Source organism: Streptomyces sp. HUAS TT7, from assembly GCF_051550175.1.
Classification (GTDB): Bacteria; Actinomycetota; Actinomycetes; order Streptomycetales; family Streptomycetaceae; genus Streptomyces.
In genome coordinates, this window is sequence record NZ_CP196175.1 from 3,000,934 (window position 1) to 3,114,420 (window position 113,487).

Genomic DNA, 113,487 nt, shown 5'->3' on the forward strand with positions numbered 1-113,487 from the left:
AGCACTCTGTCGACGCCCCGCAGATAAACATCGGCTTCCCGGCGCACGAGCGCGCGGGCGAGGCCGTCCTTGCTTCCGAACTCGTTGTAGAGGGTCTGCCGCGAGACCCCGGCGGCGGACGCCACGTCCACCATCCGGACTCCCGACCAGGGCAGCCCCGCGAGCGCCGAGAGAGCGGCGTCCAGTAAGGATTCCCGCGCTGTGGGCATGGTCGCCTCCCGAGCCCCCGAGACCTTGCGAGCGGCTCCGAGTTCAGAGTTGACGCGCCCGGAGGGACTGTCAATAGCCGCCGTGGGCGGCGCGCGGGGCGTCCGGAGTGCGGGCACTGTGGTCCGCACCGCGGGCGATCGCTACGGTGGTGACCATGCCCGACTATCACGATGACCTGCGCCTGGCCCACGTCCTCGCGGACGCCGCCGACGCCGCCACCATGGACCGGTTCAAGGCCCTCGACCTGAAGGTCGAGACCAAGCCGGACATGACGCCGGTGAGCGAGGCCGACAAGGCGGCCGAGGAGGTCATCCGGGGTCATCTGCAGCGGGCCCGGCCGCGCGACGCGGTCCTCGGCGAGGAGTACGGCCTGGAGGGCACGGGCCCGCGCCGCTGGGTGGTCGACCCGATCGACGGCACCAAGAACTACGTCCGGGGCGTGCCGGTGTGGGCGACCCTGATCTCGCTGATGGAGGCGGGCGAGCACGGCTTCCAGCCGGTGGTCGGCGTCGTCTCGGCGCCCGCCCTGAACCGGCGCTGGTGGGCGGCGAAGGGCCACGGCGCGTTCACCGGCCGCAGCCTGACCTCGGCGACCCGCCTGAAGGTCTCCAGCGTCTCCAAGCTGGCCGACGCCTCGTTCTCGTACTCCTCGCTGAGCGGCTGGGAGGAGCGGGGCAAGCTGGACGACTTCCTGGACCTGACCCGGGAGTGCTGGCGCACCCGCGCGTACGGCGACTTCTGGCCGTACATGATGGTCGCCGAGGGTTCGGTGGACTTCTGCGCGGAGCCCGAGCTGTCCCTGTGGGACATGGCGGCGAACGTGATCGTGGTGCAGGAGGCGGGGGGCGTCTTCACCGGCCTCGACGGCCGGCCGGGCCCGCACAGCGGCAATGCGGCGGCCTCCAACGGCCTGCTCCACGAGGAGCTGCTCGGCTACCTCGGCGACGGCGCGCAGTCGTAACCCGCGCCGGGGCAGCCATGCGTGGGGCTCACGAGAGGCGTGAGCCGTACTTTTACGCGCCCCTCGACTGACCTCTACCAGCCCCTTGTTGACGGCCGGTCCGGATGCGACTCTAGGAGTCCCCCCACTTGTGAACTTGTGAATTCTTTCCGGAGCGGGCTTGCGCAGCCGCGCCGGGAGCTGAATCCACCAAGGAGGTGGCTCCATCCATGCTCGTCCGTGACGCCATGAGCACGATGGTCCTCACCATCGGACCTGCCCACACCCTCCGCCAGGCGGCCCGGCTGATGTCCGCACGCCGGGTCGGCGCGGCCATAGTCCTCGACCCCGACACCAGCGGCATCGGCATCCTCACCGAGCGCGACATCCTCAACTCCGTCGGCCTGGGCCAGAACCCCGACCACGAGACGGCGAGCAAGCACACGACCACCGACGTCGTCTTCGCGGCGCCGTCCTGGACCCTTCTGGAGGCCGCCGAGGCCATGACGCACGGCGGCTTCCGGCATCTGATCGTGCTCGACGGCCACGGCCCGGTCGGCGTCGTCTCGGTCCGCGACATCATCCGCTGCTGGGCCCCGGCCCGGCGCGAGGCCGCGATGGCCGGCTGACCCACGGGCTCCGGCCCCCGGAAGAACGCCAGAAGGCCGGACCCCCGAAGGGAGTCCGGCCTTCTGTCCATCTTCGGCCTGCGACCCTGATCAGCCGCGAAGGGCCTGGACCGCGGCTTCGAGCCGCTTGCCGAAGTCACCGTCCGCCTGGCGGAAGTTGTTGATCGCGCGCTCCGCGATGTCATCGCGCGAGACCTTGGCGATGAAGCCCGCCAGGTTGTCGATCAGACGGGCCTTCTCGTCCTCCGAGTACAGCCGGTAGAGGTTTCCGGCCTGCACGAAGTCGTTGTCCTCGGCGTGCGAGGGCGCCTGAGTGCTGCCGGTGACGCCGGAGACCGGGCTGCCCTGCCACAGCGGGCGGTCGGTCTGGAACGGCCCGCCGAAGCTGTTGGGCTCGTAGTTCTTCGCGCCCTTGTGGCGGCCGTCGTACAGGTAGCCGTCACGGGAGTTGGTACGCGCCTCGGTGGCGTGCGGGCGGTTCACCGGCAGGTGGTCGGCGTTGATGCCGACGCGGTAGCGGTGCGCGTCGCCGTAGGCGAAGAGGCGGCCCTGGAGCATCTTGTCCGGCGAGGGACCGATGCCGGGGACGAAGTGCGCCGGGCTGAAGATCGACTGCTCGACCTCGGCGAAGATGTTCTCCGGGTTGCGGTTGAGCTCCAGCTTGCCGATCTCGATCGGCGGGTAGTCCTCGTGCGGCCACACCTTGGTGAGGTCGAACGGGTTGAAGCGGTAGGTCGCCGCGTCCGCGTCCGGCATGATCTGCACCTGCACGGTCCAGGACGGGAAGTCACCGCGCTCGATGGCCTCGCGCAGGTCGCGCTGGTGGCTGTCGGGGTCCTCGCCGGCGAGCTTGTTGGCCTCGTCCTGGGTGAGGTTCTTGATCCCCTGGTCGGTCTTGAAGTGGTACTTGACCCAGAAGACCTCGCCGGCCTCGTTGTTCCACTGGAACGTGTGCGAGCCGTAGCCGTTCATGTGGCGCAGGGTGGCCGGGATGCCGCGGTCACCGAAGAGCCACGTCACCTGGTGGGTGCTCTCGGGGCTCAGGCCCCAGAAGTCCCAGACGTTGTCGGCTTCCTGGCTGCCCGTGTACGGGTCGCGCTTCTGGGTGTGGATGAAGTCGGGGAACTTGATGGCGTCCTTGATGAAGAAGACGGGCGTGTTGTTCCCGACCAGGTCGTAGTTCCCCTCCTCCGTGTAGAACTTCAGCGCGAAGCCGCGGGGGTCGCGCACGGCGTCGGCGGAGCCGAGGTTTCCGGCCACCGTGGAGAAGCGCAGAAACGTCTCGGTCTGCTTGCCGACCTCGGAGAGGAACTTGGCACGCGTCCACTGCGACACGTCCCGGGTGAGCGTGAAGGTGCCGTACGCACCCGCGCCGCGGGCGTGCACGATGCGCTCCGGGATGCGCTCGCGGTTGAAGTGGGCGAGCTTCTCCAGGAGCGACTGGTCCTGGACCAGGACCGGACCGCCGGCGCCCGCGGTCGCGCTGTTCTGGTTGTCGGCCACCGGTGCGCCGGCCTCCGTGGTGAGCGGTCCCTGTGTCACGTGCGCCTCCTGCGTCATGTCCTGCAAGTCCTGTCCCTCGGCGTCTGCCTGACCTGATCCTACAATGGACATTGTCTAAGTCAAGCAAGCATCCAAAGCCACACCTGTTCGGAACTGGACCCCTTCCCCTGTTAGGCTGGTCTTTATGAGTGACCTGTTGGAGCGACTGCGCGGCCGCGGCTGGCGCATGACCGCACAGCGGCGCGTCGTGGCCGAGGTCCTCGACGGCGACCACGTCCACCTGACGGCGGACGAAGTGCACGCACGCGCGGTGGAACGGCTGCCCGAGATCTCCCGGGCGACGGTGTACAACACCCTGGGCGAGCTGGTGACCCTCGGCGAGATCCTGGAGGTCTCCACGGACCGCCGCGCCAAGCGCTACGACCCGAACGCGCACCAGCCGCACCAGCACCTGGTCTGCGCCCAGTGCGGCGCGATCCGCGACGTCCACCCGCAGGGCAACCCGCTGGCCGACCTCCCCGACACCGAGCGCTTCGGCTTCACGATCGCGGCCGTCGAGGTCACCTACCGCGGCACCTGCCCGAACTGCGCGGCGGCCTGACCCGCCCCGGAAGCGGCCCGGCCCTCCCCCGGAAACACGAAGAAGCCCTCCGGCCACCGGCCGGAGGGCTTCACTTCTGTCCATGAACGGTTCAGATCTGTTCCGTCTACGAACCGGTTCAGAAAATGACTGAGGCCCGAATTCCCCAAAGAATTCGGGCCTCAGCCTGCAAGTAGCGGGGACAGGATTTGAACCTGCGACCTCTGGGTTATGAGCCCAGCGAGCTACCGAGCTGCTCCACCCCGCGTCGGTGAACACAACCTTACGGGACGCCGCCGACCAGCGCAAATCTGTTCCCCACCTGCGGAAACCCCCGCCTCCGCTAAGCCGTGAGCTCCTGGTGGAGTGCCTCGCGCAGCCGCGCGGCCCGCTCGGCGACCTCCGCCGGGCCCAGCTCGACCGCCTTCGCGCACCAGCGCTGCCCCTCGGCCAGCTCGCCGTGGCGGGCGGCGAGCAGGGCCAGGCGCAGCGCGGCCCGGCCGTGTCCGGCATGGGCGGCGCGGGTCCACCACAGGGCGGCCTCGCGCTCGCGGCCCTCTCGGGCGAGCAGCAGCCCGAGGTTGAAGGCGCCGTTGCGGCTGCCCGACTCGGCCGCCTCCCCGTACCAGCGCGCGGCCGCCTCCAGGTCGCCCCGGGCCGCGGCCAGCATGCCGACCCGGACCTGGGCCCGGCGGTGGCCCTGCTGCGCGGCCCGCTCGTACCACTCCTCGCACTCGGTCTTCTCCGCCATCGGCTCGCCCAGCGCGGGCGGCCCCGGCGGGGGCTGGCGTGCGTCGAGGACGGTGGCGAGCCGGAAAGCCGCCTCGGCGCTCCCGCCGCCCGCCGCACACCGCAGATGGCGCTCGGCGGCCTGCTCCTCACCGTCCCGCAGCAGCGCGATGCCGACCTGGAGGGCCGCGTCGGTGTGCCCGGCGGCGGCGGCCCGCTCGTACCACTTCAGGGCCGTACGGTCCTCGTCGCGGCCGGCGAAGAGGATGCCGAGGTTGAAGGCGGCGTCCACGCTGCCGGCCTCGGCGGCCTTGGAGAACCAGGGCTCGGCGCCCGTCGCGTCGCCGGCCTGGAGCAGCAGGATGGCGAGCGCGTTGGCCGCCTCGCGGTGCCCGGAGTAGGCGGCCCTGCGGTACCACTGCTCGGCCTGGGCGGTGCGGTTCTGGGCGGCGCAGAGCAGCCCGAGGTTGTACGCCCCGTTCACGTCCCCGGCGCCCATCGCCTCCCGGTACCAGCGCTCGGCGGTCTGCTGCTCGCCCCGCGCCGCGTGCAGCGCGCCCAGGGCGTTGGCCGCGTTGCCGTCGCCGTCCTGGGCGGCGCGCAGCCACCACACGGCGGCGCTCTCCTCGTCGCCCGCGTCGCGCAGCAGGAAGCCGAGCGCGCAGGCGGCCTTGGCCTCGCCGTCCTTGGCGGACGTCAGGTACCAGCGGCCGGCCTCCTTGAGCTCGCCGCGCTTCTCCAGGATCGCGCCGAGGTGCAGGGCAGCCCGGCGGTGGCCGCGGGCGGCGGCCTGGCGGTACCAGGGCTCGGCCTCGTCGGCCGACCCCTCGCCCTCCGGCACCGGGTCGACAGCGATGTCACCGGGGCCTTCGCCGGTCGCCTCGCCGTCACCACGCCCGTCGAGGAGGCGGGCAAGACGGTAGGCGGCCTCGCGGTGGCCCTGTTCGGCGGCGGCGCGCAGCCAGCGCTCGGCGCCGACGTCGCTGCGGTGCTCCAGGAGGTCGGCGAGGGCGTACGCGCCGAGCGCGTGACCCTGTTCGGCGGACTGGCGCAGCCAGTACTCGGCGGCCGGCTCGTCCCCGCGCTCGCGGTAGTGCCGGCCGAGCGCGTGCGCGGCGGCGGCGGATCCGGCGACGGCGGCGATGCGCCACCAGCCGGCCGCCTCGTCCGCGTAGCCGCGCTGATGGAGCAGGACACCCAGGTTGTTGGCGGCGGCCCGGTCGCCCTCGGCGGTGGCGCCGCGCAGATAGGGCTCGGCGCTGTCGAGATCGCCGCGGCGCAGCAACAGGGAGCCGAGCACGCTCATCGACTCGGCGTCGCCGCCGTCGGCGGCAAGCCGGTGCCGCGCCTCGGTCTCGGCGTCAGCGGTGTCAGCATCCTCATCGGAGCGTGTCTGCACAAACCGCCCTGTCTCCAACAGAGTTGCCCTGTCCCCCATAAATACCATCGTCGCACCACCCGCAACCCGCGTACACCTGGTATACCGCAGCCAGTGAGGTCACTTCAGCGTTTTGTCGACATGCCCACAGAGAGACAAGCCAAACCCGTTGTACCCAACTCCCCCTGGGAAGACCAGTTTTCACACCGGAAGGTTCCGGCCACCGGTAATCGGACAAGCTCGGCGGACCTCGGCGCGAACGCAACGAGGGCCCGGATCCTTGAAAGGATCCGGGCCCTCGTCAGTGAGTAGCGGGGACAGGATTTGAACCTGCGACCTCTGGGTTATGAGCCCAGCGAGCTACCGAGCTGCTCCACCCCGCGTCGGTGAACACAACGCTACCACGATGTGAAGCGGCCCCCTGACCAGCGCGGACCGGAGCCGACCCGGGGCGCCCAGGTCAGCTCCGGTCCGGCCGGGTCGGCTCCCGCCGGGTCAGCTCTTCGGCCGGGTCGCCTTCGCCTCCGCGTCGGCCGCCCGCTGCAGGGCGTCCTGCAGCGCCTTCTGGGCGTCGCCGTAGGTCTTCCAGTCGCCCTTGGCGAGCGCCTTCTGGCCGTCGTCGTACGCCTTCTGCGCGTCCTTGATGGCCTGGTCCACCGCCGCATTGCCGGTGGCCGGCGGTGTGGTGGTGGGTGGCGTGGTCGGCGGTGTCGTCGTGGGCGGCGGGGTGGCCCCGTCGGCGCCGAAGACCGCGCTGAGCGCGTCCCCCAGGTTGTCCTTGAAGACGGTCTTGTCGCCGTAGGAGACGCCGACCTTCTTCAGGAGCGGGTAGTTGGCGCTGCCACCGCGTGCGTACACCGGCTCGATGTAGAGGAAGCCCCCGCCGAGCGGCACGGTCAGCAGATTGCCGTAGTCGATCTCGGAGTCGGTACCTCTCAGGTTCCGTACGAACTCGGCGACTTCGGGCAGACCGTTCAGCTTGCTCTGCACCTGTTGCGGGCCCTGCACGTTGTCGGTGACCCGGAGCAGTCTGATCTTGCCGTAGTCCTTGCTCGCGGCATCGGCGTCGATCGCCATGAACCCGCCCAGGTTGGGCCGTCCGTTGGGCGTGAACGTCGTGGTGAGCGAGAACTTCTTCCCCTCGGCCTCGGCGCCCGGCATCTTCATGGACAGGTAGTACGGCGGGACCGCGCTGTTGTCCTTGTTGGTCGGGTCGTCCGGCACCTGCCAGGCGTCACTGCCGCTGTAGAACTGCGCGGGGTTGGTGACGTGGTAGCGGGTGAGCAGCTCGCGCTGGACCTTGAACATGTCCTGCGGGTAGCGCAGGTGCGAGAGCAGCTCCGGCGGGATCGCCGACTTGGCCTTCACCGTGCCGGGGAACGCCTTCATCCAGGTCTTGAGGACCGGGTCCTTGTCGTCCCACTGGTACAGCGTGACCGTGCCGTCGTAGGCGTCCACGGTCGCCTTCACCGAGTTGCGGATGTAGTTGACCTGGTTCTGCTGGGCCATCACCGCGCGCTGGTTGTCGGTCAGCGAGTCGGTGGTGGTCTCGCCGAGCGTGGTGCGCGAGGCGTAGGGGTAGCCGTTGGTCGTCGTGTACGCGTCGACGACCCACTGGATGCGCTTGCCGACGACCGCCGGGTAGGCGTCGCCGTCGATGGTCAGCCAGGGGGCGACCGCCTCGACGCGCTCCTTGGGGGTGCGGTTGTAGAGGATCTTCGAGCCCTCGCCGATGGCTCCCGAGTACAGGATCTGCGGCTCGCTGAAGGTCACGGCGTACGCTGCCCGGTTGAACGGGTTGGACAGGCTCACCCCGCCCTTGCCCTTGAAGCTCGTCGTGACCTGGCCCTTGCCCTCGCTCTCGTAGTCGAGCTCCTTCTGGGGCCCGCCGACGATCGAGTACTGGTCGGTCTTCTCGCCGTAGTAGACGCGCTGCTCGTAGCCGGAGTCGAGCTGGCCGGTGGTGGGGATCCCGGACTCGGTGAAGTCCGGCGCGCCGTTGTCGTCCACGCCGGTGCCCTTGGCCGCGATCGCGCCGAAGCCGTGGGTGTAGGTGAAGTGGTCGTTGATCCAGTTGCGCTTGTCGATGCCCTTGAGGTTGAGCTCGCGCAGACCGATGACGGTGTCCTGCTCCTTGCCGTCCTTGTCCTTGTAGCGGTCCACGTCCAGGGTCGAGGGGAACTGGTAGTACTTCCGCTCCTGCTGGAGCTGCTGGAAGGCGGGCGAGACGACATTGGGGTCGATGAGCCGGTAGCTGGCCGCCGTGTCGGCCGCCGAGCGCAGCTTCGGGTTGTCCTTGGCGTCGGTGGTGCCCTTGTAGTCCGTCACATCCGCGTTGTCGATGCCGTACGCCTTGCGGGTGGCATCGATGTTCTTCTGGATGTACGGGGCTTCCTTGGCCTGCTCGTTGGGCTGGACCTGGAACTTCTGCACGATCGCCGGGTAGAGCCCGCCGATCAGGATCGCCGAGAGCACCATCAGGCCGAAGCCGATGACGGGCAGCTGCCAGGTGCGGCGCCACAGGGTCGCGAAGAACAGCACGGCGCAGATGACCGCGATGCAGAACAGGATGGTCTTCGCCGGGAGGTAGGCGTTGGCGTCGACGTACCGAAGGCCCGTCCAGTTGTTGGTCGCCTTGAAGTCACTGGACTTGACCGCGAGGCCGTACCGGTCCAGCCAGTACGCCACGGCCTTGAGGACCACGAAGACGCCGAGCAGCACCGAGAGGTGCCCGGTGGCCGCTCCCGTGGCGCGCGCGCCGGGGCTGGTGATGCGCAGACCGCCGTACAGGTAGTGCGTCAGAGCGGCGGCGATGAGCGACAGGACGGCGGCAGCGAAGCCGAAGCCGAGCATGAAGCGGTACCAGGGCAGGTCGAAGGCGTAGAACGACACGTCCAGGTGGAACTGGGGGTCCTTCTGGCCGAACGGCACCCCGTTGACCCACATCAGCCAGGTGCGCCACTGACCGGAGGCGGAGGCGCCGGCGATGAGCCCGACGAGCGCGGTGATCCCGAGCAGCATCCACTTCTTGTACGGGGCGATGCCCATCCGGTAGCGGTCGAGGCTCTGCTGCTCCAGGGACATCGCGCTGAGCGGCGGCCGCAGCCGGTGCGCCAGCCAGATGTTCAGGCCGACGGCCACCGCCATCAGCAGCCCGAAGACGCAGAACAGTCCGATCTTGGTCCACAGCTGGGTGGTGAAGACCGACGAGTAGTGGACCGAGCGGTACCAGAGCCAGTCGGTCCAGAACCCGGCGAACATGACGAAGGCCATGGCAAGCACGGCCAGAATGCCCAGTGTCATGAGCAGGGTCCGGACCCGGCGGGACGGCCGGCCGACTCTGATCCGTGGCCCGGACGGGCCTGAGCCGCGGTCCGGCATCTGGAAAGCCAAGGTGCGCACCTCGAAGTTCGCTGTCGTATGGGCGGGCCCAGCGATCGTAGAGCCCACTCATGCAACTTACTGAGGCTTTACTCAGTTCCCGATCGGGGGGTGAAAGAGGGCAGGATGTTGTCCATGTCCAACGTTTCCCCCTCCGGCCCTCCGATGGCCGCGAGCCCGCTCACCCGCGCCGTGCTCGAAATCGACGAGTACGCATCCGGTCTGGGCTGGGACAAGCCGGCCCGCCTTTTCGCGCTCGTCGACACCGCGAAGCTCCGTGCCCAGGCGCCGGGCCTGGTCTCCACCGCCGACGACGCCCAGGTCTCCGGGCTGACCCCGATCGAGCAGGAGGAGATCCCGCGGAACAAGCCGCTGGACAAGTTCCTCGGCACCATCGCGTGGCCCGACTCAGTGGCCGGCTGCGCGCTCACGGTGGAGCGCCTGATGCTGCCGCCGTCCGCCGAGACCTCCGTGCCCGAGGGCCTCGGCGACAAGGAGCTCGCCAAGTGGGTGGCCGCGCACCCCGACCGCCAGGAGGTCCGGATGACGGTGGCGGTGCTGCGCGGCGGCGCCCGCGAGTCCGCCATCCGGCTGCGCGAGAAGGACTCTCCGACGGAGGTGCTCACCGGCCCCGACCTGGTGCCGGGCCTCGCCGAGGCGCTGGCCGCGACCTTCGCCTAGCGCGCCTGCGGGGGCGCGTCCGGCGTCATTTGGCCGAGCAGCTCGGCAGTCCGGCCGTGTCCCCCGTGCGGATCTTGTCCAGGGACTGCCGGGCGTCGTGGATGGTGTCGACCTTCACCAGGGTGAGGCCCGAGGGGATGTCGGAGGCGGCGGCCGCGCAGTTGTCCTTGGGGGTCAGGAAGTAGCGGGCGCCCGCCTGGCGCGCGCCGATCAGCTTCATCTCGATGCCGCCAATCGGGCCGACCTTGCCAGTGTCGTCGATCGTGCCGGTGCCGGCGACGAACTTTCCGCCGGTCAGATCCTCGGGCGTCAGCTTGTCGACGATGCCGAGCGAGAACATGAGCCCCGCGCTGGGCCCGCCGACGTCGGCGAGCTTGATGTCGACGGTGAACGGGAAGGCGTGGTCGGTCCCGGCCTGGATGCCGACGATGGCCCGGTCGCCGTCCTGCGCCTTCTCGGTGGTGATGGTGAGCTTCTCGCCGCCCTCGGGCTCCTTGCCCGCCTTCTTGGCGGCCTCCGCCTCCTTGGCGGGGATGATCGTGAAGACCACGTTCTGGCCGGGCTTGTGCTTGGTGACGAGGGTCGCGACGTCGGCCGGCTTGGTGACCGGGGCGCCGTCGACGGCCTTGATGGCGTCGCCCGCGTGCAGCTTGCCCTCGGCCGGGCTGCCCTTGACCACCGAGGAGACGATGACCCAGCTCTTGACCGGGATGGACAGCTCGTTCAGGGCCGCCACCTTGGCGCTCTCCTGGGACTGGCTGAACTCCTCGGCGTTCTCCTGGTTGGACTGCTCGTCCGTCTTGCCGTCCGGGTAGAGCGTGTCGTGCGGGACGACCACGCTGTCGTGCGCGAGCCAGCCGTAGACGGCCTCGACGAGGTTCATCCGGTAGTCCGCACCGGTGACCCTGACCGTCGTCATGTTGAGGTGACCGGTCGTCGGGTAGGTCTTGTGGCCGGAGATCTGCAGCACCGGCTCGCCGCCGGAGTCGCCGAGCGTGTTCACGGTGGGCCCGGGAGACATCTCGGAGTACGGCACTTTGATGAGCACCCCGGCGCAGAGCAGCGCGATCAGCACGAGGGTGGAGGCGAGCATCGTCGCGGTGCGGCGTGGCATGGAACGACAGTACGGGACCGATCTGTGCGCCCACCCCTGGGGCCGGTCCGTACGGGGGCCGTTGGCGATCGCGTACGAAACCAAGGCGCCTTGCGCCGGTCGGGAACACTCAGACGGCGTCGGTTCCGGAGTGCGATTTCGCCATCGCCTCTCGGAACCGGCTGTACCCGGCGAGTTCGGCAACATCGCCGGACGTACGATCACGGGCGGCCCAGCTCGCCCATATCGCAGCGCCGACAGCAGCGAAAAGCGGAATCAGCAGCCACAGGAGTGCAGCCATTCCGACCTCCCGTCCCCAATGAGCGACCGTAACTGACAGATCAGCAGATTAGTCATCTGCCATTCCAACGCTCAGGCCAGGGGTGCGGTTACGCAAATCGGGGCGCAAGGCACCCGACAGGGTTTCAGACACGCAGGCCGCGTCAGCGGCACGGGAAGCCCGTCAGCCGGCCCCCACCCACTCCTCCGTACCGTCGGAGAACTTCTGGTGCTTCCAGATCGGGACCTCGTGCTTGAGGTCGTCGATCAGCTTGCGGCAGGCCTCGAAGGCCTCGCCGCGGTGCGGGCAGGAGACGGCGACGACGACCGCGATATCGCCGACCGCCAGATCGCCCACTCGGTGGACGGCGGCCAGCGCGCGGACCGGATACTCGGCGACGACCTTTTCGGCCACCCGGCGCATCTCCGCCTCGGCGCTGGGGTGACAGGAGTACCCGAGCGTGTCGACGTCCGTGCCGCCGTCGTGGTTGCGCACGGTGCCGACGAAGAGCGTGGTGCCGCCTGCCGCGAAGTCGCCCGAAGCCGCGAAGACCTCGTCGACGGAGATCGGGGTGTCGCGGATAGCCAGGAGGCGGATCGGGTCCTGCGCCGCCTGCTCACCGGGATGGTCGGGGTACGTGCGTGCCATGTTCCCATCGTGCCGCACGGCACCGACATCCCGGAATAGCTCTTTCGACCGGGGGCCGCGCGCCCGTGTAGGAGGGTCCTACAGCCCCCGGCGCCTGCGGGCCCTGCGCACCACCGCGGCGGCGCCGAGCAGCGCGACCGTGGCGCCCGCGGCACCCGCGGCGGTGGCGTCCTTGCGGCCGAGCCTGCGGCCCGCGACGGTGTGCCGGCCGGCGACCTCTTCGAGGAGCTCGGCGAGGACTTCCTCGTTGGTCCAGCGCGGCCGCCAGCCCGCGTCGTGCAGCCGCCCGACGCTCACGACCCACGGGTGCATCGTGTACGCGAGGTCACCGGCGGGCGAGGGCGTGAGGCCGATCCGGTGCAGCCGGGCCGCCGCGCCCAGGGCGACCGCCGAGGGCAGCTCCATGCGGCGGATGCCGCTGAGCTCCTCGACCTCCTCCTGCTCAAGCCAACCGTCGCAGCCGACGGCGAACTCTCCGTCGACCTTCTCCAGGGCGGCGTACTCCAGGGCGCTGCACAGGTCGTCGACATGGCAGAACTGCCAGGTCGGACGGGATCCGGCGACCACCAGGAGGCGCGGCGACTCGAAGTACCGGGTGAGCGCGGTGTCAGTACCGCCCACCAGGACGGCGGGCCTTACCACCGTGACGTTCAGGCCGGGGTGGGCGCGGGGTGCGCGCCGCCCCAGGCGCTCGATCTCCAGGAGGTCGCCGACGCCGGTCGCCTCGGCGGTGGCTCGCAGCTCGGCGTCCTCGGAGAGCGGGATGTCGTTGTCGGGCAGCGCCCCGTAGACCATCGCCGAGGTGCAGAGCACGACCCGGTGGACGCCGGCGGCGGCCGCGGCGGTCAGCACGGTCTGGGTGCCGCGCACGTTGTAGGCGGTGCGGGCCGCCGAGTCGGTCTCCAGGTCGAGGTCGAGCGCCAGGTGCACGACGACGTCGGCGCCCCGCAGCTTCTCGGCGATCGCAGGGTCCCGTACGTCCAGGATGTGCCAGGTCGCCTCGGAGACCTCGCCCCGTCGCTCGTCGATGGCGACGACCTGCTTGACCTCGTCGGACGCGGCGAGCCGCGAGGTCAGCAGGGCGCCGATCCCGGACGCGGCACCGGTCACGGCGACGACGGGACCGCGCGATGTCGAGGTTGAGAGGTTTCGCGCTGCGCGAACCTGCGGATCTGGGGAACTCACCGGGCGTCTCCAGCGGTTGTCTTCAGTACGTACGTTAATGACGCGTACGTACCAGGTGGCGTCCATCCTGCCGCAGGCCGCGAGGCTGCGGAGCACCGAGCCCTTATCCGGTTCGGATGTCTACGCTGGTCTTGTTGTGGGGAAGCCGCCGTCGGCAGTAGCCGGCGGCCTGACGAGCCGAGGAAACCCGTGAGTGACACCCCATTCGGATTCGGCCTTCCGCCGGAGGAGCCGGACAACGGCGACGGCAAGAAGAAGGACCCTGCCGGAGGTGGTCAGGGTGCCGGTGGCCAGGGCAACCCCTTCGGCTTCCCGGGTGCGGGCGGCGGGGACAACCCGTTCGCCGCGATGTTCGGTTCCATGAACCCGAACGACCTGGGCGCGGCCTTCCAGCAGCTCGGCCAGATGCTCAGCTACGAGGGCGGTCCCGTGAACTGGGACATGGCCAAGCAGATCGCCCGCCAGACGGTCGCCCAGGGCACCGCCGACGGCACCAAGGACGAGAGCGTGGGCCCGGCCGAGCGCGCCGCCGTCGAGGAGGCCGTGCGCCTGGCCGACCTGTGGCTGGACGACGCCACGTCGCTGCCTTCGGGCTCCACCACCGCCGTGGCGTGGAGCCGCGCGGAGTGGGTCGAGGCCACCCAGCCCGCCTGGAAGGAACTGGTCGACCCGGTCGCCGAGCGTGTCGGCGCGGCCATGGGCGGCGTCCTGCCCGAGGAGATGCAGGCCATGGCGGGCCCGCTGATCGGCATGATGCGCTCCATGGGCGGCGCCATGTTCGGCCAGCAGATCGGGCAGGCCGTGGGCACGCTCGCGGGCGAGGTCGTCGGCTCGACCGACATCGGGCTGCCGCTCGGCCCGGCCGGAAAGGCCGCGCTGCTGCCGCTGAACATCGAGGCGTTCGGCAAGGACCTGGGCGTCCCGAAGGACGAGATCCGGCTCTACCTGGCCCTGCGCGAGGCCGCCCACCAGCGGCTCTTCGCCCATGTGCCGTGGCTGCGCTCGCACCTGTTCGGCGCCGTCGAGGGCTATGCGCGCGGCATCAAGGTCGACACCGCGAAGCTGGAGGACGCCGTCGGCCAGCTCGACGTGTCGAACCCGGAGCAGCTTCAGGAGGCCCTCCAGCAGGGCATGTTCCAGCCGGAGGACACCCCCGAGCAGAAGGCCGCCCTGGCCCGCCTGGAGACGGCCCTCGCGCTGGTCGAGGGCTGGGTCGACGCGGTGGTCCACGCGGCCGCCAAGCCCCGGCTGACCTCGGCGGACGCGCTGCGAGAGATGCTGCGCCGGCGCCGGGCGACCGGTGGCCCGGCCGAGCAGACCTTCGCCACGCTGATCGGCCTGGAGCTGCGGCCGCGCCGGCTGCGGGATGCCTCGCGCCTGTGGGCCTCGCTCACCGACGCGCGCGGTGTGGACGGCCGGGACGACCTGTGGGAGCACCCGGACATGCTGCCGACCGCCTCCGACCTGGACGACCCGGACGGCTTCGTGCACCGCGAGCACCTCGACTTCTCGGAGCTCGACAAGATGCTGGGCGAGGCCGCCGAGCAGAACGGCCCTTCCCTGAAGAAGGACAAGGGCGCCGAGGCCGACGAGAAGAACGACGGCTCCGACGACGGCAAGGGCGATTCCGACAAGTGACCCTGCACGACGACGCGGTCCTCGTACTGAAGGCGTACGAGGACCAGCCCGAGCTGCGCCAGGCCTACCTGGACCATCTCTCCGCGCACCCCGACGGCATGTGGAAGGCCTGCGAGGCCGGGCACCTCACGGCGAGTGCCCTGGTCATCGACCCGGAGCAGGGCCGGGTGCTGCTCACGCTGCACAAGAAGCTCAACATGTGGCTCCAGATGGGCGGCCACTGCGAGCCGGGCGACGCCACCGTGGCGGCTGCCGCGCTGCGCGAGGCCGAGGAGGAGTCCGGCGTCGCGGGGCTCACGCTGCTCGCGGGCGGCCCGGTCCGCCTCGACCGGCATCCGATCCCGGCACCCTGCCACTGGCACCTGGACGTCCAGTACGCGGCGCTCGCCCCGGCCGGCGCGGTCGAGGCGATCAGCGACGAGTCCCTGGACCTGCGCTGGTTCGGCTACGACGAGGTGGCTGCGGTCGCCGACACGTCGGTGGTCAACCTCCTTGAAGCGACCCGCGCGCGGCTGTAGCCGGAGACGGGCCCGGCTCCAACTGGCATAAAAGTAAGGGGCGTTCGCCATGGCGAGCGCCCCTTACCCATGCCCTGAAGGGACGCCTAGCTCCAGGCGTTGCCCTGGTTCTGCGCGTGGACGCCCTGCTGGCCCATGCCGTACTGGGCGCGCAGGCCCTGGCCGAGCACCGCGTTCTGCGGCGGCAGCACCTCGCTCGGCTGGACGAGGGCGAAACCCTGGCCCAGGAAGCTCAGTTCCCAGCCCTCGCCCGTGTTGCCCCGGCGCCGCCAGACGCCCGTGGAGTGTGTCTGCGCCTGCATCTGGACCCGCAGCGAGGTCGACCAGGCCACGATCGCGTCCGCGTCGGCGTTGACGTACTTGTCGGGCGTGACCTGGAGCATCAGCGGCTGGCCCGAGGTCATCAGGACGACCTTGCCGGTGCCGGTGATGTTGAGCTGGTACTTGCCGGTGCCGGAGACCCCGTACTGGCTGTCCACGGCGATGACTTCGTAGTGCAGCGAGGAGTCCATCGCGAGGACGTAACCGCTGTCGACGGTGAGGCCGTCCCGGTCGACGTCCACCACGTGGACGTGCTGGGCGAGGTTGGCCAGGTAGACCGTGCCCTGGCCCGAGACGCGCATCAGGTCCAGACCCTCGCCGGTGTGGGCGCGGGCGCGCTGCTGGCCGTTCGACTGGTACTCGCCGTCGAATTCCATCAGCCCCTGGTAGGCGACCATCGAGCCCTTGCGGGCGAGGAGGTCGTCTTGGCCGGTGAGCACGGCCCGCAGCAGCTGCGGGTTCTGCGCCGTGTACCGCTCCTGGGACTGCTGCTCGGTGTAGCTGAAAAGCGGGCTCTGCATGGTGTCTCTCCCCCTAGCCCCGGGCCCGCAGGCGGTCCGTGCTGTCCTCACTCGGCTGTACGACGACGATGCCCTGGCCCGAGAAGGCCATCTGGAACGCCTCTCCGCTGCCCCGGCCGATCAGCGAGGACGCCTTGAAGCTGCGCTTGCCCTTCACCTTCAGGTTCGGGGACCAGGCGACAAGGGCGTCCGGGTCGACGTACGTCTCGTCCTCGCCGCTGCCGCAGTCGACGACGACCGGGGTGCCGCGCGAGGTCAGGGCGACCCAGCCGGTGCCGGAGATCTTCACGTTGAACAGGCCCTGGCCCGCGAACTTGGCGAGCCCCTTGACCCGTTCGACGCCCCACTGGAGGCTCGCGTCGAAGGCGAGCACATTGGTGCCGTTGACGGAGATCGCGTCGTTGTTGAGGTTGACGATCACGACGTTGGCACCGTAGTCGGCGAGGTAGAGCAGGCCGTCGCCGGTGCACTTCATGAGAGGCGCGCCCTCGCCGGTGATCCAGTCGCGCGCCATCTGGCGCACGGCCGGCGGGTTGGGCTCGTACTGGATGAAGCCCTCGTAGGCGACCATCGAGCCGACCCGGGCGAGCAGGTCCTGGCCGGTGGCCATGGCCACCTTGAGCATGGCGCTTCCGTGGTTCTCCATCCGGGCCGCGACGGGGGTGGGGGCATAGCCCGCGAGTTGCTGGTTCATGGTCCGGGCTCCCTCAGACCTCGTACGGCTGGACGACGATGAAGTTGCCGGGGGCGCCCCGGAACTGGAGATTGACGGACTCGCCGCTGTCCCCCGGATAGGCGTTGCGGCGCAGCCGTACCTGGCTGGAGACGATCACCTGGGACGCGGCGGACCAGGCGACGATCGCGTCGCTGTCGGCGAAGGTGGTCGGCGTGACCGGCAGCACCACCGGGGTGCCGTGGGTCATCACGACGACGGTGCCGGTGCCCTGGAACAGCATGGTGAACAGGGCGCCACCGGGGATGCCGTGCCCCTCGATGCGGCGGACCTCGTACTGGAGCGACTCGTCGAAGGCGAGGACGTTCTCGGCGGAGACGCAGATGCCGTCGCCCTGGAGCTCGATGGGGTGCAGATAGGCGCTGTTCTCGGCGAGGAAGACCTGGCCGCGGCCGGAGCAGCGCATCAACTGCATTTCCTGGCCGGTCGCGTTGCCGACGATCCGGCCCGCGAAGCCGGCTCCCTTGTAGCCGAAGTCGACCTTGCCCTGGTACATGACCATGCTGCCCTGGCGGGCCAGGACCGGCTGGCCGCCGGCGCCGAGGTCGACCCGGACCAGCTGCTTGTTCTGCGACGTCCAGCGCTGGCCGGTGGGCAGTTCCTTGTACATCTGGATGGCCGCGTGGAGGCCGCCTCCTTGGGGCATGCCCTGCGGCTGACCGTAGGGCGCGGGCTGCCCATAGGGCGCCGGCTGACCGTACGGGGCGGGGGCGCCCGGCGGCGGTACCTGGCCCGGGACGGGGCTGGGCTGCCGGCCGAACTGGGGCTGCTGCGGCGGCTGTCCGTAAGGGGGCTGCTGCGGCTGTCCGTACGGAGCGGGCGGGGGCGGCGGCACTGTGCCGGGCACCAGGTGCATCGGCGCGGCGATGGTCGGTGCGGCGTGGATCTGCGGGCTGGGCGCGGGAGGCGGCGGGGTGGACCCCTGCGGCGGCGCGTAGTGCTGCGGGGCGGCCGGGGCAGGCGCGGGCGCCGGCACCGGTGTCCCGAAGGAGGGCGCGGGCTGCGGGGCCTGCGCCGGGGCGCCGAACTGCGGGGCGGGCGCGGCGGCTTGGGGCGGCGGCGCGAAACCGGGCGTCGCGCCCTGCGGCTGCGGCTGCTGCGGGGCCGCGGGCTCCTCCTCCAGAACCTCGCCGCCGAAGTTCTTCAGGAGGGCTTCGAGACCACCGTCGAAACCCTGGCCGACGGCGGCGAAGCGCCACACGTCCTTCAGGTAGAAGTCGCCGAGCATGACGGCCCGCTCGGTGCTGAACTCCGCGCCGGTGAAGGAGTACCGGACCACCTCCTCGCCACCGGCGACGACCCGGATGTAGCCCGGGCCCACCTGCGACATCTGGCCGGCGCCGTCGAGCGTCGCGGTGAAGGAGAGCTTCTGGATGTTCGCCGGGACGCGGTCCAGGGTGACGCGGAACGACTCGGTGTCGCCGGACTGGGCGCCGAGGAGCTGGATCGACTCCTCAGGGGATTTGGGCTGGTTGAAGAAGACGAAGTAACGGTCGTCGGACAGCTGCTCGTTGGCGTCGAGCCCGAAGCAGCTGATGTCGAAGGTCAGCCCGGGACCGCCGATCTGCACGCCTACGTACAGATCCGTCCCTGCCGTGAGATCACTGACCTTGGCCTTGTGGCCGCGCTGGAATTCCCTGGCCATGCGTACCGACCGTCCCCCATCCCGAGGTGATTGCGTCGCGCCAGGCTAACGGCTGCCTCGGACAATCAGCGAAGCCGCTACACATTCGGTACAGAACCGCCGACTCTCACTCTCCGCGAGCGGCGGGCAGGTGCGGAAGGCGGTCGGCGGCCACCACGCCTTCGAGGTAGCCGCGGGCCCGTTCGGTGCGCGGATAGGCGTCCAGGAGCTGCCAGAACCGTGGTCCATGGCCGGGCACCAGGAGGTGGGCCAGCTCGTGGACGAGCACATAGTCGACGACGTACTCGGGCATGCCCTGGAGCCGGTGCGAGAGGCGGATGCTGCCCTCGGCCGGGGTGCACGAGCCCCAGCGCGTGTTCTGGTTGGTCACCCAGCGCACCGACGCGGGGCGGGCCCGGCCCTCGAAGTACTGCTCGGAAAGACGCTCGGCGCGCTCGGTCAGTTCCGCGTCGCCCAGCATGCGCTTGCTCTCCTGCGCCGCCAGTTTGTCCAGCATCACCGTGACCCAGCGCTGCTCCTCCGCCTCGGACATGCGGGCCGGGATCAGCACGATGGTGCGATCGCCTTCGCGGTAGGCGGAGACCGTTCTGCTGCGCCGGGTGCTGCGGCGGACCTCGACCGCGCTCGTCGCCGGACCGCGTGGCGGCAGGCTGGTGGGGCTGCGCGGCGGGCTTCCGGCACTCTGCAGTGGGTCGGCGGGCACGCCCCGACGTTACCCGCTGCCAGTGGGGGAAGTCCCGCCTCCGGGACGGTTGAGCCATGATCCATCCGACGGGGTGCAGCATTTGAATGACTAATACCCCTCGCCTGTGGACAACTTTCCACGCCCTTCTCCGCAGCCGTGCATTCTGGCCCCATGCCGCACGACGGCCTGCGATCGGGCAGGTTCCGAGGACGTGCGCAGACGCGGGACAACGGGGGTACGACCATGCATCCGATGCTGAAGCCGGCACTGCGCCGCGCCTGGCGGGACCGGCAGACCGTGCAGTTCGGGATCACACCCGCGCAGGCTGTGGTGGTGTCGCCGGTGGACCCGGCGACGGGCCATTTCCTGGAGATGCTCGACGGCACCCAGGGCCTGCCCTTTCTGTACGAGCGGGCGCGCGCCCTGAACCTGCCACCCGGTCAAGTGGACGAGCTGGTGGCCCGGTTGACGGCGGCGGGCGTGGTCGACGATCCGACGGCGGGCGGCCCGGCGGCCGATGCGTTACGGAATCGTTCGGATGCGCTGGAGCGACTACGGCCGGATCTGGCTTCCCTCTCCCTGATTCACCCGGAGCCGGGCGACGCCGCGCGCAGGCTGGCGGCCCGCAGGACCATACGGGTCCAGGTGCGCGGCGCCGGGCGGGTCGGCGCGACCATCGCCGCGGTGCTCTCGGGCTCCGGGGTGGGCCGGGTCGACGTCCTCGACGGGGGCGTCGCGCAGCCGGGCGACGTGGCGCCGGGCGGGCTGCCCGAGCGGGCCGTCGGCGAGCGCCGGGCGACGGCGGCCGGCCAGCTGGTGCGGCGGACTGCGCCGGGCGGGCCGCCGCGCCAGGGACGGGACGCGGAGCAGGCCCCGCTCTCCCTGATCGTGGTCGCCCCGCGCGAGGCACTCGATGTGTACGCGCCGAACGCGGCGGACGCCGAGGACTGGATCGGGTCCGGAACTCCCCATCTTTACGCGGGAGTTGTGGAGACGACGGGGATGGTGGGTCCGCTGGTGCTGCCCGGCGGCACCGGGTGCGCGGGATGCCTCTCGCTCGGCCGCACGGAGCGCGACCCGGGCTGGCCGCGACTGCTCGCGCAGTGGCGCTCGGGACGGCAGCGCACCGCCGTACCGGCCTGCGACCTGGCACTCGCGACGGCGGTGGCGGGTCTCGCGGCCGGGCACGCGCTGGCGTTCCTCGACGGTGATCTTCCGGCGAGTACGGGCAGCCGCTGGGAGGCCTCGCTGCCCCAGCTCGACTGGCGGTCCACTCCGATCGAGCCACACCGCGACTGCTTCTGCGGCGCGGTTGGGAACACTCAGGGGGAGCAGGTCTCGGGGACGGTGGGGCCACACGACACAATGGCCCGGTAACGCCTGCGAGGCGCTGCTGTCTGGGATTTGGAGGGGCGCATGTCTGATCTTCCCCGGAAGGCGGTCACCCGGACCGCCAAGCTGGCCGCGCTGCCACTTGGCTTCGCCGGCCGGGCCACCTGGGGCCTGGGCAAGCGGATCGGCGGGAAGTCCGCGGAGCTGGTGGCGCGCGAGCTCCAGCAGCGCACCGCCGAGCAGCTCTTCAAGGTCCTGGGCGAGCTGAAGGGCGGCGCCATGAAGTTCGGGCAGGCGCTGTCCGTCTTCGAGTCGGCCCTCCCGGAGGAGGTCGCCGGCCCCTACCGGGCCGCCCTGACCAAGCTCCAGGAAGCGGCGCCACCGATGCCGACCCGCACGGTCCACGCCGTACTGGAGGAGCGGATCGGCGCCGACTGGCGGGAGCTGTTCCTGGAGTTCGAGGAGAAGCCGGCTGCGGCCGCCTCGATCGGGCAGGTGCACCGGGCGGTGTGGCACGACGGGCGCGAGGTGGCCGTCAAGGTGCAGTACCCGGGGGCCGGCGAGGCGCTGCTCTCGGATCTGACACAGCTCAGCCGGTTCGCCCGGCTGCTCGGCCCGCTGATTCCGGGGATGGACATCAAGCCGCTCATCACCGAGCTGCGTGACCGGGTCTCGGAGGAGCTGGACTACGAGCTGGAGGCGCGGGCCCAGCGGGAGCACGCCGCGGAGTTCGCGGGCGACGGGGATGTACTGGTGCCCGATGTGGTGCACCAGTGCGACCAGGTCCTGGTGACCGAGTGGATCGAGGGGATACCGCTCTCGGACGTGATCAAGGACGGCACGCAGGAACAGCGGGACCGGGCCGGGCAGTTGCTGACTCGGTTCCTGTTCTCCGGCCCGGCCAGGACCGGGCTGCTGCACGCCGATCCGCACCCGGGCAACTTCCGGCTGCTGCCGCCCGAGAAGGCGGGGGGTCAATGGCGGCTCGGGGTCATGGACTTCGGCACGGTGGACCGGCTCCCCGGCGGGCTGCCCGCGACGATCGGCGAGTCCCTGCGGATGACGCTGGAGGGCGAGGCCGAGGCGGTGTACGAGCTGCTGCGCGGGGAGGGCTTCGTCAAGGAGTCCATCGACCTGGATCCGGACGCGGTCCTCGACTACCTGCTGCCGATCATCGAGCCGGCCCAGGCCGACGAGTTCACCTTCAGCCGGGGCTGGATGCGCGGGCAGGCGGCCCGGATCGCCGACCCCCGCTCCCCCGCACACCAGTTGGGCAAGCAGCTCAACCTGCCGCCGTCGTATCTGCTGATACACCGCGTGACGCTGTCCACCATCGGCGTGCTGTGCCAGCTGGACGCGACGGTGCGCATGCGGGACGAGCTGGAGGAGTGGATGCCCGGGTTCCTGGCGGAGGCCCCGGACGAGTCGGAGCCGGAGGCGGCCGAGGAGGCGTGAGAGCGGGGCCGGAGGCCTGAGGGCGGGCCCGGGCGCTACCACCAGGAGGCGTCGAGCCTGCCTTCGATGGCCCTGATGTTGGCGCGGGCGCAGTCGTCGCAGTAGTAGCGGCCGGTGCCGTTCTCGACCGAGTAGGTCCAGGTCGGCGGTGGGCCCTCGGCAGGGGCCGGGGTCCCGCAGTGGGAGCACACGATGGTTTCGGCCACCGGCCGATTCTGGTCGTCCACCTCGCGACGATACCGCCGCACCCGGCCCTTTGGGGCCACAACGCACCGCGGGGGCCGGTCCGTTCGGACCGGCCCCCGCGTCTTACTGCTTGCTTCCTGGTCGTGCTCAGGCGCCGACCGTCAGTGCATGACGGCCATGGCGAGGGCACGGCGGGCGCGCATCGACGCGCGCTCGGCGCGCCGCTGCATCCGCCGGGCGGCGACCATGCGTACGGCCTGGCGCTCCACCTCGGCTTCCCGCAGCCGCTGATGCATATGTGCACGGGCCAGGGCTTCTGGCATGAGTTGCATTTCGAGGGTCCTGTTCTGACGCGACTTGTTCGCGCCGGTGGTGGTGAAGTCTGGGGTCGCGGAGCCGGTGGGCTCGCTGGCGGACGTCGTCATCGGGGCCTGCTTCTGGGGGTCGTTCGTTCGGGGGTGGTCGATGGTTCCCGGGCGGTTCATGCCGCGACCGGGTTCTTGCGCGGGCGACCACGCGGCCGCTTGCGGGCAACGACCACACCCTGGACGAAGAGCTCGCCGCCCCAGACGCCCCACGGCTCGCGCCGCTCCTTGGCACCCGCGAGGCAGGCAGCCATCAGGGGGCAGGTCTGGCAGAGCGACTTGGCGTACTCGACATCGGCCGGCGACTCGGCGAAGAAGACCTCCGGGTCGAAGGAACGGCAGGGGACGGGTACGCCGAGGTTCTCGATGGCGTCGTCGAGCGCGGTGAGCGCAGTGAGGGGAGTCAAGGCGGGGTCCTCCGTGAGACCGGGCGGGGGGAGAGTCGGGGCGGGCGGTACGGACGGGGCGTGCGCTTCGAGTTGCACGGTGATTTCTTCCTCGTCTTGTTCGGCTGTGTCGGTCCGGCCGGTCGGCCGGGTTTCGGCTGGCACCGAGGCCCCCTTCACTCCGTCCGTCCCGTTCGGGACAAACAGAAGGGCCGCGGATCCCTGATGGGGTTCCGCGGCCCTGAAGGCGCCTGCCTGATCTGGATCAGGCTGGATCACTCCAGGGTTCGAGCCCACGGAAGGCCCACATCGTGTGGTGCTGGTAGTGCTTCGTCTGCTTCTCGGCTCCGGCACCGGTCGCCGCAAAGGCCTGGGCCTGAGCCCGTCCCTTCGCTACTGCTGCTCCCGGCGCCTGGATCGGTCGCTCATTGCGCTCATCACGCACGGGGAGGCTCGCCAGGGAGGCCGGAACGACGGCGGAGATGCCGACGAGACCGGAGGCGCCGACGGACAGACCGGTGCCCTGGAACGAAGAGCCGAGCGTGCAGGTGGCGGCGACCGAGCGGTCCGTCACTTTGGTGCTGATGAAGCTGGTGGTGATCTCGATGTAGCTGGCCACTGGTCTCGCCTCCTCTCGGCGTCTCGGGGACTTCGGCCTCGCGGCCTGATCCCATGCGTATTCGGATAAGTACAGCTAAGTACAGCACGGAGACCGGGCTTCGGAGAAGCTCTCGTTTCCGTGGTTAAGAACCTATGGGGATTCCTGGGGCGGGCGCAAACTATTTTTTCGACGAGTTTTCATGAACCTGCCTCGTCGGCTCCTCCAGGCTCCTCACCTGCGCAGATGGCCAGGACATCGGTGCCGAACCGATCCAGCTTGCGGGCGCCGACGCCGGAGATCACCGCGAGCTCGTGCCCGTTGGACGGCACGGCCTCCGCGATCGCCATGAGCGTCTTGTCCGTGAAGACGACGTACGGGGGCATGCCCAGCTCCTGCGCCTGGTGGGAGCGCCAGTCGCGGAGCCGCTCGTACAGCGCCTCGTCCATGTCCGAGGGGCAGTCCTCGCAGCGCATCAGCTTCATCTCGCCGGCTTCGGTGAGTGTTTTCCCGCACACCCGGCACAGCACCGGTCCCCGGCGGACGCGCTTGCGGACGGCGGAGCCGCGCTCGATGCCGCCCGCGCCGCCCGCCGCCGCCCGGGCGGCGCGGGAGCCGGTGCCCGGGCGCAGGCCGTCCAGGAACTGGCTGGGGCGACGGTGGGCCCGGCCGCCGGGAGAGCGCGAGAGCGACCAGGAGAGCCCGAGGTGGAGCCGGGCGCGGGTGACGCCGACATACAGCAGCCGGCGCTCCTCCTCGATCTGCTCGTCCGTCTTCGCGTAGGTGATCGGCAGCATGCCCTCGGTGAGGCCGACCAGGAACACGGCGTCCCACTCCAGGCCCTTGGCCGCGTGGAGCGAGGCGAGGGTGACGCCCTGGACGGTCGGGGCGTGCTGGGCCTCTTCCCGGGCGCGGAGCTCGGCCCCGAGGTCGGACAGTGTGGCGTCGGGCTTCGCCCTCGCATAGTCCTCGGCGAGGCGGACGAGGGCGGCCAGTGACTCCCACTTGTCGCGCATGACGCCGGAGCCCTTCGGGGGCACCGCCGTCCAGCCCTTGGTGCCGAGCACGGCCCGGACCTGGGAGGGCAGATCCACGGCATCGTCGAGCAGCGAGTCGTTGCGGCCGGCCACGGAGGCGCCTCGGAGGGCGGTCGTAGCCTCCCGGACCTCGGGGCGCTCGAAGAACCGCTCGGCGCCGCGCAGCTGGTAGGGCACGTCGAGATCCGCCAGGGCCTGCTCGTAGATCTCGGACTGGGCGTTGATCCGGTACAGCACCGCGATCTCTCCGGCCGGGACCCCGGAGCGGATCAGGTCGCGGATGCGCCGGGCGACGCCCTCGGCCTCGGTGGGCTCGTCCCCGTACTCCGTGTAGACGGGCTCGGGACCCTTCTCGCGCTGCGAGACCAGTTCGAGGCGGTGCTCGGCGGCGCGGCCGGTGGCCTGGTTGAGCAGCCCGTTGGCGAGGTGCACGACCTGAGGGGTGGAGCGGTAGTCCCGGACCAGCTTGACCACCGTCGCGCTCGGGTGGCGGGTGCGGAAGTCGAGGAGGTAGTCCGGGGTGGCACCGGTGAAGGAGTAGATGGTCTGGCTGGCGTCGCCCACCACGCACAGATTGCCGCGATCGCCCACCCACAGGTCGAGCAGGCGCTGCTGGAGGGGACTGACGTCCTGGTACTCGTCCACCACGATGTGCTGGTACTGGTTGCGGACCCACTGGGCGAGGTCCTCCCTGGACTGGAGCACGCCGACCGTGAGCAGCAGCACGTCCTCGAAGTCGATCACCGCCCGGTCCTGCTTGAGCTGCTCGTACGTCCGGTAGATCTGGGCGATCTCGGCCGGGTCACGGGGCGGTTCGCGGTGCGACTTGGCGACGGCTGCCGGGTAGTCCTCGGGTACCCGCTGGGTGACCTTCGCCCACTCGATCTCACCGGTCACGTCGCGCAGCTCGTTGCGGTCGAGGCGGAGCCCGCTGCGGGCGGCCGCCTCGGCGACCAGCTGGACCTTGCGCTCGACGAGCCGGGGCATGTAACCGCCGACCGCCTTCGGCCAGAAGGCCTGGAGCTGGTGCAGGGCCGCCGCGTGGAAGGTGCGGGCGTTGACGCTGCCCACGCCCAGCTCGCGCAGCCGGCCGCGCATCTCGGCGGCCGCCCGGTTGGTGAACGTAACCGCCATCACTCCAGCCGGGGGGTAGATCCCCGAACGCACCCCGTACGCGATCCGGTGGGTGATCGCGCGGGTCTTGCCCGTGCCCGCGCCGGCCAGCACGCACACCGGGCCGTGCAGGGCCGTCGCGACCTCGCGCTGCTCGGGGTCGAGCCCGTCGAGCACCGCGTCGGCCGTGTCCGGGACCGGCGGGAAGAGAGTGGAGTGCGTTGCTGATGTCACCCCGCAATGCTGCCAGGTCGCCCGGGACCGATGCGCCGCGTTGTCCACAGGAGGCGCCCGCAGTCGTACTAATGCGGGTCGCACCGCCTCCCGCAGACGCCGGGTACCTGGCCGAACAGCCACCGGGGCGGGTGCGTGGCGATTCGGTCACATGGGGGCGCGGTGCGGGAATGGTGGTCGGCCCCCGTACGTTCCAGTGCGTGCGGAACCGCATTTCGGCGGGGCGCGCACGCCAGTCAGCGATACAGAGGAGCGCGAAGACATGCCGGGCACTGTGACGATGTACAGCACCACCTGGTGCGGCTACTGCCAGCGGCTGAAGAAGCAGATGGACCGCGAGGGCATCGCGTACACCGAGGTCAACATCGAGCACGACCCGGCGTCGGCGGCGTTCGTGGAGAAGGCCAACGGCGGCAACCAGACGGTCCCGACCGTGCTCTTCGACGACGGCTCGACGCTGACCAACCCGTCGCTCGCGCAGGTCAAGCAGAAGATCGGCGTCTGAACACGCCCGTACTGCGACGCAAAACCGGAAGGCCCTCGTCCCATCTCGGGCGGGGGCCTTCCGGATGTGTGGATCCGGGTCGTGGATCCGGGTCAGTGCGTCGGCTTCGGCAGGGGCTTGCCGTACCAGAGCTCGATCAGGCGGGCCGCGATCGAGATGCCGTACGGGGGCAGGACCTCACCGGAGTCGAAGGCCGCGGCCAGGTCCTCGCGGGAGAACCAGCGGGCCTCGTGGATCTCCTCGCCGTCCACGTTGATCTCGGACGAGGTGGCCTTGGCCATGAAGCCGAGCATCAGGCTGGACGGGAACGGCCAGGGCTGGCTGGCGACGTACTCGACCGGGCCGACCGTGACGCCGGCCTCCTCGAAGACCTCGCGGCGCACCGACTGCTCGATGGACTCGCCGGGTTCGACGAAGCCCGCGAGGGTGGAGAAGCGGCCCTCGGGCCAGTGCACCTGGCGGCCGAGCAGCGCCCGGTCGTGCTCGTCGGTGACCAGCATGATCACTGCCGGGTCGGTGCGCGGGTAGTGCTCGGCCCCGCACGCCGGGCAGCGGCGGATGTGGCCGGCCGCCGCGATCACGGTGCGCTCGCCGCAGCGGGAGCAGAAGCGGTGCAGGCGCTGCCAGTTCTCCAGGGCGACGGCGTGCGTCATCAGGCTCGCGTCGCGCGGGGACAGCAGGAGGCCGGCCTCGCGCAGTCCGGCGGGCCGGGCCGACTGGTCCATGCGGCCGGGCAGGGCGTCCTTCTGGAGGGCGAAGTAGCTGACGCCGTCCTCGTCGGTGCCCAGGAAGTAGCGGTGGGTCTCGGTGACCGGAGCCTCGAAGGCCGGGGTCATGACGAGCTCCGTACGCCCGTCGGGGGCGTCGTCGATCAGGGCCTGGCCGCCGGAGACCACGAATACCCGGGTCGTCGGATGGCTCCAGGCGGCCGCCAGCCACGCCTCGTCGAGGCGGTGGTGGGCCGCCCGGTCGATGCCGCTGGGCGCGGTGAGGCCGATCGGCGTGGCGAGCCCGATCGGCTGGTCCGTGATGGCTTCACTGCTGGTGGTGCTCACAGGTGCTTCCAACTCCCCCGGGTGGATGGTGTGTTCAGCGATTTCTGTCAGCCGCTGGTCAGGCTGGCGGATCAGGCTGTCGTGGCGGCGAGGTCGCTCCACAGGTGGGCCGTGGTCTCGACGCCCTTGAACAGCAGATCCAGTTCGACCTTCTCGTTGGGCGCGTGCCAGCCGTCCGAGGGGACCGAGATCCCCAGGAACAGGACGGGCGCCGCCAGTACGTCCTGGAGGTCGGCGGCAGGTCCCGAGCCTCCCTCGCGGGTGAAGCGGACCTTCGTGCCGAAAGCCTCGCCCATCGCCCGCACCACGGACTGAAGCGCCGGGTGGCCGAGCGGGGTGAGGCACGGCCGGGTGCCCGCGCTCCAGGTGATCTCGTGCCGGATTCCGGCGGGGATCCGCTCGGCGGCCCAGTCGGTGACGAGCTTCTCGATGTGCTGGGGGTCCTGGCCCGCGACCAGGCGGAAGGACAGCTTCACCATCGCCGACGACGGGATGATCGTCTTGCCGCCGGGGCCCTGGTAGCCGCCGCCGATGCCGTTGACCTCGGCGGTCGGGCGGGCCCAGATCCGCTCCAGGGTGGAGAACCCGGCCTCGCCCAGGGTCGCCCGCGACTTGGCGGTGCGCAGCCACTCGGCCTCGTCGAAGGGCAGCTCGGCGAAGAGCTCGCGCTCGGCGTCGGTGAGCTCCGCGATGCCGTCGTAGAAGCCGGGGATGGTGACGTGCTCGTCGGCGTCGTGCAGGGCCGCCACCAGGCGGGCCGCGGCCGTCGCCGGGTTGGGGACGGCGCCGCCGAAGGAGCCGGAGTGGATGTCCTGGCCGGGCCCGTACAGCTGGATCTCGCACTCGGCGAGGCCGCGCATGCCCGTGCACACGGTGGGGGTGTCCTCGGACCACATGCCGGTGTCGGAGACGATCACGGCGTCGGCCGCGAGGCGCTCGGCGTGCTGCTCGACGAGGGCCCGGAAGTGCGGCGAGCCGGACTCCTCCTCACCCTCGATCAGGAGCTTCAGGTTGACGGCGGGGGCGGTGCGGCCGGTGGCGGCGAGGTGCGCGCGGACGCCGAGGGTGTGGAAGAACACCTGGCCCTTGTCGTCGGCGGCGCCGCGCCCGTACATCCGCCCGTCGGTGATCACGGGCTCGAACGGGTCGGTGTGCCAGCCGTCCTCGCGGGCCGCGGGCTGTACGTCGTGGTGGCCGTAGACCAGGACGGTCGGCGCGCCCGCCTCGCCCGAGGGCCACTCGGCGTAGACGGCGGGGGCGCCCGGGGTGTCCAGGATCTCGGCGACCGGGAAGCCGGTCTCGCGGAGCTTGGCGGCGAGCCAGTCGGCACTGCGCCGTACGTCGGCGTCGTGGTCGGGCTGGGCCGACACGGACGGGATGCGCAGCCACTCCGCGAGGTCGTCGAGGAAGGCGGCGCGGTGCTGCTCGATGTACGTGCGCACCGTCTCGGTGGCGGTCTGGACGGCGCTGTCCGGGGTCTCGCTCATGTCCTTGAGCCTATCCGGCCGGGGGCGGTGGCCGGTCCGCCGGTCCGCCCTGCGGACTGCGCCCGAGCAGCATCGCCTCCAGCTCGGCGCGGCCCGGCAGCCGGGCCGGACGCACCGTCTCACCTGTGCGTACGTACACGAAGGCGGCCCCGACCGACTCCAGCGGGACGCCGAGCTGCTCGGCCCAGGCGACCCGGTAGACCGCCAGCTGGAGCGGGTCGGCGGTGGCCTGCCGGCCGGTCTTCCAGTCGACGATCTCGTACGTGGCGAGGGCGCCGTCGCCCTCCTTGTAGACGGCGTCGATCCGGCCCCGGATCACCCGGCCCGCCAGCGTCAGCTGGATGGGGGCCTCAGTGCGGTACGGGGTGCGGGACGCGTACGGGGTGCGCTCGAAGGCCTCCTTGAGGGCGGCCAGATCCCGTTCGTCGGCGATGTCGGCCTCGGTGTCGTCCGCCCCGGGCAGCTCGTCCGGGCCCAGCATCGGCAGCGGGAGCTCCTCGAAGCGGGACTCCACCCAGGCGTGGAACCGAGTGCCCCGGCGGGCGGCCGGCTGTGGGCGGCGCGGCATGGGGCGGGCCAGGTCCCGGGCGAAGCCGTCCGGGTCGGCGGCCAGCCTGAGCAGCTCGGACGCGGTGAGCGAGGCGGGCACCTCGACCTCGCGGGTGGTGGCGCGGGCCCGGCGGAGCTCGGTGGTGAGCGCCTCCAGGTCGCGGTCCCAGGAGTGCAGGGTGCGGCGGTCCTCGGGAGTGAGGCGGGGGGCGGGGATGTCGGCGGGAGCCTGCGCCAGGGTGTGGTCGCGGGCCCGGGTGTGCTCGATCGGCCCGGCCGGGGCGTGCTCGATCTCCGCGTCGGCGGACGGCGGGGCGGTGGCGGGGCGCTCGGTGGGCAGCAGGTCCCAGTCGCCGGTCAGGTCGACGGGGTCGGTCAACTCGCCGTCTCCGTAGGGCGATTCGTCGAGATCTCCGTAAGGGGAGAACGGCTCGTCCGGAGGGAAGGGCTCGTCCTCGTACGGCTCGCCCTCATAAGGGGCGTCGTCGTAAAGCCCGTCCTCATGAGAGTCCTCATAAGAGGGGGGCGCTTCGTCATACGGAGCCTCTGCGACCGGCGTCGCCAGGTGGGCCAGGACTCGTTCCGCGGCGGCGCGGCGGCGGGCCAGGGAGTCCGGGTCGAGCGGGAGGGGCCAGGCGTGGGTGGTGGCGGATTCGTGGAGGGCGGGGTTCTCGGCGCCCTCGGCCGGTTCGTCCGCCCACGCCTCGATCTCGCCGTGGCCCGCCGCGCAGTGCTCGTACAGCGCGTGCAGGAAGGCGGAGGGGCCCCGGGGCTTCTTCTGGCTCGGGCCCCACCAGTGCCCGGAGCCGAGCAGCAGGGTGCGGGGGCGGGTGAACGTGACGTATCCCAGGCGCAGTTCCTCGGTGTGCTGGTGGTCCTTCATCGCCTCCTTGAAGGACTTGAGGCCCTTCGCGTCCCACTCCTCGACGGCCGGCAGCGTCGGGGCGTCGCCGCGCAGGGCGTGCGGGAGGACCTTCGCCTGGGACGTCCAGGCCTCCCTCGACTGGGTGGAGGGGAACGTTCCGGTGACCAGGCCGGGGACGGCGACGACGTCCCACTCCAGGCCCTTGGACTTGTGGGCGGTGAGCACCTTCACCGTGTTCTCGCCGCCGGGCAGCGCGTTGTCCAGGCCCTTCTCGTACTGGGCGGCGGTGCGCAGGAAGCCGAGGAAGGCGAGGAGGGAGGCCTCGCCGTCGAGCGCGGCGAAGCTCGCCGCCGTGTCGAGGAAGCCGGAGAGCGTCTCGCGGCGGCGGGCGGCCAGCGCGTGCGGGGAGGCGGAGAGCTCGACTTCGAGGCCGGTGACACTCAGGACGCGGTGCAGTACGTCCATGAGCGGGTCGGCCAGCGAGCGGCGCAGGTCGCGCAGTTCGGCGGCGAGGCGGGCGAAGCGGACGCGGGCCTCGGCGGAGAAGGGCAGCTCGTCGTCCTCGGCGCCTTCGAGGAAGCTGTCCAGGGCGTCGGCGAGCGAGATCACCTCCGCCGGGTCGACCCCTTCGACGGCGTCGGCGAGGCGCTGGTCGGGGTCGTCGGACGGGCCGGTGACGCGGCGTACGAGATGGCGGGCGCGGCGGCCGAGCAGCGCCAGGTCGCGCGGGCCGATGCGCCAGCGCGGGCCGGTCAGGATCCGGACGAGCGAGGCGTTGGCGCCCGGGTCCTGGAGGACTTCGCAGACCGCCACGAGGTCGGCCACCTCGGGCAGGTGCAGCAGTCCGGAGAGGCCGACGACCTCGACGGGGATGTCGCGGGCCACCAGGGCGCCCTGGATCTGCGGGAAGTCGCCGGCCGTACGGCACAGGACGGCAATCTCGCCCGGGGCCTTGCCGGTGCGCACGAGGTGGGCGATCGAGTCGGCGAGCCACTCGATCTCCTGCTCGTGGGTGTCGAGCAGGGCTGTGCGAACGCTTCCGTCCCGCTCGGCGCCGGGGGCCGGGCGCAGCGCCTCCACCCCTTCGTGCATCGAACGCAGCGGCGCGGCAAGGGAGTTGGCGAGGTCGAGGAGGCGGCCGCCGCTGCGGCGGTTCTCGGACAGCGCGTAGCGGGTGGCGGGGCGGCCGTCGGCGTACGGGAAGTGGCGGGGGAAGTCGTCCAGGTTGGCGACCGAGGCGCCGCGCCAGCCGTAGATGGCCTGGCAGGGGTCGCCGACGGCGGTCACGGCGTGGCCGGTACCGCCGCCGAAGAGCGCGGCGAGCAGCCGGCGCTGGGCCACGGAGGTGTCCTGGTACTCGTCCAGGAGCACCACCTTGAACTCCTCGCGCAGGATCCGGCCGACCTCGGGGTGGGTGAGGGCGAGCTCGGCGGACAGCGCGATCTGGTCGCCGAAGTCGAGCAGGTCGCGGCTCTTCTTGGCGGCCCGGTAGCGGGTGGTGAGGTCGAGCAGTTCGAGCCGGGCGGCGGCGGCCTCGGGCACCTTGCGCAGCTCGGCGTTGCTGAGCTTGGCGCTCTCCAGGGTGCGCAGCAGGTCCCGGTCGTACGCGGCCAGACGCTCGGGGCCTACGAGATGCTCCGCGAGCTCGGCGTCGAGCGCGAGCAGGTCGCTGACCAGGGAGGCGAACGACTTGGTCAGCGCCGGGTACGGCCCCGGGGCCTCGCGCAGCACGCGGGCGGCGAGCTGGAAGCGGGTGGCGTCGGCGAGCAGCCGCGATGTGGGCTCCAGGCCTATGCGCAGCCCGTGGTCGGTCAGCAGGCGCCCCGCGAAGGCGTGGTACGTGGAGATCCCGGGCTCGCCCTGCTCCGGCTCCGGGGCGTCCGGGTCGGTGATGCCGGCCCTGATCAGGGCGGTGCGTACGCGCTCGGCGAGCTCGCCCGCGGCCTTGTTGGTGAAGGTCAGCCCCAGGACCTGCTCGGGTGCGACCTGGCCGGTGCCCACCAGCCACACGACCCTGGCCGCCATGACGGTCGTCTTCCCGGACCCGGCTCCGGCCACGATGACCTGCGGGGCGGGCGGCGCGGTGATGCAGGCCGTCTGCTCCGGGGTGAACGGGATGCCGAGGAGCTCTTTGAGCTGTTCGGGGTCGGTGAGGGGGGTGGGCACGTCAGGAAGGGTAGTGGGGGGTGCTGACAATGGGGGATTTGTGCGGGTGGGGGCGCCCGGGGCGGGCTTCGTCCTCCGCGCCAGGGACTACTCCACCACCTGCCGTCCCTCCGGCTGAGCCGTGCACGACGCCCGGAACGTGCAGTGCGTGCAATGCGCCCCCGCGGTCGGGGTGAACCGTTCGTCCAGGACTCGGCCTGCCGCCGTGGCCAATAGGTCGCCCACCCACTCGCCCGTCAAGGGCTGCTGGGACTGGACCTTCGGGTAGGCGTCGCCGCCCTCGCGCTTGGGGGCGGGCTGGCGCAGGTGGACCAGTTCGGCGCCGCCGGGGTCGGGGCGGCGGCCGTCGAAGGCCTCGTCCAGGGCGCCCTCTCGCACCGCGAGCTGGTAGACGGCCAGCTGCGGGTGGGCGGCCACCTCCGCGGCCGTGGGCGACTGCTTGCCGGTCTTGAAGTCGACCACGTACGCGCGGCCCTCCACGTCCTGCTCGACGCGGTCCATGGAGCCCCGGATGCGTACCTCGTACTCGCCCGCCTCCAGGGTCACGTCGAAGCCGTGTTCCGTGGCGACCGGGGTGCGGCCCGCGCGGTCCAGGGTGTGCCACTGGAGGAAGCGTTCCAGGGCGGCGCGCGCGTTCTGCTTCTCCTGGAGCGACTTCCAGGGCGCGTCGAAGGCGAGCGCGTCCCAGACCGAGTCGAGGCGTTCCATCAGGACGGCCAGGTCGGCCGGCGTACGGCCGGAGGCGACCTCGTCGGCCAGGACGTGGACCACGTTGCCGAAGCCCTGGGCGGCCGTCGCGGGCGCGTCCGCCTTGACCTCGCGGCCCAGGAACCACTGCAGGGCGCAGGTGTTGGCGAGCTGGTCCAGGGCGCTGCCGGACAGGGCCACCGGTACGGCGCGGTCGCGCAGCGGGACCTCCGAGCGGGTCGGCTCGTACAGGCCCCACCAGCGGTGCGGATGTGCCGCCGGGACCAGCGGCTGGCCCTCGTCGTCGACCAGCGCGGCCAGTCTGCCGAGGCGTTCGGCGGCGGCCTCGCGCAGTGCGTCGGAGGCGTCCGGGTCGACGGTCGTGGCGCGCAGCTCGGCGACCAGCGCGGCCACCGCCAGGGGGCGGCGGGGGCGGCCCGTGGTGTCCCGGGGTTCGACGCCCAGCTCGGTGAGGAAGCGGGACGGCTGGTCGCCGTCGTCGGCCGGGGCCTTGACGGCGGTCACGACGAGGCGGTCCCGGGCGCGGGTGGCCGCGACATAGAAGAGGCGTCGTTCTTCGGCGAGCAGCGCGCCCGGGGTGAGCGGTTCGGCCAGGCCGTCGCGGCCGATCCGGTCGGCCTCCAGGAGCGAGCCGCGGCGGCGCAGGTCGGGCCAGAGCCCTTCCTGCACCCCGGCGACCACGACCAGGCTCCACTCCAGGCCCTTGGAGCGGTGGGCGGTCATGACGCGTACCGCCTCCGGGCGGGCGGCCCGGCGGGTCAGGGTGTCGGCCGCTATGTCCTGCGCGTCGACCTCTTCGAGGAAGTTGAGCGCGCCCCGGCCGCCGGTGCGCTCCTCGGCGCGGGCCGCGGTGTCGAACAGGGCGCAGACGGCGTCCAGATCGCGGTCGGCGGCCCGCCCGCCGGCCCCGCCGCGCAGCGCCGCGCGTTCCAGGCGCTGCGGCCAGGGCGTGCCGTTCCACAGCTCCCACAGCGCCTCGGCGGCGGTGCCGCCGCCCTCCAGGAGTTCGCGGGCCTTGCGCAGCAGCGCGCCGAGGCGCTGGGCGCCGCGGGCGTACGAGGGGTCGTGCGCGACGAGCCGCTCGGGCTCGGCCAGGGCCCGCGCGAGCAGCACGTCCGAGGGAGCCGGGAGGCGATGGCCCGCGGCCCGCTCCTCGTCGCGCAGGGCCCGCCCGAGGCGCCGCAGGTCGGCGGTGTCCATGCCGCCGAGCGGCGAGGTGAGCAGGGTGTGCGCGGTCTCGGGGTCGAGCGGGGTGGGAGGTGCGGTCGGGGTGTCCGCCGCGCCCCTGCGGGGGTGCACGAGGCTGACCGGCGCGGACCCCCCGCCCTCCGAAGCCCCCTTCGACGTCGCCTCCGCCACCACCCGCAGCGCCGTCAGCAGCGGCGACACCGCCGGCTCGTCGCGCAGCGGCGTGTCCGCGCCCGACGTGTCCACGGGGATGCCCGCCGTCGTCAGGGCGCGGCGCAGGGCCGGGATCGTGCGGGTGCCCGCGCGGACCAGCACCGCCATCTCCTGCCAGGGGACGCCCTCTTCGAGGTGGGCGCGGCGCAGCAGGTCCGCGATGTTGTCCAGCTCGGTGGAGGCCGTGGGGTACGTGTACGTCTCCACGCGGCCGCCCGTACGGGTCGGCGACAGGTCGCGGTGCGCGCGGACCCGCTCGGCGGGCAGGCGCGGCAGCGGCATGCGGCGGGTCAGCAGCCGGGTCGCGTCAAGCAGGGCCGTGCCCGAGCGGCGCGACGTGGTGAGGACCTCGACGGGCGCCGGACTCCCGTCCGTACGCGCGAACGTGTCGGGGAAGCCGAGGATGCCGTTGATGTCGGCCCCCCGGAACGTGTAGATCGACTGGTCCGGGTCGCCGAACGCCACCAGCGTGCGCCCGCCGCCCGCCAGCGCCTTCAGGAGCCGTACCTGCGCCGGGTCGGTGTCCTGGTACTCGTCGACGAACACCGCCTCGTAAGAGGGCAGCTCGATGCGTTCGGCGAGCAGCACCGCGCGGTGCACGAGTTCCGCGTAGTCCAGGACGCCCTGGAGGTCGAGGACGTCGAGGTATTCGGCGAGGAACGCCGAGGCCGCCTTCCAGTCCGGGCGGCCCGCGCGCTCGGCGAAGCGGGCCAGGGCGTCGGGGCCGAGGCCCAGTTCGCGGCTGCGGGCGAGCACCGCGCGCACCTCGTCGGCGAAGCCGCGCGTGGTCAGGCAGGCTCGCAGCTCGTCGGGCCAGCTCACATGCGCGAGCCCGGTGCGCTGGAGGTCGATCTGCCCGGCCAGGAGGTCGCGTACGGCCACGTCCTGCTCGGGGCCGGACAGCAGGCGCAGGGGCTCGCGGAACAGCTCGGCATCCTGGTGCGCGCGGACCAGCGCGTAACAGTACGAGTGGAACGTGGTGGCCTGCGGGCTCTTCGCGCCGGCGCCGAGGCGCAGCGCCATCCGGTCGCGGAGCTCGACCGCGGCCTTGCGGCTGAAGGTGAGGACCAGGATGCGTTCGGGGTCCGTGCCGGCCGCCACCTTGGCCGCGACCGCCTCCACCAGGGTGGTCGTCTTGCCGGTGCCGGGCCCCGCGAGCACGAGAAGCGGACCCGACCTGTGGTCAACCACCCTGCGCTGGGGTGCGTCAAGGAGAGGGGGATCCACCGGGTCCGGCGGGGTACGCACCAGTCGGTACGCGCCGGGGGACCGCCGACGTACCTGCTGGTACGTCTGACGCCCGGTGGAAGAGGAGGAGCTCACGTGGATCGCCGGTCCTGGTGGGTGTGCTGGTCGTGATGGTGGTTACGAGGCCTGCGCGGCCGGCGCAGACCCTCGACGGTACGCCGAACCGTGCCCGGCACGCAGCGAGTCATCCGTACGGTCCTCAGGCCACCCCCGGCATCGCCGGATGGCGGAAGCTGTCAGGTATGAGCCGCCCCGCCGCCGAGCCCGCCGACCGCGCCGTCCGTGGTGCCGTCCCAGCGCGCCCGCCGCATGTCGAGCCTCGGCAGATGGCCCTCGGCGGACCGGCCCGCCTCGCGCAGCGGGGTGCCCTCGTCGCGGTAGTGCGCCAGGGCCCGCAGCTCGTGTCCGGGCAGGAGCTGCCCGTCCGACCGCACCACGCGCCACCAGGGCACCGCGCCGCCGTAGAGCGACATGACCCGGCCGACCTGGCGCGGCCCGCCCTCGCCGAGCCATTCGGCGACGTCCCCGTACGTCATCACCCGGCCCGGCGGGATGTGCTCGGCGACCTCAAGGACCCGTTCCGCGTATGCGGGGATCTCGGGCAGCGCCTCGCCCGCCCGGTCCCTCTGCTCCTCGCTCATCCGCTCCATCCTGCCGTACGCCACCGACAGTCGCCCCGAGTCGGGTCATGTCCGGGCGCAGTCCGGGCGCGGAGCGGCAAAGGGGCGCAACTCACACAGCGCACGCCCCGGCAATGCACCCTGATGCCCCCCTGGGAACTCTGGACATGCCACCATCATGCGGGCGGTGAGCGGTGATACGAGACAGAGACAAGACGGACGAGGCAGCGAAGGAGCGGGGCGTGCAGCCACCCGAGGCGGCGGCGAGCAGCACCCCTGAAACGGGGCGGCAGCCCGCCGCACCCGGTGCCCCCGGGCCGGCGGGGGGCGACGCGGCACCGGGTGCGGAGTCCCACCCAGGAACCGGACCTGAAGGCTCCGCAAGCCGGGCGGACGGCGAGCGCTCCGACGCCCCCGAAGGCTCCGCGAACCCCGAAAACCACGAAGGCCCCGCAAACCGCGAGGCCCAAGAGGGCCACGAGGGCCCTGACGCCCACGAGCGCTCCGAAGGGCCCATCGCCCGCGAGGACCGCGCAAACCCTGAAGGCGACCAGCACTCCGACGGCGCCGCGAGCCCCGAAGGCGACCAGCGCCCAGGCGGCGCCGACGGCACGGACTCCGCCCGGTGCGGCAAGGGCGGCGACGCCCTGTGCGACGACACCTCCGGCTCCATCGAGCGCGTCTCCGTGGACGAACCGCTGCTGCCCGCCCGCGTGCACCGCCCCTCGGACCTGCTCCGGCTGCTCACCGGTGTGCTAGCGATCGCCGTCGTCCTGGCCATCGCCGCGTTCGCGCACGGCACCACGTCCGGCCTGGAAAACGACATCACCAACGGCACCACCGGAGCCCCCGACGTCCTGATCCGCCTCGCCGGGCTCGCCTCCAGCATCGCCGTCCTCGTACTGCCCGTCGCCTTCGCCATCGAGCGGCTGATCAAACGTGACGGACTGCGGATCGCGGACGGCGTGCTCGCCGCGGTGCTCGCGCACGGCGTCGCCCTCGCCACCGATCTGTGGGTCGCCAAGTCCGCCCCCGGCTCGATCACCGAGGCGCTGACCCGGTTGTCGCCCTCGGGCTCCCTCACCGACCCCGTGCACGGCTATCTCGCCCCCGTCATCGCCTATATGACGGCCGTCGGAATGGCCCGCAGACCCAGGTGGCGGGTCGCGCTGTGGGCGGTGCTGCTGCTCAACTCCTTCGCCGTACTGGTCGGCGAGCAGACCACCCCGTTCTCGATCATCGTGACGATCCTGATCGGCTGGACGGTCGCGTACGGCACGCTCTACGCGGTCGGCTCCCCCAATGTGCGGCCCACCGGGCAGACCCTGCTCGCTGGGCTCCGCCACGTCGGCTTCAACCCGGTGACCGCGCTGCGCGCCGAGGACGTCCCCGACTCGATGGACCAGGGCGAGCGCGGCCGGCGCTATCTGGTCACGCTGCAGGACGCCCCGCCCCTCGACGTCACGGTCGTCGACCGCGAACAGCAGGCACAGGGCTTCTTCTACCGGGTGTGGCGCCGCCTCACCCTGCGCTCCATCACCACCCGCCGCTCGATCCAGTCGCTCAGACAGGCCCTGGAGCAGGAGGCGCTCCTCGCGTACGCGGCGATCGCGGCCGGGGCGAACGCGCCCAAGCTGATCGCCACCTCCGAACTCGGCCCGGACGCCGTGATGCTGGTGTACGAGCACACCGGCGGCCGCTCCCTGGACTCCCTGGAGGACGAGGAGATCACCGACGACCTGCTGCGCGAGACGTGGCGGCAGGTCGAGGCGCTCCAGTCGCGGCGGATCGCGCACCGCAGGCTGGCCGGCGACGCGATCCTGGTGGATCGTTCCGGCAAGGTGATCGTGACCGATCTGCGCGGCGGCGAGATCGCGGCCGGCGACATCGTGCTCCGGATGGACGTCGCCCAGCTCCTGACCACCCTCGGCCTGCGCGTCGGCGCCGAGCGCTCGGTCGCCTCCGCGCTCGACGTGCTGGGCCCGGACGTGGTCGCGGACAGCCTCCCGCTGCTCCAGCCCATCGCGCTGAGCCGCTCCACCCGCGCGACCCTGCGCAAGCTCGGCCGCGAGCAGGCGCAGCGCGAGCGCGAGGCGGTCCTGGAGGCCTCGGACGCGGCGAAGGAGGCGAAGGCCGCGGAGGCGGCCGCCGCCAAGGAGGCCGCGGCGCACCCCGAAGTGGTCCCGGTGCTGGACGACCGCAAGGCCGTCAAGGCCGAGAAGAAGGCCGAGAAGCTGGCCATCGACGAGGCCCTGGAGCAGGCGAAGGAGGACGATCTGCTCACCCAGATCCGCCACCAGGTGCTGCTGATCCGCCCGCAGGCCCCCGTCGAGCCGGTACGCCTCGAACGCATCAAGGTCAAGACGCTGATCAGCTTCGTGGCGGGAGCCTTCGCCGCGTACTTCCTCCTGGTGCAGCTCACCAACATCAAGTTCGGCGATCTGATCGCGAACGCCCAGTGGGGCTGGGTCGCGGCGGCCGTGCTCTTCTCCGCGCTGTCCTACCCGGCCGCGGCGGCCAGCCTGCTCGGCTTCGTGCCCGAGCGGGTGCCGTTCTGGCGGGCCGTGACCGCGCAGGTCGCGGGCTCGTTCGTGAAGCTCGTGGCGCCGGCCGCGGTCGGCGGTGTCGCCCTCAACACGCGGTTCCTCCAGCGTGCGGGCGTACGTCCGGGGCTCGCGGTGGCGAGCGTCGGCGCGTCGCAGCTCTTCGGGCTCGCCTCGCACATCTCGCTGCTGCTGATCTTCGGGTACGTGACGGGCACCGAGCAGACCTCGGAGCTCTCGCCGTCCCGGACGGTGATCGCGGGTCTGCTCACGGCGGCCGTACTGATCCTGGTCGTGACCGCGGTCCCGTTCCTGCGGAAGTTCGTGGTCAGCCGGGTCCGCTCGCTGTTCGCCGGGGTTGTGCCGCGCATGCTGGACGTGCTCCAGCGGCCGCAGAAGCTGATCACCGGGATCGGCGGGATGCTGCTTCTGACGGGCGTGTTCGTGATGTGCCTGGACGCGTCGATCCGTGCCTTCGGTACGGGGAGCGAGCACACGCTGAGCTACGCGAGCGTGGCGGTGGTCTTCCTGACGGCCAACGCGCTGGGGTCTGCGGCTCCGACGCCGGGTGGTGTCGGGGCGGTCGAGCTGGCCCTGTCAACGGCGTTGACGATCGCCGGCATGACTGCGGAGACGGCCACCTCCGCGGTGCTCCTGTACCGCCTGCTGACCTTCTGGCTCCCCGTCCTGCCGGGGTGGCTGTGCTTCAACTACCTGACGAGGAAGGGACAGTTGTAGGGGTCTGCGTTCGGCCTGCGGGCCGGTGGGGGCCGGCCGCGGATGAAGCTCTTGAAAGGCAGCCCACCAGGGGGGCGGGGAACTGCGCGATCGGCCCCCGCCCGCCCGCGCTCAGAAGGCAGCCAGTACCGTCCCCAGCAGGGCCAGCGAGGCCGCCACTTCCACCGCTCCCACCACCCCCACCCTCAGCCCCCGGCCGGGCAGGATCGCCGCTCGCAGCAGGTACAGCGTGAACGGGGCCGCCAGCCACGGGTTCAGCAGGGTCGCCGGCGCCAGGGCCAGCCCGTGGTAGGCCACCGAACCCCCGTAATACGCCCGCGAGTTCCGCTCCCTGATCATCGTCTTCACGTACGGGACCGTCCCCGAGAAATACAGCAGGCAGGCCAGCGCCGGGGCGAGGCCGGCGCCCCACGACCCGCCCCCCAGCCGCAGCGTCACGAGCAGCATGCCGCAGGCCGGGACCACCGCGGCAAGGCCGTTCCACAACGCCCGCTCCCGATTGGCGTATGCGTAAAGGGAGTTGATGACGATGAACGGGGCCGCGCATGCCGCTGCGGGCAACAGCCATGGATGCAGCACGGCCAGTGGGACGCCGAACAGCGCCGCCCCCGCGCCGAAGCACGCCGCCGGGCGGACATGGCGGCGCGGCGCCTTCGGGTTGCGGGAGATCCGGCTCAGGCGCAGCCACTGCTGGGCGTGGTACGCCGCGAGGTAACCGAGCAGCCAGGCCGCGAGCAGCGGCAGATGCGCCCAGCGCGGGTGGCCCAGGAACGTACCGGCGAGGAACGGGACGGCGAGCATCGCCCACGCCCCGTGCTGGTTCGGCAGCCAGCGGTTCCGGCTCACGACGGCCCACCTTTCCCCTTCCAAAAGGGTTCCCGAAATGCCCGAAAGGGCTAGATGTCCCACGCACTCGGCACGTTTCCCATCCTCCCAGCCCGCCCCCGGGACATTCGCGGAATTAGGTCACCGCCCCCGGGGACCAAAGTCCCCGGGTTCCAAGAAATGGCGGGCGTAGGCTCGTTGACGGCCGTCCGGAGGCGTCCGCATTTCCCGACACCTCGTCCGGAAAGGCCCGCTCACATTCTTTTTCCGGGCCGGAGGAGTTTCCGTTGCAAGAGAAGGCGCAACAGAAGGCGCAACAGCATCGCGGCGCCGCCGACGCACTGGTGCGGGCGGGCAGCTTCTTCACCCGTGCCGAGGTCTCCGACGATCTGCGCACCGTGCACCGCACCGGCGGCCGGGAGGCCGAGTCCTTCTACCGGGACCGCTGGAGCCACGACAAGGTCGTGTACTCGACGCACGGCGTGAACTGCACCGGCTCGTGCCGCTGGAAGGTGTACGTCAAGGACGGGATCATCACCTGGGAGACTCAGGCGACCGACTACCCCTCCGTCGGCCCCGACCGCCCCGAGTACGAGCCCCGCGGCTGCCCCCGCGGCGCCTCCTTCTCCTGGTACAGCTACTCGCCGACCCGGGTCCGCCACCCGCACGTACGCGGCGAGCTCCTCAAGATGTACCGCGAGGCCAAGGCGCGCCTGGGCGATCCGGTGCTCGCCTGGGCCGACATCCAGAGCGACGCCACCAGAAGAAGGGCGTACCAGAAGGCGCGCGGCAAGGGCGGTCTGGTGCGGGCCAGTTGGGAGGAGGCCGTCGAGATCGTCGCGGCCGCCCATGTGCATACGATCAAGGAGTACGGGCCGGACCGCGTCGCCGGGTTCTCGCCGATCCCCGCGATGTCGATGGCCTCGCACGCGGCCGGTGCCCGCTTCCACTCCCTCATCGGCGCGCCGATGCTGTCCTTCTACGACTGGTACGCGGACCTGCCGGTCGCCTCCCCGCAGGTCTTCGGCGACCAGACGGACGTGCCGGAGTCCGGCGACTGGTGGGACGCGGCCTATTTGATGATGTGGGGCTCCAACGTCCCCGTCACCCGCACCCCCGACGCGCACTGGATGACCGAGGCCCGCTATCGCGGCCAGAAGGTCGTCACCGTTTCCCCGGATTTCGCGGACAACACCAAGTTCGCCGACGAATGGATGCATCCGCACCCGGGAACGGACGGCGCTCTCGCCCTCGCCATGGGCCACGTCGTCCTCAAGGAATTCTTTGTCGAACGACCGACTCCCTTCTTTGTCGATTACGTGCGCACGTACACCGATCTGCCCTTCCTGGTCTCCCTCAAGGAGACCGAAGAAGGGCTCGTACCGCACAAGTTCGTCACCGCGGCCGACCTCGGCGAGGACACCGAGAACGCCCGGTGGAAGACCGTCCTCGTCGACGACGCCACCGGTGAACCCACCGTCCCGGGCGGCACGTTGGGCCACCGCTGGGGCACGACGCCCGAGTGGAACCTGGACCTGGGCGACACCGTGCCCCGGCTCAGCATGCTGGGCGAGGGCGACGGCGAGACCGCCGAGGTCGTGCTGCCCCGCTTCGAAGAGGACAGCGAAGGCGTCGTGCGCCGCGGTGTCCCGGTCCGCCGCATCGGCGGGCGCCCCGTCACCACCGTGTACGACCTGATGCTGGCCCAGTACGGGGTCGGCCGCGAGGGGCTGCCCGGCGAATGGCCCACGTCGTACGAGGACGCGGAAACTCCCGGCACGCCCGGCTGGCAGGAGACCCTCACCTCCGTCCCTGCGGCCCAAGTGGCCCGTGTGGCAAGGGAGTTCGCGGAGACGGCCGAGAAGTCCGAGGGCCGCTGCATGATCCTGATGGGCGCCGGCACCAACCACTGGTTCCACTCCGAGACTATCTACCGGGCCTTCCTCGCGCTGCTCACCCTGACCGGCTGCCAGGGCCGCAACGGCGGCGGCTGGGGGCACTACGTCGGGCAGGAGAAGTGCCGCCCGGTCACCGGCTGGGCCACGCTCGCGAGCGCCTCCGACTGGACCCGGCCGCCCCGGCACATGATCGGCGCGGGCTGGTTCTACCTCCACACCGACCAGTGGCGCTACGACACGCTGCCCACCGAGACGCTGGCCTCGCCGCTCGGCGACGGCCGCTTCGAGGGCATGACCGGCGCCGACTGCCTGGCCGCCTCGGCCCGCATGGGCTGGATGCCCTCGTACCCGACCTTCGACCGCAACCCGCTGGAGCTCGGCGAGGCCGAGGACCCCGTCCAGCACGTGGTGGACGAGCTGAAGGCGGGGCGGCTCGGCTTCGCGGGCGAGGACCCGGACGCGCCGCGCAACTGGCCGCGCGTCCTGAACGTATGGCGCGCGAACCTGCTCGGATCGTCCTCCAAGGGCAACGAGTACTTCCTCAAGCATCTGCTGGGCACGCACTCCAACCTCCCCGAGGACGGCCCGCGTTGCGCGCCGCGCGATGTCGCCTGGCACCAGGAGGACGTCGAGGGCAAGCTCGATCTGCTGCTCGCGATGGACTTCCGCATGACGTCGACGACGCTGCTCAGCGATGTCGTGCTGCCCGCCGCCACCTGGTACGAGAAGCACGACCTGTCCTCGACGGACATGCACCCGTTCCTGCACGCCTTCACCCCGGCCGTCGATCCGCCGTGGCAGGCCCGCTCCGACTACGACGCCTTCCACGCGATAGCCGAGCGCTTCGGCGACCTGGCCGGCGGACACCTGGGCGTGCGCAGGGACGTGGTGGCGACCGCGCTCCAGCACGACACCCCGGGCGGCGAGATGGCCCAGCCCGGCGGGGTCGCGCTCGACTGGTCGAAGGGCGAGTGCGAGCCCGTGCCGGGGCGGACCATGTACAACCTGACGGTCGTCGAGCGGGACTACGGCGCCGTCGGCGAGAAGTTCGCCGCGCTCGGCCCCCTCGTGGACGAGCTCGGCGTCACCACGAAGGCGATCACCTTCGACGTCGCCGAGGAAATCACGTATCTGGGTGAGAAGAACGGTCTCGTGCGCGAGGGAGTCGCCAAGGGGCGGCCTCGTCTCGACACCGCCCAGCACGCCTGCGAGGCGATCCTCTCGCTGTCCGGCACCTCCAACGGGCGCCTCGCGACCCAGGGCTTCGAGACGCTGGAGGCCCGCACCGGCCAGAAGATGGCCCACCTCGCCGCCGAGGCCGAGGGCAAGCGCATCACGTTCGCGGACACCCAGGCCAGGCCCGTACCGGTGATCACCTCGCCGGAGTGGTCGGGCAGCGAGTCCGGCGGGCGGCGCTACACCGCCTTCACCGTCAACACCGAGCACCTCAAGCCCTGGCACACCCTCACCGGCCGCCAGCACTTCTTCCTGGACCACGACTGGATCCACGAGGTCGGCGAGGCGCTGCCCGTCTACAAGCCGCCGCTGAACATGCACCGCCTGTACGGGGAGCCGGAGCTCGGCTCCAGTGACGGCAAGCAGGTCGCGGTCCGCTATCTCACCCCGCACAGCAAGTGGGCGATCCACAGCCAGTACCAGGACAACCTGTACATGATGACGCTGGGCCGGGGCGGCCAGACCATCTGGATGTCCCCGCAGGACGCCGAGTCGATCGGCGTGCGGGACAACGACTGGATCGAGGCGGTCAACCGCAACGGCGTGGTCACCGCCCGCGCGATCGTCTCGCACAAGATGCCCGCCGGCACGGTCTACATGAACCACGCGCAGGAGCGCACGGTCGGCGTTCCCAGGACCGAGAAGACCGGCAAGCGCGGCGGCATCCACAACTCGCTGACCCGGATCATGCTCAAGCCCACCCATCTGGTGGGCGGCTACGCCCAGTTGACGTGGGCGTTCAACTACCTCGGCCCGACCGGCAACCAGCGCGACGAGGTGACGGTCGTCCGCCGCCGCTCGCAGAACGTGGAGTACTGAGTCATGCCCCGTCGCGAAGCGACCATCGGACGCGTCATGGCACAGGTCGCGATGGTCATGAACCTCGACAAGTGCATCGGCTGCCACACCTGCTCGGTCACCTGCAAGCAGGCGTGGACCAACCGGCAGGGCACCGAGTACGTCTGGTTCAACAACGTCGAGACCCTCCCCGGCCAGGGCTACCCGCGCCGCTGGGAGGACCAGGACAGGTGGAAGGGCGGCTGGGAACGCACCCGCTCCGGCAAGCTGCGGCTTCGCGCGGGCGGCCGCCTCAAGCGCCTCGGCCAGGTCTTCGCCAACCCCGAACTCCCCCAGATCGACGACTACTACCAGCCCTGGACGTACGAGTACAAGAACCTGATCGACGCCCCCGCGGGCGACGACCTGCCCGTCGCGCGACCCGTGTCCAGCCTGACCGGCGAGCCCGTCGACAAGATCGAGTGGGGCCCGAACTGGGACGACAACCTGGGCGGCGCGCCCCAGAACGCCCCGCTCGACCCCATCGTCGAGAAGGTCCGCGACGAGGTCGGCGAGAAGATCCGCTTCGAGTTCGAGCAGAGCTTCATGTTCTACCTGCCCCGCGTCTGCGAGCACTGCCTCAACCCCGCGTGTGTCTCGTCGTGCCCGTCCGGCGCGATGTACAAGCGCGAGGAGGACGGCATCGTCCTGGTCGACCAGGACGACTGCCGCGGCTGGCGGATGTGCGTGACGGGCTGCCCGTACAAGAAGGTCTACTTCAACCACTCCACCGGCAAGGCCGAGAAGTGCACCTTCTGCTTCCCGCGCATCGAGGTGGGCCTGCCGACCGTGTGCTCGGAAACCTGCGTCGGCCGCATGCGCTACCTCGGCGTGATGCTGTACGACGCCGACAAGGTGGCCGATGCGGCGGCCGTCGAGGACGAACACGACCTGTATCCAGGCCAGTTGGAGTGCTTCCTCGACCCGGACGACCCGGCCGTCGTCGCCGCCGCGAAGGCCTCGGGCATCACCCACGAGTGGATCGAGGCGGCCCGCCGCTCCCCCGTGTACGACCTGATCGCCACCTACCAGGTCGCCCTTCCGCTGCATCCGGAGTACCGCACGATGCCGATGGTCTGGTACGTGCCGCCACTGTCGCCGGTCGTCGAGGCGGTCGCCGCGAGCGGCCACGACGGCGAGGACGCCGGGAACCTGTTCGGCGCGATCGACGCGATGCGGATCCCGGTGGAGTACCTGGCCGAGCTGCTCACGGCGGGCGACACCTACCCCGTGGAGGCGGTCCTGCGCCGGATTGCCGCGATGCGCTCGTACATGCGGCGCGTCAACCTCGGCGAACCTCGGGACGAGTCCATCGCCGCGGCCGTGGGGCTTACCGGCACCGAGATGGAGGACCTGTTCCGGCTGCTCGCGATCGCCAAGTACGAGGACCGGTACGTGGTGCCGAGCGCGGCCCGCGCCGACGCCGACGCCCTCGCCGAGGCCCACCCGCTCGACGACACCTGCCCGGTCGGCGAAGTCGCCCCGGGCCGTGTCCTGCTGAACCTCTCCCCGACCCGGAGGAGCGCATGAACCCCGAGGGCTCAGCCGTCCTGCGCCTGGTCGCGGCCCGCTGCCTGCACTACCCCGACGAGGCCTTCTACAGCCAACTTCCGCTACTGCGCGAGGTGTTGAGGGAATTCCCGGGCTCCGCCGCCGAGCGACTCCAGTCCTTCGTGGACATCGCGGAGGCCACCGATCCGCTGGACCTGGCCGCGCACTACACGTCGACGTTCGACACCCGCAACCGCCGCTGCCTCTATCTGACCTGGTGGACCGACGGCGACACCCGGCGCCGCGGCCTCTCGCTCGTCCGGATCAAGCGGATCTACCGCGACCACGGCCTGGAGTTCAGCCACGAGGAGCTCCCCGACTTCCTTCCGGCCGCACTCGAATTCGCCGGACGCCACGAGGAGTCCGGCACCGAGCTGCTCCAGGAGCACCGCGCGGGCCTCGAACTGCTGCGGCTCGCCCTGACCGAGACCGGCACCCCGTACGCCGACGTCCTCGAAGCGGTCTGCGCGACCCTGCCCGGTGCCTCGCCCACGACCAAGGCCGAGGCGAAGGCGCTGGCCGCGGCGGGCCCGCCGCGCGAGGCCGTGGGCCTTGAGCCGTTCGGGCCGGGCGTCGAACTCCCCTGGCCCGGCTTCCCCGAGAGGAAGGCATCCTGATGGACCTGCTCCTGTGGGGCGTGCTGCCCTACGTCTCGATCGCGCTGCTGGTCGCGGGCACCTTCTGGCGGGCCCGCTACGACCGGTTCGGCTGGACCACCCACTCCACCCAGGTCCACGAGTCGCGACTGCTCCGCATCGGCTCGCCGCTCTTCCACTTCGGGATGCTCTTCGTCGTACTCGGTCACGTGGTGGGCCTGGTGATCCCGCGGAGCTGGACGGACGCCGTCGGCGTCAGCGACCACACCTACCACCTGCTCGCCGTGTCGACGGGCGCGGTCGCGGGCGTCGCGGCGGCGGCCGGCATCGCTCTCCTGGTCTTCCGCCGCTTCAAGGTCCCGGCGGTGCGCAGGGCGACGCTGCGCAGTGACCACCTGATGTACACGTTCCTGCTCGGCGCGATGCTGCTCGGCCTGACGGCGACGATCCTCAACTCCACGGGCGCCACCGGCGATTACAACTACCGCGAGGGCATCTCGATCTGGTTCCGCTCGCTGTTCGCCTTCCAGCCGGACTATCACCTGATGGGGGCGGCCCCGCTCGCCTTCCAGCTGCACATCCTGTTCGGCTTCACGCTGTTCGCCCTGATCCCGTACTCGCGCCTGGTCCACATGTTCAGCGCGCCGGTGCAGTACCTGTTCCGCCCGTACGTCGTCTACCGGCGCCGCGACCCGAAGCTGACCGCCAACCGGCCGGCGCGGCGCGGCTGGGAGCGGGTGCGATGAGCGGGCGCACCCTCGTACGCAGGCCCCGGCACGCCGTGGCGGAGCGCCCCTTCATCGTCATCTGGGAGGCCACCCGGGCCTGCCCGCTCGCCTGTCTGCACTGCCGCGCCGAGGCGCGGCCGGACCGCGACCCGGGCGAACTCGACGGGGGGGACGCCCGGCGCCTGATGGACCAGATCGCCGCGTTCGGGAAGCCCGGCCCACTGTTCGTGATCACCGGCGGCGACCCGTTCCAGCGCGCCGACCTCAACGAGCTTGTGGCGTACGGGACTTCACTCGGACTGCGGGTCGCGGTGTCGCCCTCCGGCACACCGACCCTGACCCGCACGAACCTCACGGCGGTGCGGAACGCGGGCGCCGTGGCGATCTCCCTGTCGCTCGACGGCTCGACCGCGGCCCGGCACGACGCGTTCCGGGGTGTCGACGGGGTCTTCGACTGGACCCTGGACGGCTGGCGCACGGCCCACGAGCTCGGCCTCAAGGTGCAGATCAACACCACCGTGACCCGCGCCGGCCTGCCCGACCTCGCCGACATCGCGGCCCTGGTCAAGCGCGAGGGCGCGATGCTCTGGTCGGGTTTCGTCCTGGTGCCGACCGGCCGCGGCGCGGGCCTGGAGGCGCCGGCCCCGGACGAGATCGAGGACGTGCTGCACTTCCTGCACGACTGCGGCTCGGTCATCGCCACGAAGACGACGGAGGGCCACCACTTCCGCCGCGTCGCCCTGCAGCGCGCGATCCTGGCCCGGCGCGGCGAAGCGCCGGAGCCCGGCCCGCTGCACCGCCAGCTCACCGCACGGGCAAGTCAGTTGGGCTTCTTCGAAGGGGAGGGCCGACCGGTGCGCAGACCGCCGATGGACGTGTCCTCGGGCCGGGGCTTCGTCTTCGTCTCCCACACCGGCGAGGTGCACCCCAGCGGCTTCCTGCCCGTCTCGGCAGGCAATGTGAAGCACCATCCGCTGGCCGACATCTACCGCGGCTCGGCCCTGTTCGCGACGCTCCGCGACCCCGGGCTGCTGCGCGGCAAGTGCGGGCGCTGCGAGTTCAACTCCGTCTGCGGGGGCTCGCGTTCACGGGCGTACGGGCTGACCGGCGATGTGCTCGCCGCCGACCCGTGGTGTGCGTACGAGCCCGGCAGCTTCCCCTATCAGGACGACCTCCGAGAGCTGGCCCCATGACATCGAAGCGTTCGGTCATCGTCATCGGCGGAGGCATCAGTGGCCTCGCCGCCGCCTGGCAACTGCGCGGCCGGGCCGAGGTCACGGTCCTGGAGAGCGAGGCCCGGGTCGGCGGCAAGCTGCGTACCGGCACGCTCGCCGGGGTGGCCGTCGACGAGGGCGCCGAGTCCCTGATGGCGCTGCGGCCCGAGGCGGTCGACCTCGCCGAGGCGGTCGGGCTCGGCCGGGCGCTGGCGGACCCCGCACCAGCGCCGGTGACCGTGTGGACGCGGGGCGCGCTGCGCCCGATGCCCGCCGGCCATGTGCTCGGCATCCCGTCCGACCCGGAGGCCCTCGCCGGGACCGGTCTCCTGTCGGAACAGGGCCTGGCCCGCCTGCGCGAGGAGCCGTCCCTCCCGGCCTCCCCCGTCACCGAGGACGTCGCGATCTCCACCTATCTCGCCGAACGGATCGGCCGGGAGGCGGTGGACCGCCTGGTGGAACCGCTGCTCGGCGGCGTGTACGCGGGCAGCACCGACCATCTGTCCCTGCGCTCGGCGATGCCGGGCGTCGCGGGCATTGCCGGGCGCGGCCAGCCACTCCTGGCCGCCCTGCACGGCCGCCCCCGCCCCAAGGGTTCCTTCGTACGCGGCGTCGAGGGCGGCACCGGCCGACTGCCGCTCGCCGTCGCGCGGGCCTGCGGCGCGCGCATCCTGACCGGCACGACCGTACGAGCCCTGGAGCGCACGGCATCCGGGGGCTGGCGGGTCCAGGCGGCCACCGCCGACGGCCCGCTGCTGCTCAGCGCCGATGCCGTGATCCTCGCGGTGCCCGCCTTCGCGGCGGCAGCGCTCCTCGGCCCGCACGCGCCGGCCGCCCACTCCGAGCTGTCGGCGATCCCTTACGCGAGCACGGCCGTGGTGACGATGGCGTTCGCCCGCGACCGGGCCGGGCTCGGCGGGCTGCCGTCCGGCAACGGATTCCTCGTGCCGCCCGTGGACGGGCACACCGTGAAGGCGGCGACGTTCCTCTCCAACAAGTGGGGCTGGCAGGCGAACGCGGCCCCCGAACTCTTCCTGCTGCGCGCCTCCATCGGCCGGAACGGCGAGGAGCACCTCCTGGACCGCCCGGACCGCCACCTCGTCCGCACCGCCCTGAACGACCTGCACCGCGCGGTGGGCGCGATCGGCGAGCCCGTCGCGGCCCGCGTCACCCGCTGGGACCGCGGCCTCCCCCAGTACACGGTGGGCCACGCCACCCGCCTGGCTCGCATCCGCCACGACGTCGCCGGTCTGCCCGGCCTTGAGGTGTGCGGCGCGGCGTACGAGGGCGTGGGGATAGCGGCGTGCGTGGCGACGGGGCTGGCGGCGGCCGAGCGGGTGCTCGATCGGGCGGGCGTTCCGGGCTGAGCAAGCCGGCGACCGGGCGGAGCCGGGCGGGGTGCCACCCTGATGGGCCGCCCCACTCGCGCGCTCCCCCGGTTCCCGACGCAGGATGGGGAGATGGAACACCACCGCGCCCCGCGCAAGCGGACCCTGACCGCCGCGCTCAGCGCCGCCGCCGTACTGCTCGCCACCGTCGGCTGTTCCAGCGGGGCCAAGGACGAGGGCGGGCTCACCTCGGGCACCGCCGACCCTGCCGAGCTCGCCACCCAGAAGCTGGACTGGAAGGCGTGCTCCGCGCCCACCGCGGCCGAGGGCACCGGCACCGCGCCCTCCCCGCTGCCCGGCGGCGCGCAGTGGGAGTGCGCCACCATGAAGGTGCCGCTGGACTACGCGAACCCCAAGGCCGGCACCCTCGACCTCGCCCTCATCCGTACCGAGGCCACCGACAAGGCGAACCGCATCGGCTCGCTCGTCTTCAACTTCGGCGGCCCGGGCGGCTCCGGCGTGTCCACCCTGCCCGCCGCGGCCAAGGACTACGAGGGGCTGCGCGGCCGCTACGACCTGGTCAGCTTCGACCCGCGCGGGGTCGGCGCGAGCGCGCCCGTGCAGTGCGAGAACGACTCCCAGCTCGACAAGTACTTCGCCCAGGACGCCACTCCCGACGACGTCTCCAAGGAGGAGGCGTACGTCGAGGGCCTCAAGTCGTTCGCCACCGCCTGCCAGGACAACTCCGGCAAGGTCCTCCCCCACGTCGGCACCACGGAGGCCGCCCGCGACATGGACCTGCTGCGCCAGGTCCTCGGCGACCAGAAGCTGTACTACATGGGGATCTCGTACGGGACCGAGCTCGGCGGCGTCTACGCCCATCTGTTCCCGAAGAACGTCGGGCGGGCCGTCCTCGACGCCGTCGTCGACCCCACCAACGACGTCGAGCAGAGCGCGATCGGCCAGGCCAAGGGCTTCCAGCTCGCCCTCGACAACTTCGCGCAGGACTGCGTGAACCGCGGCGACAAGTGCCTCCTGCGCGGCGCGAACGTGCGGGAGGTCGAGGACGTCATCGTCAAGCTGCTCGCCCAGCTCAAGACGAAGCCCATCCCGGCCGGCAACAGCGGCCGACAGCTCACCCAGACCCAGGCCACCAACGGCATCGCCCAGGCCCTGTACTCCAAGGAGTACTGGCAGCTCCTCGAACAGGGCGTCGACGAGGCGGAGGGCGGCCAGGGCGCGCTGCTCCTCGCCCTGTCCGACGCCATGAACGGGCGCGCCAAGGACGGCACGTACAGCAACATCCAGGCCGCCAACGCGGCCATCAACTGTGCTGATTTCAAAGAGCGTTACTCAGTGGACCAAACGAAGGCCAAACTCCCCGAGTTCCGCAAGGCATCGCCCGTCTTCGGCGACTTCATGGCCTGGGGCCTCATGGGCTGCACCGAGTGGCCGGTCGCCGGCCAGTGGACCACTCCCGACGTGAGCGCACCGGGCGCCGCCCCCATCGTGGTCATCGGCAACACGGGGGATCCCGCGACGCCGTACGCGGGAGCCCGGAACATGGTGGACAAGCTGGGGCCCGGGGTCGGCGTCGAGCTCACCTACAAGGGGCAGGGGCACGGGGCGTACAACAGCGGCAACAAGTGTGTGCAGGAGGCTGTGAACGCTTACCTCTTGGAAGGAAAGGTGCCCTCTGCGGGGGCTGTTTGCCAGTAGCCCGGCGCCGCCGCCGCTTTGGAGTGCGTTTGACTGCGGGCCGTCTGTGGCTGGTCGCCCAGTTCCCCGCGCCCCTAGCAGAATGCGGTACCGCAGCATGGCAATGGGGCCGACCGCACGAGAAGTGCGGGCCGGCCCCATTGGCCTTCAGGGGCGCGGGGCTGTGACATGTGCGGCTCCGCCGCGTGGGCGCGACCAGCCCACGACGGCCCGCAGTCGAAGTACCCGGCGCTTAGTAGATCGGCTTCTCCGGCTCGATCTGGTTGACCCAGCCGATCACGCCGCCGCCCACGTGCACCGCGTCGGCGAACCCCGCCGCCTTGAGGACCGCGAGGACCTCCGCCGAGCGGACGCCCGTCTTGCAGTGCAGGACGATGCGCTTGTCCTGGGGCAGCGACTCAAGGGCCGTGCCCATCAGGAACTCGTTCTTCGGGATCAGCTTGGCGCCCGGGATCGAGACGATCTCGTACTCGTTCGGCTCGCGGACGTCGATGATCTCGATCTTCTCGTCCGCGTCGATCCACTCCTTGAGCTGCTTGGGAGTGATCGTCGAGCCCATGGCCGCTTCCTGGGCCTCCTCGGACACGACGCCGCAGAAGGCCTCGTAGTCGATGAGCTCGGTGACCGTCGCGTTGGGGCCGCAGACCGCGCAGTCGGGGTCCTTGCGGACCTTGACCTGGCGGTACTGCATCTCCAGGGCGTCGTAGATCATCAGGCGGCCGACCAGCGGCTCGCCGACACCCGTGAGGACCTTGATCGCCTCGGTCACCTGGATCGAGCCGATCGACGCGCAAAGGACGCCCAGCACGCCGCCCTCGGCGCAGCTCGGGACCATGCCCGGCGGCGGGGGCTCCGGGTAGAGGCAGCGGTAGCAGGGGCCGTGCTCGGACCAGAAGACCGAGGCCTGGCCGTCGAAGCGGTAGATCGAGCCCCAGACGTACGGCTTGTTCAGGAGCACGCACGCGTCGTTCACCAGGTAACGCGTCGCGAAGTTGTCCGTGCCGTCGACGATCAGGTCGTACTGGCTGAAGATGTCCATCACGTTCTCGGCTTCGAGCCGCTCTTCGTGCAGGACGACGTTCACGTACGGGTTGATGCCGAGGACGGAGTCGCGCGCGGACTCCGCCTTGGAGCGGCCGATGTCGGCCTGGCTGTGGATGATCTGACGCTGGAGGTTCGACTCGTCGACCTCGTCGAACTCCACGATGCCGAGCGTGCCGACACCGGCTGCGGCCAGGTACATCAGGGCCGGGGAGCCGAGACCGCCGGCGCCCACGGCGAGCACCTTCGCGTTCTTCAGCCGCTTCTGCCCGTCCATCCCGACGTCGGGGATGATCAGGTGGCGCGAATACCTGCGGACCTCGTCTACGGTGAGCTCAGCTGCTGGCTCGACCAGGGGTGGCAGCGACACGGAAACTCCGTCGGTCGGTAACTCAGTACGGTTGTTCTCTCCGTAACACTGCCACGCGCCCCCTCATTCCGAGATACCCGGTCCGATCCGCGAGACGATTTCGTCCCAGTAGCCGGGCAGGGTCTCGAATGGGTCGATATGACCGTTTTCCCGGCCGGAGCGGTCGACGCGGTCCGTGAAGTAGATCGTGCCCGCGCCCTGCCAGCGGGCGATCCGCAGCGCCTCCTCCAGATGCGTTCTGGGCACCCCGTGCACCAGGTGGCAGAAGCGCTCCGACGGGTAGTCGGCGGTCCATTCGGCTACCTGCGACCAGCGGTAGTCGGTCCACGGGCCGGTGTACGTGATCAGCTGGTCGGCGGCTTCCGCGTAGCCGGGGTACGGGTGCGTCCCGTGCCCGAAGACCAGGTGGGCGCCGTCGCGCAGAGCCCGCAGCGTGTCGGCGGTACGCCGCATTTCGGGAAGCGCGTCTCGCTCTGTGGGACAGCGGTCGAGCAGGAAGCCTTCGACCCGGTACCAGTCGAGGTAGCGGTGCGCCTCGGAGATCTGCTCGCCGAAGGGGCGGCTGCCGTACGCCGTGTCGACGTGGCCGAGCACCCGGATGCCCGCGTTGCGCAGTTTGCCGACCGCTTCGAGGCAGTGCGGGTCGGGCCGGCTGCCGGGGCCGCCGGGGGTGCCGCCGGACACATTGAGCACGGCCCAGTGCAACGGCGTTCCGGGGCGGGTGAGTTCGGCCCATTCGACGGGGGCGACGAGCGGGTGGGCGTAGCCGGGGACGCCGAGGCCGAGCCGGTCGGCGCCGGTCGCCGCGCGCTGCCCGAGGAGCCGGGTCAGATTCGGCATGCCGCCTCCATCCAGATGTCGGCGAGGGATTCCTCCAGGTTGATCCGGGGCCGCCAGCCGAGCCGGTCGCGGGCGGTGCGCACGTCGGCCTGCTGCCAGCTGCCGCAGCCGTCGGGGTACGGGGCGGGCGTGGCGAGGTGTTCGAGCGCGGCCTCGCCGGAGCGCGGGGAGCCGATGAGGCCGGGGCGCATGACGGGCGGCCCGTCGAGTTCGTGCAGGGTGCCCGCGTAGCCGGCGACCCTGGCCAGGACGGCGGCCGCGTCGCGGAGCTTCACCGAGCGTCCGGTGCCGATGTTGACCACGCCTTGGGCGGCGGAGAGCGAGGCGGCGTGTACGGCCCGCGCCACATCGCGTACGTCCACGAAGTCCCGCTGCACGCCGAGCCCGCCGAGCTTCAGCTCGCCGTCGCCGGACTGCATGGCCCGCCGCATCGCCTCGGCGAGGCGCCCGAGCGGCGAGCCGGCGGGGGTGCCGGGGCCGACGGGCGAGAAGACGCGCAGCACGATCGCGTCGAGGCCCGAGCCGAGGACGAGTTCGGTCGCGGCGAGCTTGGAGACGCCGTACGGCCCGCCGGGGCGCGGCACCGCGTCTTCGGCGGTGGAGGACCCGGGCTGCGAGGGCCCGTACTCCGAGGCGCAGCCGATCTGGACGAGGCGGGCGCCGCAGCCGCTGCGCCGCAGCGCCTCGCAGACGGTGGCGACGGCGACGGTGTTGTGCCGGGTCAGCTCGCGGGCGCCGCCTCGGGTGGCCCCGGCGCAGTTGACGACGACCCCGGGGTGCACGGCGTCGAGGAAGCGGGTGAGGGCTCCCGGGCTGCCTGTGGCGAGGTCGAACCGTACGTCCGCGTCGTCGCCGCGCCCGAGGGCGGTGAGCTGCACGGCGGGGTCGGCGAGCAGGCGGTCGGCGACGAACCGGCCGAGGTATCCGTTGGCTCCGAGCAGCAGCACCCTCATCGCACGGTCCTTCCGTGCGGGCGGCGGGAGGCCGGTGGCAGGGCGGTCATGTTGTCGTTCTCCTTCAATGCCGCCTCGCCCGCTCCGTGAGGGGTCGGGCGATCGCGGCGCTTCGGTGGGGTGGGCGCGTCGGTCGTCGGGCGCCTCACTGGTCACAGTGGGCCGAGGCGCGGGCCAGCACGGCGGCGGCTCGGGCGAGCAGGGCGAGGGCGGCGGCGCCGCACACGGCGGCGGGCAGCGCCCCGGCGCCCCAGGTCTGCACTACGGCTTCGACGGGGCGGCCGAGGGCGGCGCAGCCGGGCAGCCGCCCGGCGAACACGCAGGCGAGCGCGAGCAGTTCGGCGACCGCAGCGGCAGCGAGCACCTTGGTCGCCCCGTCGAAGCCGTGCGCGGCGAGCAGCCGGGCGAGCCAGAGCAGCACTCCGAGCGCGGCAGCGGCCGCGAACGCATCGGTTCCGTAAGCGAGTTGAGCGACCGTCAGGCATGTGGCGAGGCCGACGAGGAACAGGGCCACGGTCGCGAGCAGCAGCGGGCGGGAGCGCCCGGCGAACTCGACGAGGCCCCGGCTGGATTCGAGCTTCCGGCGGGCCTGTACGGAGAAGAGGTGCGCGCACCACATCGCGGGGGCCACGGCAAAGGCGAGGCCGGTGGCGGCCGCCGGGTCGAGCGGCCAGCCTCCGTCGGGGCCGCCGCGCACGGCCTCGGCGAGCAGCCCGTCGCCGCCGATCGCGTACGCCATGAGCCAGGCGGCGCAGAGGCGGGCGACAGGTCGGGGGCGGGGGCCGGCGCGCAGGGGGCCGCGCCGCAGGGTCAGGGTGAGCGCGACGACGAGGGCGGCCGCGCCGACCGCCCCTGCCACGAGCCGGATCCCGCCGGCGGTGAGCTGGACGCCCTCGACGGCGAGCGCGCAGACGACGCCGGGCAGCAGCCCCCACAGCGCCCAGCCGACGGACTGCGGGGCCGACTCCCTTGCTGCGGACGTTGTTTCGGTGTCGCGGGGCACGCGGGCGTAGAGCTCTTCGGCGAGCGAGAAGACGTCGCGGTGGCGGAAGCGGGCGGCGGTTCGGTCGGTGACGCCGTGCGCCTCTAGGCCTGCCGCGATCTCCAGCGGGTCGACGGCCCGCTCGCAGAGTTCGCGGTGGCGGTGCATGAGGGCTCTGACGGGGTCGGCGGGGCCGCGCCGGGGGGTGGCGGTGCGGCCCGTGCCGCTCTGGGCGGGCGTCGGGGCGAGGGCGTCCTTGGACCGGGCGCCCCAGGCGGCGCCGGCGGCCGGGGCGGAAGGGATGTCGGTCACGCGCCCGCCCCTTCCGCTTCGGCGTCGAGGCGTTGCTGAAGCATGACCGCGATGGGGCTGCCAGCCCAACTCGGTGATTTGGAGCCGGAGTTGGACGGCATACGAGCCGCGGTCGGGGCCGCCCAGCGGCCCGGCACATGGGCTTCCGCGGGGTGCGCGAAGGGCTGCGGGGCGACCAAGTCGTCGGCGCTCTCGCGGCGGACCGGGTTGTGCGACATGAGCTCCAGGTAAATGCCGCGAAATGCCGCGAGGTTCTGCTCGACGGTGAACAGTTCGAGCGCGCGGGCACGGGCGGCGGCGCCCAGGCGCGAGCGCCGTTCGGGGTCGCCGAGGAGCGCCACGCAGGCATCGGCGAGCGCGCGCGGGTTGCGCGGCGGCACCACCAGGCCCGTACCGCCGATGACTTCGACGACCGCGCCGGTGTCGGTGGAGACGGTGGCCCGGCCGCAGAACATGGCCTCGACGAGGCTGATGGGGAAGCCCTCGACGACGCTGGACAGCACGACGACGCTTCCGGCGGCGTACGCGTCGGCGAGTTCGGGCGCCTCGGGGCCGCCGATCTCCTCGAACGAGACGGGGTTGTCGCCGACCGCGTGGGCGTCGGCGGCCTCGTCGGGGAAGAGCTGGGCGGCGAGCGCCCGGCAGTGCGCGAGATAGGTGACGGCCTCCGCGCCCTCGGCGGGCGCCGCGATCAGGCGCAGCCGCGCCTCGGGTTCGGCCTTGCGGACCTCGGCGAACGCGTGGAGGAGCGCGATGAGGTCCTTGGCGGGCTCGATCCGCCCGACCCACACCAGGGTGTGGGGCTCGCCCTCGTACGCACCCTCCCCCACCGCGTGGAACCGGTCGGCGGACATGCCGGGGTAGACGGTGCGCAGCTTGGCGCGGTCGGCTCCGCAGCGCTCCTGCCAGCGGCGGGTGTGGGTGTTGCCGGGGGTGATGAGCTCGGCCTGCGCGTACACCTCTGCGGCGAGCCGGCGCTGGAAGCCCGCCTGCAACGCCCTTACGGGGACGGAGAGTTGGGCGTTGGCGAGGTACTGGGCGCGGAGCTGGACGCCGTACTCGGTGACCAGGAGCGGGACCCCGCAGAAGCGTTTGGCCAGCAGCCCGGGCAGAGCGGCTCGGCCGCCGGATGCGGCATGGCAGAGGTCGACCGCGCCGAGCGTGTCGTCGCCGTACCAGTCGAGGGAGAGCGGGCGCAGGGCGCGCTCCAGGAGGCTCGCGAAGGCGAGGTGGTCGGGCACCCGGGCGGCCTGTACGGCCCGGTTCGCACCGGGGGTACGGCAGGCCGCTTCCAGAATGCGGACGGCCGTCTCGGAACGGAACTCGCCACCGAGCCCGCCGTGCTCGCGGGCGAGGGAGGCGAGCCCGTACAACCCCTCGGCGAAGCCGTCACCGTCGGCCCGTTCGGTGCAGATCGAGGCGGCCAAGCGCCCGAAGTGAAGGGCGAACTCCCGGCGTTCGCGCCGCCCGTACCCGCGCTCGGCACGCCTGCGCCCGGTGTGACAGGTGTCGGGCGCGGCCCAGAGAGAAGCGGTACGCACCTGACGCACATGCGGAGGCAGCGCGAGGAATCCTTGTTGCTCCTGCCCAGCACTCCGGCTCAACGCGAATATGTCGAACTCGTGCCGCGCGAGCCCGCGCACGAGCCGGTCGCACCACAGCCTGGACTCGCCTGTCGTGTACGGATAACCGCCATCCGTGAGCAGTCCGATCCGCATGTGCGCACCCCCGATCTCCCTTGTGGGCGGCCACCGTTGGCAACGGCGACTCGCAGCGGGACGAACGTAAGCGGTCATGCCGGTGGCGCGACGGACGGTTGTCCGTCGCGCCACCAGAAGGGGTGAATGCACGTAACTTTCCCGACCCGGTGGCGTTCGGTCGCGCTACGGGTCGAGTCGGTCACACACGGCTACGCCACGGCCACTTCCTCCGGGGCCGCCTCCCGGGATGCCTCGCGCAGTTCGCGGCGGGCCGCGCGGCGGATGGCGGCGAGCGCGGGATCCAGTGAGGGTACGGCGGCGAGCAGCTGCCGGGTGTACGGGTCCTTCGGCGCCCCGTACACGACGCCGACCTCGCCCTCCTCCACGATCCGCCCGTGCCGCATGACGGCGACCCGGTCGCTGACCTGCCGCACCACCGCGAGGTCGTGTGCGACGAAGACGAGCGCGAGGCCCAGCTCGCGCTGCAACTGGCCGAGCAGGGCCGTTACTTGGGCCTGTGTCGTCACATCGAGCGCGGATACGGGCTCATCGCACACGATGAGTGTCGGCTCGGCGGCCAGCGCGCGGGCGATCCCTACGCGCTGGCGCTGGCCGCCACTGAACTCGTGCGGGTAGCTGTCGTAGCGATCGGGGTCGAGCCCCACCTTCTGGAGCAGCTCGCCGACCCTTGCCCGGATGCGGCCGTCGTCGCGCTCCCCCCTCGCCCTCAGAGGGTCGGCGACGGATTCGCCGATGGACCGGCGGGGGTTGAGGGAGGAGACGGGGTCCTGGAAGACCATCTGGACGTCGCCGACGCGGGTGACGTGCCCGGCGCTGGGCTGGAGCAACCCGACCAGCATGCGACCCAGGGTGGTCTTCCCGCTCCCGCTCTCGCCGACGATGCCGAGGGTTTCCCCGCGGTGGACGGTGAGGCTGACGCCGTCGACGGCGGTGAAGGCGGTTCGGCCGCGGCCGAAGGTGCGGCGGAGGTTGGTGGCCTGCAGCACGACGTCGCCCTCGGCGGGAATCTCCCCCACCCCACCCCTTCCCGCTGTAACACTCAGCGGCTCCGCCGCGGGCCTCCGGGGGTGTGGGTGGGCTTGAGGTCGGTTGCTGGGGGCGCTGCCCCCGGGCCCCCGCTCCTCAAACGCCGGAGAGGCTGAGAGTGACTGGGCTGCGGACCGTGCGTGGTTACTCGCGCAGTTCCCCACGCCCCTGGCAGGGTTGGGCATCCCGGCATCGCCGCCCTGCGAGCCACTGACGCCCTCACCGGCATCCCCAGCCCGTCCGGCACCTACGCCTTGCGAGCCACCCTCACCCGCACCCCCAGCCCGTCCGGCGCTTGAGGACGAGCGCCTTTCGGGCGCGAACGGGGTCTGGGGCGGAGCCCCAGCAGCACTCACCGGGCCGCGGCCTGGTACGACACCCCCGGCGGGTTTCGGGAAGGGGTGGGGTGGGGCCGACGGGGTCTGGGGCGGAGCCCCAGGTGCCACCGCCGGGTCGCAGCCGGGCGCACTCCTCCAGGGAGTCGGGAGGGGCGGGGTGGGGGAAAGCCTCGGTACCGCCGACAGCAGCACCCGCGTGTACCGCTCCCGCGGAGCCCCAAGGACCGCCCCCACCGGCCCCCGCTCCACCTCCCTCCCCGCCCGCATCACCAGCACCTCGTCCACGCTCTCCGCCGCAACCCCCACGTCATGGGTGACCAGCACCAGACCCAGCCCCGTCTCGCGGCGCAGGTCGTGCAGCAGGTCCAGGATCTGCGCCTGGACGGTCACGTCGAGCGCCGTCGTCGGCTCGTCCGCGATCACCAGGCGCGGCTCGCACGCCAGCGCCATCGCGATGAGTGCCCGCTGCCGCATCCCCCCGCTGAACTCGTGCGGGCGGGAGCGGGATCTGCGGGCCGCGTCGGGAATGCCCACCCGGTCCAGGACCGAGACCGCGCGGGCCCGGGCGGCCCGCCGGGAGCCGCCCTTGTGCACCCGGTACACCTCCGCGATCTGGTCGCCGATCGTGTAGTACGGGTCGAGCGAGGACAGCGGGTCCTGGAAGACCATCGCGGCCAACCCTCCGCGCAGGGAACGGAGTTCGGCATCAGAGGCGGCCGTCACATCCACCCCCGCCACCCGGATCGCGCCCGTGACCCGCGCCCCCGTGCCCCGATGCAGACCGAGGAGCGCGTACGCCGACGCGCTCTTGCCCGAGCCGGATTCGCCGACCACTCCCAGCGCCCCGCCGGGCTGAAGCGTAAAGGAGAGGCCGTCGACGGCCCGTACATCGCCGAAGGAGATGCCGAGGTCGGCCACCTCTACCAACAGCTCGGTCATGACAGCACCACCCGTCGATCCGCCATCGCGTACAGGACGTCCGCGACCGCATTGGCAAGCACCACGAAGAATCCGGTGGTCAGGACCACGCCGACCACCACCGGCAGGTCGACCGTGCGCACCGACTGCACGAGTTGCTGCCCGATGCCCGGGATGCCGAACAGCGTCTCGGTGAGCACCGCGCTGCCGAACATGGTCCCCGCGTCGAGCGCGCTGAGCGCGATGACCGGGGCGACCGCGCCGCGCAGCGCATGGCGTCCCACGATGGCCCGCTCGGTCAGCCCGTACGCCCGGAACGTCCGCACATGGTCCTCGGCGAGCGTCTCCAGCATCGAACTCCGGGTCAGACGCGCATACTTGGCCGATTCGATCAGAGCGAGCGAGAACCAGGGAAGCAGCAGGCCCCAGAACCACTGTTCCGGGTTGTCCGTGAACGGGACGTACTGCGGGAACGGCAGCCACTGCAGGGTCGAGCACAGGATGATGATCAGCAGCAGGCCGATGACGAACACCGGCGTGGACGTGCCCGCCAGGGTCAGCCAGGTCAGCAGCCGCTCGGTCATTCCGCCGCGCTTCCACGCGGAAAGGACCCCGGTGCCCACGCCGATGAGCAGCCACAGCGCGAACGCGCCCATCACCAGCGAGCCCGTGACCGGGAGCTTGCCGAGGATGAGGTCGGTGACCTGCTCGTCGGTGCGGTAGGACTGGCCGAGGCAGGGTGCCGAGCAGTGCACCACTCCCGTACCGGAGGAGAAGTCGCGGCCGGCGAAGATGCCCTGGACGAAGTGGCCGTACTGGAGGTACAGCGGCTCACCGAGCCCCAACTTGTCGTGGACCAGGGCGACTTGCTGAGGCGAGCAGCGTTCGCCGCAGACGATCTGGGCGACGTTGCCCGGGGCCACGTAGAACACGGCGTACACGATGACGGAGAGGGCGAGGAGCACGAAGGCGGCTCCGGCGATCCGCCTCAGCAGAAAGCCCGTGAGGCCGGTCAACTTGCCTTCTCCTTACGCGACTTACGGGACTTGAGCTCCTTGCCGGTGCCTACCCGGAGCCTTGATGCCGCTCTCGGGTCAAGGGCCGTCCGCACTCCTTCGCCGATCACCGTCAGCGAGAGGACCGTGATGAACAGCAGGCCGGCCGGAAGCAGGAGATACGTCGGGGCCGCCTGGTACCAGGTGTTGGCGTCGGTGAGCATCTGGCCCCAGGACGGGGTCGGCGGCTTGATGCCGACGCCGAGGAAGGACAGCGCCGCCTCGGCCACCACGTTGGTGGGGACGAGCAGGACCGCGTACGTGATGACGGGTGCGGCGAGTGCGGGAAGCAGCTCGCGGCGGGCGATCGTCCAGGTGCCCCAGCCGCTGAGCCGCGCCGCCGAGACGTGGTCGAGCGTCTTGAGCGAGAGGGCACCCGCCCGCACGATCTTCGACGTGCCGAACCAGCCGAGCCCGGCGATGATCAGCGTGATCAGGACCGGCCGCGGGATCGAGGCGGGGGCCACCGCGAGCAGGCCGAGCGTGATGACGAGCATCGGCAGGGCGGCCGCGACGTCGGTGACGCGGCTGACGATCTGGTCGGCCCAGCGGCCGCCGAGCGCGGCGAACAGGCCGAGGGCGACGCCGAGCGCGACCTGGATGAGGGTGGCGACGAAGGCGACGCCGAGCGAGACGCGGGCGCCGTAGACGATCCGGGCGAACAGGTCGCGGCCGGTCTGCGGTTCGACGCCGAGCCAGTGCTCGCCGCCGATCCCGCCGAACGAGCCGATGGGGACGCCGCCGCTGGCCGAGTCGACGAGCGTGGGATGGAAGGCGTTGGGGTCCTGGCCCTCCAGGGCGGTGAGCAGCGGGGCCGCGAGTGCGACCAGGACGAGCAGGGCGAAGACGGCCGCCGCGGCGGTGACCGCGCGCTGGGCGCGCAGCCGCCGCCAGAACAGACGACCGCCGGGGGCTGGCGCGACGACGCCCGCCCCGGTGGTCAACAGGGCTTCGGACATGGTTACTTGACCGCTACCTGCGAGATGTCGAGCACGCCGGTCCAGTCGCTGATGACGACGTTCTTGACGTCCTTGCCGACGAGCCGCTTGTAGACGGGGTGGAACAGCGGCACGACCACGGCCTGCTCGCCGATCTTCTTGTCGAGCGCGCCCCAGCGCGGGGCGGCCGCGGTCAGGTCGGTCAGCTTGTTGATCTCGTCGATCTCGCTGTTGACGGAGGCGTCGTTCAGGAAGCCGGTGTTGAAGTTGGCGCCGTCCTGGACGATCTGGCGCCCGTCGAAGATCGGCGCGAGGAACGGGCCGCCGGAGGGCCAGTCGGCGCCCCAGCCGCGCAGGAAGAAGCCGGGCTCCTTCTTCGCGCTGGCCACGGTGTCGTTGTAGTCGTTGCCTTCCAGACCCTGGAGCTTGACGGTGATGCCCGCCTTCTTCAGCGCGTCCTGGAGGGCGGTGGCGACCTCGGGCCCCTTGGGGCCGCCCTTGGCGTTGGAGTGGGTGAGCGTGACGGTGAGCCCGTCGGCGTAGCCCGCCTCCTTCAGGAGCTCCTTGGCCTTGGCCGCGCTGCCGGAGGCGCCCGCCGGGAAGGGGTCGTACGGGGTGTACCCGAAGGCCTTCTGGTTGGGCAGGAAGGTGGTCGCGGGCTCGGCGAGCGAGGAGCCGCCCACGGCGTTGACGGCCGAGGTGCGGTCGACGGCGTACGCGATGGCCTGGCGGACCTTGCGGTTGTCGAAGGGCTTCACGTTCGGGTTGAACGCGATGTAGTTGGTGTAGCCGAAGTGCCCGGTGCCGACCCGCGCGGCGAGCTGCTTGTCGCTGCCGACCTTGGCGAGTTCGGCCGGCCCCAGGTTGGTGTCGGTGGTGACGGCGGCCGCGTCCGGGCCCTGCGATGCCGAGAGCCGCTGGTTGATGACGGCCTGGTCGAGCCCGGAGCGTACGTCGATGGTGTCGGGGTAGGCCTTGCGCTCGGTGTCGGTCGCCTCGGACCAGTTGGGGTTGCGCTCCAGGACCAGGTGCTCGCCGTCGTTCTCGTTCTTGACGACCTTGTACGGGCCCGAGGAGACGGGGTGCTCCTCGTACTTGGTGCCGTTGTCCTTGGCCTTGGGGACCGGCGCGAACTGCGTCTGGGTCGCCAGGAACGGGAACTCGCCCTCGGGCTTGTTCAGGTGGAACACGATGGTCTTGGCGTCGGGCGTCTCGATCGAGGCGAGCCCCTTGCCGCCGTCCTTGTAGGGGCCCTGGTACTGGGCGCCGCCCACCAGCCAGTCCCTCAAGTACGGTGCACCGCCCGAGAGTTCGGCCGCGAAGGACCGCTCGATGCCGTACTTGATGTCGGCGGTGGTGATCGGGCTGCCGTCCTCGTACCTGAGGCCGTCCTTGAGCGTGTACGTCCATACGGTGGCGTCCGCGTTGGGCCTGCCCGTGTCGGTCGCGAGGTCGGGCACCACCTTCGTGCCCTCGGCGCCGTTCTCGCGGTTGCGGGTGGTCAGGGTGCGGAAGACGAGCGAGGGGACGTTGCCGCCGCCGGAGGTGTAGAGCCGCGCGGGGTCGAAGGTGGTCTGCGCCTCGTTGTTGAGGACGCTGAGCGCGCCGCCCTTGTGGGGCGTGCCGGACGCTCCGGATCCGGCGTTCTTGGCGCCGCTGTCCTCGGGGCCGCAGGCGACGGCGCCCACGGCGAGAACCACGGCTATCGCTGCCGCTCTGGCGACATTCCCCGACGAAATGGACGTGTGACGCATCGGAAGTAGACCTCTCGGTAACTGCTGGGCGGGCGGGAAATACGGGCGCCCACAGCACCAAAAGGAAAAAGGGGTGGCTGCGCCCGCATGCGGAAACCGTGCGAAAGCACGGAAATACCCGGGCGCAAAAAGGGAAAAGGGAAAGCCGAACGCGCTCGGGACGGCGTCAGCTACAAAGAATGTCGGCCACGCTGTGCCCGGTCACGCCGATGAGCGCCAGCTCGATGGCGGCGCGTTCGGGGGTGGCGTGACGGTGCGACATGCCGAGAAATATGAAGGACCCGCCGTTCACTGTCAATCGAGAACGAGACAGGCGTCCCACATCGTGGACATGTCGCACCGCGGCGGCATCAACCCTGGGGAAACACCCAGGGGTTGGGCAGGCACTTGATCCCGTCGATGTCCAGGGACTTGGTCTGCTGCTGCATCACCGGGGCGAGCGCGCCGGGCGTGCGGCAGCTCACATGGTTGTGCCCGAGCCGGTGGCCGACCTCGTGGTTGATGAGCATCTGCCGGTAGGTGAGCATCGCCTTGCCCCAGCCGAACGTCTCCGAGCCCTGCGCCCAGCGGAACGCGTTGATCATCACGCGGTCGGTGGCGGCCGAGTCGCAGGAGACGTTGTCCTCGTTGGTGTCGAGCCCGGACTTGGCGCACCAGGCGCCGGTGGTCCCCGGGCTGGCCAGCGTGATGATGAAGTCCGGCTGGCCCGACGAGATCCGCTCGAAGGTCATCGTGCCGCCGTGGCCCCAGCTGCGGTCGTCGTTGAGGGTCTTCTGCACGGCCTCGGCGAACAGGCCGCCGTCCAGGCCGAGCCCCTGCTCGACGTCGACCCGGTAGCGGTACTTGCGCCCCTTGCCGGGCGCCGCGTCGAACCCGGGCACGGCGTCGAACTTGCCGGAGGCGGTGAGCTTGGCGTCCAGCGGGAACTGCTGGGCCATCTTCTGCTCGTACGTCTGGACGGCGGGGGCCGCCTGCGGGGTGGCCCGCCCGCTGCCCCGGGAGGCCGAACTCCCGTCCGTGTCACGGTCGCTGTCGCCCGCGGACGGGCCTGCGACGTCGTGCTTGTTGCCGTCGGAGGTGACCTGCCCGGCGACGACGACCGCGAGCACGGTGGTCACCGCGGCGGCCGCGATCCCGGTGAACGTCCGCCCCTTGGAGCCCTTCGACTCCTTGGGCTCCTTGGGCTCCTTGGGCTCCTTGGACCCCTTGGTCTTCGCCTCGGGTCCGGGCGCCGGCGGCGCGAGGCCGACGGTGCGGTTCGCCCCGGTGTCGGCCGGCGCGGGCCCGTCGAAGGCCTCGGTGTAGGAGCGGCGCGGGCCCGGGATGCGGGCCGCGGCGCCATAAGGATTCTGCTGGACGGTGCGCGGCTTGCCGTGCCAGTCGCCGTAGCGGACCGGGGCATCGGGCCCGTCCTCGGGGTGCTGCGGATGTCCGCCGCGCACCTGCGGGGTGCCGAAGGCCGGGGTGCCGCCGCCGTGGTGCGGGGCGAGGCCGTCGCCCGGGGCCTGCCGTCTGCGCCGGCCACTGCCGGAGGCGACGGCCTGCTCGGCCTGCGGGGCCGGGGGCGCTTCGGGTATGGGCGCCGAGTCGCTGGGGCCCTTGGGTCGGCTGTGTCGTCCCACGCCCCGGATCAGCTCCTGTTTTCGCGGTCGGCGGTTTCTCGGTCGGCGCCGCGGTGTCTGCCGGCACTCTCGTCGAGCAGTTCCCGTACGGCCTGGGCGACCGTCGCGGGGTATTCCATCATCGCCACGTGCCCGGCGTCGGGCAGCGTGAGGAGCCGCGAGTCGCGGAAGGCGGCCGCGGCCCGGCGGGCCATCCGGTACGAGACCAGCTGGTCGCGCTGTCCGTAGACGAGCAGCGTCGGCGCGAGCACCCGTTCCGCCTGCCGCCACAGTCCGTGCTGGCCGCCCAGCGTGTACGCGTCCACGATGCCACGCGCCGAGCGGGTCATCGCGTCCCAGAAATAAGGGAGTTGGAGGCGCCGCTCCATCTCCTGGACCGCGGCCTCGAACCCCTCGGGGCTCACCCGCGCGGGGTCGCCGTAACAGAGAGCCATCACGCCCCGGGTGCGGTCCTCGGCGGTCCAGTCCTTGCTCAGCTTCGCGAACAGGGAGGCCACGCCCGGCAGCGCGACGAGCGCGGTCGGCCAGGCGCTGCGCTGCACGCGGAGCTCGGGGAGCGCGGGTGAGATGAGGGTGAGGGTGCGCACCAGGTCGGGGCGTACGGCCGCGACGCGGGTCGAGACGGCGCCGCCCAGCGAGTTGCCGATGAGGTGGACGGGGCCGCGGCCCGCCGAGTCGAGCAGGCGGATCACGGCGCGGGCGTGACCGGTGACCGAGTAGTTGCCGTCGTCCGGCGGCGGGGAGTCCCCGAAGCCGGGCAGATCGAGCGCCTCGCCCTCCAGGCGGTCGGCGAGCAGCGGCATCAGCGTCGACCAGTTCTGCGAGGACCCGCCGAGCCCGTGGACGTACAGCGCGGGTTCGAGGCCGGGGCCGGTGCCGGGGCGCGACCGGATGGTCAGGGTGAGGCCGGGCAGGCTCACGGAGCGCAGCTCCTCGCCCTCCGCGACCCTGACCGCGCCCACCCGTGGTGCCAGGGAGGCGGCGGCGAGGGTTTCCGGCAGCTCGGTCGAAGACATGCGGCAATGTTACGAGACGATCACACCGTGGTTCATGTGTTCGCCGTCACAGGCCGTATAGCGGCTTCTCCTGGGAACTCCTAGGCTCATAAGGGAGCCCCCGAATCACTCGAAGTGCAGGAAGAGGGAGCAGCCATGTCCGTCGATCCCAGCGATCCGGAAACCTTCCAGGACGAAGACGACGACACCGCGGAGCTGTCGGAGGAGACCAACGAGGCGGACGCGGCCGAACAGCACACGGACGTACGACAGGACCACGACGACCCGGTGACCCGCGTCGATCCCGATGCCGCCAACGAGGCCGACGCCGTCGAACAGGCGCGCGTGGTCGCCCTCGACGAGGACGACTACCGATGATTTGTTCGGTTTCCCATGGGTATCTCCGGCTACCCAGCGCGTCCGGTCCGTGAAATTCTGCGTTCGCACCGCGCACAGCCGGGTTACCCAAAAGTACGATGGCGGCGCGCGTACATCGCGCACCGGAACAACTTTGGGAGGCGGCGTGACAGCCATCGAGCAGACCGAGGCGGCGCGCCCGCGAGGCACGCGCCTGCCGCGCCGGGCCCGCCGCAATCAGCTCCTGGGCGCGGCCCAGGAGGTTTTCGTCGCACAGGGTTACCACGCGGCCGCGATGGACGACATCGCCGAGCGCGCGGGCGTCTCCAAGCCGGTGCTCTACCAGCACTTCCCCGGCAAGCTGGAGCTCTACCTGGCCCTGTTGGACCAGCACTGCGAGTCACTCCTCCACGCGGTCCGCACCGCCCTGGCGTCGACCTCGGACAACAAGCTCCGCGTCGCCGCGACCATGGACGCCTACTTCGCGTACGTCGAGGACGAGGGCGGCGCGTTCCGGCTCGTCTTCGAGTCGGACCTGACCAACGAGCCCGCCGTGCGCGAGCGCGTGGACCGGGTCAGCCTCCAGTGCGCCGAGGCCATCTCGGACGTCATCGCCGAGGACACCGGCCTCTCCAAGGACGAGTCGATGCTGCTCGCCGTGGGCCTCGGCGGGGTCTCCCAGGTGGTCGCCCGCTACTGGCTCTCCAGCGAGTCGGCCATCCCCCGCGACCAGGCGGTCCAGCTCCTCACCTCGCTCGCCTGGCGCGGTATCGCGGGCTTCCCGCTGCACGGCACCGAGGGCCACTGAGCGGCCGGCGCGCGGTCATTCCTGAATTCTGTTCGCTCCTGGCGTTCAGGGACCGGCCATTTCCGGTCGCCTCCCCGGGCTAATGTGTGCAGCGTACGGCGCGGCTGACCGCGCACCGCACGAGGTCGGAGGGACATAGCCGTGGAGGTCAAGATCGGCGTGCAGCACGCACCCCGGGAGATCGTTCTGGAGAGCGGGCAGTCCGCCGAAGAAGTCGAGAGCGCGGTATCCGACGCCCTCGGCGGCAAGGCGCAGCTGCTCAGCCTCACGGACGACAAGGGCCGCAAGGTCCTGGTACCGGCCGACAAGATCGCATACGTGGAAATCGGCGAGCCGGCGGTCCGCCGCGTGGGCTTCGGCGCGCTGTAGTACACAAGGACACCGAAGAAGGGGTGCCACCAGTGATCACTGGTGGCACCCCTTCTTCGGTGTCCTGGGTCCCGCTCAGTGGGCTCCCGCACCGCGCAGGGACCGCCGCTCCTCGGGAGCGGGCGGAAGCGGGGGCCGCGGCCGAGCCCGCCGACGGGCGGGAGAGTTGAGGCGTACGTCTTCGATGCCGCGCTTCATGGCGCCGCGGACCCACTTGCCCGCGGGGCGTTCCACGAGGCGGTGGATGAGCCAGGCGGCAGCCATCATCAGCGCGATCACCGAGACCACGAGCACGGGTGCGGGGAGCCGGTGGCGGAAGTGGTGGATCAGCGTCATGCCGATGAACATGTGGATCAGGTACAGCGGATAGGTGATCGCGCCGGCCGTGGAGAGCCATCTCCACTGGACCTTGTCGAAGGCGCCCAGGGCGATCGCCCCGACGACGGCGAACCCGGCGACGACGATCAGCCGGACCGGCCAGCTCGGCAGCTGATCGGCGGCGACGTGACCGAGGTTGATGGCGACGCGGTAGTGGATGTACCGCTGCGCGAGCAGGAGTTGGAACAGGACGATGCCCCACAGCAGGGCGTTGGATCCGAAGCGGCGCATCAGGTAGAAGGCGATGCCCGCGATGAAGAACGGCGCGTACTGCGGCATCGCGAACGCCGCGAGCGCCGGGATGCCGAGGCTGGGCGCCAGGGCCGCGGCGACGGTCCAGGCGCCGCAGAAGACGAGCACGTTGCGGTAGGTCACCCCGCAGAGCACGACGATGGCCATCAGGACGTAGAACTTGAGTTCCACGAAGAGCGTCCAGTACACGTCGTCGACGTTCCTCGTGTTGTTGCCCGCCTGGACCATCGTCAGGTTGACGACGACGTCGTCCCAGCCGCGTATCGACGTGATCTCCGGCCATTTGTTGACGACGAGCGCGGTGAGCGGCACGGCGACCCAATAGGCGGGGAACAGCCGGGAGACCCGCGAGACGGCGAAGTCGCCGAGGCTGCGGCCCCACACGCTCATGCAGATCACGAACCCGCTGACCAGGAAGAACACCTCAACCCCGAGCCAGCCGAACTCGGCGAACCTGTGCAGCGTCGGGAAGACCGTCACCGGGTCGTGGCCCCACGGTCTGCTCAGCGCGAGGTAGTGGTAGCAGACCACCATCAGAGCGGCGACGAGCCGGAGCCCGTCCAACGCCGCGAGTCTGGGCACCGGCCGACGCTGGCTCATGGTGTGACCTCCGTGCCGCCGAACGGCACCCGAGAGAACGAAGGAGCCCCGGCGCCAGCGCGGAGTCACCTGTGCGGAATCTACGTGCGGCTTCTGCTCGCACGGCATCGGTTGACACCAGGTGTGACCGTAAGCACATAAAAATCGTGTCCGTCCGAGGACACGCCCGCGTTGCTTCCTCCCAGTGAGGGGAGGGTTGCGTTCCGCAGGGCTCGGGTAGGACGGCTGTGACCGATCCGCCCTGGCCGCACCCCCGGGAGGCGACGCGCATGCTCCTTGAAGCCCTTGGCTCCGTACTGCTGGGATTCGCCCTCGCGTGGGCCGCCGCGGCCCGGCTTCCCCACCGGCTGCCCGGCCGCCGCACCGTGCTGTCCGTCGGCCCGCTCGCCGGTCTCTTCGGCGCGTTCCTGACGCACTCGGCGATCGGCCCGGGTCACGGCGTGACGACGGTGCTCGGCGCCACCTTCGTCACGTCCGTCCTACTCTCGCTGCTGCTGCGGCCGGCCCGCCGCCTGCGCCGTTCGGCGGCGTAGGCGGCGGTTCCGCAATCGACGGCTAGGCCGCGAGGCCCAGCGCCGCCATGCGCTTGGTGTGCGCCTTGGTGATCCGGGTGAACATCTCGCCGACCGCCGCGAGGTCGAAGCCCGCGGCCACCCCGTCGACCCCGCCGACCAGCATCGTCGAGAGCGCGTCGCGCTCGGCGACCACGCGCTGGGCCTGCGAAAGGGCCTCGCCCATCAGACGCCGCGCCCACAGCGCGAGCCGGCCGCCGACCCGCGGGTCGGCCTCGATCGCGGCCCGCACCTTCTCCACGGCGAAGTTGCCGTGCCCGGTGTCGTCGAGGACCGACAGGACCAGGGAGCGGGTGTCGGAGTCCAGGTGATTGGCGACCTCGCGGTAGAAATCGCTGGCGATCGAGTCGCCCACGTACGCCTTGACCAGGCCCTCCAGCCAGTCCGACGGGGCGGTCTGGTGGTGGAAGTCGTCGAGGGCCTTGGCGAACGGCTCCATCGCGGCCGTCGGCTCCGCGTCGATCTGCGCGAGCCGGTCCCGCAGCCGCTCGAAGTGGTGGAACTCGGCGGACGCCATCTTCGCCAGCTCCGCCTTGTCCTCCAGGGACGGCGCCAGCTTCGCGTCGTCCGCGAGCCGTTCGAAGGCCGCGAGCTCTCCGTAGGCGAGGGCGCCGAGGAGGTCCACGACCGCGGCGCGGTACTGGGGAACCGCGGAGGCCGTCGCCCAGTCCTGGGCGGCGATCCCGGTGCGCTCGGGCTCCGGGGTGGTTTCTTCGGCTGCAGTGGCGTTGTCAGACGTCTCCATAAACCGCACAATAGCCCGCCGGGGACGGGCTGTAAGGGCCTCCTTGCTCACACCCGTCGCACCGGTCTCGCGAATTCTCCCAACACACATGCGCGAATCCGGGGTACAGTGGTAATGCGCCCGCCGAGTATTTCGACGGGCTGCACGAATGAGGATGCCCGGTCGGTTGCTCCGGTCGGCTCCGACCCGACAGCCCTCCGCAGGGCACGTTTCAGTACGTGCCACCGAAGAGGGATCCCTCAGCGGCACGAGCGCTTGAGCGACGGCAGTGGTCCCGCGCCACCCGGCAACACGATCGAATCTGATCCCCGCCGGACGAAATGGGCACGGTACGACCCGCCGCGTTCGCCTCCGTACCGCGTCTCACAGAAGAGGCAGCACCCTGACTACGTTCCGAGAGCTCGGGATCCTTCCCGAGACCGCCGAAGCCCTTGAAGCCGTCGGCATCGTGTCCCCCTTCCCCATCCAGGAGATGACGCTCCCCGTAGCGCTCTCCGGCACCGACATCATCGGGCAGGCCAAGACCGGCACCGGCAAGACGCTCGGCTTCGGTCTGCCGATCCTGGAGCGGGTCACCGTCCCCGCCGACGTCGAGGCCGGCCGGGCCGCGCCCGAGCGGCTCACCAACACCCCGCAGGCCCTCGTCGTCGTACCGACGCGCGAGCTGTGCCAGCAGGTCACCAACGACCTCCTCACCGCGGGCAAGGTCCGCAACGTCCGCGTGCTCGCCATCTACGGCGGCCGGGCGTACGAGCCCCAGGTCGAGGCGCTCAAGAAGGGCGTCGACGTGATCGTCGGCACCCCGGGCCGCCTGCTCGACCTCGCCGGGCAGAAGAAGCTCGACCTCTCCCACGTCAAGGCGCTCGTCCTCGACGAGGCCGACGAGATGCTCGACCTCGGCTTCCTGCCCGACGTCGAGAAGATCATCCAGCTGCTTCCGCCGAAGCGGCAGACGATGCTGTTCTCCGCGACGATGCCGGGCGCCGTCATCGGCCTCGCCCGCCGCTACATGTCGCAGCCGACGCACATCCGCGCCACCTCGCCGGACGACGAGGGCGCGACCGTCGCCAACATCTCGCAGCACGTCTACCGCGCCCACTCCATGGACAAGCCGGAGATGGTCGCGCGCATACTGCAGGCCGAGGGCCGCGGGCTCGCGATGATCTTCTGCCGTACGAAGCGGACCGCCGCGGACATCGCCGAGCAGCTCGCCAAGCGCGGCTTCGCCTCCGGCGCGGTCCATGGCGACCTCGGCCAGGGCGCCCGTGAGCAGGCGCTGCGCGCCTTCCGCAACGGCAAGGTCGACGTGCTCGTCTGCACCGACGTCGCCGCGCGCGGCATCGACGTCGAGGGCGTCACGCACGTCATCAACTACCAGTCGCCGGAGGAGGAGAAGACCTACCTCCACCGCATCGGCCGCACCGGCCGCGCCGGCAACAAGGGCATCGCGATCACGCTGGTCGACTGGGACGACATCCCGCGCTGGCAGCTGATCAACAAGGCGCTCGGCCTGAACTTCCCCGACCCGGTCGAGACGTACTCCACGTCGCCGCACCTGTTCGAGGAGCTGAAGATCCCGGCGGGCACGAAGGGCGTGCTGCCCCGGGGCGAGCGCACCCGCGCGGGCCTCGCGGCCGAAGAGGTCGAGGACCTCGGCGAGACCGGTGGGCGCGGGCGCAGGTCCGCCGCCGCGGCTCCGGTCGTCACCGAGGAGCGCCCGGCCCGTACGCGCACGCCACGTCAGCGTCGCCGCACCCGCGGTGGCGCTGCGGCCGAGGGTGCCGAGACCACGGCCGCTCCGGTCGCGGCACCGGCCGCCGAGGCCACCGAGGCCGTGACTGAGCCGCGCACGCCGCGTCGTCGTCGCCGTACCCGCGTGGGTGCGCCGTCGGCCGCGCCGCAGGCCGCTGCCGCGCCGGCGATCGAGGCGGCTCCGGCCGCGGTGGTCGCCGAGCCCGTCGCCGCCGTCAAGGCCGAGCCGCGCCGCCGTTCCGCGCCGGTCGCCGCCGCGCCCGTCGTCGCGCCGGTCGAGCCGAAGCCGCGCCGTCGCCGGGTGCGCAAGGCCGACCCGGCCTCCGAGGTCGGCTTCGTGACGCCGGAGTCGGCCGCGCTGGAGCTGGCCCGGGCCGCGAAGGCCAAGGCCACCGCCGCGATGACCGAGGTCGCCGAGGCTCCGGCCGCCGTGGTCGCGGTGGCCCAGGCGCCGGTCAGGCCGCGTCGCACGCGGGCGAAGAAGGCCGCGGAGGCCGTCGTCGAAACGGTCGAGGCCGCTCCGGTCGTCGAGACCGAGGCCCCGGCCAAGCCCCGCCGCACCCGCGCCAAGAAGGTCGCCGAGACCGCCCCCGAGGCGGTCGTCGAAGCGGCCGTCGAGACCGAGGCGCCGGTGAAGCCCCGCCGCACACGCAAGAAGGCCGCCGAGGCCGTCGTCGAGGCAGTGGAGGCCGTCGAGACCGAGGCGCCCGCCAAGCCCCGCCGCACGCGCAAGAAGGCGGCGGAGGCCGTCGTCGAAACGGTCGAGGCCGCTCCGGTCGTCGAGACCGAGGCCCCGGCCAAGCCCCGCCGCACCCGCGCCAAGAAGCTCGCCGAGACCGCCCCCGAGGCGGCCGAGGCTCCGGCCGCGCCGCGTCGGACCCGGGCGAAGAAGGTCGCCGAAGCCGCCCCCGAGGCGGTCGCCGAGGCCGAGGCCCCGGTCAAGCCGCGCCGCACGCGCAAGAAGGCCGCCGAGCCCGTGGTCGAGGCCGCCGAAGCCGAGGCCCCGGCGAAGCCGCGGCGCACCCGTGCGAAGAAGGCGGCGGTCGCGCCCGAGGCGTAACCACCACCCGAAACGGCCCGGTCCCCCCAGTGGGGTGCCGGGCCGTTCGCGTTCCTGGACCGGGCTCTCAACAGCAGGCCGGATACGCTCTGCCCATGAGTAAGCCGCGTTCCCTCGACCTTCCGGCGCGTACGCGTGCGTACCGACTGGCCACCTCACGCCAGGACTTCGCCGTGCTCGATTCGCGGCCCGAGGGTGCCGTGCGCGGGACCGTGCTGCTCGTGCCCGGGTACACCGGGAGCAAGGAGGACTTCCTCGGGCTCCTCGACCCGCTCGCGGACGCCGGGTACCGGGCCGTGGCGGTCGACGGGCGCGGGCAGTTCGAGAGCCCGGGGCCGCGGCGTACGTCCGGCTACACCGCGCGCGCCCTCGGCGGCGACGTACTCGCGCAGGTCGCGGCGCTCAGCGACGGGCCCGTGCACCTGGTCGGGCACTCCTTCGGCGGCTTCGTGGCCCGGTCCGCGGCCCGGCTTGCCCCGTCCGCGTTCCTCTCCCTGACGCTGCTTTCGTCCGGCCCCGGCCGGGTCGGCCCCGAGCAACGCACCAAGATCCGGATGCTTCAGGCGGCGCTGCCGGTGCTTCCGCCGTCGTGGGTGTGGGCGGTGACGCAGTGGCTGGACAGCCGGGACCCGGCGTACGTTCCGGACCCGCCGGAGATCGTGGCGTTCCTGGAACGCCGCTGGTTCAGCACGCAGCCCGCCCAACTCATCGCCACGGGGCGGCAGTTGAGGGTGGAGCCGGACCGCACGGAGGGCCTCGCGGCGCTTCCCCTGCCCCTCCATGTGGCGTACGGCTCCGGTGAGACGGTGTGGGCGGTGAGCGAGCTGGCCCACCTGGCCCGCAGCGTGAATGCGCGGCATACGGTGATCCCGGGCGCGGACCACTCCCCCAACGTCTCCCATCCGGGGGAGCTGGCGGGGGCCCTGACGGAGTTCTGGACGAGCTCGGCTGTCGGCCGCCCCAGCCCGTCGACGGCGTGAGCGCTCCCGCGGCTTTGATGTCCGCCCGCGGACCGCACGTGGTTGCCCGCGCAGTTCCCCGCGCTTCTTCAGGGCGCTGACCGGCCCAAATCCCTTGGGGGCGCGGGGAACTGCGCAACAAGCCACCCACGGCCCGCAGGCGAGCGGCGCGCACCCCGCGGAACGCCTAGTACTGCGACTGCAGGTGCTGCCAGAACCCGTCCCGCAGGGAGCGGCGCAGATCGGCATGCCCCCTCAGCGAGTACTGGAGGAGCCGCTCCGCCTCGATCAAGAGGTCCTGGTCCACCGGACCGGGCAGGTACGGGTGGCCGGGCAGGAGCTCGGCCAGAGCGGCCCGGCCCCGCTCGGAGAGCCACGTCGCGGCGATGCGCGCCCCGACGAACCGCACGTCCTCGCGCGACGGCGCCGGCCCCTCCTGCTCGTACATCGTGACCGGGCGCCGAGTGACGTACGGCTTGCAGAAGTCGAGGTCGAAGGTGCGCTGGCTGTCGACCTCCCAGAGCAGCGGCTCGGCCTGGTTGCGCCCTTCGGCCGCCTCGATGCCCCAGAGGTGGACGCGCGCGCCGTACCCCTGCGCGGCCTCGACCGCCGAGACGAGGTCCTCGTCGCCGCCGATGAGCGCCGCGTCGCTGATCGCGCGGTGCCGGGCCAGCGATTCCAGGTCGGAGCGGATCAGGGAGTCGACGCCCTTCTGCTGGTTGTTGGCGTTGAGGTTGCCGAGCCGGACCTTGACGTCGGGGAGCTCGGCGATCGACTGCTGTTCCGGAGTGTGGATGCGGCGCCGGGCGCCGTCGTACCAGTAGACGCGCAGCAGCCGGCTGTCCGCGAAGATCGTGCGCGCCTTGTCGATGAAGGCTTCGATGAGCCCCTCGGCGTCGAGGTCGAAGGAGCGGCGGTCCTCGGTGCCGGTGACGAGGAGACCGGCCGCCGCGTAGACATACCCCGCGTCGACGAAGATCGCGTGCGTGGAGGGAGTCTTCGCGACTTCGGCGAGCATGCGCTGGAGCAGCTCGTTGGTGGCGTCCAGCTTGCGGTCCAGCTGGGCGGCGCGGTCGTCGGGCGCCTGGGCCGGCTGTGATTCCTGGGAGTCGTCCATACGTTTTCCATTGTCGAGGTCGTGACGCACGGGGCACAACCGGGCACATCCGGTCGCCGTCAGGGCCAGATCCTTAGCAACTCAAAAAATTTCCTTAGCGTAGGGAATGTTTGCTGGAGGCAACCCGTTGAACAGGACGGAACGCGTTGCACCGTAGCCACGCAATCCACTCTTAACGGGCGGGCAACCGCCTTGACGCCTCGTGGGAGCAGGCTGTTCGCAGCCCCCCGCACCAGTAGTTCTCCTAGCAGGAGGATCAGACGAAGGGAGAAGCCATGCGCTTCGAAATCATGCGCCTGGACGACGTCGACGGTACCGCCGTTGACAGCACCGTCGTGGACGCCGCCTCCGTCAACCGGATTGTGCAGCAGGCCGCCGCAATGGGTCAGCGCATCTACATCCGCCCGGCCGAGTCCGTGGCCTCGTAACGCGTTAGAGGTAGTGCCCCCGCGAGCCGATCGAACGGCCGCGGGTGCCGTACGTAAAGCGCCCCCGTACAGATGTGTACGGGGGCGCTTCGGCGTGTCAGGGGGCTCAACTGCCGTGGATCACCTGGGTGATGCCGTTGATGATCTGCTGCACCGCGAGGGCCGACAGCATCATGCCCGCGAGCCGGGTCACCAGGACGACGCCGCCGTCCTTGATGACGCGGATGATCAGCAGCGAGTACCGCATGGTCACGTACAGGACGACGTGGATCGCGATGATCGCCGCCCAGACCGAGACCTGCCCGGACACCGAGTCGTGGTTCTGGACGGCCAGGATGACCTGGACGATCGCGCCGGGACCGGCGAGCAGCGGCATGCCCAGCGGTACGAGCGCGACGTTGACGTCCTTGGTCTGCTTGGGCTCGTCGGTCTTGCCGGTGAGCAGATCGAGCGCGATGAGGAGCAGCAGCAGACCGCCCGCGATCATCAGCGCCGGGACGTCAATGTGCAGGTAGGTCAGGATCTGGTGGCCCACGAGACCGAAGAGCGTGATCACTCCGAGTGCGACGGCGGCGGCCTGCCAGGCCATCCTGCGCTGGACCTTGGCGGCGCGGCCGGCGGTCAGCGCGAGGAAGATCGGCGTGATCCCGGGGGGATCCATGATGACGAACAGAGTGAGGAAGAGGGAGCCGAAGACGGCAGCGTCGAACACGGTGAGCCTTGCGAGGTGAGGTGCGTACATGAGCGGGCCGGTGCGCTGCTGCGCAGGTCAGCCGGGCCCGGCCCCCGGGGCCGCGCGGAGGTGCCGGGCGGGGTTCGAGGAGCGGGGATGCGGGGGCGGCGCCCCCGGGGGTCGGGAGAGGCGCGCTCTCCCTACGGGCGGGCGCTTCCGCCCGCACCCGGCACGGGGAAGGCCCCCGTGGCGCGGCGGGTGATCTCGCCGTAGATCTCGGGGTCGGTGGTGAACTCCCCGAGCCGTACGGTCTTGCGGCTGCCGTGGTAGTCGCTGGAGCCGGTGGCGAGCAGCCCCAGCTCGCGGGCGAGGCCGCGCAGCCGCTCCCGGGTGGGGGCGTCGTGGTCGGTGTGGTCGACCTCGATGCCGTCGAGCCCGGCGGCGGCCAGCTCGGCTATCGCCGACTCGGGCACCACCTGGCCGCGCTTGAGGGCCAGCGGGTGGGCGAAGACGGTGACGCCGCCCGCGGCCTTGACCAGGCGGATCGCGTCGAACGGGTCGAGCTCGTGCTTGCCGACGTAGGCGCGGCCGCCGTCGGCGAGCCAGTCCGGCACGAAGGCGTCCGAGACGGAGTCGACGACGCCGAGTTCGACGAGCGCCTCGGCGACGTGCGGGCGGCCGACCGAGCCGTCGCCCGCGATCCGCGCGACCTGTTCCCAGGTGACGGGCACGCCGAGTTCCTGGAGCTTGGCGACCATGCCCTGCGCGCGCGGCACCCGGTCGTCCCGCACCAGTTCGCGCTCGCGGGAGAGCTCGGGCTCCTCGGGATCGAAGAGGTAGGCCAGCATGTGCAGGCCGACGCCGTCGATACGGCAGGAGAGTTCGGCGCCGGTGACGAGCGTGAGCCCGGCGGGGAGCGCGGCGATGGCCTCTGCATACCCGCGGGTGGTGTCGTGGTCGGTCAGCGCGACGACGTCGAGCCCGGCGGCGGCCGCGTTGCGGACCAGCTCGGCGGGGGTGTCCGTACCGTCCGAGGCCGTGGAGTGGGTGTGCAGATCGATGCGCACGACGCGTACTCCAGGGCATAAGGGGCGGATCAGGGGACAGTCAAGGATAACCGCCCGCCCGCTCCTCCCCGTCCGCCCCTGAGCGGACCCGCCGTCAGGACCGTCAGGACAGGATGCGCGGGGTGAGGGCCCCGCACGGGACCAGTTCCGTTTCGGCGCCCGCGTCGCGCAGATCGGTCAGGACGAGCTCGTCGTACATGAGGAGCCCGGACTGTTCCGGCCACACGATCGCCCACAGCCACAGGCCGCGCGCCTCGCCCGCGAAGACCGCGCGGTCGTCCGGGGTGCGCGTGACGTGCCACAGCGGGGTGGGCCGGCCGGCCGCGAGGACCTTGGTGTGCGCGGGCTTGTCGACGCTCATGAACGGGCCGGGGTCGGGTGCGTCGATGCCCGCATAGCGCGCGCCGAGCCCCACGCCCAGCTCCTCCGCGACCAGGATCAGCTCGCCGATGCCGCCGAGCGGGCCCGGACCCGAGCAGGCGACGGCGGTCGCGCGGCCGCCGCTGCGGTCGTCACCGGCGTACGCGACGCCCGTGAACAGCCAGCCGACGGGCAGCGGCCAGGGCATCCACACCGGCACCTGCGCCCGGCGCACGACGACCTCCAGGGCCTCGACGCTGGGCGGGACCACCGGCTGGAGCGGAAAGACGGGGCCGTGCACATCGCACTGCCAGGTGTCGGCAAAGAGACCGGGCGCCCTGACCCGGCCTCCGCACTTCGGGCAACTGGGTTCGCCCCTCATAGAGCCCCACGGTCCTCCCCCGTCGTGGCCCCGTCAAGGACGATCACCCGTCCGGAGTGCGGTCCGCCTGTCGGCGCGAGCCGATTCCTAATGCCGTCTGTCAAGCCGCAGAGGCGGTCGGCGGTGTGAGCTCGTAGCACCGTCCGTCGCGGAGAAGGGCCCAGAGGACGTTGACGCGGCGACGAGCGAGGGCAAGGACGGCCTGGGTGTGACGCTTACCCTCGGCGCGTTTGCGGTCGTAGAACCGGCGGGATTCCTCGGACCGTCGGATGCTGAACAGCGCGGAGGTGTAGAGCACGCGCTGGAGCCGTCGGTTGTATCGCTGCGGGCGCCGCAGGTTCCCGCTGATCTTTCCGGAGTCGCGCGGGACCGGGGCGACGCCGCCGAAGGCGGCGAGGCGGTCAGGGGTCCCGAAGGCGGCCATGTCGCCGCCGGTAGCGGCCAGGAACTCGGCACCGAGGATGATGCCCAGACCGGGCATGCTGGTGATCACCTCGAAGTGCTGGTGGTCGCGAAACCGGGCCTCGATGAGCTTGTCGAACTCGGCGACCTGCTCGTTGAGGAGCATCACCTCCTTCGCGAGCGTGTGCACCATCTGGGCGGTCAGCTTCTCCCCGGGCAGGCTGGTGTGCTGGCGCTCGGCCGCTTCGACCGCGGTCTCGGCGAGCTGATCGGCTCGGAGAACCTTGCGGTTGCGCAGCCACGTTTCCAGGCGCTTGGCACCGAGCCGGCGGATGGCCGCGGGGGTCTGGTAGCCGGTCAGCAAGGTCAGCGGACCCTTGTTGGTGAGGTCCAGGACCCGTTCCAGGCCGGGGAAGATCCCAGTCAGCTGGGCCCGGAGCCGGTTGACGGTGCGGGTGCGGTCGGCGACGAGGTCTATGCGCCGGCCGGTGAGGATCTTGAGGTCGGTGACCGTCTCGTCGCCGGTGTGTAAGGGGTGCAGGTCGCGGCGGATGCGGACCTGGTCGGCGATGACGGCGGCGTCCTTGGCGTCGGTCTTTCCTTCGCCGCGGTAGCCCTCGGAGGCGCGGTGGATGGCGCGTCCGGAGATGTAGTGGACCGGCTGGTCGTGGTTGAGGAGGATCACGATGGCCAGGGCGGCTCCACCGTCGGCCAGGTCGATTCCCCAGGTCGCCTCGTCGCCCAGGGCCAGGACGTCGGTGAGGAGTTCGAGCAGTTCGGGCTCGTCGTTGGCGACTCGCCGGGACAGCAGCCGGTGGCCGCTCTCGTCGATCGCGACGCAGTGGTGGTGGGTCTTGCCTGCGTCGATGCCGGCCCAGATCGCGGCCATGTGGTGCCTCCGTGCGGTGTGGTGCTGGTGCCTCCCGACGGACGACCTCGCTGTCGATTCCCTACGGAGCGATCATTCGCAATTCCTAATTGGCAGCCGAGTCGTCGTGGGGCGTCGGGTGGCCAATCGGTGGTTGCCACTAGCGGCAGAAGGTTGAAAGCCACGCCCGACGCCCCTGGGTGGGAGAACCATACGAAGGGCTCGCCCGGTCCTGCAGACAACATAGGGAAGGTTGAGGTTCGACTGCGGACCGTGCGCGGCTGGTCGCTCCCCCAAGTTCTCGGCTTCTCCCCCAAGGCCTAAAGGGCCAGGGGGGACCCCCATGAACAGGGGGGACCCCCATCGCGGCGGAGCCGCACGTGTCACAGCCCCGCGCCCCTGGCAGCGTCGATCCTGGCCAGAACCCGGCATCTCCAGCCCGTCATGGGGGTCCCCCCTGGCCCTTAAGGCCTTGGGGGAGATTGAGGACGAGCGCCCTTTAGGCGCGAACGGGGTCTGGGGCGGAGCCCCAGGATCGAGCTGGAGCGCAGGGTGCGTTTCCAGGGGCCCCTCAGTCCAGGCCCACCGACTTCCGCAGCGGGTCGCGCACATCCGTGCCCTGGGTCAGCCAGCGTTCCTCCAGCTCCTTCGCACCCCGCACCCGCTTCCACGCCGCCTCGTTCGTGGTCATCGGGAGCAGAGGCAGGAAGCGGACCGGGTCCATCGGGGCGTCGAGCTCCAGGTCCTCCACCAGGCCGCCCGGCTCGGCGACCAGGACGGAGCTGAACGGGGCGCCCGGCCACAGCGGTTCGCCGACGTCGAGCGAGGCACCCGGGGCCACCACCAGGCCCTCGACCTGCGGCGATGCGGCGAGCACGGCGAGCGGGCGGAGCACCTTGTCGGTGTCGGCGAGCCCGGCGCGTACGGACAGGACCAGTTCGGCCCGGGGGCCCTTCACCGGGTCGGCGAGCGCCGAGGTGGGATCGGCCATCGGCTGGGCGGACATGCCGAGCGTGGCGTACCGGACGATGTCGCCCTCGGTGAACCGCAGCACCTCGATGCGGTCCGTACCGAGAAAGGTGACCGCCGCGCGCGCGTCCGGCTCGCCCAGCGAGGTGTGCAGGCGGGCCTCGACCAGAGCAAGAACATCAACCATGGGGCGAGCATAGAAGGCGTATGCAAGCGGCAAAGACGGGGCTTGACGCAACAGTGGGCTGATAGTCTTGGCCGCTGTTCAGGACAGCAGGAAGTCCCCCACGGGGGACCGGCTGGAGGAGGTGGGGCTGCGATGGATCGAAGTCGGCCTGGCAGTACCAACCGCTCTTCCACGCGCCTGCGTTGTTCCCTGTGAGCTGAGACCCTCCTTACCCGGCATCCGGGTCCGGAAACACCTGAGCCTCCTGGCGTTTCGCCCAACGGAAGAGCACATCGCCCCGCCTTGTCCGTTTCAGTAGCGAACGCCGTCTCCGCGTGCCCCTGTGGTGCCGCCCGCTTTGCGAACGTGTGCGATTGATGCCTTTCGGGGTCGATTCGATACCTCGGTTCTTCTCGTCGCCGTACGTCCCCATTCCGGGCAGTTCCAAGCGTCATGCCCTGCGACGGCCCTCCGTGAAGGAGTCCTGCCATGTCGATGATCCGTGACCTGCGTGCCGTGGTCCGCCCCGCGCTGCGCAAGACCAGCACCCCGTACAGCGGCTACGACAACACCCGCGACCCCTCGGCGAGCAGTGCCGTCGTGGACTGCGCGGTCTACCGCGACGGGCAGCGCGTCCAAGCCGCCGAGGACACGTCCTGCCTGACGCCCCGTGAGGCGATGCGCCGGGTGCGCGAGGGCGGGGGGTTCGCGTGGATCGGCCTGCACGAGCCGACCGAGGCCGAATTCGCCGGTATCGCCGCCGAGTTCGGGCTGCACCCGCTGGCCGTGGAGGACGCGGTCCACGCCCACCAGCGCCCGAAGCTGGAGCGCTACGACGACACCCTGTTCACCGTCTTCAAGACGATCCACTACGTCGAGCACGCCGAGCTCACCGCGACCAGCGAGGTCGTGGAGACCGGCGAGGTGATGTGCTTCACCGGGCGGGACTTCGTCATCACCGTCCGGCACGGCGGCCAGGGCTCGCTGCGCGCGCTGCGCAAGCGCCTCCAGGACGACCCGGAACTCCTCGCCAAGGGCCCCTCCGCCGTCCTTCACGCGATCGCCGACCAGGTGGTCGACGGCTACCTCGCGGTCGTGGACGCGGTGCAGGACGACATCGACGAGGTCGAGATCGAGGTCTTCTCCGCTCCGGCCAAGGGCAGCCCGCGCGGTGTGGACGCCGGCCGGATCTACCAACTCAAGCGCGAGGTACTGGAGTTCAAGCGGGCGGTCTCCCCGCTGCTGCGCCCGATGCAGCTCCTGAGCGAGCGGCCGATGCGCCTGGTCGACCCGGACATCCAGAAGTACTTCCGCGACGTCGCGGACCACCTCGCCCGCGTCCAGGAGCAGGTCGTCGGCTTCGACGAACTGCTCAACTCGATCCTCCAGGCCAACCTCGCACAGGCCTCCGTCGCCCAGAACGAGGACATGCGCAAGATCACGTCCTGGGCGGCGATCATCGCCGTACCGACGATGGTGTGCGGCGTGTACGGCATGAACTTCGAGCACATGCCGGAGCTGCACTGGAAGTACGGCTACCCCGTGGCGATGGGCCTGGTGGCCGTGGCCTGCTTCGCGATCCACCGCACCCTGAAGCGCAACGGCTGGCTGTAAGTGGTCAATTGCGGCTCGCCCGTACGACGAGGGCGAGTCCGGCCAGGATCACGAGCAGCGCCGGGTAGGCGAGGGCCGGGGGCTGCTGGCCGAGCCAGAGGGCCGCGATGAGGGCGGCGCCGGGGGTTTCGAGCAGGATCGCCGTAGAAGTGACGGACGGGCCGAGGCTCGCCACCACCCGGTTCAGCAGGGAGTGTCCGAGCAGCTGGGCCGCGAGCGTGAGCACGGCGAGCTTGAGCCAGGTCCCGGCGTCGTACGAGGTGAGGTCGGCCCCGCTGACGAGGGCGGCCGTCAGGAGCCCGGCGGCGGCCGTGCCGTAGCAGAGGTAGGTGTACGGGACGGTGTCCACGCTCTTGCGGACCTCGGCGCCGAGCAGCACATAGCCGGCCGCCGCGATGCCGCCGCCGAGCGCGAGGGCGTCACCCGCGAGCGCGCGGGGCGACAGGCTGAGGTCGACGCCGGTGAGCATGACGACTCCGGCGCAGGCGGCCAGGGTGCCGGCCCACACCAGGGCGGGCGGGCGGTGGCCGCGCAGGCGCAGCGCGATGGTCGTCCATATCGGGGTGGTGGTGCACAGCGCGGTCGACGAGGCTACGGATGTCATGCTCAGACTGGGCAGCCACAGCCCGAAGTGCAGCGCGAGGAGGCCGCCCGCGCCGATCGTGAGCCCCACCTCGCGCCGGGTCAGCGCGCGCAGCCGGGCGCGGTACTTGAACCAGGCCACCGGGGTCAGCGCCCCGACGGCGAGGGCGTTGCGCCAGAAGGCGATGGCGAGCGCGGGCGCGGCGGTGGCGGCGATCAGCGGCGCGGACAGCGAGACGCTGGAGATGGCGACGGCGAGCAGCGCGACGTCGAGCCGGGGGACGCCCGCGGCGACCGGCGGCGCGGAGGCGGTGGCGGTGGTGGTCACGCCGGAAGCGTAAGGGGCATGGGCAGATTACGGAACTGACTATTCCCGGGGCCCTCTGCTGTTATGGCTACTGTTGTGTCATGACACAGACGTTGCTCGATCAGGCCCTCGTCGAGGAGGCCACGAAGAAGTCCGGCCTCATCTGGGTGCGCGGCACCGGGGTGGCCGAGCGGGCCCTGTGGCACGTGTGGCTCGACGGGGCGGCGTACGTGGTCGGGGGCGGCCCGGGCGAGCAGCCGCTGGAAGGCCTGACGGACGGCGGCACCGCGGCGGTGACGGTCCGCTCGAAGGACAAGGGCGGGCGGCTCGTGGCGTGGACGGCGACGGTGGCCGAGATCCCCCCGGCCACGGACGCCTGGGAGGCTGCGGTGGCCGAACTGAAGGGCAAGCGCCTGAACGCCCCGGACGGCGAGGCGATGCCGGCCCGCTGGGCAGCGGAGTGCCGCCTCCTCAGCCTGACCCCGACGGGCGCCCTCGGAACACCCCCGGAAGGCTCCCTGGCCACGGCCCCGGTCTCATCCCCCGCGACAACGCGGCACGCGGTACCCGCGGCCCTGCCGAGCCTGCTGTTCCGGCGGAAGCGGCGCTGAACGCGGGTGGCGTTCCGGTCAGGTCTTCGGGAGTTGCTTGCCGTAGTCCACCGTGTCGCCCTTCGCCGGCGCGGCCAGCGTGAAGTCCTTGTTCCAGTCGGCCAGTTCGAGGACGCCCGCGCCGCCCGCCCGCTCGAAGCGGAGGGGATAGGGCGTGCCCTGGAGGGAGACGTCGAGGGTGCCGCCCTCGCCGTCCTTGCCCGCCGCGATCCGTACCGTACGGACGTTGCCGACCTCGGACCGGTCGCCCTTGGACAGCGCACCCTGCAGCCCGAGCATCCCCTTGAGCAGCACCGACTTCTCGGTGAACCCGCGCAGTTGCTGGTAGGCGGGATCCTCAGAAGGCACCTTGACGTACTTGTCGTCGAGCTTGCCCGCAGCCGTGGCCGCGCCCCCCGACTCGCTGTGCGACCAGAACCCCGCGTCCGCCTTGAGGAACAGGTCCTCCCCCACCCGCAGCAGCCCGAACGTGCTCTTCTGCGAAGTGACCGTGCCCGTCCCGCCGGTGCCCTTCAGCTTCATGTCGATCTTGTACGAGCCGCCCTTGCTGACCAGCGTCCCCGACAGACGTACCGCGTCCGCGCCGTCCGCCGCCGTCCGCGCCCTGTTCTCGATCTCGGTCGCGGACAGCTTGCCGACGCCGTTGGTCCCCTCGTCCGGATCCGTACCGCACGCGGTGAGCGCCGCGGCGAGGCCCGCGCACAGGGCGAGGGGCAGGGCGGCCCGGCGGGCCCGGACCCGTACCCGTACGGACAAGGGGGATGAGGTCACCTGCGCACTGCCTCTCGCATGGATGTGGGGGGTCGGCAGACCGCACCCTACCCGCAGTGTCTACGCTGCCCGGCAGAGCGCCGTACGGGCGCCCCGCAAGGGCGTACCGTGCCGCCACCGGCTAGCCTGAAACCCTTGTCCCGCAGCGATCGCGGTGGTGCGGAGCAACCCTGAACAGTTAAGGAGGCGCTCGTATGGCGGCAGGCGCCCCCCGGGTCTTCGTATCGCACCTCTCCGGCGTCGCCGTCTTCGACCCCAACGGCGACCAGGTCGGCCGGGTGCGCGACCTCGTGGCGATGCTGCGGGTCGGCCGCCGGCCTCCCCGGCTGCTCGGCATCGTCGTCGAAGTGGCGGGCCGCAGGCTGATCTTCCTGCCCATGACCCGGGTCAGCGGTGTGGAATCGGGCCAGGTCATCACCACCGGCGTGGTCAATCTGCGCCGCTTCGAGCAGCGTCCGACCGAGCGCCTGGTCCTCGGCGAACTCCTGGACCGCCGGGTCACGCTGGTCGAGACCGGCGAGCAGGTGAGCGTCCTGGACGTCGCGATCCAGCAGCTGCCGGCCCGCCGCGACTGGGAGATCGACAAGGTCTTCGTGCGCCGGGGCAAGTCGGGCGCGCTGCGCCGCAAGGGCGAGACGCTGACCGTCGAGTGGTCGGCCGTCACCGGCTTCTCCCTGGAGGAGCACGGCCAGGGTGCCGAGAGCCTCGTCGCCACCTTCGAGCAGTTGCGCCCCGCCGACCTCGCCAACGTCATGCACCACCTCTCGCCCAAGCGCCGCGCCGAGGTGGCCGCCGCCCTCGACGACGACCGGCTCGCGGACGTCCTGGAGGAGCTGCCCGACGACGACCAGGTGGAGATCCTCGGCAAGCTGAAGGACGAGCGGGCCGCCGACGTCCTGGAGGCGATGGACCCGGACGACGCCGCCGACCTGCTCTCCGAGCTGCCCGAGGAGGACAAGGAGCGCCTCCTCACGCTGATGCAGCCCGATGACGCGGCCGATGTGCGCCGGCTGCTCTCGTACGAGGAGCGCACCGCGGGCGGTCTGATGACGACCGAGCCGATCGTGCTGCGCCCCGATGCCACGGTCGCCGACGCCCTGGCCCGCGTCCGCCAGCAGGACCTCTCGCCGGCGCTCGCCGCGCAGGTGTATGTGTGCCGGCCGCCGGACGAGACGCCGACCGGCAAGTACCTGGGCACCGTGCACTTCCAGCGGCTCCTGCGCGAGCCGCCGTTCGCGCTGGTCAGCTCGGTGGTGGACAGCGATCTGAAGCCGCTGCCGCCGGACGCCTCGCTGCCCTCGGTAACCAGCTTCCTCGCCGCGTACAACATGGTGGCCGCGCCCGTGGTGGACGACAGCGGTTCGCTGCTCGGCGCCGTGACCGTCGACGACGTACTCGACCACCTGCTGCCGGACGACTGGCGCGAGACCGAGTTCCACGGGCCGGAGGGGGTACCGGATGGGCGGCACTGACCGGGCGGAGGAGCGCACCCGCGCGAGCGGCGCCAGCGCGCTGCCGCGCGGCCGCACCCGCCTCGACCAGCCGCGCGCACCGCGCGTGCGGCTGCTCCCGGAGTGGGACCCGGAGGCGTTCGGCCGCTTCAGCGAGCGGATCGCGCGGTTCCTGGGCACCGGGCGGTTCATCGTCTGGATGACCCTGATCATCATCCTCTGGGTCGCCTGGAACATCTTCGCGCCGAGCAACCTGCGCTTCGACAACTACCCGTTCATCTTCCTGACCCTCGCCCTGTCGCTCCAGGCCTCGTACGCGGCCCCGCTGATCCTGCTCGCGCAGAACCGGCAGGACGACCGCGACCGGGTCACCCACGAACAGGACCGCAAGCAGAACGAGCGCTCCATCGCGGACACCGAGTACCTCACCCGCGAAATCGCCGCGCTCCGGATGGGCCTCGGCGAGGTGGCCACCCGCGACTGGATCCGCTCCGAACTCCAGGACCTGGTCAAGGAGATGGAGGAGCGCAGAAACGTATTCCCGCCGGAGCGGGCGTACGGACGTGACGAAGGCGACCGCTGAGAGGGCTTTCCGTACTGTGCGGTAAGCGCCGTACCATCGGCGGTATGGCTACGGAAGACGCGGTGCTTGAGGCACTGGCGACGGTGAACGACCCCGAGATCCACCGACCGATCACTGAGCTCGGCATGGTCAAATCGGTTGAGATCGGTGCGGACGGGGCGGTTGCCGTCACGGTGTACCTGACTGTCTCCGGCTGCCCGATGCGCGAGACCATCACCAAGAACGTGACGGAGGCGGTCGAGCGGGTCGAGGGCGTCAGCCGCGTCGATGTGACGCTCGACGTGATGAGCGACGAGCAGCGCAAGGACCTCGCGGCGTCGCTGCGCGGCGGCACCGCCGAGCGCGAGGTGCCCTTCGCCAAGCCCGGCTCGCTGACCCGCGTCTACGCGGTCGCCTCCGGCAAGGGCGGCGTCGGCAAGTCCTCGGTGACGGTGAACCTGGCGGCCGCGATGGCGGCGGACGGTCTGAAGGTCGGTGTCGTCGACGCCGACATCTACGGCCACTCCGTGCCCCGCATGCTGGGCGCCGACGGCAAGCCGACCCAGGTCGAGAACATGATCATGCCGCCGTCCGCGAACGGCGTGAAGGTCATCTCTATCGGCATGTTCACGCCGGGCAACGCGCCGGTCGTGTGGCGCGGCCCGATGCTGCACCGCGCCCTTCAGCAGTTCCTCGCGGACGTGTACTGGGGCGACCTGGACGTCCTGCTGCTCGACCTGCCGCCGGGCACCGGTGACATCGCGATCTCGGTGGCCCAGCTGGTCCCCAACGCCGAGATTCTCGTCGTGACGACCCCGCAGCAGGCCGCGGCCGAGGTCGCCGAGCGGGCCGGCTCCATCGCCGTGCAGACCCACCAGAAGATCGTCGGCGTGGTCGAGAACATGGCCGGGCTGCCCTGCCCGCACTGCGACGAGATGGTCGACGTGTTCGGCACCGGCGGCGGCCAGAAGGTGGCCGAGGGCCTGACGAAGACGACCGGCGCCAACGTGCCGGTGCTCGGCTCCATCCCGATCGACGTCCGCCTGCGCGAGGGCGGCGACGACGGCCGCCCGGTCGTCCTCTCCAACCCGGACTCCCCCGCGGGCGCCGCGCTGCGCGCCATCGCGGGCAAGCTGGGCGGCCGCGCCCGCGGCCTGTCGGGCATGTCCCTGGGGATCACCCCGCGCAACAAGTTCTAGTAGGCGTACGCAGCAGCCGTAAAGGGGCGCCTCGCTGTTGCGGGCGCTCCTTACGCATGCGGCCATCGGCTCTGGGCGCCCTCAGGCGTGCCCGCGCCAGGTCATTCGTACGCCCTGATGTCCTTGACCACCGAGAAGGCGAGCCCGTACGCGCTCAGACCGCGCCCGTAGGCCCCCAGGTGCACGCCGTTCTGGGCCGAGCCGGCGAGGATCCAGCCGAACTCGGACTCGCGGTAGTGGAAATCCGTCGGCTCCCCGTCGACGGGGAGCGAGAGCGTCGACCAGTCGGGGCCTTCCAGGTCGTCGGCGAGCTCCCAGGCCGTCTCGGTCTGCTGGTCCAGCCATTCGCCGCGCCGGACGTGGTCCATCTGCGCGGGCCAGGTGAAGGCCAGCAGGCCCGAACCGGCCAGCCAGGCCGCCGAGGAGCCCGACGTGGCCTCCAGGACGCCGCCGTCGCCGCTGTGGCGCACCGGGTTGGCGGCGATGGTCACGACCACCGCGAACCGGTCCCGGTCGGCCGCGGCCGCCGCCTCGGGCCGTATCGACGGCTCGTCGCCGTGCCCGATCGAGCCGTGCTGGACGGTGCCGTCGGCGGCCTGCGCGACCTGCATGAGCCAGCGCGCCCCGGTGAACGCGTCGTCGAGGCCGTACCAGGGGAAGGGCGCGCGCAGATAGCCGTCGAGCGTACGCCGGGCCGGCGGCGCTCCCTCCGGTGTGGACCGGGTGCCCTCGGGCACCCCGTGAGCGGAATCCCCCGCTACCCGGCTTGTCGTCTCCATCGCCCGGCCGCCTCCTGGATCTAGCGTCCGGAGCGGCCCGCCCCCGCGGGCGTCCTGGCTGCCGGACAGATGGAGGATAGCCACCCCGCCGTGGCTCACCCGAAAAACGCGAGGCGGATTGGCGTGTATCAGGTGGCGTCGGCGTCGAACGGGGGGCGCTCGCCCGGGCCCAGCTTCTCGCGCTTCTTCAGCAGGTCGGGGGTGCCGCCCGAGCCGTTCACCGAGCCGTTGGCGGCCGTGGTGGCGGTGGCCGATTCGCGCCCGTGCACCGCGTCGGCGACCTCTTCCATGTCCTTGCGGAGGTCGAAGCTGTTGCGGATCTCCTTGAGCCCCAGGTCGTCGTTGTCCATGAGCTGCTTGCGGACGAACGTCTTGGGGTTGAGGTCCTCGAACTCGAAGTCCTTGAACTCCGGGCCGAGCTCGGCCCGGATGTCCTGCTTGGCGCTCTCGGAGAAGCTGCGCACCTTGCGGATGACGTTCGAGACGTCCTGGATCAGCTTGGGCAGCTTGTCCGGACCGAAGATGAGCACGGCGAGCACCACGAGTGTGACCAGCTCCATGGGCCCGATGTCGTTGAACACCCGCTGCTCCTCGTGTTCTCAGTGCTCGCGATCTCGGCGCTTGATACTCAGCTCCGCGTCCGGTCATGGACCGCTCCACGGTACCCGGCCGAACTGTCGGCGCGGTACCCGCGGGGTGACCTTTGGGCATCGGTACGGGGCCGGTGGGGCACCCGGTCCGCGGGCGCCCCGAGGGCCGGGGTCAGGAGGAGGAGCCGAGCGTCAAAGTGAGCTCCTGCGCCTTGCCGTCCCGCTGGACGGTGAGCTTGAGCTGGTCTCCGGGCCGGTGCGCGCGGATCTTCACTATCAACTCCTCGCCGCTGTGCACCCGCTGGCCGTCCACCTTGGTGATCACGTCCTGCGACCTGATGCCCGCCTTGGCGCCGGGGCCGTCGGTGGCGACGGCCGGCTTGCCGTCGCTCGCCTTGTCTCCGACGCGGGCGCCGTCTCCGGTGAACTTCATGTCGAGCGTGACGCCGATCACGGGGTGCGTGGCCTTGCCGGTGTTGATCAGTTCCTCGGCGACCCGCTTGGCCTGGTTGACCGGTATGGCGAAGCCGAGCCCGATCGATCCTGCCTGGCCGCCGCTGCCCTCCGTGCTGCCGCTCCCGGCCGACCTGATCGCGCTGTTGATGCCGATGACGCGGGCCTTGGAGTCGACGAGCGGGCCGCCGGAATTGCCCGGGTTTATGGGGGCGTCGGTCTGGAGCGCGTCGACATAGCTGACGTCGCTGCCGTCGCCGCTCTCGCCCCCGGCCGTGATCGGGCGCTCCTTGGCGCTGATGATCCCCGACGTCACCGTGTTGGAGAGGTCGAAGGGCGCCCCGATGGCCACCACCGGGTCGCCGACCAGGACGTTGTCGGAGTTGCCGAGCGGCAGCGGCTTCATGCCCGATACGCCGTCGACCTTGACGACCGCGAGGTCGTACCCGGAGTCGCGGCCGACCACCTGGGCGGGCGCGCTCTCGCCGCCGCTGAAGGTCACCGAGATCTTCCCGGAGTCGCCCGCGGGCTGGACGACGTGGTTGTTGGTCAGGATGTGCCCGGCGTTGTCGAGCACGAAGCCGGTGCCGGTGCCCGACTCGGTGGCGCCGATGACATGAATGGTGACCACGCTGGGCAGCGCGCTCGCCGCGATCCCGGCGACGCTGTCCGGCGCCCGACCCTGCGGCTCCTTGCCGGACTGTGGCAGCTTGACACTGGTGATGCCGCCGTTGCGCTCGACGTACGCGCCCACACCGCCGCCGATGCCGCCGGCGACCAGCGCGAGCAGCACGGCCCCGACGAGCAGCGCCCCGCGCCGCCGCCTCTTCGGCTCGGGCCGCCCGATCTGACTGAGCGGCTCCCCGGGCACGGCCCAGGGGTCGTACTGCAGCCACTGCGAGGCGGGAGGCGCGGGAGGCGCGGCGTACGAGGCCTGCGGCGCGGGCGCCTGCTGTACGGGAGCCTGTGGCGCGGGCACCTGGGCGGCCGGTGCCTGAGGTGCGGCATAGGCGGACTGCTGAGGCAGCGAGGTGCCCCCCGGCGGCGTCGGCACCGGCCGCTGCACGGGCGGCGCGGGCGCCCACGGCCCGGGGCCGCCGTAGGGCGGCGTGCCATAGGGATCCGGCGCGTGCAGGGGCTGCCGGGGCGCGAGGGGCTCGGGCTCGGGCTCGGTGAGCCTGACCGGCTCAGCAATCGCGTCCGGCTCGGCGCCCGGATCGGTGCTGAACTCGGTGGCGGGCTCCAGAGGTGCGTCATGTGCCGTGTGCGGGTCGCCCGCGTCGTCGCTCGGCGGAGCCGGGGCGGCCGGGGTCACGTCCTGGGGCGACGGGGCCGATATCGGGTTCGCCGGGTGCGCCTCGGCCGCCGAGGTCGCGGCCACCCCGCCCGCCGGAACCGGCGGAGCCAAGTCATAGGTGTCGGCCGGGACTTCGGCCGAGGGCGCCGATGCCGGGGCTTCGGTTGCCGGGGCTTCGGTTCCGCGGGGGCGGCCTGCCTGCGGTCGGCTCCACCACTTCGGCTTCGGCCCGGTGGGCTTCTGCTCGTTCATGCTCTCCCCGCAACTGGCTTCCCTGCGTGCTCCGACGAGCACCCCTCCCCCGGATTCAACCAGGTTGCCGGGGGCGAGGGCAGGGCGCGGTCAGCGCCGGGCGATGAGCGGAAGCCCGGAGGCGATCGGAGCCGCCAGATGCGTCGGCGCCGCCGGAGCCGCGGACGGCGTGACGGCGAGCACTCCGGTCGTGAGGTCGGTCGTGGTGAGCGGGAGCGTCGATACGGCCGGCCGTATCAACGGAGGCAGCGACGAGCCGTTCAGCCGGGCCGCGGGGAATGCGCCGCCCAGCGGCTGGACCGGCCCGTTCTGCGCGGGCATGCCGCTCAGGCCGCGCGAGGCCGGGGCCGTGGGCTGTGCGGACATGGCCGAAAGAAGGCTGGCCGCGGCGCCGCCACGACGCCGGTCCTCGGCCGAACTGCCGCTCGGCGCCGGGGAGTTGGAGCGCATCGGGACGACATTGCTGCCGCTGCCCGCCGCGCGGGCGCCGGACGTCGAGCTGAGCGGCAGCGTGCCACCGAGCGCGATCGCCGCCAGGGACACGGCACTGGCGGCGGCGAACGCGAATCTGCGGCCCCGCCACACCGAGCCCGGCCGGTCCTGCTCGGACCTGCCCACCTCGTGGATGCGGAAGCCGCCGCTCAGCCCGTCGGGCAGCACCGCCGCATGGGAGCCGACCGGAACGTAGCCGAAGCCGCCCGAGCGGGGAACGCGCGGGTCCTGGGGGCCGCCCGCGGTGGGGGTCAGCACCCCGAATCCTCCGAAGAACCCGTCGGCCTGGCGCCCCCCGCCGAACGGTGAGTCGCCGTCGTCACCTCCGGGCCCGGCCGGTCCGCCGGGCAGGCCCTGGAGCCGGGCGAGGAAGCCTTCGGAGGGCGGCGGCGGGGCCGCCCGGGCGAAGACGTTCTTCAGGTTGCGCTGGGCGTCGGCCTCCGCCTTGCACTTGGCGCAGGTCGCGAGGTGGGACAGGACGCGCTCGCGGGCATCGTGGTTCAGCTCGCCGTCGACCAGGGCCGCGAGCCGGTCCCCGAGGTGCTGTTCCGCCGGGGTGGGACTCGTACCACTCACGCCGTCCCCTCTCCGGCCACCCCGAGAGCTCCCGGCGCCACCCCCGCCAGCGCGCGCTGCTGCTCGGCGCGGGCTTCGGGCGAACGGTGCTGGAGGGCCTTGCGCAGGTGGGAGCGGCCGCGGTGGATCCGGCTGCGGACGGTGCCGAGCTTCACCCCGAGGGTGGCCGCGATCTCCTCGTACGAGAGGCCCTCGATGTCGCACAGGACGACGGCCGCGCGGAACTCGGGCGCGAGGGTGTCGAGCGCCTGCTGGACGTCGGCGTCGAAGTGGGCGTCGTTGAAGACCTGTTGGGGGCTGGGCTCGCGGCTGGGCAGCCGCTCCGCCGCGTCGTCCCCGAGCGCGTCGAAGCGGATGCGCTGGCGGCGGCGGACCATGTCCAGGAAGAGGTTGGTGGTGATGCGGTGCAGCCAGCCCTCGAACGTGCCCGGCGTGTACGTCGACAGGGAGCGGAAGACGCGGACGAAGACCTCTTGCGTGAGGTCCTCGGCGTCGTGCTGGTTTCCCGTCAGGCGGTAGGCGAGGCGGTAGACCCGGCCGCTGTGCGTGCTGACGATCTCCTCCCACGAAGGGGGAGTCCACGCCTGGGAATCCGCGTCGGCGAACGTCGCGGTGGTTGCGGAGCTGGTAGCGCGGGAACGGTCAGCAATGTTGGTCACGGATTTCGGCTCACCCGCCGACCTGAGAAAGCGCCGCAGCACTCCTCCCCGATCCACAGGCGCAGCCGCACCTCCCCTGTCGGCTCTGGTGGTGTCCAGTGGAGCCCCTACCATAGCCACCTCGCCCGTTAGCTCCGGATAAGAATCTTTACGTGCATTTGGGACCGGCTTACGGCCCTCTTCCCCGAACTTGTCCATGTGCTCCCCCGCGGTTCCCCCTGCCCTCCATAACGCGCGGTCCCATCTGCGGGTTCCCGACTCCAGCGGATACAGTCACCGTTGCGCCAACCAAGGGGACAGGAGAGGGCCATTACCGCCAACCGGCAGACGAGCTGGGCGTTCGCGGACGCCTTTGTCGCCGAGGACGACGCGCTGCGCTGGGCCCGTGACCGGGCCCGGGAGGCAGGCCTGCGTTCGGTGTCCCCGGGGACAGGCGCCGCGCTGCGGCTGCTCGCTGCCACGGCTGAGGCGAAGGCGGTCGCGGAGATCGGCACCGGAACCGGCGTCTCCGGCATCTACCTTCTGCAGGGCCTGCGTCCGGACGGTGTGCTGACCACCGTCGATCCGGAACCGGACCGCCAGCAGTTCGCCAAGCAGGCGTTCCGCGCGGCCGGGTTCGCGGGCAACCGGGCCCGGTTCATCCCCGGGCGCGCCCTGGACGTACTGCCGCGGCTCGCGGACGGCGGGTACGACCTGGTGTTCTGCGACGGCGACCGCATGGAGTCGCTCGACGTCCTCGCTGAATCGTTGCGCCTGCTGCGACCGGGCGGAATCGTCTGCTTCGAGGGCGTCTTCGCCGATGGCCGTACGGTCGATTCGGGGATCCAGCCGGCCGAGGTGCTGCGGCTGCGCGAACTGCTGCGCACGGTGCGCGAGAGCACGGAGCTCGTGGAGTCGCTGCTTCCGGTCGGCGACGGGCTGCTCTGCGCGGTTCGCCGCGGCTGACCGGCCTCCCGCTCCCGCACGGCCCCGCACACACAACACCGCCCCGGTTCGGCATGCACTGGCATGCATGCCGAACCGGGGCGGTGAAGAGTCTGGGTCGAACCCGCTGGCTCAGCCGACGACCTTCTTCAGGGCATCGCCGAGTGCATCGGCCTCGTCCGGAGTCAGCTCGACGACAAGCCGACCGCCGCCTTCGAGCGGAACGCGCATGACAATGCCCCGCCCCTCCTTGGTCACCTCGAGCGGGCCGTCGCCCGTCCGCGGCTTCATGGCCGCCATGCTCGTTCCCCTTCCTGAAACCAGCTCATCGTCAGCCGACGGCCCCCGGGATTGGGCACGCGTCACGGCATCGAACACATTGCTTCCAGGTCATTATCCCGCATCGCAGGACCCGATGACCAACATCGGTCGGCATCGCTTGGGCAACGCGCTCTATCAAAACCACTCAATTCGGCGATCCGCCTGCGATACTTCGCCGCCGCGGGTTCCTCCCGGCGCCCCGATTGTTTGACGCAGGTCACATGCCCACCGCTCGTGATCTCCGCCATGCTGAGCGGATACGACACCTGAGAAGCATCCGCGACGGAGGGGATCCCACCATGGCCGACACCGTGCTGTACGAGGTGAGCGACGGGCTCGCGACGATCACGATCAACCGGCCCGAGGCCATGAACGCCATGAACACGGAGGCGAAGGTCGCGCTCCGCGAGGCGGTGCGGGCCGCGGCCTCGGACCCGGCGGTACGGGCCGTGCTGCTGACCGCGACCGGCCGGGCGTTCTGCGTCGGCCAGGACCTGAAGGAGCACGTCGCGTCGCTGACGGCGGACCGCGAGGCGGGCACCGGCCAGACGATGAGCACCGTGCAGGAGCACTACAACCCGATCCTGAAGGCGCTCACCGAGATGCCGAAGCCCGTGGTGGCCGGCGTCAACGGGGTGGCGGCGGGCGCCGGGCTCGGCTTCGCGCTGGCCGCGGACTACCGGGTGGTCGCGGACACGTCCGCGTTCAACACCTCGTTCGCCGGGGTGGCCCTGACCGCCGACTCGGGCGTCTCATGGACGCTGCCGCGCCTGATCGGCCAGTCCCGCGCGGCCGACCTGCTGCTGTTCCCGCGCTCGATCTCCGCGGCGGAGGCGTACGAGATCGGCCTGGTCAACAAGGTCGTACCGGCCGCCGAGCTGGCGGAGCAGGCCCTCGCTGTGGCCCGGGCGCTGGCCGAGGGGCCGACCGTGGCGTACGGCGCGCTCAAGGAGTCGCTGGCCTACGGCGCGGGCCACACGCTGGCCGAGGCGCTGGAGAAGGAGGACGAGCTCCAGACGAAGGCGGGCGCCTCCGAGGACCACGCCATCGCGGTGGCCGCGTTCCTCGCCAAGGAGAAGCCGAAGTACGTCGGCCGCTGAGCCGGGCGGTCCGGGGCGGTGCTCAGGCGCCGTCCCGTGCCACGCAGTCCACGAGGTGGTCGTCGACCAGGCCGCACGCCTGCATCAGGGCGTACGCCGTGGTCGGGCCGATGAAGCGCAGGCCGCGCTTCTTCAGGGCCATGGACAGGGCCGTCGACTCGTCGGTGACGGCCGGGACTTCGGACAGTGTGCGCGGGGCCGGGCGGGTCGCCGGGTCCGGGGCGTACGACCAGATGAGGGCGTCGAGCTCGCCGGGCGACCAGCCGGCGAGGGCCTGCGCGTTGGCGACCGTCGCCTCGATCTTGAGGCGGTTGCGGATGATGCCCGCGTCGCCGAGCAGCCGCTCCTTGTCGGCGTCGGTGAACTCGGCCACCTTCGCGATCCTGAAGTCGGCGAAGGCCTTCCGGAAACCCTCGCGGCGGCGCAGGATCGTGATCCAGGAGAGCCCCGACTGGAAGGCCTCCAGGCAGAGCCGTTCGTACAGCGCGTCGTCGCCGTGCACCGGGCGGCCCCACTCGGTGTCGTGGTACGCCACATATTCCTCGGCGGAGAGCCCCCAGGGGCAGCGCAGCCGGCCGTCGGGTCCGGGGATCGCGCCGCTCATCGCCGGGGCTCCTCGTCGGACGGCCCGGTCGCGGGGTCCTGTGTCGCGAGGTCCGGAGTCGCGAGGTCTTGTGCCGCGGGGCCCTGGCCGCCGGCCACGAGGCGCTTCCGGCTGCCTTCGAGCGTGGTCTGGAGCTCGGCGATCCGGGCGTCCCGCTCGGCGAGCTCCGCGCCCAGCCTGCTCAGCACGTCGTCGACGTCCGCCATCCGGTAGCCCCGCAGCACCACCGGGATGCGCAGCGCCTCCACGTCGGCCCGGGCCACGGGGCGGTGCTCGGGCAGCGGATCCACCAGATGCTCCGGCTCGGTGTCGGGCAGCACCGCGCCGTCGTCGCCACCTCCGCCCACCACGGCGAGGGTCACTGCGGCGACCACGACGACCATCGCGATCAGCAAGAACCAGAACACGAGCGAGCCTCTTCCCGACGCCGGAAACTGTTCGGGTCCGATCGTGCCATGCGGCACTGACAGTTAGGGTCGCAGGCGGACAACGGCCCGGACCACAGCAAAGGACACAGGGGATGCACAGCGGAACGGACCGCGGCACGCTGCGGCTGGGACGACGCGAGTTCGCCGCGTACGAACCGGTGATCATGGCCATCGTGAACCGGACCCCCGACTCCTTCTACGACCAGGGCGCGACCTTCCGCGACGAGCCCGCGCTCGCCCGCGTGGAGCAGGCGGTGGCCGAGGGCGCGGCCATCATCGACATCGGCGGGGTGAAGGCGGGCCCCGGCGACGAGGTCACGCCCGAGGAGGAGGCGCGGCGCACGGTCGGCTTCGTGGCCGAGGTGCGCAGGCGGTTCCCCGACGTCGTCATCAGCGTGGACACCTGGCGGCACGACGTGGGCGCGGCGGTCTGCGAGGCCGGCGCGGACGTCCTGAACGACGCGTGGGGCGGCGTCGACCCCAAGCTCGCCGAGGTCGCGGCGCGCTACGGGGCGGGGCTCGTGTGCACCCACGCGGGCGGTGTGGAGCCGCGCACCCGGCCGCACCGGATCGCCTACGACGACGTGGTGGCGGACATCCTGCGGGTCACCGTGGGCCTGGCCGAGCGGGCCGTGGAGCTGGGCGTGCGGCCCGACGGGATCATGATCGACCCCGGTCACGACTTCGGGAAGAACACCCGGCACAGCCTGGAGGCGACGCGGCGCCTCCAGGAGATGACCGACACCGGGTGGCCGGTCCTGGTCTCGCTGTCCAACAAGGACTTCGTGGGCGAGACGCTGGACCGGCCGGTGAAGGAGCGGTTGATCGGGACGCTGGCGACGACGGCGGTGTCCGCGTGGCTGGGTGCCCGGGTCTACCGCGTCCACGAGGTGGCGGAGACCCGCCAGGTCCTGGACATGGTGGCCTCCATCGCGGGCCACCGCGCCCCGGCGGTGGCCCGGCGGGGGCTGGCCTAGGGCGCGCCTAGCGTCCCGTCTCCTTGGTGACCAGGGCGACCGCCTCGTCCACGTCGTCGGTGACGTGGAACAGCAGGAGGTCGCCCGCGGAGGCCTTGCCCTGGCCGACCACGGTGTTCCGCAGCCAGTCCACGAGCCCGCCCCAGTACTCCGTGCCGAACAGCACGATCGGGAAGCGGGTGACCTTGCGGGTCTGGACCAGGGTGAGGGCCTCGAACAGCTCGTCCAGGGTGCCGAGTCCGCCCGGCAGCACGACGAAGCCCTGCGCGTACTTGACGAACATCGTCTTGCGCACGAAGAAGTAGCGGAAGTTGATCCCGATGTCGACGTGCGGGTTGAGCCCCTGCTCGAAGGGGAGCTCGATGCCGAGGCCGACGGAGATGCCGTTGGCCTCCCGCGCGCCCCGGTTCGCGGCCTCCATCGCACCGGGCCCGCCGCCGGTGATCACGGCGAAGCCCGCGTCGACCAGGGCCCGCCCGATCCGCACGCCCGCCTCGTACTCGGGCGATCCGGCCGGTGTGCGGGCCGAGCCGAACACGCTGATGGCGCTGGGCAGTTCGGCGAGTGCGCCGAAGCCTTCGACGAACTCGGACTGGATGCGCATGACCCGCCAGGGGTCGGTGTGCACCCACTGGGAGTCGCCCTCGGTGTCGAGGAGGCGCTGGTCCGTGGTGCCGGGCTGAACCTGATCGCGGCGGCGCAGCACTGGTCCGAGCCGCTGTTCCAGCCGCTGCTCCGCCGGAAACGGGCTTCCCTCGGGGTTGGCCATGCCGTGCTCCCTCCGCTGACGATGTTGCGCGTGCTCAGCCAGGGTAGGTCGGCGAACGTTACGAATGGCGAAATTCAGGCAGGCCACACTCCTACCGAAGCCTTGAAAGTCTTGAAAGCCCTGAAAGAAAGGCTCGCCCGCCCGGAGCGAGCCCCTCAGGACTTCATCCGAGCCCTCATGAAGAAGGCTCAGCCGGTCAGCCAGGCGTACAGCCGCTGCTCGCACCGCGTGATCCGGTCCACGACGACGTGTTCGTTGCGCTTGTGGGCCAGGAGCGCGTCGCCGGGCCCGTAGTTGACGGCGGGCACGCCGAGGCCGCCGAAGCGCGAGACGTCGGTCCAGCCGAACTTGGGGCGTGCGGTGCCGCCGACCGCCGCCATGAAGGCGGCCGCCGCCGGGTGCGAGAGCCCGGGCAGCGCGGCCCCCGAGTGGTCGTCGACGACGAACTCGGCGATGTCGCAGTCCGCGAAGACCTCGCGGACGTGGGCGACGGCCTGCTCACCCGTGATGTCGGGCGCGTACCGGTAGTTGACGACGACCGTGCACTCGTCCGGGATCACATTGCCGGCGACGCCGCCCTCGATGCGTACCGCGTTGAGGCCCTCGTGGTATTCCAGGCCGTCGATCACCGGGCGGCGCGGCTCGTAGGCGGCCAGCTTCGCGAGGATGGGCGCGACCTTGTGGATGGCGTTGGAGCCCATCCAGCTGCGCGCGGAGTGGGCACGCTCGCCGCGGGTCTTCAGGAGGACCCGCAGCGTGCCCTGGCAGCCGCCCTCGACCTCGGTGTCGGAGGGTTCGAGCAGCACCGCGAAGTCGCCCTGGAGCCACTCGGGGTGGGCCTCGGCGACCTTGCCGAGGCCGTTGAGGTGGGCCGCGACCTCTTCGTTGTCGTAGAACACGAAGGTCAGGTCCCGGTTGGGTGCGGTCACCGTCTGCGCGATGCGCAGCTGCACCGCCACGCCCGACTTCATGTCGCTCGTCCCGCAGCCCCACAGCACGCCGTCCTCGTCGAGGCGGGAGGGCACGTTGTCGGCGATCGGCACGGTGTCGATGTGCCCGGCCAGGATGATCCGCTCGGCCCGGCCCAGGTTCGTGCGCGCCACGATGTTGTTGCCGTGCCGGTCGACGGTGAGGTGCGCCAGCTTGCGCAGCTCGCGCTCGATGGCGTCCGCGAGGGGCTTCTCCTCGCCGCTCACGGAGGCGAAGTCGACGAGCTGGGCGGTCAGCGTGGGCGCGTCCGCGGTGAGATCCAGGGTGGTATCGGCCATGGATCCGACCCTAGCTCCCCCGCTGAGGCTCTCTTCGCGCTCCAGTACGGTGGGCACCGTGTCCGAGCCCAACAACCTCCCGCGCCCCTCCCGACGCGGCCGCCTCCTCCGTGTCGGAGCGGCCCTCGTGGTCCTGCTCGCGATCGCCGGATATCTGGTGGTGCAGTACGTGAGCGGAGGTCCGGGCGCGCCCAGATGCGTGGCGGGGACGGGTGACGGGCAGGGGGCCACGTTCGAGATGAGCCCCGAGCAGGCGGAGAACGCGGCCACGATCTCGGCCGTCGGCATCTCGCACGGGATGCCGGAGCGGGCGGTGACGATCGCCCTTGCCACCGCGATGCAGGAGTCGGGCCTGCGCAATCTGAACCACGGCGACCGGGACTCGCTCGGCCTGTTCCAGCAGCGGCCCTCGCAGGGCTGGGGCAACGCCGAGCAGATCATGGACCCGGTCTACTCGGCCGGGAAGTTCTACAAGCACCTCGCCGAGGTCCCCGGCTACTCGCGGCTGCCGCTGACCGTGGCCGCGCAGAAGGTGCAGCGCAGCGCCTACCCGCAGGCGTACGCGAAGCACGAGCCGGACGCGGCGGTCCTCACGGCCGCGCTGACCGGCCGCGAGTCCGCGTCGCTGACCTGCACGGTCGCCAAGAACGCGCGGCCGGGCGACCCCGCGCAGGTGCGTGCCGGGCTGACGAAGGCGTTCGGCGAGGGAACCGTTCCGGACGGGCAGCCGGCCGGCGCGGGCCACGACGTCACGGTGCCGGTGCGCGTCACCGAGGGCACGGCCGCGGCGGGCACCGACCGGGTGCAGCGCGGCTGGGCGCTGGCGCACTGGGCGGTCGCCCAGGCCTCCTCGCTGCACATCGCGCAGGTCTCCTACGCGGGCCGCACCTGGAGCGCGGACGACTCGGCCGACGGCTGGTCCAAGGCCCCCGCCTCCGCGACGGTCCCCGCCTCGGCCGGGCAGGGTTCCGCCGCCGGTTCCCCGGGCGACGGTACGCAAGAGGTACGGATCACCCTCGCACCGTAACCGGCAGTCCGTTCGGCAAGGCACTCGTCCGAAGTACCCCGCCATCCCCGGCGTGGCCTTTCGCACCCGCGTCCGTACGGCGATCCGAAGAATCGTCAATTCCCTTGGGGTCAAAGGGATCTGATGGTTCGTCAGGGATCTGGGCGGTGATTCATTTGCCCGTTTTTATCCGGAGTAGATAATGCGACGCATTACGAACTCTTTACCCTGGGTCACCGCAACCTCTCCTCCCCTCACGACGGTTGTCACTGCGTCCGAACGCCGGACAGTCACACATTTCCAACCGTCTGAAGGAGCATCATGTCCCTCCCCCTGACCCGTCGGATCGCCCGCGCCGCGCTGCTCATCGCGGCAGGTGCAGCGCCCGTGGTCGGTGCGGCCGGCTCCGCAAGCGCCGTGGAACTCCCCCAGGCCGCGCCCAACCTCGGCGGCCTGACCCAGATGGACCCCAGCTCGGTCAGCAACACCGTCGACGGGGTGGCCCAGAAGGCCACCGGCCTGGCCGGCGACACCGGCGCCGCCACCGTCAAGAAGGCCGTGCCGATGGCGGGCAAGACGGTCGGGTCGGCGGGCAAGGTGGCCACCCCGGCCGCGCAGAAGGCGGCCGGTGACGCGGCGGGCAGCGCGGGCGAGATCCTCGGCTCGGCCACCCAGACCGCCACCCAGGGCGGCCTGCCCACCCCCCAGGGCGTGCCCACCCCGGGCCTGCCGGGCGCCGAGCAGCTCCCGCTGAAGGGCCTGCCGATCGGCGGCTGAGCCGCAAGCGTCAGGTGATGCGAAGGGGCCCGGGGAGTGCGAACTCCCCGGGCCCCTTCGTGTGCGTACGTACGGGCTACTGCCCGAGCCGCTTCACGGCCGCCTCGACGCGCTCGTCGGTCGCCGTGAACGCGACCCGTACGAACCGCTCGCCCGCCTCGCCGTAGAAGTCCCCGGGCGCCACCAGGATGCCGAGCTCGGCGAGGTGGGCCACCGTCTCCCAGCAGCCCTCGTCGCGGGTCGCCCACAGGTACAGGCTGGCCTCGCTGTGCTCGATGCGGAAGCCGTGCTTGACCAGGGCCTCGCGCAGCGCCGCCCGCCGCGCCGCGTACCGCGCCCGCTGCTCCTGTACGTGCGCGTCGTCGCCCAGGGCCGCGACGGTGGCCGCCTGCACGGGCGCGGCGGTCATCATGCCGCCGTGCTTGCGGATCTGGAGCAGCTCGCCCAGGACGGCCGCGTCACCGGCGATGAACGCGGCCCGGTAGCCGGCCAGGTTGGAGCGCTTGGACAGCGAGTGGACGGCCACGATGCCGTCATGGCTGCCCCCGCACACGTCCGGGTGCAGCACCGAGACGGGCTCCGCCTCCCAGCCCAGCTCCAGGTAGCACTCGTCCGAGAAGATCAGCACGCCGTGCTCGCGGGCCCACGCCACGATGCGTACGAGCTCGTCCTTGGCGAGGACCCGGCCGGTCGGGTTGGACGGCGAGTTGAGCCAGAGCAGCTTCAGGTTGGCGGGGTCGAGCCGGGTGGGGTCGTCGTAGACGACGGGCTCCGCGCCGCACAGGCGCGCACCAACCTCGTACGTCGGGTACGCGAGCCGGGGGTAGGCCACCTGGTCGCCGGCGCCGAGGCCGAGCTGGGTGGGCAGCCAGGCCACCAGTTCCTTGGAGCCGACCACCGGCAGGATGTTGGCGTGCTCGACGGAGCGCGCGCCGAGGCGCTTCTCCAGCCACCCCTTGATCGCGTCCCGCAGCGCGGGCGTGCCCCACACCGTCGGATAGCCCGGCGAGTTCGCGGCCCCGGTCAGGGCCTGCTGCACGAGCTCGGGGACCGGGTCCACGGGCGTGCCGACGGAGAGGTCCACGATGCCGTCCGGGTGGGCCGCGGCCGTCGCCTTGTACGGCTCCAGCTTGTCCCAGGGGAAGACGGGAAGGCGCGAGGAGACTGCGCTCACGAAAGGGGCTCACTTTCTCGTACGTACGGTGCGGCGGGCGGCCGGGCCGGGAAACACCGCGGCCCCGCACGGCAGCTGAGCCGTACGGGGACCGGGGAAGCGTGCTCAGCCGTTCTGCGGCGGCAGCGCTGCGATGAAGGGGTGGTCCCGCTCGATCAGGCCGAGCTTGGAGGCGCCACCGGGCGAGCCGAGCTCGTCGAAGAACTCGACGTTCGCCTTGTAGTAGTCCTTCCACTCGTCCGGGGTGTCGTCCTCGTAGAAGATCGCCTCGACCGGGCACACCGGCTCGCAGGCGCCACAGTCGACGCATTCATCCGGGTGGATGTACAAGGACCGGGAGCCCTCGTAGATGCAGTCGACCGGGCACTCTTCGATACACGCCTTGTCCTTGACGTCGACACAAGGCTGCGCGATGACGTAGGTCACGCTGTCGTTCCTCCTCGGTAGGGCGCGGCGGGCCGATCTGCGGCTCCGTCCACGTGGCGCGCGGGAGCGCGGCGTCGTCGATGCCCACACCTAGTATCTCCGGTTCGGAGCACGATCCGAACAGGAGGGGCGGAGAGACCTGTGGAATTCACCACCGGCGGACGGCTTGAGGTCCGAATTACGGCTGCCGATACGGGCAAACGCGTATCAGTCCGGCGTCTGGACCCCAGCGGAACTCCAGGCTCCCTGTTCACGGACACGGTCGGCGTACTCACATCATGGGACAACGGTGTGTTGTCGATCACACGAAAGAGCGGTGAGACGGTGCGCATCGAGGAGTCCACGCTGGTGGCGGGCAAGGTCGTTCCCGCAGCCCCGGCCCGCCGCCGCGGTCCCGCCGCCTCGTTCGAGGAGCTCGCGCCGGTCCTGGCGCGCGCCTGGCAGCCCGTGGAGAGCGAGCGGCTCGGCGCGTGGACGCTGCGGGCCGCGGCCGGCTTCACCCGCCGGGCGAACTCGGTGCTGCCGCTGGGCGACCCTGGCCTCCCCCTGCCCGACGCTCTCGACCGCGTACGCGACTGGTACGCGGCCCGCGGTCTTCCCGCCTACATCCAGACCGCCACGGGCGCCGCGGGCACCCAGGAGCGGCTCTGCACGGATCTTGAACAGGCGGGCTGGGAGCGGGAGGTGAGCGCCGAGGTGCGGATCGCGGCCCTCGCGCCGATCGCCGACCTGGACGCGGACGTGTCCCGGGTGCGCCTTGAGCGCACGGTCGACGAGGCGTGGCTGAGCCGCTACCAGCGGTCGGTGACTCCCGGCGAACACGTCCTGAAGGTCCTGAACAGCGGCCCCTCGGTGTGGTTCGCCTCGGTACCCGGCGACGGGGCGGCGCCCGCGGCGATCGGGCGGTGCGTGGTGGACGGGCGCTGGGCGGGCTTCATGGCGGTCGAGGTGGACCCGGCACTGCGCCGCCAGGGCCTCGCGACGGCCGTCATGACCGCGCTGGCCCGCCGCGCCCTGGACGAGGGCGCATCGGCCGCCTGGCTCCAGGTGGAGGCCGACAACGACGCCGCCCGCGCGCTCTACGAGGGCCAGGGTTTCGCGACGCACCACAGCTACCACCACTTCCGATCTCGCTGACCGGGTACGAGGCTGACATGAATCCGGAAGTCACCGACTGGCGGCGGGAGTTCGCCGAGGAGGCCCGCTCGGAACGTCCCGACGTGGTGACGCTCTGCCTCCTGCTCGGCGCGGTCGCCGACCCCGCGCTCGGCCAACGGGGCATCGACGCCGCCCAGATCGAGCTGGACCGGCTCGCCGGGCTGCTCCCCTACGGCATCACCGGCTCCCGCCCCTGGGCCCTGGCGACGGCCGAACTCCTCGGCGCCACCTGCGGCTTCCACGGCAGCCCGCCCGACTACCAGCGCCTGGAGTCGTCCCTGCTGCACGAGGTGCTGCGGCGCCGGCGGGGCTTGCCCATCCTGCTCTCGGTGGTCTGGATGGAGGTGGCCCGGCGGGCCGGGGCGCCGGTGTACGGGGTCGCGCTGCCCGGCCACTTCGTGGTCGGGTTCGGCCCGCCCCGGGACCGGGTCCTCGCCGACCCGTTCGACGGGGGCCGGCTCCTGACCGGCGCGGATACGGAGCTCCTGGTGGCCGGTGCGACGGGCGCGCCCTTGGACGAGTCCATGCTCAGCCCGGCCGCCCCGCTGGACGTCATCCTGCGCATCCTGAACAACATCCGCGCGTGGGCCTCGGCGCGTCCGGAGCGCAGCGACGTCGCCCTGTGGGCAGTGGAGCTCTCCCTGCTGCTCCCCTCCCACCCGGCCCGCCTGCGCTTCGAGCGGGCCCAGCTTCTCGTGCAGCGCGGAGACTTCCTCGCCGGGGCGGCCGAGCTCGACCGGTACGCGGACGTGGTGGAGCCGGTGGAGCCGGCCACGGCGGAATCGGTCCGGCGCCGGGCTCGGGCGGCCCGGGCCATGCTCAATTAGCTCGCGCTGCGGGGTGGGTTTACTTGGGTGCGGGCCCACCCCACTGCGGCCGATTGCGCAGTTCCCCGCGCCCCTAGCAGCACTGGCCCTGGTCAGCACCGGCATCTTCAGCCCGTCATGGGGTCCCCCCTGGCCCTTAAGGCCTTGGGGGAAATTGAGGACGAGCGCCTTTCGGGCGCGAACGGGGCCTGGGGCGGAGCCCCAGGAACGACGACCGGGCCGCACCCGGACATCTCACCCCCGGCGGGTTTCGGGGAGGGGCGGGGTGGGGCCATCGGGGTCTGGGGCGGAGCCCCAGCGCACCCGCCGAGCCGCCCCCCTAAAGTCCCCCCATGAGCGACCACCACCCCCGCACCGTCCACCCCGTCCCCTACCACTCCCAATGGGCCTCCCCCGAGCTCGTGGAGGGGATCGTCGCGGGAGCCCTCGACGCGGCCCAGGATCCGTTGTGGCGGAAGTACGGGGCCCGGACTCCCGAGGAGTACGCGTGGTGGTCCTGGCGGCTCTGCGGGATGGCCTGCCTGCGGATGGCGCTGGAGTACTGGCAGGGCTCGGCGCCGACGCCGATGGACCTCGCCGAGGAATGCCTCGCGGCGGGGGCGTACGTCCGCCGGGGCGACGGGCTTGACGGACTGATCTACGCCCCGTTCGCCGCGTACGCCCGCGAGCGATGGGGGCTGAAGGCGGCCGCCCGGCCGCATCTGCCGATGGCCGAGCTGCCGCAGCTCCTCGCATCCGGGCACCTGTCGATGCTGTCCGTCCACCCCTCGATCCGCGAGCTCGCACCGGCCCCGGAGCGCCGGGGCGGCCATCTGGTCCTGGCGGTGGGGGTGACCGAGGACGCCCTCGTCTTTCACAATCCGTCCGGATTCCAGGGCCGCCGCTCTCAGGAGTTCGTCCATGTCGGGTGGGCCGACCTCGACCGGTTCTACGCGGGACGGGGTGTCGTCATGGGGCCCGGCACCGGGCGGCCCGGGGGCTGAACCCGCCACATCCGGCCAATCCCCGCGCCCCGCCGGAAAACCCTGCCGGAACGGCGACCAGCGGTCACAATCTGTTGACGCACCCTCAACCAGGCGTCCCCGATGGCCTGTTGAGGACGGCACAGCACTGTCACCCCGACCTCGCCAGGAGTCCCCGTGTCCCGTCTCAGACCCATGGCCGCCCGCCTCGACCCCGCCCTGCTCCTCCCCCTCCTCGCCACCCTCGGACTCGCCGCCCCGGCCGGCGCCGACCCCGCGCAGGCCGACCTCTCCGTGACCCTGGACGTCTCCCCCAAGGGGCTCGGCATCAACGCGGCCACGTTCACCGCGAACGTCACCAACACCGGGCCCTCGGCCGTCAGCGCCGCCCGGGTGTGGTTCAGCTATCCGGCCGGGTTCACGGCGCCCTCCGCGTCCGGCTGCACGCTCGACAAGACCAACCGGACCGCCGTCTGCGCGCTCGGCCCGATCCCGTCCGGCGCCACCGTCTCGAAGAAGCTGACGCTGCACGCCGGCCTCCTGGCGAGCGGCAGCCTCCCGGTCACGGCCGCCCTGGTCGATCTGGCCCCCGCCGACCCGGACCCGGGCAACAACTCGGCGGTCCACATCTGCTCGGCCCTGACCCTGCTGCTGGTCAGCTGCTGAGAGCCTGGGCCCCCGGGTCGTGGATCCCGGGGGGCCGCACGGTGCACGATGGGGGCGGCGGATCTTCACCCCCGACGCGGGACGGGCTGGCGCATGCAGACCAACACGGCCATGGCCGGGCTCCTGGCCCGCACCGATGTCTCCGGGCTCGGCGACGACGACGTCCCGGCGCCCTTCCGCGACGTCGTACGCCAGGGGTGGACGACGAGCCCCAGCGGCGCCCGGCTGCTCACGGCGCTGGTCGACACGGCCCACGGGACGTACGTCGACGCCGTACAGGAGGAGTACGCCGTCAACGGGCGCGGGATGAGCGACGAGGGCCTGCCCGCATCAGGTCCCGAGCGGGAGTGCGCCCTGCTGCGCAGGTGCCTCGCCTATGCCCGGATCGCCCTGACCGGCGCCCGCGAACACTTCGGGGACGCGGGCGTCAAGGGGTACGTCTCGCTGTCCACCGGCGGGTTCTACGAGGACACCGTCACCGCGTACGTCACCTTCTGCGCCGAGCACCCCGGCCTGGCGCGCTACCTCGGCCCCATCGAGGGCTACGAGGAGGAGGCCGTCGCCGAGCTCGTCCTCGACGACTTCGAGGCCTGAGCCGCCCGGTTACAGCCAGCCCTTCTCGCGCGCCATGCGGACGGCCTCCGCGCGGTTGCGGGCCGCCAGTTTCTGGATGGCCATGGAGAGGTAGTTGCGGACCGTGCCCTGCGAGAGGCAGAGGGCGGCGGCGAGTTCGGCGTTGGTCGCGCCGTCCTGCGCGGCCCGCAGCACGTCGCGCTCGCGGTCGGTCAGGGGGTTCGCCCCCTCGGCGAGGGCGGCGGCCGCGAGCGTCGGGTCGATGACCCGCTCGCCGTCGAGCACCTTCCGTACCGCCGTTGCCAGTTGAGCCGCCGGGGCGTCCTTCACGAGGAAGGCGTCCGCGCCCGATTCCATGGCGCTGCGCAGGTAGCCGGGCCGTCCGAAGGTGGTCAGGATGACGATCTTCACGTCCGGCAGCGCGCGGTGCAGCTGCGCCGCCGCCTCGATGCCCGTCATGCCCGGCATCTCGATGTCGAGCAGGGCCACGTCCACCGTGTGCTCGCGGGCCGCCGCGAGCACCTCGTCGCCCCGGGCGGCCTGCGCCACCACCTCCATGTCCGGCTCCAGGCCTAGCAGCGCGGCGAGGGCCTCGCGGACCATGGACTGGTCTTCGGCCAGGAGGAGTCGGATCATGATCCGGATACTAGAGGGGTCGTGGACGAGTCCGGAATCAGGGGGATCCGGGCGGTCAGCGTGAAGCCCTTGCGGCCGGGTTCCGTCTCCAGGACTCCGGACACCTTCTCCAGCCGTTCTGCGAGGCCGGTCAGGCCGTTGCCCGGGACCGGGGACGGCGCGCCGGGGCCGGGCTTGCCGTCGTCCTGGACGCGCAGTTCGAGGAACCGGCCGTCCAGCGTCTGGCGTTCGCCGATGGTGACCGTGCAGTGCCGGGCGCCGCTGTGGCGTACGACGTTGGTGGCGGCCTCGCGCAGCACCCAGGCGAGCACCTCCTCCTCGGCGGCGGGCAGGCCCTCGGGCACCTTCGTCGGCACGTCCGCCTCGATGCCCGCCGCGCTCAACGCGGTGCGGGCGCCCGCCAGTTCGGCGGGCAGGGTCGCCCTGCGGTAGCCGCTCACGGCGGCCCGTACGTCGACGAGGGCCTGCCGGCTCACCTGCTCGATGTCGGCCACCTGCTGGGCCGCCTGGCCGGGGTGGCCGGGCAGCATCCGCCCGGCCAGCTCGCTCTTGAGCGTGATGAGGGACAGGGAGTGGCCGAGCAGGTCGTGCAGATCGCGCGCCATCCTCAACCGCTCCTCGTTGGCGGCCAGTTGGGCCACGGTGGCCCGCGCCTCGCGCAGTTCCACCGACGTACGGATCAGATGGCGTACGCCCGTCATGGCGAAGCCGCCCAGGATCGCGGGGATGACCAGACCCGGCACCACGTCGCCGACGTGGGTGGCACGTGTCCCGATCACGGCCATCGTGGCGGTCGTGACCAGGATCGACCAGGTGGCGAGCGTGATCGGCAGGGTCGCCCCGCAGGAGACGGACACGTACACGAAGAGCACGAGCCAGGACGAGCCGAGGGCCAGGGAGAGGACGACGGCCAGCGCGGCCAGGAAGGCCAGGAGGCTGTAGACCGTCGTGTGGGCCAGGGGGCGGGCGGTGTGGCGCAGGACCAGGGCCAGGTAGACCGTCACGAAGGTGGCCAGGCCCAGCCAGCCGAGCACGGTCGGCAAAGTGGTGTGGTTGCCGTCGAGCAGGTCGCCGATCGGGGCGCCCATGAAGGCCAGCCAGATGCCGACCCACATCAGCTTCTGCCACATCTGGCGGCGCGTCTCGGGGCTCAGCCCGATCCGCACCGCCGGCTCCTTGTGGCCCTGGTTCAGGGGACTCACGCCTTCAGGGTGTCCTTCCGGTACAGCCATGCCGCGCCGCCCGCGAAGAGCAGGAAGTAGAAGACGAGGATGGCGAGGTCCTTGCCGTGCGGGGCGTCGCCCAGCTCGATGGCCTGTCCAAGGGCAGCGTACGCGTGGGTGGGCAGCCACTCCGCGATGTTCTGCAGCCACTGCGGGAAGACGGTGCTGGGCATCCACAGGCCGCCCAGGATCGACATGCCGAAGTAGATGATCATCGTGATCGGGCGGACCGCGTCACCGCTGGCGATGTAGCCGATCGCCACGCCGAGGGCCGCGAAGCAGAGCGAACCGGCCCAGATGGCGACGGTCAGCGCGCCCCACTGCCAGGCCTCGAAGCGCACGCCCTTGACGGCGGCCGCGACGAGGAAGACGACCACGATGCAGGGCAGGGTCACGACGGCCGCGCTGGCGATCTTCGCGAGGACGTAGCCGCGGCCCGGCAGGGTGGTCAGGCGCAGCTGGCGCACCCAGCCCTTCTCGCGCTCCTTGGCGATCTTCTCGCTGTTGCCCATGAGGACGGCGGTGATCGCGCCGAAGGAGGCCATCGAGACCATGTACAGGGCAGGGAAGGTGAGGTCGGTGCCCTTGACCTTGTCGGTGCTGTTCTGCGAGGCCGCGAAGAGCAGGTAGAGCGCCGAGGGGTAGATCACCGAGAAGAACATGAACTTCTTGTTCCGCAAGGTGCGGGTGATTTCGAGCTTGATGAGCGTGTTCATGCTGCGTTGGCCTCCTCGGCCGAGGTGATGGCGACGAAGGCCTGCTCCAGGCCGAGACCCGCGACTTCGAGGTTGCGCGGGTAGAGGCCGAGCCCGTACACCGCGTGCATCGTCGCGTCGGCGTCGTGCGACTGGATGCGGACGGTGCGGCCCGAGATGTCGATGGTGGACAGGAAGGGGAGCCCGCGCAGGGCGGCCTCGTCGATGGTGCCTTCGAGGTCGAAGCTGACCCGGCGGGCGCCCGCCTTGGCCTTGATCTCGGCCGCGGTGCCGTCCGCGAGGAGCCTGCCCTTGTGCAGCACGAGCACCCGGTCGGCGATCGCGTCGGCCTCTTCCAGGTAGTGCGTGGCGAACAGGACCGTACGGCCCTGGGCCGCCTGCTCGCGCATGGTCGCCCAGAACGCCTGGCGGGCGGTGACGTCCATGCCGGTGGTCGGCTCGTCGAGGACGATCAGATCGTTGGCCCCGGCGGTCGCGAGCGCGAAGCGGACGCGCTGCTCCTGGCCGCCGGAGAGCTTGTTGACCTTGCGGTCGGCTATCTGCGTGATCCCGGCGCGGTCCATGACCTCGGCGACCGGGTACGGCTTGGGGTGCAGGTCGCAGCCGAGCTTGACCAGCTCGCGCACGGTCACGTCCTCCATCAGGCCGCCGCTCTGCAGCATCGCGCCGACCTTGCCGGCGTTGATGGCCTGCGAGGGCGTCATCCCGAAGAGGCTGACCCTGCCGGAGTCGGCGTTGCGCAGGCCGAGCAGCAGGTCGAGGGTGGAGGACTTGCCGGCGCCGTTGGGGCCGAGCAGGGCGACCGTCTCGCCGGGGTGCAGCTGCAGCGACAGGCCGGCTACGGCACGGACGTCGCCGTAGCTCTTGTTCACGTTCTCGAAGCTCACCACGGACTGTGCGGTCCGCTCGGCGGGAGGTGCTGTCTGCGTCATGGGTCAAGATTCGCCCGGACGCAGGTCACGGCGGCAGTGCCGGGCGTCGTGACTCCCGCATGACGGATGTCATGGGTGCAGGCATGACACCGCCCCCGCACCGCGGGGGTACGGGGGCGTTCTGTGCCTCACAAGGGGCGCGGGCAACAACTGCACGACCTGCCACGGACGGCCCGCACTCGGATCCTCGCACCATGCGGGGCCGGCCGCATCCGCTAGCTCGGGTTGAGATCGATCGTGGCGGTCCGCTCGGCCGGGGTCTTGCCGAGAAGTGCGGTCTTCATCGCGTTGGCCACGTCGTCCGCGGACACCTCGTGCTTCTGACCACCCTGGTTGACCATGATCCCCTTGAACGTGGAGCCGATGAGCTCGGTGATCGCGGCCTTGTCGTAGACCTCCACCAGCTTCCCCCCGTTCGCCTTCATCGAAAGGATCTTGGGGAGCGACTTCGAGGGACCGAAGGGGAGGGACTTCCCGCCAGCCTTGATCGTGACGATCCCGGACATCGCGGGCTGCGCGAAGTCCTTCATCGCCCGGTCGATCTCGGTCTGGCTGACGGTGGGCTGGCGGACCGCGACCGGCAGCGACACCGGGTCCGCCTTGCCGGTCTGCACCATCGTCCGGTACGCGTCCTTCACCGAGATCATCGAGCGGTTCACGTCGAGCGCCTTGCCCGCCTTGCCCGGCACGGCGACGGCCTTGCCCGGCACGAACTTGATCGTGCCCTCGGTCGACGAGCCCGAGGCCCCGGCGAGGTCGGTCAGGGCGACGCCGAGCTTCTCCTCGTCGACCGGGATCACCGGTTCGGCCACCCGTTTGCCGCCGAAGAGCGAGCCGATGACGGACACCGGGTTGTAGTCGGCGCCCGCCGCGGCCCGCACGGTTGCCTGGCTGTCCAGCGAGAGCCCCGCGATCTCGGGCTTGAGCTGCGCCTGCTTGCCGTCGACCGTGAGGTTCAGCGGCTGGTTGGCGCGCTTGCCGAGGGTCTGGTCGAGCTTGGAGACGGCCGCCTCCTTGGTGCCGCCGCCGATGTCGACGCCGAGCACCGTGGTGCCCTTGGGGACCTCGGAGTGGTTCAGGACGAGACCGGCGCCGTACGCCACGCCGACCAGGGCGACCAGGCCGCCGCCGAGCAGGGCCAGCTTGGAGCGGCCCTTCTTGGCGGGCGCGGGCGCCGCGGGCTTGCTGGTGCGCTGCGGCGGGGCCGGGGGCTCGGCCTCGTCGAAGTCGGGAGCCGGGGGCGGCGTGAGCTTCGGGCCGCCGGGGCCGGGCGGGAAGGAGCCGCCCCGGTGCTCCGGCGGGACGACCGGGATGCCGCTGGTCAGGGTGTCGCCGGAGACGTGGCCGCCGGGCACGGGCGCCGCCGGGTTGACGGCCGGGCTCGCGAGCGGGTTGCCCACGGTGTGCGTGAGCGGGCTCGGCGCCGGGGCCTGCGGGGTGAGCACCGCCGTGTCGTCGGACAGCACGGGAGCGGGGCTCTGGCCACCGGGCGCGAAGGGGTGGCTGCCACCCGCGCCGCCCACGCCGGGACCCTGGGCCGGGTTCCGGCCGAAGTCCTGGCCGGGCCGTACGCCGTCGCCGAACCCCGGGTCGGGCCCCGGGCCTTCACCGAGGCCCCGGCCCAACTCCGGCCGCGGGCCCGGGAGTTGACCGGATTCCACGCCGAAGGCCGAGCTCTCGGGAGTCCGGGGGTTCGGCGCGGCACCCTGGCCCATGCCGGTGCGGTTGGCGACGGGCCGGACGGGCAGTGCGGCGTTCCCGGTGACGGGCCCCGTGGTCGGGCCGGACGGCGGGCCGGGGCGCACCCCGTCCGGGCCGTCGACGCGGCCGGATCCGTCGGTGTCCGGCGCCCCGGTGCCCGAACCGTCCGAGAAGTACGGAAGTTCGGCCCTCGGCGTGCCGGCCGGCGGGGTCGCCGAAGAGGAGGACGCCGCCGGGGACTTGCGCGGGGCGAACCAGTTGCTGGTGGGCCGCTCTTCGGCGACCGGCTCCTCGGCCTCCGGCTCGGGCACCTCGGGCCTCGGCACCGAACCGGTGCGCTCGCTCACGCCTTCCGCGTCCGCGGGCTTGGCGGTGTCGCTCATCGGCGTACGCACCACGACCGGCGGGATGGGCCGCGAGCCCGGGATGTTGATCCGGATCCGCGTCGTCAGCGTGGTCTCGGTCTTCGGCTCGTCCGGCTCGGCAGCGGCTTCAGGAGCGCCCTGGCCCGCGGACGACGGGGTTCCGTACGGCGGGGTGCCCGAGGGGTACCCGGCTGTGCCGCGCCCCTGGGGGCCGGAGGACGAACTGTCAGTTTCACGACTCAAGGCTGGTTCTCTCCCGATTGGCTCCGCCACCCGGTCTCGTTCTTGTGGTGCCTCTGTACGGGCGGCTCGGCGGCGCGCACCACCATACTGGCCGCCGTCGTTCCGAACGGGGCGGGCCGGAGAGGGCGCGCCCCGTCACCTTCTACTGCGTCGTCGCGACTGCGCACGTCACTTGCCAAGTCGGGCGGCCTGGCCGCCGGGTTGCGCGAATCCACCGATCGTGGCGCAGATCACAGCTGCAACCATCCCGCCGAGCAGGAAGACGTACGACCCCGCTCCGGCGCCGAACACGAAGTCACCCTCGGGGCGCGAGGCGGTCAGCAGGATGACGGCGACCAGCCAGCCGGCCGCGGGCGCCCCCACTCCGCCCCGGCCGCCCATGAGTTGCGTACCCGAGTAGAAGAGCCCGACGGCCCCGGCGAGGGACAGCGCGAGGCCGCCCGGGAACCAGGCCGTCTGCACGAGCGCCCCGGCGACGCCGACGAGCGCGCCGAGCACGACGAGCAGCAGGTACAGCGCGATGCGCGCGGCGCCGCCGCCCGTCCT

101 protein-coding genes and 2 tRNA genes (2 of these 103 cut by a window edge) are annotated in these 113,487 nt (G+C 71.6%); 39 read left to right on the forward strand and 64 right to left on the reverse strand.

The genetic code is table 11. The features are described from left to right. Positions 1 to 209 carry the 5' end (the start) of a TetR/AcrR family transcriptional regulator gene (locus tag ACSHXC_RS13315; protein WP_438291790.1) on the reverse strand. Its footprint begins 451 nt before the window's first position, so 209 of the gene's 660 nt are visible here — the first part of the coding sequence; its start codon is at positions 207 to 209; its stop codon lies beyond the left edge, outside the window. 155 nt (positions 210 to 364) lie between these two features. Here ACSHXC_RS13315 and hisN point away from each other — a divergent pair, with 155 nt between their 5' ends. After that, entirely contained in the window at positions 365 to 1,171 is an 807-nt protein-coding gene (gene hisN / locus ACSHXC_RS13320) for a histidinol-phosphatase (RefSeq protein ID WP_438291791.1), read from the forward strand. A 209-nt stretch (positions 1,172 to 1,380) separates the two neighbouring features. Further along, positions 1,381 to 1,779 carry a CBS domain-containing protein gene (locus ACSHXC_RS13325; protein ID WP_053729881.1) on the forward strand — a complete coding sequence of 133 codons (399 nt, stop codon included), beginning with the start codon at positions 1,381 to 1,383 and terminating at the stop codon, positions 1,777 to 1,779. A 90-nt stretch (positions 1,780 to 1,869) separates the two neighbouring features. On the opposite strand, the gene ACSHXC_RS13330 is transcribed toward ACSHXC_RS13325, so the two are convergent. Then, the gene (locus ACSHXC_RS13330; RefSeq protein ID WP_344378434.1) at positions 1,870 to 3,339 is read right to left on the reverse strand and encodes a catalase; all 1,470 of its coding nucleotides are present in this window, start codon (positions 3,337 to 3,339) and stop codon (positions 1,870 to 1,872) included. 127 nt (positions 3,340 to 3,466) lie between these two features. Between ACSHXC_RS13330 and ACSHXC_RS13335 the strand changes: the two genes are divergently transcribed. Further along, on the forward strand, positions 3,467 to 3,883 hold the full coding sequence (locus tag ACSHXC_RS13335) for a Fur family transcriptional regulator (RefSeq protein WP_438291792.1): 417 nt from the start codon (positions 3,467 to 3,469) through the stop codon (positions 3,881 to 3,883). A 173-nt stretch (positions 3,884 to 4,056) separates the two neighbouring features. Here the strand turns inward: ACSHXC_RS13335 and ACSHXC_RS13340 are convergent. The 4 genes from ACSHXC_RS13340 to ACSHXC_RS13355 form a co-directional block, all read right to left on the reverse strand. Then, positions 4,057 to 4,130, reverse strand: a tRNA-Met gene (locus ACSHXC_RS13340). A 75-nt stretch (positions 4,131 to 4,205) separates the two neighbouring features. Next, complete coding sequence (locus ACSHXC_RS13345; RefSeq protein WP_438291794.1) at positions 4,206 to 6,038, reverse strand: sel1 repeat family protein; 1,833 nt, start codon at positions 6,036 to 6,038, stop codon at positions 4,206 to 4,208. A gap of 240 nt (positions 6,039 to 6,278) precedes the next feature. Then, positions 6,279 to 6,352 (reverse strand) — tRNA-Met (locus ACSHXC_RS13350). A 112-nt stretch (positions 6,353 to 6,464) separates the two neighbouring features. Then, positions 6,465 to 9,350: a UPF0182 family membrane protein gene (locus ACSHXC_RS13355; protein WP_438296559.1), complete on the reverse strand. Its 2,886-nt coding sequence runs from the start codon at positions 9,348 to 9,350 to the stop codon at positions 6,465 to 6,467. 135 nt (positions 9,351 to 9,485) lie between these two features. On the opposite strand from ACSHXC_RS13355, the gene ACSHXC_RS13360 reads away from it, so the two are divergent. After that, on the forward strand, positions 9,486 to 10,031 hold the full coding sequence (locus ACSHXC_RS13360) for a PPA1309 family protein (protein ID WP_344378283.1): 546 nt from the start codon (positions 9,486 to 9,488) through the stop codon (positions 10,029 to 10,031). A 25-nt stretch (positions 10,032 to 10,056) separates the two neighbouring features. Here ACSHXC_RS13360 and ACSHXC_RS13365 read toward each other — a convergent pair whose 3' ends face one another. From ACSHXC_RS13365 to ACSHXC_RS13375, 3 genes are all read right to left on the reverse strand, one after another. Continuing rightward, positions 10,057 to 11,145 carry a YlbL family protein gene (locus ACSHXC_RS13365; protein WP_438291796.1) on the reverse strand — a complete coding sequence of 363 codons (1,089 nt, stop codon included), beginning with the start codon at positions 11,143 to 11,145 and terminating at the stop codon, positions 10,057 to 10,059. Positions 11,146 to 11,587: 442 nt separating this feature from the next. After that, a complete protein-coding gene (locus tag ACSHXC_RS13370) occupies positions 11,588 to 12,052 on the reverse strand; it encodes a molybdenum cofactor biosynthesis protein MoaE (protein WP_438291797.1) in 465 nt (154 codons plus the stop codon). Between the two features lie 78 nt (positions 12,053 to 12,130). After that, positions 12,131 to 13,237, reverse strand: a complete 1,107-nt coding sequence (locus ACSHXC_RS13375; protein ID WP_438291798.1) for an SDR family oxidoreductase — start codon at positions 13,235 to 13,237, stop codon at positions 12,131 to 12,133. A gap of 189 nt (positions 13,238 to 13,426) precedes the next feature. Here ACSHXC_RS13375 and ACSHXC_RS13380 point away from each other — a divergent pair, with 189 nt between their 5' ends. Together ACSHXC_RS13380 and ACSHXC_RS13385 are read left to right on the forward strand one after the other, a co-directional pair. Continuing rightward, positions 13,427 to 14,875, forward strand: coding sequence for a zinc-dependent metalloprotease (locus ACSHXC_RS13380; RefSeq protein WP_438291799.1), 1,449 nt, complete (start codon positions 13,427 to 13,429; stop codon positions 14,873 to 14,875). Beyond that, positions 14,872 to 15,393, forward strand: a complete 522-nt coding sequence (locus tag ACSHXC_RS13385; RefSeq protein WP_438291800.1) for an NUDIX hydrolase — start codon at positions 14,872 to 14,874, stop codon at positions 15,391 to 15,393. Before ACSHXC_RS13380 ends, ACSHXC_RS13385 begins: the two co-directional genes overlap by 4 nt. An 86-nt stretch (positions 15,394 to 15,479) precedes the next feature. Here ACSHXC_RS13385 and ACSHXC_RS13390 read toward each other — a convergent pair whose 3' ends face one another. From ACSHXC_RS13390 to ACSHXC_RS13405, 4 genes are all read right to left on the reverse strand, one after another. Further along, positions 15,480 to 16,235 carry an AIM24 family protein gene (locus tag ACSHXC_RS13390; protein ID WP_438291801.1) on the reverse strand — a complete coding sequence of 252 codons (756 nt, stop codon included), beginning with the start codon at positions 16,233 to 16,235 and terminating at the stop codon, positions 15,480 to 15,482. Positions 16,236 to 16,248: 13 nt separating this feature from the next. Then, entirely contained in the window at positions 16,249 to 16,929 is a 681-nt protein-coding gene (locus ACSHXC_RS13395; RefSeq protein ID WP_053729892.1) for an AIM24 family protein, read from the reverse strand. Positions 16,930 to 16,942: 13 nt separating this feature from the next. Continuing rightward, positions 16,943 to 18,613: a TerD family protein gene (locus tag ACSHXC_RS13400; protein WP_438291802.1), complete on the reverse strand. Its 1,671-nt coding sequence runs from the start codon at positions 18,611 to 18,613 to the stop codon at positions 16,943 to 16,945. Between the two features lie 106 nt (positions 18,614 to 18,719). Next, positions 18,720 to 19,316: a M48 metallopeptidase family protein gene (locus ACSHXC_RS13405; protein WP_189962741.1), complete on the reverse strand. Its 597-nt coding sequence runs from the start codon at positions 19,314 to 19,316 to the stop codon at positions 18,720 to 18,722. A gap of 225 nt (positions 19,317 to 19,541) precedes the next feature. Between ACSHXC_RS13405 and ACSHXC_RS13410 the strand changes: the two genes are divergently transcribed. Together ACSHXC_RS13410 and ACSHXC_RS13415 are read left to right on the forward strand one after the other, a co-directional pair. Continuing rightward, the gene (locus tag ACSHXC_RS13410) at positions 19,542 to 20,675 is read left to right on the forward strand and encodes a ThiF family adenylyltransferase (RefSeq protein ID WP_438291803.1); all 1,134 of its coding nucleotides are present in this window, start codon (positions 19,542 to 19,544) and stop codon (positions 20,673 to 20,675) included. A 39-nt stretch (positions 20,676 to 20,714) separates the two neighbouring features. Further along, positions 20,715 to 22,085, forward strand: coding sequence for an ABC1 kinase family protein (locus tag ACSHXC_RS13415; protein WP_438291804.1), 1,371 nt, complete (start codon positions 20,715 to 20,717; stop codon positions 22,083 to 22,085). Positions 22,086 to 22,120: 35 nt separating this feature from the next. On the opposite strand, the gene ACSHXC_RS13420 is transcribed toward ACSHXC_RS13415, so the two are convergent. The 5 genes from ACSHXC_RS13420 to ACSHXC_RS13440 all read right to left on the reverse strand — a co-directional run bounded on the left by ACSHXC_RS13420 (position 22,121) and on the right by ACSHXC_RS13440 (position 26,004). Then, positions 22,121 to 22,312: a hypothetical protein gene (locus ACSHXC_RS13420; protein ID WP_386000916.1), complete on the reverse strand. Its 192-nt coding sequence runs from the start codon at positions 22,310 to 22,312 to the stop codon at positions 22,121 to 22,123. A 120-nt stretch (positions 22,313 to 22,432) separates the two neighbouring features. Then, positions 22,433 to 22,756, reverse strand: a complete 324-nt coding sequence (locus ACSHXC_RS13425; protein ID WP_114038864.1) for a hypothetical protein — start codon at positions 22,754 to 22,756, stop codon at positions 22,433 to 22,435. Next, positions 22,753 to 23,121, reverse strand: coding sequence for a WhiB family transcriptional regulator (locus tag ACSHXC_RS13430; protein WP_053729898.1), 369 nt, complete (start codon positions 23,119 to 23,121; stop codon positions 22,753 to 22,755). Before ACSHXC_RS13430 ends, ACSHXC_RS13425 begins: the two co-directional genes overlap by 4 nt. 166 nt (positions 23,122 to 23,287) lie before the next feature. Next, positions 23,288 to 23,641 (reverse strand): hypothetical protein, encoded by a 354-nt coding sequence (locus tag ACSHXC_RS13435; protein ID WP_438291805.1) that lies wholly within the window; start codon positions 23,639 to 23,641, stop codon positions 23,288 to 23,290. Positions 23,642 to 23,820: 179 nt separating this feature from the next. Beyond that, positions 23,821 to 26,004 (reverse strand): ATP-dependent DNA helicase UvrD2, encoded by a 2,184-nt coding sequence (locus ACSHXC_RS13440; protein WP_438291806.1) that lies wholly within the window; start codon positions 26,002 to 26,004, stop codon positions 23,821 to 23,823. Positions 26,005 to 26,266: 262 nt separating this feature from the next. On the opposite strand from ACSHXC_RS13440, the gene ACSHXC_RS13445 reads away from it, so the two are divergent. After that, entirely contained in the window at positions 26,267 to 26,509 is a 243-nt protein-coding gene (locus ACSHXC_RS13445; RefSeq protein ID WP_120721504.1) for a mycoredoxin, read from the forward strand. 92 nt (positions 26,510 to 26,601) lie between these two features. Here the strand turns inward: ACSHXC_RS13445 and nudC are convergent, their stop codons facing one another. The 5 genes from nudC to ACSHXC_RS13470 all read right to left on the reverse strand — a co-directional run bounded on the left by nudC (position 26,602) and on the right by ACSHXC_RS13470 (position 36,638). After that, the gene (gene nudC / locus ACSHXC_RS13450) at positions 26,602 to 27,564 is read right to left on the reverse strand and encodes an NAD(+) diphosphatase (RefSeq protein WP_373300922.1); all 963 of its coding nucleotides are present in this window, start codon (positions 27,562 to 27,564) and stop codon (positions 26,602 to 26,604) included. Between the two features lie 71 nt (positions 27,565 to 27,635). Beyond that, complete coding sequence (locus ACSHXC_RS13455) at positions 27,636 to 29,051, reverse strand: dipeptidase (protein ID WP_438291807.1); 1,416 nt, start codon at positions 29,049 to 29,051, stop codon at positions 27,636 to 27,638. A gap of 10 nt (positions 29,052 to 29,061) precedes the next feature. Next, positions 29,062 to 32,631: a UvrD-helicase domain-containing protein gene (locus tag ACSHXC_RS13460; protein ID WP_438291809.1), complete on the reverse strand. Its 3,570-nt coding sequence runs from the start codon at positions 32,629 to 32,631 to the stop codon at positions 29,062 to 29,064. An 87-nt stretch (positions 32,632 to 32,718) separates the two neighbouring features. Further along, positions 32,719 to 36,063, reverse strand: coding sequence for an ATP-dependent helicase (locus tag ACSHXC_RS13465; protein WP_438291810.1), 3,345 nt, complete (start codon positions 36,061 to 36,063; stop codon positions 32,719 to 32,721). A 161-nt stretch (positions 36,064 to 36,224) separates the two neighbouring features. Continuing rightward, positions 36,225 to 36,638 (reverse strand): MGMT family protein, encoded by a 414-nt coding sequence (locus ACSHXC_RS13470; RefSeq protein WP_438296561.1) that lies wholly within the window; start codon positions 36,636 to 36,638, stop codon positions 36,225 to 36,227. Positions 36,639 to 36,850: 212 nt separating this feature from the next. Between ACSHXC_RS13470 and ACSHXC_RS13475 the strand changes: the two genes are divergently transcribed. Then, positions 36,851 to 39,889, forward strand: coding sequence for a lysylphosphatidylglycerol synthase domain-containing protein (locus tag ACSHXC_RS13475; protein WP_438291811.1), 3,039 nt, complete (start codon positions 36,851 to 36,853; stop codon positions 39,887 to 39,889). A 111-nt stretch (positions 39,890 to 40,000) separates the two neighbouring features. On the opposite strand, the gene ACSHXC_RS13480 is transcribed toward ACSHXC_RS13475, so the two are convergent. Beyond that, positions 40,001 to 40,735 carry a YwiC-like family protein gene (locus tag ACSHXC_RS13480; RefSeq protein ID WP_438291812.1) on the reverse strand — a complete coding sequence of 245 codons (735 nt, stop codon included), beginning with the start codon at positions 40,733 to 40,735 and terminating at the stop codon, positions 40,001 to 40,003. 266 nt (positions 40,736 to 41,001) lie between these two features. Here ACSHXC_RS13480 and ACSHXC_RS13485 point away from each other — a divergent pair, with 266 nt between their 5' ends. From ACSHXC_RS13485 to ACSHXC_RS13515, 7 genes are all read left to right on the forward strand, one after another. Then, entirely contained in the window at positions 41,002 to 44,667 is a 3,666-nt protein-coding gene (locus tag ACSHXC_RS13485) for a nitrate reductase subunit alpha (protein ID WP_438291813.1), read from the forward strand. A gap of 3 nt (positions 44,668 to 44,670) precedes the next feature. Further along, positions 44,671 to 46,215: a nitrate reductase subunit beta gene (gene narH, locus ACSHXC_RS13490; RefSeq protein ID WP_438291814.1), complete on the forward strand. Its 1,545-nt coding sequence runs from the start codon at positions 44,671 to 44,673 to the stop codon at positions 46,213 to 46,215. Next, a complete protein-coding gene (gene narJ, locus ACSHXC_RS13495; RefSeq protein ID WP_438291815.1) occupies positions 46,212 to 46,853 on the forward strand; it encodes a nitrate reductase molybdenum cofactor assembly chaperone in 642 nt (213 codons plus the stop codon). Before narH ends, narJ begins: the two co-directional genes overlap by 4 nt. Then, positions 46,853 to 47,578: a respiratory nitrate reductase subunit gamma gene (narI, locus tag ACSHXC_RS13500; protein WP_438291816.1), complete on the forward strand. Its 726-nt coding sequence runs from the start codon at positions 46,853 to 46,855 to the stop codon at positions 47,576 to 47,578. Before narJ ends, narI begins: the two co-directional genes overlap by 1 nt. After that, positions 47,575 to 48,753 carry a TIGR04053 family radical SAM/SPASM domain-containing protein gene (locus ACSHXC_RS13505; protein WP_438291817.1) on the forward strand — a complete coding sequence of 393 codons (1,179 nt, stop codon included), beginning with the start codon at positions 47,575 to 47,577 and terminating at the stop codon, positions 48,751 to 48,753. Before narI ends, ACSHXC_RS13505 begins: the two co-directional genes overlap by 4 nt. Further along, the gene (gene hemG, locus ACSHXC_RS13510; protein ID WP_438291818.1) at positions 48,750 to 50,141 is read left to right on the forward strand and encodes a protoporphyrinogen oxidase; all 1,392 of its coding nucleotides are present in this window, start codon (positions 48,750 to 48,752) and stop codon (positions 50,139 to 50,141) included. The genes ACSHXC_RS13505 and hemG overlap by 4 nt, the downstream gene beginning before the upstream one ends. 93 nt (positions 50,142 to 50,234) lie before the next feature. Further along, positions 50,235 to 51,821, forward strand: a complete 1,587-nt coding sequence (locus ACSHXC_RS13515; protein ID WP_438291819.1) for an alpha/beta hydrolase — start codon at positions 50,235 to 50,237, stop codon at positions 51,819 to 51,821. A gap of 232 nt (positions 51,822 to 52,053) precedes the next feature. On the opposite strand, the gene moeZ is transcribed toward ACSHXC_RS13515, so the two are convergent. The 12 genes from moeZ to ACSHXC_RS13575 all read right to left on the reverse strand — a co-directional run bounded on the left by moeZ (position 52,054) and on the right by ACSHXC_RS13575 (position 66,707). Beyond that, positions 52,054 to 53,232, reverse strand: a complete 1,179-nt coding sequence (gene moeZ, locus ACSHXC_RS13520) for an adenylyltransferase/sulfurtransferase MoeZ (RefSeq protein WP_386106588.1) — start codon at positions 53,230 to 53,232, stop codon at positions 52,054 to 52,056. Positions 53,233 to 53,295: 63 nt separating this feature from the next. Next, on the reverse strand, positions 53,296 to 54,072 hold the full coding sequence (locus tag ACSHXC_RS13525; RefSeq protein WP_438291821.1) for a spherulation-specific family 4 protein: 777 nt from the start codon (positions 54,070 to 54,072) through the stop codon (positions 53,296 to 53,298). Then, positions 54,060 to 55,025: an NAD-dependent epimerase/dehydratase family protein gene (locus ACSHXC_RS13530; protein ID WP_189962756.1), complete on the reverse strand. Its 966-nt coding sequence runs from the start codon at positions 55,023 to 55,025 to the stop codon at positions 54,060 to 54,062. The genes ACSHXC_RS13525 and ACSHXC_RS13530 overlap by 13 nt, the downstream gene beginning before the upstream one ends. A gap of 145 nt (positions 55,026 to 55,170) precedes the next feature. Further along, positions 55,171 to 56,319 (reverse strand): hypothetical protein, encoded by a 1,149-nt coding sequence (locus tag ACSHXC_RS13535; protein ID WP_438291822.1) that lies wholly within the window; start codon positions 56,317 to 56,319, stop codon positions 55,171 to 55,173. Next, on the reverse strand, positions 56,316 to 58,037 hold the full coding sequence (locus ACSHXC_RS13540; RefSeq protein ID WP_438291823.1) for a DUF3492 domain-containing protein: 1,722 nt from the start codon (positions 58,035 to 58,037) through the stop codon (positions 56,316 to 56,318). The genes ACSHXC_RS13535 and ACSHXC_RS13540 overlap by 4 nt, the downstream gene beginning before the upstream one ends. A gap of 191 nt (positions 58,038 to 58,228) precedes the next feature. Continuing rightward, complete coding sequence (locus ACSHXC_RS13545) at positions 58,229 to 60,343, reverse strand: dipeptide ABC transporter ATP-binding protein (RefSeq protein ID WP_438291824.1); 2,115 nt, start codon at positions 60,341 to 60,343, stop codon at positions 58,229 to 58,231. Next, positions 60,340 to 61,338 carry an ABC transporter permease gene (locus ACSHXC_RS13550; protein WP_438291826.1) on the reverse strand — a complete coding sequence of 333 codons (999 nt, stop codon included), beginning with the start codon at positions 61,336 to 61,338 and terminating at the stop codon, positions 60,340 to 60,342. The genes ACSHXC_RS13545 and ACSHXC_RS13550 overlap by 4 nt, the downstream gene beginning before the upstream one ends. Then, positions 61,335 to 62,336: an ABC transporter permease gene (locus tag ACSHXC_RS13555; RefSeq protein WP_438291827.1), complete on the reverse strand. Its 1,002-nt coding sequence runs from the start codon at positions 62,334 to 62,336 to the stop codon at positions 61,335 to 61,337. Before ACSHXC_RS13555 ends, ACSHXC_RS13550 begins: the two co-directional genes overlap by 4 nt. Positions 62,337 to 62,338: 2 nt before the next feature. Continuing rightward, positions 62,339 to 64,069 (reverse strand): ABC transporter substrate-binding protein, encoded by a 1,731-nt coding sequence (locus ACSHXC_RS13560; protein ID WP_438291828.1) that lies wholly within the window; start codon positions 64,067 to 64,069, stop codon positions 62,339 to 62,341. A gap of 166 nt (positions 64,070 to 64,235) precedes the next feature. Next, a complete protein-coding gene (locus ACSHXC_RS13565; protein ID WP_317617795.1) occupies positions 64,236 to 64,331 on the reverse strand; it encodes an Ms4533A family Cys-rich leader peptide in 96 nt (31 codons plus the stop codon). 88 nt (positions 64,332 to 64,419) lie between these two features. Further along, positions 64,420 to 65,691, reverse strand: a complete 1,272-nt coding sequence (locus ACSHXC_RS13570; protein ID WP_438291829.1) for a DUF3152 domain-containing protein — start codon at positions 65,689 to 65,691, stop codon at positions 64,420 to 64,422. Between the two features lie 8 nt (positions 65,692 to 65,699). Further along, positions 65,700 to 66,707, reverse strand: coding sequence for an alpha/beta fold hydrolase (locus ACSHXC_RS13575; RefSeq protein WP_438291830.1), 1,008 nt, complete (start codon positions 66,705 to 66,707; stop codon positions 65,700 to 65,702). A 135-nt stretch (positions 66,708 to 66,842) separates the two neighbouring features. On the opposite strand from ACSHXC_RS13575, the gene ACSHXC_RS13580 reads away from it, so the two are divergent. The 3 genes from ACSHXC_RS13580 to ACSHXC_RS13590 all read left to right on the forward strand — a co-directional run bounded on the left by ACSHXC_RS13580 (position 66,843) and on the right by ACSHXC_RS13590 (position 68,220). Next, positions 66,843 to 67,064 carry a hypothetical protein gene (locus ACSHXC_RS13580; protein ID WP_438291831.1) on the forward strand — a complete coding sequence of 74 codons (222 nt, stop codon included), beginning with the start codon at positions 66,843 to 66,845 and terminating at the stop codon, positions 67,062 to 67,064. 145 nt (positions 67,065 to 67,209) lie between these two features. Further along, positions 67,210 to 67,851 carry a TetR/AcrR family transcriptional regulator gene (locus tag ACSHXC_RS13585; protein WP_053729923.1) on the forward strand — a complete coding sequence of 214 codons (642 nt, stop codon included), beginning with the start codon at positions 67,210 to 67,212 and terminating at the stop codon, positions 67,849 to 67,851. A 141-nt stretch (positions 67,852 to 67,992) separates the two neighbouring features. Further along, positions 67,993 to 68,220, forward strand: a complete 228-nt coding sequence (locus ACSHXC_RS13590; RefSeq protein ID WP_053729924.1) for a DUF3107 domain-containing protein — start codon at positions 67,993 to 67,995, stop codon at positions 68,218 to 68,220. 75 nt (positions 68,221 to 68,295) lie between these two features. On the opposite strand, the gene ACSHXC_RS13595 is transcribed toward ACSHXC_RS13590, so the two are convergent. Beyond that, positions 68,296 to 69,450 (reverse strand): acyltransferase family protein, encoded by a 1,155-nt coding sequence (locus ACSHXC_RS13595; RefSeq protein ID WP_438291832.1) that lies wholly within the window; start codon positions 69,448 to 69,450, stop codon positions 68,296 to 68,298. 269 nt (positions 69,451 to 69,719) lie between these two features. Here ACSHXC_RS13595 and ACSHXC_RS13600 point away from each other — a divergent pair, with 269 nt between their 5' ends. After that, positions 69,720 to 69,983 carry a hypothetical protein gene (locus ACSHXC_RS13600; protein ID WP_438291833.1) on the forward strand — a complete coding sequence of 88 codons (264 nt, stop codon included), beginning with the start codon at positions 69,720 to 69,722 and terminating at the stop codon, positions 69,981 to 69,983. A gap of 22 nt (positions 69,984 to 70,005) precedes the next feature. On the opposite strand, the gene ACSHXC_RS13605 is transcribed toward ACSHXC_RS13600, so the two are convergent. Next, entirely contained in the window at positions 70,006 to 70,767 is a 762-nt protein-coding gene (locus tag ACSHXC_RS13605) for a ferritin-like fold-containing protein (protein WP_189962767.1), read from the reverse strand. Positions 70,768 to 71,239: 472 nt separating this feature from the next. Here ACSHXC_RS13605 and ACSHXC_RS13610 point away from each other — a divergent pair, with 472 nt between their 5' ends. Continuing rightward, on the forward strand, positions 71,240 to 73,579 hold the full coding sequence (locus tag ACSHXC_RS13610) for a DEAD/DEAH box helicase (RefSeq protein ID WP_438291834.1): 2,340 nt from the start codon (positions 71,240 to 71,242) through the stop codon (positions 73,577 to 73,579). 95 nt (positions 73,580 to 73,674) lie between these two features. Further along, a complete protein-coding gene (locus ACSHXC_RS13615; protein WP_438291835.1) occupies positions 73,675 to 74,559 on the forward strand; it encodes an alpha/beta fold hydrolase in 885 nt (294 codons plus the stop codon). A gap of 166 nt (positions 74,560 to 74,725) precedes the next feature. Here ACSHXC_RS13615 and ACSHXC_RS13620 read toward each other — a convergent pair whose 3' ends face one another. Beyond that, the gene (locus ACSHXC_RS13620; protein WP_399483813.1) at positions 74,726 to 75,655 is read right to left on the reverse strand and encodes an NYN domain-containing protein; all 930 of its coding nucleotides are present in this window, start codon (positions 75,653 to 75,655) and stop codon (positions 74,726 to 74,728) included. A gap of 275 nt (positions 75,656 to 75,930) precedes the next feature. Between ACSHXC_RS13620 and ACSHXC_RS13625 the strand changes: the two genes are divergently transcribed. Further along, on the forward strand, positions 75,931 to 76,083 hold the full coding sequence (locus ACSHXC_RS13625; protein WP_189962769.1) for a hypothetical protein: 153 nt from the start codon (positions 75,931 to 75,933) through the stop codon (positions 76,081 to 76,083). 106 nt (positions 76,084 to 76,189) lie between these two features. Here the strand turns inward: ACSHXC_RS13625 and ACSHXC_RS13630 are convergent, their stop codons facing one another. From ACSHXC_RS13630 to ACSHXC_RS13650, 5 genes are all read right to left on the reverse strand, one after another. After that, a complete protein-coding gene (locus ACSHXC_RS13630; RefSeq protein WP_053729930.1) occupies positions 76,190 to 76,795 on the reverse strand; it encodes a MarC family protein in 606 nt (201 codons plus the stop codon). A gap of 161 nt (positions 76,796 to 76,956) precedes the next feature. Continuing rightward, complete coding sequence (locus ACSHXC_RS13635) at positions 76,957 to 77,823, reverse strand: PHP domain-containing protein (protein WP_438291836.1); 867 nt, start codon at positions 77,821 to 77,823, stop codon at positions 76,957 to 76,959. Positions 77,824 to 77,926: 103 nt separating this feature from the next. Next, a complete protein-coding gene (locus ACSHXC_RS13640) occupies positions 77,927 to 78,565 on the reverse strand; it encodes a DUF6758 family protein (RefSeq protein WP_386006183.1) in 639 nt (212 codons plus the stop codon). Between the two features lie 100 nt (positions 78,566 to 78,665). Continuing rightward, entirely contained in the window at positions 78,666 to 79,856 is a 1,191-nt protein-coding gene (locus tag ACSHXC_RS13645; RefSeq protein WP_438291837.1) for an IS110 family transposase, read from the reverse strand. 550 nt (positions 79,857 to 80,406) lie between these two features. After that, positions 80,407 to 80,991 carry a suppressor of fused domain protein gene (locus tag ACSHXC_RS13650; protein ID WP_438291838.1) on the reverse strand — a complete coding sequence of 195 codons (585 nt, stop codon included), beginning with the start codon at positions 80,989 to 80,991 and terminating at the stop codon, positions 80,407 to 80,409. A gap of 468 nt (positions 80,992 to 81,459) precedes the next feature. Between ACSHXC_RS13650 and ACSHXC_RS13655 the strand changes: the two genes are divergently transcribed. Beyond that, the gene (locus ACSHXC_RS13655; RefSeq protein WP_438291840.1) at positions 81,460 to 82,584 is read left to right on the forward strand and encodes a magnesium and cobalt transport protein CorA; all 1,125 of its coding nucleotides are present in this window, start codon (positions 81,460 to 81,462) and stop codon (positions 82,582 to 82,584) included. Between the two features lie 4 nt (positions 82,585 to 82,588). Here ACSHXC_RS13655 and ACSHXC_RS13660 read toward each other — a convergent pair whose 3' ends face one another. Then, positions 82,589 to 83,494 (reverse strand): DMT family transporter, encoded by a 906-nt coding sequence (locus ACSHXC_RS13660; protein WP_438291841.1) that lies wholly within the window; start codon positions 83,492 to 83,494, stop codon positions 82,589 to 82,591. Between the two features lie 80 nt (positions 83,495 to 83,574). On the opposite strand from ACSHXC_RS13660, the gene ACSHXC_RS13665 reads away from it, so the two are divergent. Beyond that, positions 83,575 to 84,084, forward strand: coding sequence for a hypothetical protein (locus ACSHXC_RS13665; RefSeq protein ID WP_438291842.1), 510 nt, complete (start codon positions 83,575 to 83,577; stop codon positions 84,082 to 84,084). Positions 84,085 to 84,102: 18 nt separating this feature from the next. On the opposite strand, the gene ACSHXC_RS13670 is transcribed toward ACSHXC_RS13665, so the two are convergent. After that, entirely contained in the window at positions 84,103 to 84,855 is a 753-nt protein-coding gene (locus ACSHXC_RS13670) for a hypothetical protein (RefSeq protein ID WP_438291843.1), read from the reverse strand. Positions 84,856 to 85,049: 194 nt separating this feature from the next. Between ACSHXC_RS13670 and ACSHXC_RS13675 the strand changes: the two genes are divergently transcribed. The 3 genes from ACSHXC_RS13675 to ACSHXC_RS13685 are packed head-to-tail and all read left to right on the forward strand — an operon-like array spanning position 85,050 to position 88,067. Continuing rightward, positions 85,050 to 86,327: a magnesium transporter MgtE N-terminal domain-containing protein gene (locus tag ACSHXC_RS13675; RefSeq protein WP_438291844.1), complete on the forward strand. Its 1,278-nt coding sequence runs from the start codon at positions 85,050 to 85,052 to the stop codon at positions 86,325 to 86,327. Beyond that, positions 86,314 to 86,889 carry a DUF1003 domain-containing protein gene (locus ACSHXC_RS13680; RefSeq protein ID WP_438291845.1) on the forward strand — a complete coding sequence of 192 codons (576 nt, stop codon included), beginning with the start codon at positions 86,314 to 86,316 and terminating at the stop codon, positions 86,887 to 86,889. The genes ACSHXC_RS13675 and ACSHXC_RS13680 overlap by 14 nt, the downstream gene beginning before the upstream one ends. Before the next feature lie 44 nt (positions 86,890 to 86,933). Next, a complete protein-coding gene (locus ACSHXC_RS13685; protein ID WP_438291846.1) occupies positions 86,934 to 88,067 on the forward strand; it encodes an Mrp/NBP35 family ATP-binding protein in 1,134 nt (377 codons plus the stop codon). A 101-nt stretch (positions 88,068 to 88,168) separates the two neighbouring features. Here ACSHXC_RS13685 and ACSHXC_RS13690 read toward each other — a convergent pair whose 3' ends face one another. The 5 genes from ACSHXC_RS13690 to sigE all read right to left on the reverse strand — a co-directional run bounded on the left by ACSHXC_RS13690 (position 88,169) and on the right by sigE (position 93,279). Continuing rightward, a complete protein-coding gene (locus tag ACSHXC_RS13690) occupies positions 88,169 to 88,846 on the reverse strand; it encodes a hypothetical protein (RefSeq protein ID WP_438291847.1) in 678 nt (225 codons plus the stop codon). Between the two features lie 128 nt (positions 88,847 to 88,974). Continuing rightward, positions 88,975 to 89,427: a sec-independent translocase gene (locus ACSHXC_RS13695; protein ID WP_438291848.1), complete on the reverse strand. Its 453-nt coding sequence runs from the start codon at positions 89,425 to 89,427 to the stop codon at positions 88,975 to 88,977. Between the two features lie 181 nt (positions 89,428 to 89,608). Continuing rightward, a complete protein-coding gene (locus tag ACSHXC_RS13700; protein WP_438291849.1) occupies positions 89,609 to 91,438 on the reverse strand; it encodes a trypsin-like peptidase domain-containing protein in 1,830 nt (609 codons plus the stop codon). A 90-nt stretch (positions 91,439 to 91,528) separates the two neighbouring features. After that, complete coding sequence (locus ACSHXC_RS13705) at positions 91,529 to 92,506, reverse strand: anti-sigma factor family protein (protein WP_438291850.1); 978 nt, start codon at positions 92,504 to 92,506, stop codon at positions 91,529 to 91,531. Further along, positions 92,503 to 93,279, reverse strand: a complete 777-nt coding sequence (gene sigE, locus ACSHXC_RS13710) for an RNA polymerase sigma factor SigE (RefSeq protein WP_438296563.1) — start codon at positions 93,277 to 93,279, stop codon at positions 92,503 to 92,505. The genes ACSHXC_RS13705 and sigE overlap by 4 nt, the downstream gene beginning before the upstream one ends. Before the next feature lie 165 nt (positions 93,280 to 93,444). Between sigE and ACSHXC_RS13715 the strand changes: the two genes are divergently transcribed. Continuing rightward, on the forward strand, positions 93,445 to 94,110 hold the full coding sequence (locus ACSHXC_RS13715) for an O-methyltransferase (RefSeq protein ID WP_438291852.1): 666 nt from the start codon (positions 93,445 to 93,447) through the stop codon (positions 94,108 to 94,110). Positions 94,111 to 94,221: 111 nt separating this feature from the next. Here the strand turns inward: ACSHXC_RS13715 and ACSHXC_RS13720 are convergent, their stop codons facing one another. Beyond that, the gene (locus ACSHXC_RS13720) at positions 94,222 to 94,389 is read right to left on the reverse strand and encodes a DUF3117 domain-containing protein (protein WP_003966491.1); all 168 of its coding nucleotides are present in this window, start codon (positions 94,387 to 94,389) and stop codon (positions 94,222 to 94,224) included. 320 nt (positions 94,390 to 94,709) lie between these two features. On the opposite strand from ACSHXC_RS13720, the gene ACSHXC_RS13725 reads away from it, so the two are divergent. Continuing rightward, entirely contained in the window at positions 94,710 to 95,510 is an 801-nt protein-coding gene (locus ACSHXC_RS13725; protein ID WP_438291853.1) for an enoyl-CoA hydratase/isomerase family protein, read from the forward strand. A 22-nt stretch (positions 95,511 to 95,532) separates the two neighbouring features. Here the strand turns inward: ACSHXC_RS13725 and ACSHXC_RS13730 are convergent, their stop codons facing one another. Beyond that, the gene (locus tag ACSHXC_RS13730) at positions 95,533 to 96,114 is read right to left on the reverse strand and encodes a DNA-3-methyladenine glycosylase I (protein ID WP_438291854.1); all 582 of its coding nucleotides are present in this window, start codon (positions 96,112 to 96,114) and stop codon (positions 95,533 to 95,535) included. Continuing rightward, on the reverse strand, positions 96,111 to 96,521 hold the full coding sequence (locus tag ACSHXC_RS13735; RefSeq protein WP_438291855.1) for a hypothetical protein: 411 nt from the start codon (positions 96,519 to 96,521) through the stop codon (positions 96,111 to 96,113). Before ACSHXC_RS13735 ends, ACSHXC_RS13730 begins: the two co-directional genes overlap by 4 nt. Before the next feature lie 113 nt (positions 96,522 to 96,634). Here ACSHXC_RS13735 and folP point away from each other — a divergent pair, with 113 nt between their 5' ends. Continuing rightward, entirely contained in the window at positions 96,635 to 97,519 is an 885-nt protein-coding gene (gene folP, locus ACSHXC_RS13740; RefSeq protein WP_438291857.1) for a dihydropteroate synthase, read from the forward strand. Positions 97,520 to 97,526: 7 nt separating this feature from the next. Here the strand turns inward: folP and ACSHXC_RS13745 are convergent, their stop codons facing one another. Continuing rightward, positions 97,527 to 98,288 carry a TIGR00730 family Rossman fold protein gene (locus tag ACSHXC_RS13745; protein WP_438291859.1) on the reverse strand — a complete coding sequence of 254 codons (762 nt, stop codon included), beginning with the start codon at positions 98,286 to 98,288 and terminating at the stop codon, positions 97,527 to 97,529. A gap of 188 nt (positions 98,289 to 98,476) precedes the next feature. Continuing rightward, a complete protein-coding gene (gene dapE, locus ACSHXC_RS13750; protein ID WP_438291860.1) occupies positions 98,477 to 99,556 on the reverse strand; it encodes a succinyl-diaminopimelate desuccinylase in 1,080 nt (359 codons plus the stop codon). A 49-nt stretch (positions 99,557 to 99,605) separates the two neighbouring features. Here dapE and ACSHXC_RS13755 point away from each other — a divergent pair, with 49 nt between their 5' ends. Both ACSHXC_RS13755 and ACSHXC_RS13760 read left to right on the forward strand, forming a co-directional pair. Continuing rightward, positions 99,606 to 100,583, forward strand: a complete 978-nt coding sequence (locus tag ACSHXC_RS13755; protein WP_438296564.1) for a hypothetical protein — start codon at positions 99,606 to 99,608, stop codon at positions 100,581 to 100,583. Between the two features lie 300 nt (positions 100,584 to 100,883). Beyond that, on the forward strand, positions 100,884 to 101,339 hold the full coding sequence (locus ACSHXC_RS13760; protein ID WP_438291861.1) for an ATP-binding protein: 456 nt from the start codon (positions 100,884 to 100,886) through the stop codon (positions 101,337 to 101,339). Between the two features lie 76 nt (positions 101,340 to 101,415). On the opposite strand, the gene dapC is transcribed toward ACSHXC_RS13760, so the two are convergent. After that, on the reverse strand, positions 101,416 to 102,513 hold the full coding sequence (dapC, locus tag ACSHXC_RS13765) for a succinyldiaminopimelate transaminase (RefSeq protein WP_438291862.1): 1,098 nt from the start codon (positions 102,511 to 102,513) through the stop codon (positions 101,416 to 101,418). Positions 102,514 to 102,618: 105 nt separating this feature from the next. After that, positions 102,619 to 102,939 carry a ferredoxin gene (gene fdxA, locus ACSHXC_RS13770; protein WP_018845645.1) on the reverse strand — a complete coding sequence of 107 codons (321 nt, stop codon included), beginning with the start codon at positions 102,937 to 102,939 and terminating at the stop codon, positions 102,619 to 102,621. A gap of 141 nt (positions 102,940 to 103,080) precedes the next feature. Between fdxA and ACSHXC_RS13775 the strand changes: the two genes are divergently transcribed. The 5 genes from ACSHXC_RS13775 (at position 103,081) to ACSHXC_RS13795 (ending at position 107,146) form a co-directional block, all read left to right on the forward strand. Then, a complete protein-coding gene (locus ACSHXC_RS13775) occupies positions 103,081 to 104,076 on the forward strand; it encodes a GNAT family N-acetyltransferase (protein ID WP_438291863.1) in 996 nt (331 codons plus the stop codon). Positions 104,077 to 104,093: 17 nt separating this feature from the next. Next, positions 104,094 to 104,924 (forward strand): transglutaminase family protein, encoded by an 831-nt coding sequence (locus tag ACSHXC_RS13780; RefSeq protein ID WP_438291865.1) that lies wholly within the window; start codon positions 104,094 to 104,096, stop codon positions 104,922 to 104,924. A gap of 332 nt (positions 104,925 to 105,256) precedes the next feature. After that, on the forward strand, positions 105,257 to 105,907 hold the full coding sequence (locus ACSHXC_RS13785; RefSeq protein WP_438291866.1) for a C39 family peptidase: 651 nt from the start codon (positions 105,257 to 105,259) through the stop codon (positions 105,905 to 105,907). A 156-nt stretch (positions 105,908 to 106,063) separates the two neighbouring features. Continuing rightward, complete coding sequence (locus ACSHXC_RS13790; protein WP_438291867.1) at positions 106,064 to 106,552, forward strand: hypothetical protein; 489 nt, start codon at positions 106,064 to 106,066, stop codon at positions 106,550 to 106,552. A 93-nt stretch (positions 106,553 to 106,645) separates the two neighbouring features. Next, positions 106,646 to 107,146, forward strand: coding sequence for a hypothetical protein (locus ACSHXC_RS13795; protein WP_438291868.1), 501 nt, complete (start codon positions 106,646 to 106,648; stop codon positions 107,144 to 107,146). Positions 107,147 to 107,155: 9 nt separating this feature from the next. Here ACSHXC_RS13795 and ACSHXC_RS13800 read toward each other — a convergent pair whose 3' ends face one another. The 6 genes from ACSHXC_RS13800 to ACSHXC_RS13825 form a co-directional block, all read right to left on the reverse strand. Beyond that, a complete protein-coding gene (locus tag ACSHXC_RS13800; protein WP_438291869.1) occupies positions 107,156 to 107,761 on the reverse strand; it encodes a response regulator transcription factor in 606 nt (201 codons plus the stop codon). After that, on the reverse strand, positions 107,758 to 108,891 hold the full coding sequence (locus ACSHXC_RS13805) for a sensor histidine kinase (protein ID WP_438296566.1): 1,134 nt from the start codon (positions 108,889 to 108,891) through the stop codon (positions 107,758 to 107,760). Before ACSHXC_RS13805 ends, ACSHXC_RS13800 begins: the two co-directional genes overlap by 4 nt. A 68-nt stretch (positions 108,892 to 108,959) precedes the next feature. Beyond that, positions 108,960 to 109,700 (reverse strand): ABC transporter permease, encoded by a 741-nt coding sequence (locus tag ACSHXC_RS13810; RefSeq protein WP_438291870.1) that lies wholly within the window; start codon positions 109,698 to 109,700, stop codon positions 108,960 to 108,962. Continuing rightward, entirely contained in the window at positions 109,697 to 110,632 is a 936-nt protein-coding gene (locus tag ACSHXC_RS13815) for an ABC transporter ATP-binding protein (protein WP_438291872.1), read from the reverse strand. Before ACSHXC_RS13815 ends, ACSHXC_RS13810 begins: the two co-directional genes overlap by 4 nt. A gap of 215 nt (positions 110,633 to 110,847) precedes the next feature. Further along, positions 110,848 to 112,941, reverse strand: a complete 2,094-nt coding sequence (locus ACSHXC_RS13820) for a hypothetical protein (RefSeq protein WP_438291874.1) — start codon at positions 112,939 to 112,941, stop codon at positions 110,848 to 110,850. A gap of 168 nt (positions 112,942 to 113,109) precedes the next feature. After that, positions 113,110 to 113,487 carry the 3' portion of a DUF6113 family protein gene (locus ACSHXC_RS13825; protein WP_438291875.1) on the reverse strand. It continues 12 nt past the right edge of the window, so only the last 378 of its 390 coding nucleotides appear in the window; its start codon lies off the right edge, out of view; the stop codon is at positions 113,110 to 113,112.

Coding starts and splice junctions, on each gene's coding strand:
- hisN (WP_438291791.1), top strand. CDS start 365: ATGCCCGACTATCACGATGACCTGCGCCTGGCCCACGTCCTCGCGGAC.
- ACSHXC_RS13325 (WP_053729881.1), top strand. CDS start 1,381: ATGCTCGTCCGTGACGCCATGAGCACGATGGTCCTCACCATCGGACCT.
- ACSHXC_RS13330 (WP_344378434.1), bottom strand. CDS start 3,339: ATGACGCAGGAGGCGCACGTGACACAGGGACCGCTCACCACGGAGGCC.
- ACSHXC_RS13335 (WP_438291792.1), top strand. CDS start 3,467: ATGAGTGACCTGTTGGAGCGACTGCGCGGCCGCGGCTGGCGCATGACC.
- ACSHXC_RS13345 (WP_438291794.1), bottom strand. CDS start 6,038: ATGGTATTTATGGGGGACAGGGCAACTCTGTTGGAGACAGGGCGGTTT.
- ACSHXC_RS13355 (WP_438296559.1), bottom strand. CDS start 9,350: ATGCCGGACCGCGGCTCAGGCCCGTCCGGGCCACGGATCAGAGTCGGC.
- ACSHXC_RS13360 (WP_344378283.1), top strand. CDS start 9,486: ATGTCCAACGTTTCCCCCTCCGGCCCTCCGATGGCCGCGAGCCCGCTC.
- ACSHXC_RS13365 (WP_438291796.1), bottom strand. CDS start 11,145: ATGCCACGCCGCACCGCGACGATGCTCGCCTCCACCCTCGTGCTGATC.
- ACSHXC_RS13370 (WP_438291797.1), bottom strand. CDS start 12,052: ATGGCACGCACGTACCCCGACCATCCCGGTGAGCAGGCGGCGCAGGAC.
- ACSHXC_RS13390 (WP_438291801.1), bottom strand. CDS start 16,235: ATGCAGAGCCCGCTTTTCAGCTACACCGAGCAGCAGTCCCAGGAGCGG.
- ACSHXC_RS13395 (WP_053729892.1), bottom strand. CDS start 16,929: ATGAACCAGCAACTCGCGGGCTATGCCCCCACCCCCGTCGCGGCCCGG.
- ACSHXC_RS13400 (WP_438291802.1), bottom strand. CDS start 18,613: ATGGCCAGGGAATTCCAGCGCGGCCACAAGGCCAAGGTCAGTGATCTC.
- ACSHXC_RS13410 (WP_438291803.1), top strand. CDS start 19,542: ATGCATCCGATGCTGAAGCCGGCACTGCGCCGCGCCTGGCGGGACCGG.
- ACSHXC_RS13415 (WP_438291804.1), top strand. CDS start 20,715: ATGTCTGATCTTCCCCGGAAGGCGGTCACCCGGACCGCCAAGCTGGCC.
- ACSHXC_RS13425 (WP_114038864.1), bottom strand. CDS start 22,756: ATGAACCGCCCGGGAACCATCGACCACCCCCGAACGAACGACCCCCAG.
- ACSHXC_RS13445 (WP_120721504.1), top strand. CDS start 26,267: ATGCCGGGCACTGTGACGATGTACAGCACCACCTGGTGCGGCTACTGC.
- ACSHXC_RS13455 (WP_438291807.1), bottom strand. CDS start 29,051: ATGAGCGAGACCCCGGACAGCGCCGTCCAGACCGCCACCGAGACGGTG.
- ACSHXC_RS13470 (WP_438296561.1), bottom strand. CDS start 36,638: ATGGAGCGGATGAGCGAGGAGCAGAGGGACCGGGCGGGCGAGGCGCTG.
- narH (WP_438291814.1), top strand. CDS start 44,671: ATGCCCCGTCGCGAAGCGACCATCGGACGCGTCATGGCACAGGTCGCG.
- narJ (WP_438291815.1), top strand. CDS start 46,212: ATGAACCCCGAGGGCTCAGCCGTCCTGCGCCTGGTCGCGGCCCGCTGC.
- narI (WP_438291816.1), top strand. CDS start 46,853: ATGGACCTGCTCCTGTGGGGCGTGCTGCCCTACGTCTCGATCGCGCTG.
- ACSHXC_RS13505 (WP_438291817.1), top strand. CDS start 47,575: ATGAGCGGGCGCACCCTCGTACGCAGGCCCCGGCACGCCGTGGCGGAG.
- hemG (WP_438291818.1), top strand. CDS start 48,750: ATGACATCGAAGCGTTCGGTCATCGTCATCGGCGGAGGCATCAGTGGC.
- ACSHXC_RS13515 (WP_438291819.1), top strand. CDS start 50,235: ATGGAACACCACCGCGCCCCGCGCAAGCGGACCCTGACCGCCGCGCTC.
- ACSHXC_RS13525 (WP_438291821.1), bottom strand. CDS start 54,072: ATGCCGAATCTGACCCGGCTCCTCGGGCAGCGCGCGGCGACCGGCGCC.
- ACSHXC_RS13530 (WP_189962756.1), bottom strand. CDS start 55,025: ATGAGGGTGCTGCTGCTCGGAGCCAACGGATACCTCGGCCGGTTCGTC.
- ACSHXC_RS13540 (WP_438291823.1), bottom strand. CDS start 58,037: ATGCGGATCGGACTGCTCACGGATGGCGGTTATCCGTACACGACAGGC.
- ACSHXC_RS13545 (WP_438291824.1), bottom strand. CDS start 60,343: ATGACCGAGCTGTTGGTAGAGGTGGCCGACCTCGGCATCTCCTTCGGC.
- ACSHXC_RS13555 (WP_438291827.1), bottom strand. CDS start 62,336: ATGTCCGAAGCCCTGTTGACCACCGGGGCGGGCGTCGTCGCGCCAGCC.
- ACSHXC_RS13560 (WP_438291828.1), bottom strand. CDS start 64,069: ATGCGTCACACGTCCATTTCGTCGGGGAATGTCGCCAGAGCGGCAGCG.
- ACSHXC_RS13565 (WP_317617795.1), bottom strand. CDS start 64,331: ATGTCGCACCGTCACGCCACCCCCGAACGCGCCGCCATCGAGCTGGCG.
- ACSHXC_RS13575 (WP_438291830.1), bottom strand. CDS start 66,707: ATGTCTTCGACCGAGCTGCCGGAAACCCTCGCCGCCGCCTCCCTGGCA.
- ACSHXC_RS13580 (WP_438291831.1), top strand. CDS start 66,843: ATGTCCGTCGATCCCAGCGATCCGGAAACCTTCCAGGACGAAGACGAC.
- ACSHXC_RS13595 (WP_438291832.1), bottom strand. CDS start 69,450: ATGAGCCAGCGTCGGCCGGTGCCCAGACTCGCGGCGTTGGACGGGCTC.
- ACSHXC_RS13600 (WP_438291833.1), top strand. CDS start 69,720: ATGCTCCTTGAAGCCCTTGGCTCCGTACTGCTGGGATTCGCCCTCGCG.
- ACSHXC_RS13605 (WP_189962767.1), bottom strand. CDS start 70,767: ATGGAGACGTCTGACAACGCCACTGCAGCCGAAGAAACCACCCCGGAG.
- ACSHXC_RS13610 (WP_438291834.1), top strand. CDS start 71,240: ATGACGCTCCCCGTAGCGCTCTCCGGCACCGACATCATCGGGCAGGCC.
- ACSHXC_RS13615 (WP_438291835.1), top strand. CDS start 73,675: ATGAGTAAGCCGCGTTCCCTCGACCTTCCGGCGCGTACGCGTGCGTAC.
- ACSHXC_RS13620 (WP_399483813.1), bottom strand. CDS start 75,655: ATGGACGACTCCCAGGAATCACAGCCGGCCCAGGCGCCCGACGACCGC.
- ACSHXC_RS13625 (WP_189962769.1), top strand. CDS start 75,931: ATGCGCTTCGAAATCATGCGCCTGGACGACGTCGACGGTACCGCCGTT.
- ACSHXC_RS13640 (WP_386006183.1), bottom strand. CDS start 78,565: ATGAGGGGCGAACCCAGTTGCCCGAAGTGCGGAGGCCGGGTCAGGGCG.
- ACSHXC_RS13645 (WP_438291837.1), bottom strand. CDS start 79,856: ATGGCCGCGATCTGGGCCGGCATCGACGCAGGCAAGACCCACCACCAC.
- ACSHXC_RS13650 (WP_438291838.1), bottom strand. CDS start 80,991: ATGGTTGATGTTCTTGCTCTGGTCGAGGCCCGCCTGCACACCTCGCTG.
- ACSHXC_RS13655 (WP_438291840.1), top strand. CDS start 81,460: ATGTCGATGATCCGTGACCTGCGTGCCGTGGTCCGCCCCGCGCTGCGC.
- ACSHXC_RS13665 (WP_438291842.1), top strand. CDS start 83,575: ATGACACAGACGTTGCTCGATCAGGCCCTCGTCGAGGAGGCCACGAAG.
- ACSHXC_RS13675 (WP_438291844.1), top strand. CDS start 85,050: ATGGCGGCAGGCGCCCCCCGGGTCTTCGTATCGCACCTCTCCGGCGTC.
- ACSHXC_RS13680 (WP_438291845.1), top strand. CDS start 86,314: ATGGGCGGCACTGACCGGGCGGAGGAGCGCACCCGCGCGAGCGGCGCC.
- ACSHXC_RS13685 (WP_438291846.1), top strand. CDS start 86,934: ATGGCTACGGAAGACGCGGTGCTTGAGGCACTGGCGACGGTGAACGAC.
- ACSHXC_RS13690 (WP_438291847.1), bottom strand. CDS start 88,846: ATGGAGACGACAAGCCGGGTAGCGGGGGATTCCGCTCACGGGGTGCCC.
- ACSHXC_RS13700 (WP_438291849.1), bottom strand. CDS start 91,438: ATGAACGAGCAGAAGCCCACCGGGCCGAAGCCGAAGTGGTGGAGCCGA.
- sigE (WP_438296563.1), bottom strand. CDS start 93,279: ATGGTAGGGGCTCCACTGGACACCACCAGAGCCGACAGGGGAGGTGCG.
- ACSHXC_RS13720 (WP_003966491.1), bottom strand. CDS start 94,389: ATGGCGGCCATGAAGCCGCGGACGGGCGACGGCCCGCTCGAGGTGACC.
- ACSHXC_RS13725 (WP_438291853.1), top strand. CDS start 94,710: ATGGCCGACACCGTGCTGTACGAGGTGAGCGACGGGCTCGCGACGATC.
- ACSHXC_RS13730 (WP_438291854.1), bottom strand. CDS start 96,114: ATGAGCGGCGCGATCCCCGGACCCGACGGCCGGCTGCGCTGCCCCTGG.
- folP (WP_438291857.1), top strand. CDS start 96,635: ATGCACAGCGGAACGGACCGCGGCACGCTGCGGCTGGGACGACGCGAG.
- ACSHXC_RS13745 (WP_438291859.1), bottom strand. CDS start 98,288: ATGGCCAACCCCGAGGGAAGCCCGTTTCCGGCGGAGCAGCGGCTGGAA.
- dapE (WP_438291860.1), bottom strand. CDS start 99,556: ATGGCCGATACCACCCTGGATCTCACCGCGGACGCGCCCACGCTGACC.
- ACSHXC_RS13760 (WP_438291861.1), top strand. CDS start 100,884: ATGTCCCTCCCCCTGACCCGTCGGATCGCCCGCGCCGCGCTGCTCATC.
- ACSHXC_RS13780 (WP_438291865.1), top strand. CDS start 104,094: ATGAATCCGGAAGTCACCGACTGGCGGCGGGAGTTCGCCGAGGAGGCC.
- ACSHXC_RS13785 (WP_438291866.1), top strand. CDS start 105,257: ATGAGCGACCACCACCCCCGCACCGTCCACCCCGTCCCCTACCACTCC.
- ACSHXC_RS13795 (WP_438291868.1), top strand. CDS start 106,646: ATGCAGACCAACACGGCCATGGCCGGGCTCCTGGCCCGCACCGATGTC.
- ACSHXC_RS13800 (WP_438291869.1), bottom strand. CDS start 107,761: ATGATCCGACTCCTCCTGGCCGAAGACCAGTCCATGGTCCGCGAGGCC.
- ACSHXC_RS13805 (WP_438296566.1), bottom strand. CDS start 108,891: ATGTGGCAGAAGCTGATGTGGGTCGGCATCTGGCTGGCCTTCATGGGC.
- ACSHXC_RS13810 (WP_438291870.1), bottom strand. CDS start 109,700: ATGAACACGCTCATCAAGCTCGAAATCACCCGCACCTTGCGGAACAAG.
- ACSHXC_RS13815 (WP_438291872.1), bottom strand. CDS start 110,632: ATGACGCAGACAGCACCTCCCGCCGAGCGGACCGCACAGTCCGTGGTG.